109 protein-coding genes, 1 pseudogene, 1 riboswitch and 1 other annotated feature (2 of these 112 only partly in view) are annotated in these 115,343 nt (G+C 36.3%); of the genes and pseudogenes, 31 read left to right on the forward strand and 79 right to left on the reverse strand.

The annotated features are described in order from the left end of the window. From lpdA to FS486_RS01160, 5 genes are all read right to left on the reverse strand, one after another. A protein-coding gene (gene lpdA, locus FS486_RS01140) for a dihydrolipoyl dehydrogenase (RefSeq protein WP_144509415.1) crosses the window boundary here: on the reverse strand, positions 1 to 184 show its beginning. The gene continues 1,229 nt to the left of window position 1, outside the view; only the first 184 of its 1,413 coding nucleotides appear in the window; the start codon lies at positions 182 to 184; its stop codon lies beyond the left edge, outside the window. Between the two features lie 3 nt (positions 185 to 187). After that, entirely contained in the window at positions 188 to 1,537 is a 1,350-nt protein-coding gene (locus FS486_RS01145) for a dihydrolipoamide acetyltransferase family protein (protein ID WP_144509416.1), read from the reverse strand. 31 nt (positions 1,538 to 1,568) lie between these two features. After that, on the reverse strand, positions 1,569 to 2,546 hold the full coding sequence (locus FS486_RS01150) for an alpha-ketoacid dehydrogenase subunit beta (RefSeq protein ID WP_144509417.1): 978 nt from the start codon (positions 2,544 to 2,546) through the stop codon (positions 1,569 to 1,571). A 3-nt stretch (positions 2,547 to 2,549) separates the two neighbouring features. After that, positions 2,550 to 3,662, reverse strand: a complete 1,113-nt coding sequence (gene pdhA / locus FS486_RS01155; RefSeq protein ID WP_144509418.1) for a pyruvate dehydrogenase (acetyl-transferring) E1 component subunit alpha — start codon at positions 3,660 to 3,662, stop codon at positions 2,550 to 2,552. A 240-nt stretch (positions 3,663 to 3,902) separates the two neighbouring features. Next, positions 3,903 to 4,550 (reverse strand): YkyA family protein, encoded by a 648-nt coding sequence (locus FS486_RS01160; protein WP_186321285.1) that lies wholly within the window; start codon positions 4,548 to 4,550, stop codon positions 3,903 to 3,905. 133 nt (positions 4,551 to 4,683) lie between these two features. Here FS486_RS01160 and def point away from each other — a divergent pair, with 133 nt between their 5' ends. Beyond that, positions 4,684 to 5,241, forward strand: coding sequence for a peptide deformylase (gene def / locus FS486_RS01165; protein WP_144509420.1), 558 nt, complete (start codon positions 4,684 to 4,686; stop codon positions 5,239 to 5,241). A gap of 531 nt (positions 5,242 to 5,772) precedes the next feature. Here def and FS486_RS01170 read toward each other — a convergent pair. Further along, a complete protein-coding gene (locus FS486_RS01170; protein WP_144509421.1) occupies positions 5,773 to 6,705 on the reverse strand; it encodes a carbohydrate kinase family protein in 933 nt (310 codons plus the stop codon). 10 nt (positions 6,706 to 6,715) lie between these two features. Continuing rightward, positions 6,716 to 7,489 (reverse strand): Cof-type HAD-IIB family hydrolase, encoded by a 774-nt coding sequence (locus FS486_RS01175; RefSeq protein WP_144509422.1) that lies wholly within the window; start codon positions 7,487 to 7,489, stop codon positions 6,716 to 6,718. Between the two features lie 280 nt (positions 7,490 to 7,769). On the opposite strand from FS486_RS01175, the gene FS486_RS01180 reads away from it, so the two are divergent. Together FS486_RS01180 and rnjA are read left to right on the forward strand one after the other, a co-directional pair. Further along, positions 7,770 to 7,979, forward strand: coding sequence for a DNA-dependent RNA polymerase subunit epsilon (locus FS486_RS01180; RefSeq protein ID WP_144509423.1), 210 nt, complete (start codon positions 7,770 to 7,772; stop codon positions 7,977 to 7,979). Between the two features lie 3 nt (positions 7,980 to 7,982). Beyond that, positions 7,983 to 9,650, forward strand: a complete 1,668-nt coding sequence (rnjA, locus tag FS486_RS01185; protein ID WP_144509424.1) for a ribonuclease J1 — start codon at positions 7,983 to 7,985, stop codon at positions 9,648 to 9,650. A gap of 75 nt (positions 9,651 to 9,725) precedes the next feature. Here the strand turns inward: rnjA and FS486_RS01190 are convergent, their stop codons facing one another. Both FS486_RS01190 and FS486_RS01195 read right to left on the reverse strand, forming a co-directional pair. After that, the gene (locus FS486_RS01190) at positions 9,726 to 10,385 is read right to left on the reverse strand and encodes a potassium channel family protein (RefSeq protein ID WP_144509425.1); all 660 of its coding nucleotides are present in this window, start codon (positions 10,383 to 10,385) and stop codon (positions 9,726 to 9,728) included. A gap of 78 nt (positions 10,386 to 10,463) precedes the next feature. Further along, complete coding sequence (locus FS486_RS01195) at positions 10,464 to 10,913, reverse strand: redoxin domain-containing protein (RefSeq protein WP_144509426.1); 450 nt, start codon at positions 10,911 to 10,913, stop codon at positions 10,464 to 10,466. 209 nt (positions 10,914 to 11,122) lie between these two features. Here FS486_RS01195 and FS486_RS01200 point away from each other — a divergent pair, with 209 nt between their 5' ends. The 6 genes from FS486_RS01200 (at position 11,123) to FS486_RS01225 (ending at position 17,438) form a co-directional block, all read left to right on the forward strand. Beyond that, positions 11,123 to 11,665 carry a helix-turn-helix domain-containing protein gene (locus FS486_RS01200; protein ID WP_144509427.1) on the forward strand — a complete coding sequence of 181 codons (543 nt, stop codon included), beginning with the start codon at positions 11,123 to 11,125 and terminating at the stop codon, positions 11,663 to 11,665. 15 nt (positions 11,666 to 11,680) lie between these two features. After that, complete coding sequence (locus FS486_RS01205) at positions 11,681 to 12,787, forward strand: ABC transporter ATP-binding protein (RefSeq protein ID WP_186321305.1); 1,107 nt, start codon at positions 11,681 to 11,683, stop codon at positions 12,785 to 12,787. After that, entirely contained in the window at positions 12,777 to 13,598 is an 822-nt protein-coding gene (locus FS486_RS01210) for an ABC transporter permease (RefSeq protein WP_144509429.1), read from the forward strand. The genes FS486_RS01205 and FS486_RS01210 overlap by 11 nt, the downstream gene beginning before the upstream one ends. After that, positions 13,585 to 14,388 carry an ABC transporter permease gene (locus FS486_RS01215; RefSeq protein WP_144509430.1) on the forward strand — a complete coding sequence of 268 codons (804 nt, stop codon included), beginning with the start codon at positions 13,585 to 13,587 and terminating at the stop codon, positions 14,386 to 14,388. Before FS486_RS01210 ends, FS486_RS01215 begins: the two co-directional genes overlap by 14 nt. After that, complete coding sequence (locus FS486_RS01220) at positions 14,385 to 15,458, forward strand: ABC transporter substrate-binding protein (RefSeq protein ID WP_144509431.1); 1,074 nt, start codon at positions 14,385 to 14,387, stop codon at positions 15,456 to 15,458. Before FS486_RS01215 ends, FS486_RS01220 begins: the two co-directional genes overlap by 4 nt. 792 nt (positions 15,459 to 16,250) lie before the next feature. Next, positions 16,251 to 17,438, forward strand: a complete 1,188-nt coding sequence (locus tag FS486_RS01225; RefSeq protein ID WP_144509432.1) for an MFS transporter — start codon at positions 16,251 to 16,253, stop codon at positions 17,436 to 17,438. Between the two features lie 97 nt (positions 17,439 to 17,535). Here the strand turns inward: FS486_RS01225 and FS486_RS01230 are convergent, their stop codons facing one another. From FS486_RS01230 to FS486_RS01290, 13 genes and pseudogenes are all read right to left on the reverse strand, one after another. Then, positions 17,536 to 20,139: a VWA domain-containing protein gene (locus FS486_RS01230; protein WP_144509433.1), complete on the reverse strand. Its 2,604-nt coding sequence runs from the start codon at positions 20,137 to 20,139 to the stop codon at positions 17,536 to 17,538. Next, positions 20,123 to 21,880, reverse strand: a complete 1,758-nt coding sequence (locus FS486_RS01235; protein ID WP_144509434.1) for a vWA domain-containing protein — start codon at positions 21,878 to 21,880, stop codon at positions 20,123 to 20,125. The genes FS486_RS01230 and FS486_RS01235 overlap by 17 nt, the downstream gene beginning before the upstream one ends. A gap of 11 nt (positions 21,881 to 21,891) precedes the next feature. Continuing rightward, positions 21,892 to 22,767, reverse strand: coding sequence for a DUF58 domain-containing protein (locus FS486_RS01240; RefSeq protein WP_144509435.1), 876 nt, complete (start codon positions 22,765 to 22,767; stop codon positions 21,892 to 21,894). Next, positions 22,764 to 23,756, reverse strand: a complete 993-nt coding sequence (locus FS486_RS01245; RefSeq protein ID WP_144509436.1) for an AAA family ATPase — start codon at positions 23,754 to 23,756, stop codon at positions 22,764 to 22,766. Before FS486_RS01245 ends, FS486_RS01240 begins: the two co-directional genes overlap by 4 nt. 12 nt (positions 23,757 to 23,768) lie before the next feature. After that, positions 23,769 to 25,169, reverse strand: a complete 1,401-nt coding sequence (locus FS486_RS01250; RefSeq protein WP_144509437.1) for a hypothetical protein — start codon at positions 25,167 to 25,169, stop codon at positions 23,769 to 23,771. Positions 25,170 to 25,182: 13 nt separating this feature from the next. Further along, the gene (locus tag FS486_RS01255; protein ID WP_144509438.1) at positions 25,183 to 26,025 is read right to left on the reverse strand and encodes an ABC transporter permease; all 843 of its coding nucleotides are present in this window, start codon (positions 26,023 to 26,025) and stop codon (positions 25,183 to 25,185) included. Position 26,026: 1 nt separating this feature from the next. Beyond that, the gene (locus tag FS486_RS01260) at positions 26,027 to 26,956 is read right to left on the reverse strand and encodes an ABC transporter ATP-binding protein (protein ID WP_144509439.1); all 930 of its coding nucleotides are present in this window, start codon (positions 26,954 to 26,956) and stop codon (positions 26,027 to 26,029) included. Next, complete coding sequence (locus FS486_RS01265) at positions 26,953 to 29,358, reverse strand: hypothetical protein (protein WP_144509440.1); 2,406 nt, start codon at positions 29,356 to 29,358, stop codon at positions 26,953 to 26,955. Before FS486_RS01265 ends, FS486_RS01260 begins: the two co-directional genes overlap by 4 nt. A 57-nt stretch (positions 29,359 to 29,415) precedes the next feature. Next, complete coding sequence (locus tag FS486_RS01270) at positions 29,416 to 30,291, reverse strand: transcriptional regulator CcpC (RefSeq protein WP_144509441.1); 876 nt, start codon at positions 30,289 to 30,291, stop codon at positions 29,416 to 29,418. Positions 30,292 to 30,294: 3 nt separating this feature from the next. Beyond that, a pseudogene (locus FS486_RS01275) lies at positions 30,295 to 31,766 on the reverse strand (MDR family MFS transporter). A 62-nt stretch (positions 31,767 to 31,828) separates the two neighbouring features. Then, positions 31,829 to 32,281, reverse strand: coding sequence for a cyclic-di-AMP-binding protein CbpB (gene cbpB, locus FS486_RS01280; protein ID WP_144509442.1), 453 nt, complete (start codon positions 32,279 to 32,281; stop codon positions 31,829 to 31,831). Positions 32,282 to 33,205: 924 nt separating this feature from the next. After that, complete coding sequence (gene fadH / locus FS486_RS01285; RefSeq protein WP_144509443.1) at positions 33,206 to 33,973, reverse strand: 2,4-dienoyl-CoA reductase; 768 nt, start codon at positions 33,971 to 33,973, stop codon at positions 33,206 to 33,208. Positions 33,974 to 34,063: 90 nt separating this feature from the next. Then, positions 34,064 to 36,121 (reverse strand): GGDEF domain-containing phosphodiesterase, encoded by a 2,058-nt coding sequence (locus FS486_RS01290; RefSeq protein WP_144509444.1) that lies wholly within the window; start codon positions 36,119 to 36,121, stop codon positions 34,064 to 34,066. A 191-nt stretch (positions 36,122 to 36,312) separates the two neighbouring features. Here FS486_RS01290 and FS486_RS01295 point away from each other — a divergent pair, with 191 nt between their 5' ends. Further along, the gene (locus FS486_RS01295) at positions 36,313 to 36,780 is read left to right on the forward strand and encodes a YkyB family protein (RefSeq protein WP_144509445.1); all 468 of its coding nucleotides are present in this window, start codon (positions 36,313 to 36,315) and stop codon (positions 36,778 to 36,780) included. Positions 36,781 to 36,981: 201 nt separating this feature from the next. Here the strand turns inward: FS486_RS01295 and FS486_RS01300 are convergent, their stop codons facing one another. From FS486_RS01300 to FS486_RS01330, 7 genes are all read right to left on the reverse strand, one after another. Then, positions 36,982 to 37,887, reverse strand: coding sequence for a chemotaxis protein (locus FS486_RS01300; protein ID WP_144509446.1), 906 nt, complete (start codon positions 37,885 to 37,887; stop codon positions 36,982 to 36,984). A gap of 66 nt (positions 37,888 to 37,953) precedes the next feature. Beyond that, positions 37,954 to 38,823 (reverse strand): NAD(P)-dependent oxidoreductase, encoded by an 870-nt coding sequence (locus FS486_RS01305; protein WP_144509447.1) that lies wholly within the window; start codon positions 38,821 to 38,823, stop codon positions 37,954 to 37,956. 142 nt (positions 38,824 to 38,965) lie between these two features. Further along, entirely contained in the window at positions 38,966 to 40,210 is a 1,245-nt protein-coding gene (locus FS486_RS01310; RefSeq protein ID WP_144509448.1) for a DUF4129 domain-containing protein, read from the reverse strand. Next, positions 40,203 to 41,363 (reverse strand): DUF58 domain-containing protein, encoded by a 1,161-nt coding sequence (locus tag FS486_RS01315; RefSeq protein ID WP_144509449.1) that lies wholly within the window; start codon positions 41,361 to 41,363, stop codon positions 40,203 to 40,205. Before FS486_RS01315 ends, FS486_RS01310 begins: the two co-directional genes overlap by 8 nt. Beyond that, entirely contained in the window at positions 41,360 to 42,298 is a 939-nt protein-coding gene (locus tag FS486_RS01320; RefSeq protein ID WP_144509450.1) for an AAA family ATPase, read from the reverse strand. The genes FS486_RS01315 and FS486_RS01320 overlap by 4 nt, the downstream gene beginning before the upstream one ends. A gap of 19 nt (positions 42,299 to 42,317) precedes the next feature. Then, positions 42,318 to 42,473: an aspartyl-phosphate phosphatase Spo0E family protein gene (locus tag FS486_RS01325; RefSeq protein WP_144509451.1), complete on the reverse strand. Its 156-nt coding sequence runs from the start codon at positions 42,471 to 42,473 to the stop codon at positions 42,318 to 42,320. A gap of 94 nt (positions 42,474 to 42,567) precedes the next feature. Further along, entirely contained in the window at positions 42,568 to 42,756 is a 189-nt protein-coding gene (locus tag FS486_RS01330; RefSeq protein WP_144509452.1) for a hypothetical protein, read from the reverse strand. A 126-nt stretch (positions 42,757 to 42,882) separates the two neighbouring features. Here FS486_RS01330 and FS486_RS01335 point away from each other — a divergent pair, with 126 nt between their 5' ends. The 3 genes from FS486_RS01335 (at position 42,883) to FS486_RS01345 (ending at position 44,439) form a co-directional block, all read left to right on the forward strand. Next, positions 42,883 to 43,071: a YkvS family protein gene (locus FS486_RS01335; RefSeq protein ID WP_144509687.1), complete on the forward strand. Its 189-nt coding sequence runs from the start codon at positions 42,883 to 42,885 to the stop codon at positions 43,069 to 43,071. A 96-nt stretch (positions 43,072 to 43,167) separates the two neighbouring features. Further along, positions 43,168 to 43,779, forward strand: a complete 612-nt coding sequence (locus FS486_RS01340; RefSeq protein WP_260857988.1) for a CPBP family intramembrane glutamic endopeptidase — start codon at positions 43,168 to 43,170, stop codon at positions 43,777 to 43,779. Positions 43,780 to 43,833: 54 nt separating this feature from the next. Beyond that, positions 43,834 to 44,439 (forward strand): hypothetical protein, encoded by a 606-nt coding sequence (locus FS486_RS01345; protein ID WP_144509454.1) that lies wholly within the window; start codon positions 43,834 to 43,836, stop codon positions 44,437 to 44,439. 40 nt (positions 44,440 to 44,479) lie between these two features. Here FS486_RS01345 and FS486_RS01350 read toward each other — a convergent pair whose 3' ends face one another. After that, the gene (locus FS486_RS01350) at positions 44,480 to 44,923 is read right to left on the reverse strand and encodes a MarR family winged helix-turn-helix transcriptional regulator (protein WP_144509455.1); all 444 of its coding nucleotides are present in this window, start codon (positions 44,921 to 44,923) and stop codon (positions 44,480 to 44,482) included. 75 nt (positions 44,924 to 44,998) lie between these two features. After that, on the reverse strand, positions 44,999 to 46,063 hold the full coding sequence (locus FS486_RS01355) for an ATP-binding protein (protein WP_186321286.1): 1,065 nt from the start codon (positions 46,061 to 46,063) through the stop codon (positions 44,999 to 45,001). Positions 46,064 to 46,247: 184 nt separating this feature from the next. Between FS486_RS01355 and FS486_RS01360 the strand changes: the two genes are divergently transcribed. Beyond that, positions 46,248 to 48,008 carry a B12-binding domain-containing radical SAM protein gene (locus FS486_RS01360; protein WP_144509457.1) on the forward strand — a complete coding sequence of 587 codons (1,761 nt, stop codon included), beginning with the start codon at positions 46,248 to 46,250 and terminating at the stop codon, positions 48,006 to 48,008. A gap of 52 nt (positions 48,009 to 48,060) precedes the next feature. On the opposite strand, the gene FS486_RS01365 is transcribed toward FS486_RS01360, so the two are convergent. From FS486_RS01365 to FS486_RS01395, 7 genes are all read right to left on the reverse strand, one after another. Next, positions 48,061 to 49,413 (reverse strand): TrkH family potassium uptake protein, encoded by a 1,353-nt coding sequence (locus FS486_RS01365; protein ID WP_144509458.1) that lies wholly within the window; start codon positions 49,411 to 49,413, stop codon positions 48,061 to 48,063. Between the two features lie 94 nt (positions 49,414 to 49,507). Next, complete coding sequence (locus FS486_RS01370) at positions 49,508 to 50,290, reverse strand: TerC family protein (RefSeq protein ID WP_144509459.1); 783 nt, start codon at positions 50,288 to 50,290, stop codon at positions 49,508 to 49,510. Then, positions 50,289 to 50,450, reverse strand: a riboswitch (yybP-ykoY riboswitch). Its footprint overlaps the gene before it by 2 nt. A gap of 74 nt (positions 50,451 to 50,524) precedes the next feature. After that, on the reverse strand, positions 50,525 to 53,602 hold the full coding sequence (locus FS486_RS01375; RefSeq protein WP_144509460.1) for an efflux RND transporter permease subunit: 3,078 nt from the start codon (positions 53,600 to 53,602) through the stop codon (positions 50,525 to 50,527). A 321-nt stretch (positions 53,603 to 53,923) separates the two neighbouring features. Next, complete coding sequence (locus FS486_RS01380; RefSeq protein WP_144509461.1) at positions 53,924 to 55,498, reverse strand: peptide chain release factor 3; 1,575 nt, start codon at positions 55,496 to 55,498, stop codon at positions 53,924 to 53,926. A gap of 88 nt (positions 55,499 to 55,586) precedes the next feature. After that, positions 55,587 to 56,636, reverse strand: coding sequence for a M42 family metallopeptidase (locus tag FS486_RS01385; RefSeq protein WP_144509462.1), 1,050 nt, complete (start codon positions 56,634 to 56,636; stop codon positions 55,587 to 55,589). Between the two features lie 62 nt (positions 56,637 to 56,698). Beyond that, positions 56,699 to 58,882, reverse strand: coding sequence for a sensor domain-containing protein (locus tag FS486_RS01390; protein WP_186321287.1), 2,184 nt, complete (start codon positions 58,880 to 58,882; stop codon positions 56,699 to 56,701). A gap of 168 nt (positions 58,883 to 59,050) precedes the next feature. Further along, the gene (locus FS486_RS01395) at positions 59,051 to 60,439 is read right to left on the reverse strand and encodes an aldehyde dehydrogenase (protein ID WP_144509464.1); all 1,389 of its coding nucleotides are present in this window, start codon (positions 60,437 to 60,439) and stop codon (positions 59,051 to 59,053) included. A gap of 316 nt (positions 60,440 to 60,755) precedes the next feature. On the opposite strand from FS486_RS01395, the gene FS486_RS19905 reads away from it, so the two are divergent. Beyond that, on the forward strand, positions 60,756 to 60,899 hold the full coding sequence (locus tag FS486_RS19905; RefSeq protein WP_186321288.1) for a hypothetical protein: 144 nt from the start codon (positions 60,756 to 60,758) through the stop codon (positions 60,897 to 60,899). Positions 60,900 to 60,956: 57 nt separating this feature from the next. On the opposite strand, the gene FS486_RS01400 is transcribed toward FS486_RS19905, so the two are convergent. Further along, a complete protein-coding gene (locus tag FS486_RS01400; protein WP_144509465.1) occupies positions 60,957 to 61,799 on the reverse strand; it encodes a DNA-3-methyladenine glycosylase family protein in 843 nt (280 codons plus the stop codon). Between the two features lie 92 nt (positions 61,800 to 61,891). Further along, a complete protein-coding gene (locus tag FS486_RS01405; protein WP_144509466.1) occupies positions 61,892 to 62,476 on the reverse strand; it encodes a phosphatidylglycerophosphatase A family protein in 585 nt (194 codons plus the stop codon). Positions 62,477 to 62,633: 157 nt separating this feature from the next. On the opposite strand from FS486_RS01405, the gene FS486_RS01410 reads away from it, so the two are divergent. From FS486_RS01410 to FS486_RS01420, 3 genes are read left to right on the forward strand one after another with little or no spacing between them, the layout of a single operon-like run. Beyond that, positions 62,634 to 63,356 (forward strand): alpha/beta hydrolase, encoded by a 723-nt coding sequence (locus FS486_RS01410; RefSeq protein ID WP_144509467.1) that lies wholly within the window; start codon positions 62,634 to 62,636, stop codon positions 63,354 to 63,356. Positions 63,357 to 63,415: 59 nt separating this feature from the next. Next, on the forward strand, positions 63,416 to 63,931 hold the full coding sequence (locus FS486_RS01415; RefSeq protein ID WP_144509468.1) for a YjcG family protein: 516 nt from the start codon (positions 63,416 to 63,418) through the stop codon (positions 63,929 to 63,931). A 3-nt stretch (positions 63,932 to 63,934) separates the two neighbouring features. After that, positions 63,935 to 64,369, forward strand: coding sequence for a GNAT family N-acetyltransferase (locus FS486_RS01420; RefSeq protein WP_144509469.1), 435 nt, complete (start codon positions 63,935 to 63,937; stop codon positions 64,367 to 64,369). A gap of 46 nt (positions 64,370 to 64,415) precedes the next feature. Here the strand turns inward: FS486_RS01420 and FS486_RS01425 are convergent, their stop codons facing one another. The 7 genes from FS486_RS01425 to FS486_RS01455 all read right to left on the reverse strand — a co-directional run bounded on the left by FS486_RS01425 (position 64,416) and on the right by FS486_RS01455 (position 67,511). Then, positions 64,416 to 64,721: a hypothetical protein gene (locus tag FS486_RS01425; RefSeq protein ID WP_144509470.1), complete on the reverse strand. Its 306-nt coding sequence runs from the start codon at positions 64,719 to 64,721 to the stop codon at positions 64,416 to 64,418. An 83-nt stretch (positions 64,722 to 64,804) separates the two neighbouring features. Continuing rightward, entirely contained in the window at positions 64,805 to 65,050 is a 246-nt protein-coding gene (locus tag FS486_RS01430; protein ID WP_144509471.1) for a stage VI sporulation protein F, read from the reverse strand. Between the two features lie 33 nt (positions 65,051 to 65,083). Beyond that, positions 65,084 to 65,227, reverse strand: a complete 144-nt coding sequence (locus tag FS486_RS01435) for a YjcZ family sporulation protein (RefSeq protein ID WP_144509472.1) — start codon at positions 65,225 to 65,227, stop codon at positions 65,084 to 65,086. Positions 65,228 to 65,295: 68 nt separating this feature from the next. Next, a complete protein-coding gene (spoVAE, locus tag FS486_RS01440) occupies positions 65,296 to 65,661 on the reverse strand; it encodes a stage V sporulation protein AE (protein WP_260857989.1) in 366 nt (121 codons plus the stop codon). A gap of 1 nt (position 65,662) precedes the next feature. Next, entirely contained in the window at positions 65,663 to 66,670 is a 1,008-nt protein-coding gene (locus FS486_RS01445; RefSeq protein ID WP_144509473.1) for a beta-ketoacyl-[acyl-carrier-protein] synthase family protein, read from the reverse strand. Further along, complete coding sequence (spoVAC, locus tag FS486_RS01450; RefSeq protein WP_144509474.1) at positions 66,664 to 67,119, reverse strand: stage V sporulation protein AC; 456 nt, start codon at positions 67,117 to 67,119, stop codon at positions 66,664 to 66,666. The genes FS486_RS01445 and spoVAC overlap by 7 nt, the downstream gene beginning before the upstream one ends. Next, complete coding sequence (locus FS486_RS01455) at positions 67,119 to 67,511, reverse strand: YhcN/YlaJ family sporulation lipoprotein (protein WP_144509475.1); 393 nt, start codon at positions 67,509 to 67,511, stop codon at positions 67,119 to 67,121. Before FS486_RS01455 ends, spoVAC begins: the two co-directional genes overlap by 1 nt. A 131-nt stretch (positions 67,512 to 67,642) precedes the next feature. Here FS486_RS01455 and FS486_RS01460 point away from each other — a divergent pair, with 131 nt between their 5' ends. Continuing rightward, the gene (locus FS486_RS01460; protein ID WP_144509476.1) at positions 67,643 to 68,155 is read left to right on the forward strand and encodes a CotY/CotZ family spore coat protein; all 513 of its coding nucleotides are present in this window, start codon (positions 67,643 to 67,645) and stop codon (positions 68,153 to 68,155) included. Between the two features lie 1,068 nt (positions 68,156 to 69,223). On the opposite strand, the gene FS486_RS01465 is transcribed toward FS486_RS01460, so the two are convergent. From FS486_RS01465 to FS486_RS01490, 6 genes are all read right to left on the reverse strand, one after another. Beyond that, positions 69,224 to 69,592 carry a hypothetical protein gene (locus FS486_RS01465; protein WP_144509477.1) on the reverse strand — a complete coding sequence of 123 codons (369 nt, stop codon included), beginning with the start codon at positions 69,590 to 69,592 and terminating at the stop codon, positions 69,224 to 69,226. A gap of 57 nt (positions 69,593 to 69,649) precedes the next feature. Continuing rightward, positions 69,650 to 71,002 (reverse strand): magnesium transporter, encoded by a 1,353-nt coding sequence (gene mgtE / locus FS486_RS01470; RefSeq protein WP_144509689.1) that lies wholly within the window; start codon positions 71,000 to 71,002, stop codon positions 69,650 to 69,652. A gap of 208 nt (positions 71,003 to 71,210) precedes the next feature. Then, positions 71,211 to 72,107: an RluA family pseudouridine synthase gene (locus FS486_RS01475; RefSeq protein ID WP_144509478.1), complete on the reverse strand. Its 897-nt coding sequence runs from the start codon at positions 72,105 to 72,107 to the stop codon at positions 71,211 to 71,213. Next, entirely contained in the window at positions 72,104 to 72,910 is an 807-nt protein-coding gene (locus tag FS486_RS01480) for an NAD kinase (protein ID WP_144509479.1), read from the reverse strand. Before FS486_RS01480 ends, FS486_RS01475 begins: the two co-directional genes overlap by 4 nt. Further along, positions 72,907 to 73,587 (reverse strand): GTP diphosphokinase, encoded by a 681-nt coding sequence (yjbM, locus tag FS486_RS01485; protein WP_144509480.1) that lies wholly within the window; start codon positions 73,585 to 73,587, stop codon positions 72,907 to 72,909. Before yjbM ends, FS486_RS01480 begins: the two co-directional genes overlap by 4 nt. 19 nt (positions 73,588 to 73,606) lie before the next feature. Next, positions 73,607 to 73,990 (reverse strand): UPF0738 family protein, encoded by a 384-nt coding sequence (locus FS486_RS01490; protein ID WP_144509481.1) that lies wholly within the window; start codon positions 73,988 to 73,990, stop codon positions 73,607 to 73,609. A gap of 99 nt (positions 73,991 to 74,089) precedes the next feature. Here FS486_RS01490 and FS486_RS01495 point away from each other — a divergent pair, with 99 nt between their 5' ends. From FS486_RS01495 to FS486_RS01510, 4 genes are all read left to right on the forward strand, one after another. Further along, complete coding sequence (locus FS486_RS01495) at positions 74,090 to 74,665, forward strand: CYTH domain-containing protein (RefSeq protein WP_144509482.1); 576 nt, start codon at positions 74,090 to 74,092, stop codon at positions 74,663 to 74,665. 6 nt (positions 74,666 to 74,671) lie between these two features. Beyond that, complete coding sequence (locus FS486_RS01500; RefSeq protein ID WP_144509483.1) at positions 74,672 to 75,322, forward strand: lytic transglycosylase domain-containing protein; 651 nt, start codon at positions 74,672 to 74,674, stop codon at positions 75,320 to 75,322. A 211-nt stretch (positions 75,323 to 75,533) separates the two neighbouring features. Further along, positions 75,534 to 75,932 carry a globin domain-containing protein gene (locus FS486_RS01505; RefSeq protein WP_144509484.1) on the forward strand — a complete coding sequence of 133 codons (399 nt, stop codon included), beginning with the start codon at positions 75,534 to 75,536 and terminating at the stop codon, positions 75,930 to 75,932. Then, positions 75,929 to 76,750, forward strand: coding sequence for a ClpXP adapter SpxH family protein (locus FS486_RS01510; protein ID WP_260857990.1), 822 nt, complete (start codon positions 75,929 to 75,931; stop codon positions 76,748 to 76,750). The genes FS486_RS01505 and FS486_RS01510 overlap by 4 nt, the downstream gene beginning before the upstream one ends. A 625-nt stretch (positions 76,751 to 77,375) precedes the next feature. Here FS486_RS01510 and pepF read toward each other — a convergent pair. The 5 genes from pepF to FS486_RS01535 form a co-directional block, all read right to left on the reverse strand. Beyond that, positions 77,376 to 79,196: an oligoendopeptidase F gene (gene pepF / locus FS486_RS01515; protein WP_144509485.1), complete on the reverse strand. Its 1,821-nt coding sequence runs from the start codon at positions 79,194 to 79,196 to the stop codon at positions 77,376 to 77,378. Positions 79,197 to 79,246: 50 nt separating this feature from the next. Beyond that, the gene (locus tag FS486_RS01520) at positions 79,247 to 80,413 is read right to left on the reverse strand and encodes a competence protein CoiA (protein WP_144509486.1); all 1,167 of its coding nucleotides are present in this window, start codon (positions 80,411 to 80,413) and stop codon (positions 79,247 to 79,249) included. Positions 80,414 to 80,483: 70 nt separating this feature from the next. Next, on the reverse strand, positions 80,484 to 81,149 hold the full coding sequence (gene mecA, locus FS486_RS01525; protein ID WP_144509487.1) for an adaptor protein MecA: 666 nt from the start codon (positions 81,147 to 81,149) through the stop codon (positions 80,484 to 80,486). Positions 81,150 to 81,366: 217 nt separating this feature from the next. Further along, positions 81,367 to 81,762 (reverse strand): transcriptional regulator SpxA, encoded by a 396-nt coding sequence (gene spxA, locus FS486_RS01530; protein WP_186321307.1) that lies wholly within the window; start codon positions 81,760 to 81,762, stop codon positions 81,367 to 81,369. Positions 81,763 to 82,261: 499 nt separating this feature from the next. Further along, positions 82,262 to 83,470, reverse strand: a complete 1,209-nt coding sequence (locus tag FS486_RS01535; RefSeq protein WP_144509489.1) for a putative glycoside hydrolase — start codon at positions 83,468 to 83,470, stop codon at positions 82,262 to 82,264. Between the two features lie 228 nt (positions 83,471 to 83,698). On the opposite strand from FS486_RS01535, the gene FS486_RS01540 reads away from it, so the two are divergent. Together FS486_RS01540 and FS486_RS01545 are read left to right on the forward strand one after the other, a co-directional pair. Further along, the gene (locus tag FS486_RS01540; protein WP_144509490.1) at positions 83,699 to 84,214 is read left to right on the forward strand and encodes a hypothetical protein; all 516 of its coding nucleotides are present in this window, start codon (positions 83,699 to 83,701) and stop codon (positions 84,212 to 84,214) included. Further along, complete coding sequence (locus tag FS486_RS01545) at positions 84,118 to 85,233, forward strand: hypothetical protein (RefSeq protein ID WP_144509491.1); 1,116 nt, start codon at positions 84,118 to 84,120, stop codon at positions 85,231 to 85,233. The genes FS486_RS01540 and FS486_RS01545 overlap by 97 nt, the downstream gene beginning before the upstream one ends. A gap of 83 nt (positions 85,234 to 85,316) precedes the next feature. Here FS486_RS01545 and FS486_RS01550 read toward each other — a convergent pair whose 3' ends face one another. The 5 genes from FS486_RS01550 to FS486_RS01570 form a co-directional block, all read right to left on the reverse strand. Continuing rightward, on the reverse strand, positions 85,317 to 86,258 hold the full coding sequence (locus FS486_RS01550; protein WP_144509492.1) for an ABC transporter ATP-binding protein: 942 nt from the start codon (positions 86,256 to 86,258) through the stop codon (positions 85,317 to 85,319). Further along, the gene (locus tag FS486_RS01555) at positions 86,258 to 87,322 is read right to left on the reverse strand and encodes an ABC transporter ATP-binding protein (protein ID WP_144509493.1); all 1,065 of its coding nucleotides are present in this window, start codon (positions 87,320 to 87,322) and stop codon (positions 86,258 to 86,260) included. The genes FS486_RS01550 and FS486_RS01555 overlap by 1 nt, the downstream gene beginning before the upstream one ends. A gap of 15 nt (positions 87,323 to 87,337) precedes the next feature. Beyond that, positions 87,338 to 88,357 carry an oligopeptide ABC transporter permease gene (gene opp3C, locus FS486_RS01560; protein ID WP_144509494.1) on the reverse strand — a complete coding sequence of 340 codons (1,020 nt, stop codon included), beginning with the start codon at positions 88,355 to 88,357 and terminating at the stop codon, positions 87,338 to 87,340. Further along, positions 88,357 to 89,289 carry an oligopeptide ABC transporter permease gene (gene opp3b / locus FS486_RS01565; protein ID WP_144509495.1) on the reverse strand — a complete coding sequence of 311 codons (933 nt, stop codon included), beginning with the start codon at positions 89,287 to 89,289 and terminating at the stop codon, positions 88,357 to 88,359. The genes opp3C and opp3b overlap by 1 nt, the downstream gene beginning before the upstream one ends. Positions 89,290 to 89,489: 200 nt before the next feature. Continuing rightward, positions 89,490 to 91,205 (reverse strand): peptide ABC transporter substrate-binding protein, encoded by a 1,716-nt coding sequence (locus FS486_RS01570; protein ID WP_144509496.1) that lies wholly within the window; start codon positions 91,203 to 91,205, stop codon positions 89,490 to 89,492. A 237-nt stretch (positions 91,206 to 91,442) separates the two neighbouring features. On the opposite strand from FS486_RS01570, the gene FS486_RS01575 reads away from it, so the two are divergent. Together FS486_RS01575 and trpS are read left to right on the forward strand one after the other, a co-directional pair. After that, entirely contained in the window at positions 91,443 to 91,787 is a 345-nt protein-coding gene (locus FS486_RS01575) for a DUF3899 domain-containing protein (RefSeq protein ID WP_144509497.1), read from the forward strand. A 53-nt stretch (positions 91,788 to 91,840) separates the two neighbouring features. After that, positions 91,841 to 92,058, forward strand: a binding site (T-box leader). A 60-nt stretch (positions 92,059 to 92,118) separates the two neighbouring features. Continuing rightward, complete coding sequence (trpS, locus tag FS486_RS01580; RefSeq protein ID WP_144509498.1) at positions 92,119 to 93,105, forward strand: tryptophan--tRNA ligase; 987 nt, start codon at positions 92,119 to 92,121, stop codon at positions 93,103 to 93,105. A 248-nt stretch (positions 93,106 to 93,353) separates the two neighbouring features. On the opposite strand, the gene opp4C is transcribed toward trpS, so the two are convergent. The 7 genes from opp4C to FS486_RS01615 form a co-directional block, all read right to left on the reverse strand. Next, positions 93,354 to 94,271, reverse strand: a complete 918-nt coding sequence (gene opp4C, locus FS486_RS01585) for an oligopeptide ABC transporter permease (protein WP_144509499.1) — start codon at positions 94,269 to 94,271, stop codon at positions 93,354 to 93,356. A 13-nt stretch (positions 94,272 to 94,284) separates the two neighbouring features. Continuing rightward, positions 94,285 to 95,250: an oligopeptide ABC transporter permease gene (gene opp4B / locus FS486_RS01590; protein ID WP_144509500.1), complete on the reverse strand. Its 966-nt coding sequence runs from the start codon at positions 95,248 to 95,250 to the stop codon at positions 94,285 to 94,287. 160 nt (positions 95,251 to 95,410) lie between these two features. Beyond that, positions 95,411 to 97,150, reverse strand: a complete 1,740-nt coding sequence (gene opp4A, locus FS486_RS01595) for an oligopeptide ABC transporter substrate-binding protein (protein WP_144509501.1) — start codon at positions 97,148 to 97,150, stop codon at positions 95,411 to 95,413. Positions 97,151 to 97,172: 22 nt separating this feature from the next. Continuing rightward, the gene (locus FS486_RS01600; protein WP_144509502.1) at positions 97,173 to 98,195 is read right to left on the reverse strand and encodes an ABC transporter ATP-binding protein; all 1,023 of its coding nucleotides are present in this window, start codon (positions 98,193 to 98,195) and stop codon (positions 97,173 to 97,175) included. Then, positions 98,192 to 99,217, reverse strand: coding sequence for an ABC transporter ATP-binding protein (locus FS486_RS01605; protein WP_144509503.1), 1,026 nt, complete (start codon positions 99,215 to 99,217; stop codon positions 98,192 to 98,194). The genes FS486_RS01600 and FS486_RS01605 overlap by 4 nt, the downstream gene beginning before the upstream one ends. Before the next feature lie 352 nt (positions 99,218 to 99,569). Beyond that, positions 99,570 to 100,805 (reverse strand): beta-ketoacyl-ACP synthase II, encoded by a 1,236-nt coding sequence (gene fabF, locus FS486_RS01610; RefSeq protein ID WP_144509504.1) that lies wholly within the window; start codon positions 100,803 to 100,805, stop codon positions 99,570 to 99,572. A gap of 28 nt (positions 100,806 to 100,833) precedes the next feature. After that, positions 100,834 to 101,769, reverse strand: coding sequence for a beta-ketoacyl-ACP synthase III (locus FS486_RS01615; RefSeq protein WP_144509505.1), 936 nt, complete (start codon positions 101,767 to 101,769; stop codon positions 100,834 to 100,836). 166 nt (positions 101,770 to 101,935) lie between these two features. Between FS486_RS01615 and FS486_RS01620 the strand changes: the two genes are divergently transcribed. Beyond that, a complete protein-coding gene (locus FS486_RS01620) occupies positions 101,936 to 102,124 on the forward strand; it encodes a YjzD family protein (protein ID WP_144509506.1) in 189 nt (62 codons plus the stop codon). A 71-nt stretch (positions 102,125 to 102,195) separates the two neighbouring features. On the opposite strand, the gene FS486_RS01625 is transcribed toward FS486_RS01620, so the two are convergent. Next, on the reverse strand, positions 102,196 to 104,322 hold the full coding sequence (locus FS486_RS01625; RefSeq protein WP_144509507.1) for an ATP-dependent Clp protease ATP-binding subunit: 2,127 nt from the start codon (positions 104,320 to 104,322) through the stop codon (positions 102,196 to 102,198). A gap of 143 nt (positions 104,323 to 104,465) precedes the next feature. Between FS486_RS01625 and FS486_RS01630 the strand changes: the two genes are divergently transcribed. Then, on the forward strand, positions 104,466 to 105,161 hold the full coding sequence (locus FS486_RS01630; RefSeq protein WP_144509508.1) for a Crp/Fnr family transcriptional regulator: 696 nt from the start codon (positions 104,466 to 104,468) through the stop codon (positions 105,159 to 105,161). A gap of 214 nt (positions 105,162 to 105,375) precedes the next feature. Here the strand turns inward: FS486_RS01630 and FS486_RS01635 are convergent, their stop codons facing one another. Both FS486_RS01635 and FS486_RS01640 read right to left on the reverse strand, forming a co-directional pair. Then, the gene (locus tag FS486_RS01635; RefSeq protein WP_144509509.1) at positions 105,376 to 105,684 is read right to left on the reverse strand and encodes a metal-sulfur cluster assembly factor; all 309 of its coding nucleotides are present in this window, start codon (positions 105,682 to 105,684) and stop codon (positions 105,376 to 105,378) included. A 48-nt stretch (positions 105,685 to 105,732) separates the two neighbouring features. Further along, on the reverse strand, positions 105,733 to 106,491 hold the full coding sequence (locus FS486_RS01640; protein ID WP_144509510.1) for a prolyl oligopeptidase family serine peptidase: 759 nt from the start codon (positions 106,489 to 106,491) through the stop codon (positions 105,733 to 105,735). Between the two features lie 136 nt (positions 106,492 to 106,627). Between FS486_RS01640 and FS486_RS01645 the strand changes: the two genes are divergently transcribed. Together FS486_RS01645 and FS486_RS01650 are read left to right on the forward strand one after the other, a co-directional pair. After that, positions 106,628 to 107,443 (forward strand): Cof-type HAD-IIB family hydrolase, encoded by an 816-nt coding sequence (locus FS486_RS01645; protein ID WP_144509511.1) that lies wholly within the window; start codon positions 106,628 to 106,630, stop codon positions 107,441 to 107,443. A gap of 18 nt (positions 107,444 to 107,461) precedes the next feature. Then, on the forward strand, positions 107,462 to 108,313 hold the full coding sequence (locus FS486_RS01650; protein ID WP_144509512.1) for a DegV family protein: 852 nt from the start codon (positions 107,462 to 107,464) through the stop codon (positions 108,311 to 108,313). 43 nt (positions 108,314 to 108,356) lie between these two features. On the opposite strand, the gene FS486_RS01655 is transcribed toward FS486_RS01650, so the two are convergent. The 6 genes from FS486_RS01655 to addA form a co-directional block, all read right to left on the reverse strand. Further along, positions 108,357 to 109,796 (reverse strand): alpha-amylase family glycosyl hydrolase, encoded by a 1,440-nt coding sequence (locus FS486_RS01655; protein ID WP_144509513.1) that lies wholly within the window; start codon positions 109,794 to 109,796, stop codon positions 108,357 to 108,359. A 237-nt stretch (positions 109,797 to 110,033) separates the two neighbouring features. After that, positions 110,034 to 110,189 (reverse strand): hypothetical protein, encoded by a 156-nt coding sequence (locus FS486_RS19910; protein WP_186321289.1) that lies wholly within the window; start codon positions 110,187 to 110,189, stop codon positions 110,034 to 110,036. A gap of 70 nt (positions 110,190 to 110,259) precedes the next feature. Continuing rightward, positions 110,260 to 110,622: a YisL family protein gene (locus FS486_RS01660; protein ID WP_144509514.1), complete on the reverse strand. Its 363-nt coding sequence runs from the start codon at positions 110,620 to 110,622 to the stop codon at positions 110,260 to 110,262. Positions 110,623 to 110,805: 183 nt separating this feature from the next. Further along, on the reverse strand, positions 110,806 to 111,702 hold the full coding sequence (locus FS486_RS01665) for a fumarylacetoacetate hydrolase family protein (RefSeq protein ID WP_144509515.1): 897 nt from the start codon (positions 111,700 to 111,702) through the stop codon (positions 110,806 to 110,808). 88 nt (positions 111,703 to 111,790) lie between these two features. After that, positions 111,791 to 112,954, reverse strand: a complete 1,164-nt coding sequence (locus tag FS486_RS01670) for a DUF418 domain-containing protein (RefSeq protein ID WP_144509516.1) — start codon at positions 112,952 to 112,954, stop codon at positions 111,791 to 111,793. Positions 112,955 to 112,990: 36 nt separating this feature from the next. After that, a protein-coding gene (gene addA / locus FS486_RS01675) for a helicase-exonuclease AddAB subunit AddA (protein WP_144509517.1) crosses the window boundary here: on the reverse strand, positions 112,991 to 115,343 show its 3' portion. The gene runs 1,361 nt beyond the window's last position; only the last 2,353 of its 3,714 coding nucleotides appear in the window; the start codon falls outside the window, past its right edge — the gene reads right to left on this strand; the stop codon is at positions 112,991 to 112,993.

Consider the following 115,343-nt stretch of genomic DNA (forward strand, 5'->3'; position numbering starts at 1 on the left):
CTACAGAAATCAATGCTTTAGAAGGAATACATCCAACATTTAAGCATACTCCACCGATATGTTCTTTTTCTACAACTACTACTTTTTGTCCTGTTTGTGCAGCACGAATTGCAGCCACATATCCTCCGGGACCTGAACCAATTACTAAAGTATCTGTTTCAATCGGGAAATCTCCTACAACCATTTTTTACGCCTCCATTAATAATAGTTCTGGACTGCTAAGCAAACGTTTCATATGGTTCAACGCATGTTGAGCAGTCGCACCATCGATCATGCGATGATCAAAGCTCAATGATAATGCTAACACAGGAGCTGCAACAATTTCACTATTTTTTATTACCGGTTTTTCAGAAATTCGACCAATTCCGAGAATTGCAACCTCTGGGTGGTTAATAACCGGTGTAAACCATTGCCCGCCAGCAGAACCAATATTCGTAATTGAGCAAGAAGCACCCTTCATTTCATTAGAAGCTAATTTACCATCACGCGCTTTTGTTGCAAGAACATTAATTTCATCAGAAATTGCAAATACTGATTTACGATCTGCATTCTTAATTACAGGTACTAGTAAACCTTTATCTGTATCCGCTGCAATACCAATATTGAAATAATGTTTTTGAATAACTTCATTTGTTTCATCATCATAAGAAGTATTTAGCTGAGGGAATTCTCTCAATGTACTTACAAGTGCTTTTACGACATAAGGTAAGTAAGTTAATTTGATATTCTTCTCTGCAGCAATATCTTTGAATTTTTTGCGATGTGCAACAAGTTCTGTTACGTCCACTTCATCCATTAATGTAACGTGTGGAGCTGTATGTTTCGAATGTACCATAGCTTTTGCGATAGCTTTACGCATTGGAGAAAGTTTTTCGCGAGTTTCTGGGAATTCTCCTTCAGAGACTACAGGAGCGGCTACTTTTTCTTCTACATTCGATTCTTGCGTAGTTGTTTCTGAATTTACTGAAGTAACTTCAGCAGGTTTTTGGTCGCCTGATAAGAATGATTCAATATCCTCTTTAAGAACACGTCCATTTTTTCCTGAACCACTAACTTCCGCAATATTTACTTCATGATCACGAGCATATTTACGTACAGAAGGCATTGCGATTATACGCTTATCACCTTTTACTTCTTGCTTAGGCTGGTCAGTAGATGCTTCTTTTTTGTTAGGAGCTTCCACTGTTTCTTTTTCAATTTTTTGACCAGCTTCGGCAGTAGCTTGTACTTGAGCTTCTGTTTTTTCAGTCGCTTTTGTATCTTCGGTATCATGTCCTTTAAATTGGAGATCCTCATATCCAGGAGCGTCAATCTTAATAAGTACATCTCCGACAACCGCAACTGTTCCTTCACTAACTAATACATCTGTTACTTTCCCTTTAACAGGAGAAGGAATTTCTACAACTGCTTTATCATTTTGGACTTCACATAAAATATCGTCTTCTTGTACTTCATCGCCAGCTTTAACAAACCATTTTACGATTTCGCCTTCATGTATACCTTCACCGATATCTGGTAATCGAAATTCAAATGCCACAGTATTCACCCTTTCTATTTAGAATTTTATATTAGAATGTTAAAACTTTTTTAGCTGTCTCTACTATATCCTTTATGTTCGGTAACCAAACTGTTTCAGCTTGGGAGAAAGGATAAACAGTATCAGGAGCAGCAACACGTAAAACAGGAGCTTCTAAACTTAGAATAGCTCTTTCTGTAATTTCCGCTACTACATTAGCAGCAATACCAGCTTGTTTTTGTGCTTCTTGCACGACAATCGCACGGCCTGTTTTTTCAACAGAAGCAATAATCGTTTCAATATCTAATGGTTGAATAGTACGTAAGTCAACAACTTCTACTGAGAATCCTTCTTTTTCAAGCTCTTCTGCAGCTTTTAAACTTTCGTGTACCATTGCGCCATAAGTAATAATTGAAAGATCAGATCCTTCACGTTTTACATCTGCTTTACCTAGTGGAATTGTATATTCTTCTTCTGGAACTTCTCCACGGAAAGAACGGTACAATTTCATATGTTCCAAATAAATGACAGGGTCATTATCACGAATCGCAGAAATTAATAATCCTTTAGCATCATACGGAGTAGAAGGGATAACAACTTTTACACCTGGTGTAGAAGTCATTAATAATTCCAAGCTGTCCGCATGCATTTCTGGTGTATGAACCCCACCACCAAATGGAGAACGGATTGTAACAGGGGCATTGTATGCTCCGCCTGTACGGAAGCGCATACGTGCAAGTTGACCACTAATTGAATCCATTACTTCATATACAAATCCAAAGAATTGGATCTCAGGAACTGGTCTAAACCCTTGAAGTGCTAGACCAACCGCAAGTCCACCAATACCTGATTCAGCTAAAGGTGTGTCAAATACTCGGTCTTCTCCAAATTCTTTCTGTAACCCTTCTGTTGCACGGAATACTCCTCCGTTAACGCCAACGTCTTCACCGAAGACTAGAACGTTTTCATCATTTTTAAGCTCGGTACGGAGTGCTTCCGTAATTGCTTGAATCATCGTCAGTTGTGCCATCGGTTACTTCGACTCCTTTTCTGTATAGTAAGCTAATTGCTCGTCTAAGTTATATGGATTTTCTTCATACATAATATTGATCAAATCAGTTACTTTTTGCTTTGGAGCAGCATCTGCTTTTTTGATCGCTTCTTTGATTTCTTCTTTAGCTTTTTCAATGATTTCTTCTTCTTTTTCTTGATTCCAAATACCTTTTGCTTCCAGATATGTACGGAAACGAACTAATGGATCTTTCTTTTCCCAAGCAGAGTCTGTATCAGAAGTACGGTAACGCGTTGGATCATCACCAGCCATCGTGTGTGGACCAAAACGATAACAAACTGTTTCGATCAAGCTAGGACCTTCTCCGTTAATTGCACGTTCTCTTGCATCTTTTGTTGCAACATAAACTGCTAATGGATCCATTCCATCTACTTGTACACTTGGAATTCCCGCTGCAATACCTTTTTGTGCAATTGTTTTTGCTGACGTTTGCAATTCACGTGGTGTAGAGATTGCATATTGGTTATTTTGTACGATGAAAACAGCAGGTGAACGATATGCACCCGCAAAGTTAATTCCTTCGTAGAAGTCACCTTGTGAAGAACCACCGTCTCCAGTGTACGTAATTGCAATCGCTTTCTTTCCACGTTTTTGCATTCCTAGTGCTACCCCTGCAGCTTGAATGAATTGCGCGCCAATAATAATTTGAGGTGGGAAAACGTTAACGTCTTCCGGTATTTGGTTCCCCATGAAATGTCCACGTGAGAATAGGAATGCTTGCCATAAAGGAAGACCATGCCATACGATTTGAGGTACATCACGGTAACCTGGTAAGATAAAATCTTCTTTTTCAAGTGCAAATTGGGATGCTAGTTGAGAAGCTTCCTGCCCTGCAGTAGGAGCATAGAACCCTAGACGTCCTTGGCGATTTAAAGAAATAGAACGTTGATCTAAAATCCGAGTGAATACCATACGACTCATTAATTCAACTAGTTCCTCATCTGATAAGTTAGGGTTTGCTTCTTCGTTTACAATTTTCCCTTCCTCGTTTAAAATCTGGAACATTTCAAACTTCTCTTCAATTTCTTGAAGTGTTTTCTTCGGGTCTAACTGCGGTGACTTTTTTGCAGCCATAATAGCAACTCTCCTTTTCTTCTGTATTAAGATTTCTTATTATATAAAGTAATACAACTGTCTTTCCTAAATAGTATACTCAAGAATAAATCTGTGGTCAATCATCTAAAATGGACGATTATATTTAATAGAATATTAAAAACTGCATAATCTGTATCAGTCCCGAATTATGTCTGTGTTATATCAGTTTACTATTTTCCCAGAAAAAAAGCAGCACCATTAAGGGCTACTTTTTTTAAATTATTTATTCTCTTTTTGTAAGGCTGTAAATACCTCATCTTTAATCTTATTCAGCTCAGAGGTAAGGTCATTAAACTTTTCAACGGATTGTTTTACTACTTCATTTTGTTTGTTAACTTCTTCTACTTGCTTTTGAATGGTAGAAACATCAGCCGCTTCATCTATTAACATGTCATATAAACTTTCTTGTAAACTAGCAAGCGTATTATATTGTTCTGTTAAGTTATTGTACGCGTCATAACGATTCTTTAATGCTTCTTCGATTTGTTGGATACTAGCTTTTTCTGATTCTTCTTTTGTTTCAGATAGGAGTACATCGATGTCTGTTAGCTTATCAGATGCATTTTTAATAGAAGTTGCTTCTTTTTCTACCAACACCAATCTTTCTTCCAAAAGTTGAGCTGTTTTTTCTACTTGTGCTGTCAGTTCTTCTTTTTGATCTTTCGTTAGTTCCATCATGCTCTGAAAATTAGCTTGTTCCTTTTGTTCTGTTTCAGCTAACTGCGTTTGTACATCTCTATAATCAGCTTCTAAATTATATATTTCTGTTAAGATGTTTGACAATTTTTCTTCTGTTTTTTCTCCAAAAGAACATGCAGACAGTAGCAATACAAAGCATAAAGGAACTACGTATTTCCATTTTTTCATCACGTAACCTCCTCTATTCATTCCACTATAATTGTTCTAGCTTTTAAATTCAACCTTCCATTGGGCTGTTTTTGTTTAGCAATTGAGGATTTTTCGATATAATAGATTTATGAACTTGGAAAGGACGATTATCATGATTTTAATGAAAGACATTGTAAGAGATGGTCACCCGGCACTACGCAAGAAAACGGAAGAGATGACATTTCCTTTATCAAAAGAAGATGTGCTACTTGCGGACGAGTTATTAGAATATGTAATTAATAGTCAAGATGACGAAATGGTTGAAAAGTATAAATTACGTCCAGGTATCGGACTTGCCGCACCTCAAGTGAATGCTGATAAAAGAATGTTCGCCATCCATTTGACAGATTCTGAAGATAATGAGGTAAGCTTTGTCGCAGTAAACCCAAAAATAATTAGTCATTCTGTAGAAAGCACATTTATTACTGCTGGTGAAGGCTGTCTTTCTGTGGACGAAGTAATCGAAGGGTATGTTCCAAGGCATGCCCGTATTACAGCAACCGGCTTTTATCCAGATGGAACCCCTTTTAAAAAACGTTTAAAAGGCTTGGCAGCAATTGCTTTCCAACATGAATTAGATCATTTAAATGGCATTATGTTTTACGATCATATCAATAAAGAAAACCCTTATGCCGAAATACCTAATGCAGTTCCTTATGATCGTTTATAAGAAAAGTGAAAAGACACGTTAAGATCAAAACCAGTATCTATCGTTTTCAAATGGTTTTGGGAAGACTGATGCTATACGATAACTGATTTTTTTAGAGCTGTTGATTATGACCGACGTCATGATCAACAGCTCTTTTCTCGATAATCATATGGCATTTATCTATCCACCACCCTTCTACAACTTTAGACACTGTTTTAGTACTGCTTTTTGGAAGAAGAGAAGCGACACCTCCTACTCATAGAAGAAGCGACCGAAAATACAATTTCGGTCGCACCCCACCTTCTCTATTAGAAATCGCCTTCATCGCTCACCCCGCGGAAAGCGACCGGTTGGAACGGAAATCAACCGTTTTATAGAATCGTTTTTCCACCGTAGAAATACTAGATTTATGAAACGAAAAATTATATACTTTCTTATCTTTTTTTAAATGAAAACACCCTTTAAGATCAAAATCTGTATCTATCATTTTTAAAAGTGCTCTTAACTCTCGTAACTTAAAAAGCCCATTTCAAAAAGTGAAATGGGCTTTTCTTATAAATCTGCTAATCTTGGCATTGCGGAAAGAGCGCCTGGTTTTGTAGCACATATTGCTCCAAGTTTATTTCCAAAAGAAATATATTCAATCCACTCTTCTTTTGTTTTAGGGACCCCTGTCCAATAAATTTTTGATAGAATTCCAGCCATAAAGGCGTCCCCAGCTCCAGTTGTATCAACTGGCTCCACTTTCTCCACAGTCACATGAACCGTTTCTCCGTCTATCACAGCATATGTACCTTCTTCTCCCACAGTAATTAAGACAATAGGAATCTGATAATGTTGAAGCCTCTTAATTCCTTCTTCTCTTGATTCTGTTTTCGTTAAAAAGGAAAGCTCCTCTTCTGTTAACTTTAAAATATCCACCTGTTTAAAAAAAGAACAAATCGTTTCTCTGCACAGTTCTTCACTTTCCCACCTTAAAGGACGAATGTTGGCATCAAACGATAAAAATACATTTCTTTTTTTCATTTGGCTTACTATTTCTCTAGTTGTTCGACATGCTGTCGGATGAAATAAAGTGCCAGAACAAAAATGAAAACTAGATGCCTGTTGAAAAGCCTCTTGCTTCAATGAATCGAATTCAACCTGAATATCAGGTGTTTCATCTACATACGTATGGAAGTGACGATCATTATTTTCCGTCAAATGAACGTACACTCCGCTTACTCGTTTTTCTGGAACTACTAAAGCAAACGATAAGTCTACCCCTTCTGCCATTAGCTCCTTCCTCACAAACGCAGAAGTTTCGTCATCCCCCGAGATAGTAATAAAAGAAGAAGCTGCTCCTAGTCTCGCTATTCCAGCCGCAACATTTACTGTCGCTCCTCCAAGATACTTTGTAAAGCTATTATTGTTTTGATCATCTGCAATATAATCGACAAATCCGTCCCCATATATTAATACAGACTTATTAGTAAGATCGTTCATAAAAACTCCTCTAGATTAGTTTTAATTTCTTCATTGCGTTCACTAAACCATTTTCGGAAACATGATCCGTGACGAATGATGCATGTTTTTTTAACTCTTCCACCGAATTGCCCATCGCAACACCAGTACCTACATATTGAAGCATTTCTACATCATTTAATCCATCCCCAAAAGCAATTGCATCTTTTGGAGTTTTATGTAAGTAGTTTAGAAACAATTCAATTCCTTGTGCTTTAGAAACCCCTTTTGGTAGCACATCACACGACACGCGATGCCAACGGACAAACTTTAAATTTGGGAATGCTTTCTCATATTCTTTCTGTACTTCCATGTCACAAAAAATGAGTGCTTGATGGATATCATTAGATAGAAAGAAGTTTTCTTCCACTCTAGGTAATGCAAGTTTCAAAGAGGAAATGCTTTCGTAAATGTCTTCGTGGTCCGGTACATTGGAAACAAACTCTTTGTCATCCATATAAACTAAAGGCTGCTCACGCTCCATTGCAAACTCGGTTAAATGTTGAAGTTCCATAGTATCGATAATCCCTTTATGTATAATCTCTCCTTGAAATTGCACAATTTGACCATTGTAACATATAAACGAATCTATTTTAAGCTCATCCATAATAGATTGTGCTGTAAATGGTGCCCTGCCCGTTGCTATGACTACTTCATGTCCGTTCTCTCTTGCTGTTTGAATAGAATCTTTCACACCATTCGGGATGTTCTTATCATTATCTAAAATAGTACCATCAATATCTAAGAATAAAATTTTATTTACCATCAAAAAAACTCCAATCTGACATGTTAATTATTTGACTTTTCTGTTAGAATCCTTTACACATTTAAGAATTTTGTATATAATAGATTGTAAGGAGTGGGGTGCCATGTTGAAACGACTGAAAAGGAAATGGTTGAGACGGCTCGGCGGAATGCTCAGAAATAAAACGATCGCTTAAACATTTGCCCTTCAAAAAATGGAGGGCTTTTCTTTATTTTAAAGAAGTAGCGTGATAATATAAAGAGAATTGATTTATTTTGAACGTGAAAAAGGAGAGTATAAAATGATTTATAAAGTTTATTATCAAGAAAATGCACTAGAAGTACCAGTTCGCGAAAACACGAAAAGCCTATATGTAGAGGCAGAATCAGAGCGTGAAGTTCGTTCTATCTTAAAAGATCGCAAATACAATATCGAACTAATTCAGTTGCTTGAAGGTAATCATTTAGAATACGAACAAGCAAGTCCGAATTATAAAGTAGAAAAGAGATAACATATGAAATTTGTAAAAAATGATCAAACTGCTGTTTTCGCCCTCGGCGGACTAGGTGAAATCGGCAAAAACACGTATGGCGTTCAATTTCAAGACGAGATTATTTTAATAGATGCAGGGATTAAGTTTCCAGAAGACGATCTATTAGGTATTGACTATGTTATTCCAGATTACACTTATTTGGTAAAAAATGTAGATAAGATTAAAGGGTTATTTATCACTCATGGTCATGAAGATCATATCGGTGGTATTCCTTATTTATTGAAACAACTAAATGTTCCGGTTTATGGCGGGAAACTTGCTCTAGGCTTATTGCGCAACAAGCTAGAAGAACATGGCTTGCTCCGCCAAACTAAGATGAATGTCATCGAAGAGGATGATATTGTAAAGTTTAGAAAAACAGCAGTGAGTTTCTTTAGAACTACCCATAGTATTCCAGATGCATTTGGAATTGTTGTTAAAACTCCTCCAGGAAACATCGTTCATACCGGTGATTTCAAGTTTGACTTTACTCCAGTTGGAGAACCTGCCAACTTAACTAAAATGGCAGAGATCGGTCGAGACGGGGTTCTTTGCTTACTTTCGGATAGTACAAATGCGGAAATTCCGAATTTTACAATGTCTGAACGTAAAGTCGGAGAAAGTATGGATTCTATTTTCCGTAAAGTGGATGGTCGTATTATTTTCGCTACATTTGCGTCTAATATTCATAGACTTCAACAAGTGACGGATGCAGCTGTACAACATAACCGTAAAATAGCAGTTTTTGGAAGAAGTATGGACAACGCAATTACAATCGGTCGTGAACTTGGGTATATTACCGCACCGAAAGAAACATTTGTAGATACGAACGCATTAAATCGTTTACCTGCCAATGAAGTACTTATTTTATGTACAGGCAGTCAAGGTGAACCGATGGCAGCCCTTTCTCGAATTGCCAATGGTACACATCGTCAAATTCAAATCCAACCTGGGGATACAGTTGTATTTTCTTCTTCTCCAATCCCTGGAAATAGAGCGAGTGTCAATCGTACAATTAACTTGCTTTTCCGTGCAGGTGCAGAAGTAATTCATGGTTCCCTTAATAATATTCACACTTCCGGACATGGATCTCAGGAAGAACAAAAGCTAATGCTTCGTTTGATGAAACCAAAGTTCTTCATGCCAATTCATGGTGAATATCGTATGTTAAAAATTCATACGGAACTAGCGGTAGATTGTGATGTACTGCCTGAAAACACATTTATTATGGAAAATGGGGATGTACTTGCATTAAGTGCCAACGAAGCACATGTTGCTGGTCGGATTCCATCAGGCGATATTTATATTGATGGTAGCGGAATTGGGGACATTGGCAACATCGTCCTACGAGATCGCCGCATCTTATCGGAAGAAGGATTAGTAATAGTAGTAGTAAGTGCAGATATGGAACGAAAAAAAATTGTTTCTGGTCCAGATATTATTTCTCGCGGTTTTGTTTATATGCGTGAATCTGGAACAATGATAAATGAAGCACAACAAATGTTAAACAAACATCTTCGTTTCACAATTCAAGACAAGCCAGCAGAGTGGGCTGAATTGAAAAATGAAATTACCGATGTACTTAGCCCTTATTTATATGAAAAAACAAAAAGACGTCCAATGATCTTACCGATTATTATGGAAGTGTAGCATACATGAAAACAGAGCCCCCCGTTAAGGGGTGGCTCTGTTTTTTTATATTGATTTATCTTTTTGGTATTTGTCTTATGATAACACTTTCTTTTCGAAGCGATTGATATCTACATCTGCTCCGATGATTATTAGAACATCGTTTAACTGAAGATTCTCATCGGCTGGGGGTGAAACATTTATATTATTTCCACGTTTAACAGCTACAATGTTAATCCCATAACGAGCACGGATATCAAGGTCAATTAAAGACTTTCCAGCTATTTTTTCATTCACTTTGATTTCCATAATAGAATGTTCATCGGACAATTCTAGATAATCTAGTACATTGTTCGACAAAATATTATTCGCAATACGAATTCCCATATCCCGCTCAGGATGCACTACTTGGTCCGCACCAATTTTGCGCAATACTTTTTCATGGTAATCATTTTGCGCTTTAACTGTAATTTTCTTCACACCAATTTCTTTCAACATAAGCGTAGTTAAAATACTCGCTTGAATATTATCACCTATCGCTACAATTACATGCTCGAAGTTTCGAATGCCTAGAGATTTTAAAACAGCCTCATCTGTTGTGTCAGCTACTACTGCCTGCGTAGCAATCGGTGCAAACTCATCAACTCGTTCTGGTGTAATATCAATGGCCATTACATCTGCACCTTGATCGATTAACTCTCTAACGATACTTCCTCCAAATCGTCCTAAACCAATTACTACAAATTCTTTTTGCATTTTAGTGCCTCCTGCTTACTATTTAAGATGCACTAAGTTTACCATATCATTTCCGAAAATAGATACGGGTTAGCAGATTCATTTTTTCTGTTCTTTCATCAGGAGTATCAATCTTTTTTCTAACATTTTTAAACCATTCTCACCAGATTGTACGTGTCTAAGCAAACCTTTCTTATCAAACAAATAAAAAGATGGAACGATTCTGTTTTGAAATTTTTTCGTAACAATTAGTTTATGGTCTAAACATATTGGATTTTTCATATCCAAACGGTCAGCGGTTTGCCGTATTAGCTTATTGTTTATATCATCCTTGGATCGTGGCATATGAACCCCCACTAGTTGAAAGTTATCTCCATATACTTTTTTCCATTTGGAAATAGTCCCAAATATATTCTCGCATAAAGGACAACTAATGGACCAAAAGTGTACTAATATAGGTACTCCCCCAATTAAGTTTGCTTTCGTTACATGTCCATTCATCCACTCTAGGTCTCCTGAAAACTCAGGTAACTCCTCTCTTAATCGCAATTATTTCTCCCCTTTTTCCTTTTCGTCCATAGCTAGTGTATGCATTCTAAAAAAAACTGCTCCCCACAAATCCAATTTTTTTTTGAAATTATTTAAATAAGTTGTTAAAGTAAACTTAAAGTTGTGTTAAAATAAACTCTGTTTTAGAAAATGCATTCAGATCCAAACTAGGAAATAGCTCTTCATTTTAAAAAAGGAGGCTAATAATTTTGCAAATCGGAAAGAAAATTAAGAGATTACGTCTGAAGAAGGGTTTAACGCAAGAAGAACTAGGGGAAAGAACAGATTTAAGCAAAGGATTTATATCACAGCTAGAAAGAGATATAAACTCCCCTTCTATTGAAACGCTCTTTTCCATTTTAAATGTCCTCGGTTCTAAACCGAAAGATTTTTTTGATGATGAGCATACACGTACAAAAGTCGTTTTTGAGAAGGAAGAACAAACGATTTACGTTGATGAAGAGAAAAATTACAAACTGCACTGGCTAATTTCCGAGTCAAACGAAAATGAGATGGAGCCCGTTCTCATAACTCTAGGAAAAAAGGGTCAATTCAAACAATTCGAGCCCTCCCTTTCGGAGACATTTATATATGTTTTACAAGGAAGTGTAGAATTACTGCTAGGCAAACAACAATATTACGCTTCTACCGGAGAATCTCTCTATTTTGAAGCCGCAGATAATCATTTATTGAAAAATGCTGCTGACGAAGAAACGCAAGTCCTTTACGTCGTCACAAATTCTTATCTATAAAATTGGAGGTATATTATATTGGACACACCTATCATTCGATTTGAGAATGTCACTAAATATTACGATTCAGAAACAACTGTACTTACGGATATTAACTTTGAACTTGAACGCGGAAAATTTTACACATTGCTCGGCCCTTCCGGTTGCGGTAAAACAACTATTTTGCGATTGATCGCAGGATTTATGGAGCCTTCTGGGGGGAATATATATTTTAATGGGAAATTGATCAATAATGTACCTGCAAACGAACGTCAAGTAAATACCGTTTTTCAAGATTATGCTTTATTTCCACATTTAAATGTTTTTGAAAATGTTGCTTTTGGTCTTCGTATTAAAAAACTAGGAAAAAAAGAAATAGAACAAAAAGTTTTGGAAGCATTAAAGTTTGTTAACTTGTCAGGCTATGAAAATAGAGAAATTGCAGAAATGTCAGGTGGACAAAGGCAGCGTGTAGCTATAGCCCGTGCAATTGTAAATGACCCAGAAATCATTTTACTTGATGAGCCGCTTTCTGCACTAGACTTGAAGCTTCGTTCTGAAATGCAATATGAGCTCCGAGAGCTTCAACAACGATTAGGCAAGACATTCATCTTCGTCACGCATGACCAAGAAGAAGCCCTTGCAATGTCAGATGAAATATTTGTGTTGAATGCCGGTAATATTGAACAAAGTGGAACACCGATGGATATTTATGATGAACCAATTAATCGCTTTGTTGCAGATTTTATAGGTGAATCCAATATTGTTTCGGGCACAATGGTTGCGGATTTCCGGGTACGTATTGGTGGAAAAGAGTTTGAATGTGTGGATAAAGGGTTGAATCCAAATGAAAAAGTTGATATTGTTATTCGCCCAGAAGATTTAGAAATCACAGCCGTCGAAAAAGGAAAGATGAAAGTAAAGGTAGATACTCAACTGTTTAGAGGGGTTCACTATGAGCTTTCAACTTATGATGATGAAGGAAACGAATGGCTTGTCCATTCTACAAAAAAAGCAGAAGTAGGAGAATTTATAGGATTAGATTTCGATCCAGAGGCTATCCATGTTATGCGTCTTAATGAAACAGAAGAAGAATTCGATAAGCGACTAGAGTCTTACGGAGAAGATACATATGCAAACTAAAAATACGAAAACATTCTATTTAATACCTTATTTTGCTTGGATTATTCTCTTCGTCATTGCGCCAATTGCACTAATCGCTTATTATTCTCTTTTCGATTTAAGCGGAAATTTCACGTTAGACAATTATAAAAACTTCTTCACCTCTGTTTATTTAAAATTAACGATTAGCTCGTTTTGGTATGCATTTCTCATCACTTTATTCTCTTTAATCATTGCATACCCAACTGCTTATTTACTTACAAAGACAAAGCATAAACAATTATGGTTATTATTGATCATCATACCATCTTGGATCAACTTGCTATTAAAAACATATGCTTTTATTGGAATTTTTGGATTATACGGTCCTATTAATGCATTTTTGAATGTGTTTGGTTTCGGGGAAACACAAATTCTATTTACAGACTTTAGTTTTATTTTTGTATCTGTTTATATATTTATACCATTTATGATTTTGCCTATCTTTAACTCACTGGATAAGTTAAATCCGTCGCTAATTGATGCTAGTAGAGATTTAGGTGCATCCGCTTGGACAACTTTTTCGAAAGTTATCTTGCCGTTAACAACGAATGGTGTAAAAGCAGGTATTCAAGCGGTATTCATTCCTTCCCTCTCACTATTTATGATTACTCGATTAATCGCTGGAAATAAAGTTATTACTCTTGGTACAGCAATCGAGCAACAATTTTTAGTTACACAAAACTGGGGAATGGGTTCTACAATCGCAGTATTCTTAATCATATTTATGGTAATCGTAATGATTATTACTGGTCAAAAAGATAAGGGGGCTACTTCAAATGGAAAGAACTAGTAAGTCAGCAAAGCTATATTTAGCCCTTATTTTTATCATTTTATATGCACCTATCTTTTATTTAATTTTTTATTCATTTAATAGTGCTGGAAATATGAATAATTTTGAATCATTTACTTGGGAGCATTACGGTGCTGTATTTTCTGATACTCGACTCATTATGATTCTTATCAATACAGTAATCGTTGCACTTCTTTCCGCTCTTTTATCCACTATAATCGGTGTATTTGGTTCGATTGGTATTGTGTATATGCGGAACAAGTCAATACGAAATTCTCTCTTATCATTAAACAATGTATTAATAGTAAGTCCTGATGTAGTTATAGGGGCATCATTCTTAATTTTGTTTACAATGATTGGTGTAAAGTTAGGATTCGCATCTGTTTTGATTTCTCATATTGCTTTTAGTATTCCAATTGTTGTCTTAATGGTATTGCCGAAGTTGCAAGAGATGAATAGCTCCTTGATAGATGCAGCTGCAGACCTTGGAGCAACTAAAAGAGATATTTTGACACGCGTTATTATCCCATTTATTAAGCCTGGGATATTTGCTGGCTTTTTTATGGCACTTACTTACTCGCTAGATGATTTTGCTGTAACTTTTTTCGTTACGGGCAATGGATTTAGCACATTATCCGTTGAAATTTACTCAATGGCACGTGCGGGAATCACTTTAACGATCAATGCTTTATCTGGCATTATTTTTATCGTCACACTAATTCTTGTTGTTGGTTATTATTTTGTTAGCCAAAGAGGAAAAAACCCTGTTGGAATGGGGGCACGAAAATGAAAGACATTATGAGAGCGGCAATTGCCATCATAGTTGTGTGCATCGCATTATTTATAGTAAATGACTATCTAGATAAGTCTTCGGGAAAAGCAGGTAGTGATACTGTCACTATTTACAACTGGGGAGAATATATTGATCCAGATTTAATCGCTCAATTTGAGGATGAAACTGGTTATCGTGTGGTGTATGAGACATTCGATTCGAACGAAGCAATGATGACAAAAATCGAACAAGGTGGAACATCGTATGATATAGCAGTTCCATCTGAATACGCTATCGAAAAAATGAAAGAAAATAATTTACTATTACCAATCGATCATTCAAAAATTCCTAATATGAAAAATGTTGATCCATATTTTTTAGATTTGTCTTTTGATCCAAAAAATCAATATTCTATTCCTTATTTTTGGGGTACTGTAGGGATCGTCTTTAATCCCACCTTGCTAGATGGGCAAACATTTGATAGCTGGGATTCATTGTGGGACCCTACTTTAAAGGGAAAAGTATTATTAGTTGATAGTGCCCGGGAAGTAATCGGTATGGGATTGAATAGCTTAAACTATTCCTTAAACTCTACAGATGAAAAAGAATTAGCACAAGCTTCCGCCAAATTGCGAAAGCTTACTCCTAATGTCAAAGCAATTATTGGAGATGAAGTGACTCAACTAATGGTAAATGAGGAAGCTGCTGTTGCCCTTACTTGGTCAGGACAAGCCGCAGATATGTTGTGGGAAAACGAAGATCTAGACTATTCAGTTCCTGAAGAAGGTTCTAACTTATGGTTCGATAATATGGTAATACCTAAAACAGCTGCCAATATAGAAGGAGCACATGCATTTATCAACTTTATGTTAGATGCTGAAGTAGCCGCTCAAAATGCAGATTATGTTGGCTACTCAATTCCAAATGCAGCTGCAATGGAATTAATGGATGAGGAAGTAACATCGGATGAACGTTTTTATCCAACGGAAGAAACACGAGAACATTTAGAAGTATATAATAATCTCGGACTTGAAATGCTTGGCAAATACAATGAATTGTTTTTGAAATTTAAAATGGGCATGCATTAAGTAAATCGTAAGAAGTAAGACGCACTTTAGGGAAAGTGCGTCTTATTACGTTGACTAGTGATCGCTAAGATTTTCTCCGCTTGCGGACGCTTTCCGCCGGCCCACTCATCCGGCAGGAGTCGCCTCCATAAGAGAAAATCAAAGAAAAGTGCCTATCTCCCAGTATCGACTTGCTAAAAAAATTATCCCTTTTTTCATATGGGTAAATCCCATTTCCTTGGCCGCCTCGCTAAATCCAACTATTACGGAGTGGTTTTCCCATAATCGTATCCAAAAAATGGCTTAGCGCAACAGAATCGTCATGGAGAGCAACCAATTCGACGCCGAAAGCAACTAGATTACCCCGGAAAGCAACCAATTCACCCTCGAGAGCAACCAAATTTATAAAATGGAGTTACTTTACAATCAACGTTGAGTAATTGGCTATTTTAGTTAGCAATTTTGATGGATTGGAGCTTAAGGGCGACGTATGCAGTGGGATAAAGTGAGTAAGAGGAGACTTCGCAGGCGGCCGCGTAAGCGGATGGTGAAGGCTCATCACTCACCCCACGGAAACGTCCGTCCTGCAGCGGAAATCCTAGCAGACACTTCCTTAAGACTCACTATCCCAAAAATAAACAAACTAAAGCATAAAATAGTAAGTCCTCTTTTTATTAAATAAGGTGGATAATATACAGATGAGAAAAAACAATTATTAATAATTCGTGACGCGAAAGTTTTTATTCTTACATAAATGTGATAGAATCGATAGATGCGTGAATAAGAAATTGTAGAAAGCAGGAATTATATTATATGGCGAAGAAATCAAATCAATTTGCACTTTATATATTAATGTTTAATATGTTTATCGCTATGGCAGGTATTGGACTAGTTATTCCAGTTATGCCACAGTACTTAGAAACATTTGGTGTAGCTGGTCAAGCACTTGGATTTATAATAGCGTCTTTTGCATTAGGACAGTTTGTATTTTCACCTTTAGCAGGAGATTTATCAGATACTTTTGGACGTAAAAAACTAATTATGGTCGGATTAGTAATCTTCTCAGCATCTCAGCTATGGTTCGGTGTAGCGACACATGAATGGATGTTATATGCCGCACGTTTCATTAGTGGAATCGGTGGAGCTTTTTTAATTCCTGCAACGATGGCATTTGTTGCAGACATAACAACAATAGAAGAACGAGGAAAAGGAATGGGCTTCATCGGAGCATCCATGTCTCTTGGATTTATGATAGGACCTGCGTTGGGTGGGTTTTTAGCAAAAGTTAGCCTTACTTTTCCATTTTATATGGCTTCAATTGCTGCCATTCTTTCCGCTATAGTATCTTTTATCATCTTACCGGATATAAAGAATGCAGTTTCTGCAAATCCTCAAGTACAGAAAAAACGAGAAAATATACTTCTTCAGATGAAGAACTCTATGAAAACACCCTATTTTATGATGCTCATTATCATTTTCGTGTTTTCATTTGGAATTGCAAATTTCCAAACAACTTTTTCTTTATACGTTGACCATAAATATAATTACACTCCACAGGACATTGCTATTGTATTAACGGTCGGAGGATTTGTCGGTGTTATTGTACAAACTTTAGTGATCAGTAAATTATTTAAACGGTTTGGTGAATTGAACGTTATTTTAGTAAGCCTTGTAGGTGCAGCTTTATCATTATTGGCATTTTTCTTAGTTGATGGGTTCGCATTAGTATTGGTAATAGCTACTTTATTCTCCACTGCAACTACTTTAATACGGCCTGCAGTTAATACGGTCGTGTCAAAGCTTGCTGGGAATGAACAAGGTTTTGCTGCTGGCATGAATAATGCATATATGAGTTTAGGTAATATGGTCGGTCCAGCACTTGCCGGAATGTTTTTTGATATTAATATTAACTTTCCTTTTGTTATTGGCTCTATCATACTTTTATGTTCTGGGATCATTACGATTATTTGGATTCGAAAGAGGAACCCCATTATTATGTAAAAAACTGCAGAAAAACACCCGAGGAAAATATTCTTCGGGTGTTTTTCATATGAATGCAGTTGTTTAAATATACGACATTGTTGCCCTTAACTACTGTCTACCTTTTCTTTTTCTCTTTAACTAACTTTTCTACATTACTTGTACCGGTAGTTGTTTCTACGGAATTTTTCGTTTTCTCGCTATGTCTATTAAATGGTGCAAGTAATTGCCTAAAGCCAAATCTTCGGATTGTAATATCGATGAAAAACAATAGTAATGCAACTAGTATTAGCATCTGTTGAATCGATTGTTTTTCTGAACTACTCAAGTCCATTGGTCTAAATACTTCAGACGCTTCCGTCAGTATTTTACCACCAGTTCGACTCACGATCATCTCAAGTTTAGTTGTATCAGGCTTTTGAACCTTGTATTCTTCACTGTATGGTATAGAGATACCTGCTTGATAAACGGCGTCTTGTTCATTGGAGACCCGGAAAAACACAAGCCCTGGCTCACTCTCTACTGTCACCCTTGACTTGCCTGGCGCAAGTGGCTCAGATGATATAGGAAGTTCTTCTCCTTTTTCATTTACTGCGGCTACCTCGATAAAAGAAGATTTTCCAGAAGGATCTGTTACTGTATAACTACCGTCCCTAGCCTTTTGAATTGTAAAAGGTACTTCACTATAGGAGGGTAAAAGACGTGAAATAGCTGTATTCCAAAAGTCTCCCCAGTGATCCCATCGAGCGAAGTCACCGCTCCACTCTCCTGTTGAATCAGAAGTAAATGCAATCGTTCTTCCCAATCCATACATCCATTCCACTAATACTGGATCTTCTTTTTCACTTTCTGCAATGATTGATGCAGTTTGCTTTGGAGTTGTTGCAATATAAGCATTCATTTGTGGAACGCCATTTGTAAACAAACTCGTCCACGCGGCATCACCATAAATAATTGGATAGAAAGGATTGTCTTCAATATATGTTCTAGATATCATCGCAGTTTCCGTTGACATAATAGCAGGAATAGTCGATTCATCTGCTACATCATAAAAAGTACCTCCACCCATTTCTGCTAAGGTTTCTAATAATGCTCTATCCGCATCTTGACCTACTGCAACAGTTGAAACAGTGATTAAATCTTTTGCACCTTCTTCAATTAACGTTTGGTAATCATTATTAGTAGATGACTGTCCGTCCGTTAATAAAATAATATGCTTCCGCTGTAGCTTTAATGGAGCCAATTTTTCATAAGCTAAGGCAAGACTAGTATAAATTTCTGTACCTCCCCCTACTCCAACGGATAAAATCGTGTCCAATGCATCCTCCTTATTTGTAAGAGGTGCAGTCTCGATTATTTCCCATGGTCGATCATCAAATGCTATAAAACCAAGTGTATCTCCTTCGCGAAGCATTTCAACAGAACGGGCTGCTGCTTCTTTTGCATATTCAAATTTAGACCCGCTCATACTACCAGAGCGGTCCATTACGATTACTAAACCAAGAGAGGGCTGCTGATGCTTCCCTTTAATCTCCATCTCGACAGGTAATAGCTTTTCAATAGGTGTTTTAAAATATCCTCCTAAACCAAAACTATTATTTCCTCCCACCATCATAAAGCCAACCCCAAAGTTTTTCACCGCTTGCTCAATGACCATCATTTTTTGTTCCCCAACTACATGACCGGGAACATTATCAAAAATAATTGCATCATATCTTAAATAATTCGACAGATCAAACGGTAGTTCATTAGCGTCTATGACATCGGTATGAATAGCAGTCTGATCAATAACAGCAGGTATATTCGACCGATTCCCCTCATGCGTCACGATCAATAAATTTGGGGAACTTTCAACGTTTGTTACACTAGTAAGTTTGTTATTCTCTATCAATCCGTCGCCGCTAACAACAACTTGGACCTCATATTTTAAAAGCCCTTCCCCAGTAGATGCATTCCGAAATGTAAAGCTATTCGTACCTTGTTCGAGTGCAATTTGTTCACGAGACAACAGTTGATCATTTTGATAAAGCAATAGTTCGCCTTTTGTATTTGTTGTCGCTTCCAATTGGACATTTAGCTGTTGCTGTTCCCCTTCAAATGCGACTGGTGGTGTTTCAAAAGAAGTTATTGCAACGTCCTCAGAAGCCACTCTGTCTAGCTGAACGACATCGATCGTGACATTACCACCAGCAATCTTCACCAATTCATCCGATACGGATCCACTTGTCTCCAATCCGTCCGTAAGAAGGACGATGCGAGTAGCTTTAGTAGGTTCCACAACTCCAGTAGCAAGTTGTAGTGCTCGTGCTATATCCGTATTCCCAGGCGATTTCATCGGTGTGAAAACAGGTAAATTCACTTCTCCCGCTGTCAATGCCACTTCAGATTGGAAGTCTTCTGCAAATGTGTACACCCCGACAAGTTGGGAATTTTTTCGAGACGCTAAGCTTTTTTCAATCCATTCTGTCACTTGCTGATCCGTTCCTTGAACAGAAGCTGAGCGGTCGACTAGAAAAAGAACTTGTTCTTCTTTAATAGGTAATAATAGATATGGATTGGTCAATCCAAGAACTAAACAAAAAATGGCTAGCAGTCGAATAAAAAATACAACTTTTCCTTCATTCCGAAACCTTTTTTTATCTTTTTTCCACGTCCATATAAAATAAATAATAATCGGAACTACTAATAGTAGCCATAGTGGTTGGTCAACTCGTAAATCCACGTCGTCTTTGCACCTCCCACTCCAATACAAATAATAACAATAATATAAGCAATAAATATGGAACAAATGAATGTGCTGAATAACTTTCCTTCGATTCTATTTGTTGACCACTTACTTTGTAGGTCGTGCCTTTTTTAATCTCTTTTTCTTTTTGAGACAAAGCAACTGTGAAGTTTTTTTCGATATCATTTGAACGGAGTACGTATAAACCTGGTTTCTTCGGCGCTATGAAAGCACCTCCATTTTCAATGGAATATTCATACGAATCGTTCATCGTGTAAATTTCCCATTCATTCGTCGCACTTCCTAAAGATTGCGGCGTTCGCTCATTTGGTGCAAAGGTACCTAAGTACGTATTCCCTGAAGAAAGCTGTTCTTTGACACTCCACATAAATAACGGAAAAGAAGGATGAAGCGGCCAATCTGTCATTTGAATGTCAGATAACACTATAATATCTCCACGAGGTGAAACTTGGATAAAAGGTTCTTCTCCAACAGTGGCAATAGTTGTATATTCCTCAATAGGAGGATATACGCTACTGACATATATATCGGTTAGATTTGCAAACGAAAAAAGGGCGTGTTCACTAGTTTGTACGATACCATTTACTTCGTGTGCTGTAGTATCGTTCCTGCCGATGAATAAGGAAGGGCGTTCTAATTGATCAACGAGACCAAATTGATTGGTCACACGAATGCCCTCTTCCTTTAACAATGCCATTTGCTCCGTAGGTACACTGCTTACATCTATATCCATTGATTGGAAGGCGGTTCTAACGAGCGAATGCATTGCACTATCGACGAACACTTTCGATAATTGGTCTTGCAAATATACTGACATGGAATTATCCAATGCATACTGATCTTTTGCGTCAATGGATGCTTGTAAGAAAGAGGATTCGGATAGCTCATTAAATGATAAAGTGATTGTTTCATTCGCTGGAATCGTCACATTTTCTTTTACTAGCTCTTTTTGTTCATTCGCTAGCTCAAGTTCCGTTACTTGCTCCTGATCGGATTGATTTGCTAACTGGATTAATGCCGAAACACCGCTAGTCGTCTTTGTTGCCCCAAATCTTTTTATAGACAAATTAGATACTTCGGTTGTTAATCCTTTCACATTCCAACTGACATTTTCGTATTGTAATGGTAATTCCTTACGATCTAATACATCTGTGAAAACATAAACTGAGGTAGCTTTATTTTGAAAAAATGATTGTGCAAAATCTAATGATTTTGACATATTTTCATCTTCATAGCTGACTTCCAATTTCTCAATCTCTTTTTTTATTTGATTGATATCCGTTTCTCCGCGAAAAATCACAGTCGGTTGGTTTCCTGTTGTTATCATTGTTAACGGTTTGCCAGCTAGACTTTCCACTAGTTGTAGCATTTGTTTTTTATGTTCGGCAAAAAGGGTTGAAGCGTTCTGATTCACTTCCATTGTTGCAGAAGTGTCCACGACAAATACTACTTGTTCGCCGGCAAGCGCTTGCGTTTTCCAAAATGGCTGAAGTAAAGCAAGAACAAGCAAAAGCATCGCAATCATTTGCAAATAAAACAAAGCATTGCGCTGCAAATGTTGTAAATAAGGAGATGCTTTTGTTTCTTTCATCACTTCCTGCCAAAATAGAGTAGAAGAAACAAGCTGCTTAGCATACTTTTTTCGAAAGAAATAATAAAGCAATACAGCTATCGGAAAAATAGCTGTCCATAAAAATAATAATTGATTAAAACCCACGCATTCTCACCTCATTGCACCCAATTTGCACGTAATAGCTGATGAAACAATACATGCGAAATACCATCATCTGCATTTACTTGAAGTAATCTAGCTCCAAATTTATTACATAATAATTCAAGTCCATCTTGATGTAATTTTCTTTTTTGTTCATAAGATTCAAGAACTCTAGAAGACATGGATACATTTAACTGATGCGACGTTTCTACATCTACTACTTGCACATCTCCAGTATAAGAGGGAGTAAACTCCTCTTTAGTTATCACTTGCAATATTCGAATATCCCCTGCAAACTTCGGTAACTTTTTGAGCAATATCTCCCAAGATGCTAGACTTTCCAAGCAATCCGAAATGACGAACAATACAGTGCAATCTTTTGGCAAAAAGGTTATCGCATTTTCAGTAAATGGAGTAATCATGGCAGGTTCTTTTAAATCAGAAATAGTTTGTGTAAAAGCTTTCCGATACATCGCACCTTTACGTCTGAATGGTGGTTTCTTCTCATTAGTGACAGCAGAAAAAGATAGACGATCATCTCGCTGCAAAACGAGAATGCCTAGGGATACGGCAAGTTGTCTTGCAAAAGTCCATTTTAATGGTTCACTCATTGACTTCGTACAATCGAGTAAAATATGTACGCGCATTTCTTGTTCATCTAAAAATCGTTTGATGAAATACTTATCTGTCCGTGCATATACATTCCAATCTATTTGACGAACATCATCTCCGGGGCTATATTCCCTAAAATCAGAAAAATCAAGTGAAGCTCCAAAACGTTGGGAGCGATGAGAGCCTTTATGTTGTCCGCGCAATTTAGATTTTGTAGCGATGGAGAATCTACTAAGTTTACCTGCCCAATCTTTTGGCACCAACTGATTTATACTCATGCTGTTTGTCCCTGTTTAACCGTTTGTAATACTAAATCTACTAGTTCATCTGCTGTTTTTCCTTCTGCTTCTCCTTCATAGTTAAGCAATAAACGATGTCTAAGGACTGGCTTAGCTACAAATTTAATATCCGCTATGGATACATGATAGCGTCCAGCAACTAGGGCCCTGGCTTTTGCAAGTTTAATAAGGCTTTGTAAACCACGTGGTCCACTACCATACTGAACATATTGGGCAATTTCGGGAATAACGGCTGCCTCTGGATGTGTTGCAGCCACAATATCTACTGCATACTCCAACATATCTTCTGCTATGAGAACTTCTTTTACCATTTGCTGTGCATGTACAATCTCTTCTGCATTCATTATTTTATTCAATTCAATTGTTTGACCACTTGTCGTTCTTTTTGTAATTTCCATTAGTTCTTCTTTTGTTGGGTAAGAGACAAGAATTTTACATAAGAAACGATCCATTTGTGCTTCTGGTAAAGGATAGGTCCCTTCCATTTCTATTGGATTTTGGGTAGCAAGTACAAAAAAAGGTTTATCCATTTGTTTTGTTTCGCCAAGCACAGTTACTGTTTTTTCTCCCATTGCTTCTAACAAAGCACTTTGGGTTTTCGGAGTAGCGCGGTTTATTTCATCCGCTAAAACCATTTGACTAAAAATAGGTCCCTTTTGAAAAGTGAATTGCTGTTTTCCGTTTTCTAAACGTTCAATCATACTCGTACCAGTAATATCAGAAGGCATTAGATCTGGTGTAAACTGTATACGAGAGAAAGATAAGTCCAATACTTCCGAAATAGTTCGGATAAGCATCGTCTTACCTAACCCAGGTAATCCTTCTAACAAAGCATGACCATCTGCAAGAACGCAATATAAGGAAAATTCCACTGCTTCTTTCTGTCCCACTATAAAGGTACCAATTTCCGCTCGTACTTCTTCTAATCGCTTACTTATATTTACATAATCTTCTGTTGTAAATGTCATCATTGTCCTCCTTTATTCATTGTTTTCAACTGTTGAAAAATAATCTTGAACGATTCGTTGTAGGTCTGAAGGTAGTTGCATGCGTTCAGAGCTTTTTATATAAGATTCGGCATACTCATTCACAACTTCTTCGTATGGTTTGGCTGACCCTCGAGTTACTGGTACTTCACCAGGCTGCTCACTTGCTGCCTCCCCCTCTCCCAGCTTTCCTCCATCAATAGAATTATCTCCAATCCCCCCGATTCTTGAAGGGATGGAAAGTAGGTCTCTTCCACCAGAGCCCGTACCTGCTCCAGAGCCTTGGCCGTTTCCTTGTCCTTGACCTTGACCTTGGCCTTGTCCTTGACCCTGGCCCTGGCCTTGACCCTGGCCCTGGCTTTGGCCCTGGCCCTGTCCTTGGCTTTGACCCTGTCCTTGGCCTTGGCTCTGTCCTTGGCCTTGACCTTTTCCTTGGCCCGTTTGGTTCTGACCTTGATTAGCGCTCTGTTGTTGACCATTTCCTGAACTCTGATTATTATTCGTACTTGAATTACCTTGAGCTAGCCCATTCGATGTAAACGGGAAGGATTTACCCATCTTACTTAAGGCAGTTTGAGAAGATGCTATACTTTTCGAAAGAGTATTACTTGCATCATCTAAAGAAGCCAGTTCTTTTTGATCATCCGTACTTAGCGATGATTCTGTTGATCCTTCTTGTTTAGCAAGCTCTTTCTTTTTTTCTAGTTTCTGTTCTTGTAAAGCCAATTCTTTTTGTTTTTTTACTAGCTCCCGTAATGCTTCTTCAGCAGTTTCTACGTCTTTTAGTTTTTCTTTTAGTTCCTTCACATCTTTTTTGACAGAATCCGCTAATTCTTTTTTCTCTAACTTCTCTACTTCTTTTTTTATTTTACTAATAATTTGATCTTCTTTTTCCATATCCTTCGCTTCCAATTGGGTAACTGATGGAAATGCATATAAAACAAGGACTGCAGCTAGTGCAATGGCAAATCCGATAATCCATGTTGGCTGAAAATAATGTTTCTTTCGCAATTTAAATTGCTCAAAGGAAGATTTGCTGCTTTTCTCGGCTTTTTCCAGCAATCCCTGGATAAGAGTGGACTTTTCATGTAAGAACGAAATAGCGGAAATTAATAAATTATCTGGATAGAAAGAATCTAGTTTGTGGAGGGCTTCTTCTTTCGATGGTCTTCTCCAGAATGCAAACAGTATTACTGCGACAAAAACGAAACTTCCAGAAATTATCGCAGTACGAATATAATAAGGAAAAACAAATAGTCGAGAAACAAGTAGAATAGCACCGGTAAAAGTGAAACCATAAAACAATGCCGCTTGAAGCATCCTAATATAATGTTCTATCGCTAAGCCGCGTCTAGCTTTCCCGATATAACGAATCAATTTATGTGGGCTATTCATTCTAACTTCCTCCTCATTTCGAACGCTTCATGTTTACACGTAATTTTTTCACAGCAATTAATATAGATAAAATCGTTATGCATGCATAGAAAATGGTATACCCTGCCCAAATAGGAAAATCCACATTAGTTGATTGAGTAATAAAGCTATCTGAACCAGGAGAAATTAGCGTAAGCATTAAGACAACTGGGTTTATACTTGCAAAAAAGTGACCAAGCGGTGATGAAGTTAATGTACCAGTCGCCATACTATTCATACCAGTTATCACAAGGTAGATAAACCCCGTTACCGCAGTGAAAAAAATCATTGTTCCGTAAGTTGCAATCATTGCCACAATCGTTTTACGAATGATGGTAGAGAACATAATTCCAATTCCACCAATTGCAAGCATTGTCAAAAAGAAAAACAAGAAGATAATTCCAAGCTGACCAGGGGATACACCACCAAAAAGGAAAACTAAGCTGTATATTGGTAATCCAGCCACTAACAGTAAAAGAAGAAATGCAATCGATGATGTTAGTTTGCCTGTAATAATTTGAAATGAACTTTGAGCAGTCGTAAGCAAAATATTTAGCGTTTGCTTTTCTCGTTCTGAACTTATCGCACCTGCTGTTAACCCAGGAGTGATAAATAGAATAAGCCCCAATTGGATATAAGTAAGCATAGCAAACATAAAAAAGCTTTCGTCTGGACGGAAATAACCTGTTCCAGTAAAAGAAGTAGTAAGCATGATAAAGCCAAACACAAATATACACATTGCTATTAGATAAAAAAGAATACCCGTAAAACTTTTTAGCGAGCGAAAACGAAGTTTGATTTCTTTTATTAACACAGGATTAGAAAATGCTTGCTTCATCCTATTTCGCCCCTTTCGTAATTTCCATAAATACATCTTCCAGATCCGTTTCTGTTTCGGAAAAAGAAATAATTTTTAAAGGTTGATCCATCGCTTTTTTCAATAAAGCTATTTGATCCTCTTCTGTTCCTCTATAGTTGAATGTAATCACATTTTTCTCTGTGTCGATTTCCACTTTTGAAGCAAACGGATCCTCTTCAAAAAAGGCGGCAGCATTTTCTAACAGTCCCTTAATCTTTACGGTTATATGTCTTTCACCAGCAAGTTGTGCTTGAATTTCTGCCACCGAACCATGGGCAATCAGTCTACCGCCATCAATCACACCTATTTCATCACACATTTCCGCAAGCTCAGGCAAGATGTGAGATGAGATAAGTATCGTTTTGCCCATATTTTTTAACTGTCTTAATATATCTCGCATTTCGATGCGGGCTCTTGGATCTAATCCAGAAGCCGGTTCATCAAGGATTAATACTTTCGGGTCATGGATGAGGGAACGTGCAAGGCATAACCGCTGTTTCATTCCACGAGACAGTAAATCTACATATTCATATCGTTTATGTGTAAGATTAACAAGTTCCAAAAGCTGGGGTATTAAAATCTTTCGATCTGCTTCTGAGATTCCGTAGCTTGCTCCATAAAAGTCTAAATATTCATTTGCCTTCAACTGATCATACACTCCGAAAAAGTCAGGCATATAGCCTATTTGCTTGCGAACTTCTTGGGCATGGGTTTTCACACTTTTTCCATTCACAAATGCTTCACCAGAAGTTGGTTGCAGCAAGGTTGCTAATATCGAAAAAGTAGTGGACTTTCCAGCTCCGTTCGCTCCAACAAAGCCGAATACAGTTCCTTCTTCCAATGTTAGGTGCAAATCGTTCAGCGCATAAAAAGAGCCATATTTTTTCGTCAATCCTTTAATTTCTATCATTGCTTAACCTCCCCTTTTACCCGCACTTCTGGAAGTCGTGTATATGCATCATTTTGAACCGATTTTTTATGCAATTTATAATATACTTCTCCTTCATCGTTTATATAGTCTTGGATATTTTCTGTTTTGGTGAATCTGCTTTCGTCTATTTCTTCGAAGCTTTGCGTTGCAATATTCCAAATTTCTATTGTATGCGAGTTTCGATCTGTATTAGCAATTTGTAATTGCGTCCAATTTACTTTATCTAGCGGGATTGTATTAGGAACTTTCCAATATACATTATATTCGCCATCGTCTAAGTACCATTCTAAACTGTTATTCATCACCGGTTCCATATACTTTCCATATTCATTCGTATTCACATTTACGGTAAACATATTTGCAGGTAACACGAATTCCCCAGCAAAGATTGTATCGGCTGTAAAAGGCTGAATTAGTAAATGAAGGGTAGACATCTCTACTTTCTTATTTTTTAATTCAACCGGTAGTATGTTATCCTCTACCAAACCTGTGATTACAGGAGCAGTTCCTGTCTGGTCGTACATTAAACTAGCACTATATAAAGATTGCTTTCGTTGCTCCAGCAGATCATCTATCGTTGCCGTATTCATACCATAATTGCTATTCATATATGGATTAGAAATAGGCATCAACATAACTGCACCTAGCTCTTTATTTACTTCTAGCTGTTCTCCTGACTTAAGATCGCCCAATTTGATCAATTTACTTCCAGACCAAACGGAAACTTCTTTTAAAGCAAAAGGAAAATTATTTTGAACTGTACCCGTTAACTTACCTGCTTCTACCTGGAGTTTCACATCAAAATCCCCTACATCTGAAAGCTGTGTTTCACCAAAAAGAGAAGAAACCGACCAATATCCTACATCCCGAAAAGTTAACTCACTGTTCGTAGCACGTTTTTCCATAATAGCGTTTTCATATACATTTGGTGTTTGCCCAGTAAATGAATTATTATCTCTCTTTGCTACCATCGTTGTTGTTGTAGGTGACTGGAAAGTAAAATCTCCACTTTTGTTACTTAAAATAGACTCTGCATAATAGCCATGCAAACTTTTATCTTCATTCACATGTAAAAAAGAGGACTGTTGCACCTGTGGACGTGCAATTCGGTCTTTTGCTCCATAACCAAAAATAGCTGCAGAAGCAATAATCGCAGTGAGTGGAATAATTCCCCAAGCATATTCTCTTTTGTCTTTTCTTTTCAAAATAATATATAAAAGAGGTCCGACAATAATCATATAAACTACTACTATCCCGATCATCAATGGAGTTGAAACTTTAAAGGAGCTAAACAAAGAGTTCGTATTGCCTAGATCATACACAAGCTGGTCTTTCGTGTTATATCCATACATATTCGGTGTATTTTGAATGGAGATTGATTGTAAAATAGTAGCCATTAAATCACTGTAAACCGGGTCTTTCGCTAATGGTTCATCTCCAAGTGAAAATGTAGTTTGGATAATGGAACCGCTACCCATTTGCTTTTTTCCAGCTATTATTGTTCCATCCAAATCGAATAACCGCGTAGCACCTTCGTTCAATGTGGAATTATAAACGTTTAAATCATTTGTCAATGTATTATTTGCGGTGAATGCTCGCATTTTATCCGCAGTTAACGTTTGAGTAGTCGATTGTAAAGTTAACGGCAAATAATTCCCTAGTTTCCCTAGCTCCGCAGCTATATTCTCTGAAGCACCTACAACAATATTCCCGCCTGCGACAACGTAGTCAATAAGTGCTTGTTGCTGCTTTTCGGCTAAATCCGCTAAGACGAATTCATCTAAAATAATATAATCCGCCATTTGCCATGCTACTGCATCTGTTGGTAACGAAAAATTGTTTAATTGAGCAACGTGGATTACTTCGTCATTTAATTGATTGGGTTGCTTTATTTGATTCAATACTTTTAGTCTATCTGCACTGTTAGTTAAGGTTAAGTAAAAAATAGTTGTTGTATCGTAAAAATTTGTTCTTAAATTTTTCGTTCCTTTAAAATCGATTGATTTTCCTTTTTCCCATCCACCTTCAAAAAAATGAATAAGTTGAACATTTGCCCCTTGATACATATAATCTTCGCCTAATCCAGTCAGAGCAACTTGGACAGTTTTCGTTTCACCTGCTCCAATTTCAAATGGAATTGCTAGAGCATTTCCAAGATTATACGATTCTACCGCGTCTAAAACGAGGTCTCCGGAAAATGCATCCCCTTTATTTTCAACTGTTAATGTAACAGGCAGCCCTTCCCCGTACTTTGCTTTCCCATTAAATCCAGTCGTAACTTTAACATTTAAGTTTGGAGCGGCTAATACAGTAAGCGTTGGTAATAATAAATAACAGATGAAAAATACCGAAATAACCAACGTTAGCTTTCTAATATACATAATTTGTCCCCCTTTACCTCTATATACATTAGTACGATAATGACAGACGGAAGTTCCTTATCGAAAGATCTGTGCATGGTCTTTTACAATATTGACGAAGGCCTCTACTTGCGGAAGCTCAAATGCTGCGTCATAACCAATAAGCCAAGTGTCTCTGGTTAGTTCGAACTGTTCCTCATTATTAGTTAAAGGAATTTTATGGACATCTTCCTGACCAGTCAATGTGATGGAAGGCAAAATAGCATAACCAATTCCATTTAGTGCCATTTGCTTACACGTCTCAATTTGATCTACCGTTATTTGCCTTTTGGGATTACTCGAGAAATGTTTTTGCCACCATTGTTGAATTTCCTGATAATAATTAGAATCACTTTTAAACTGTATAAAGGGTTTATCCGTCGTTAGCACGTCGTCTATAGACGTCATTTCTTTATCCACTAAATATAACGTATCACGAAATAGATGTATTTTATTCCCTTTCCAATCGGTTTGTCCCCTTACAATCCCGATCTGTGCATCACCATCATAAATGGCTTTTACAATTTCAGAGCTCCATCCAGTAAGAAGCGAGACCTTTGCTTCTGGATACGTCTGTACAAAATCCTTAAGTACTTTAGGCAACCAATTTTGCCCTACAATAGAAGCACATGCAATTTTCAATGTACCATGTACTTTAGACGTTAAAGATTGAATAGCTTCATATAATTCTTCTTTTTGGTGAATCATATTAATAGCAAACTCTATGACCAACTCCCCTTCTGGAGTAGCGGTCAATCCTTTTTGGGAACGTAAAAATAGTTTTGTATTCCATTCTTTTTCGATTGATTGAAGCCGTAGAGAAAGTGCTGGCTGGGACAAGAACAAACGCTCAGCTGCTTTTCTCATATTTTGTTCTTCTGCCAGTACTTTAATAATGAGAAAATCGGAAGTCATAATTTATAGTCCTTTCTTTTTCGGTATCCTAAATACAAATAAAAAACTTAATACTGCAAACGTGAAAGATGCAAGAAATACAGCATGCAACGCATTATCTAAGCCAATTTGAAAGAATGAAAGCTGCTCGAATGAAAAGAGCTTGCGAGCTTCTGCATCTAGTAATTTATCCACAATGTCTAACCCATAGGAGGATTTAGCATCTTTCAAGTAATTTCCTAACATTTGATTGACAATCATACCAAGCAGTGCCGCTCCTACTGTATTTCCAAAGTTCCTCATAAATATATTACTAGCAGTTGCCACTCCTCTTAATTCATGATTTACTGCCCCTTGGATCGAAACAATGAATGGAGTACTCGTTAACCCCATTCCGATTCCCACTAAGAAACTGCACCCTGCCACTAAAACAGGTGAAAGCGTCGCATGAATAAGTAAAAAAGAAAAAGTCCCCCCCAATAAAAATATGGTCCCAACTAAAGATAGCTTAAATGCACCAAACTTTGGAAGTAATCTACCAGCAACTGTAGAAGCGAGAGGCCACCCGATCGACATAGTTGTTAAAGTGAAACCTGCCACTATCGCCTTTTGTTCCATTACACCTGTTACATACATTGGCAAGTAACTGGATAGACCTATTAAAATAACCCCAGTAAAAAAAGAAATAATATTTGCATATAATATCGTTTTATTTTTCCAAATAGAAAGTGGCATAAAAGGCTCTGTTGCTTTTTGTTCCCATTTTATGAACAGGTAAAAACAGACTCCAAATATAATCAATAAGCCAATACTAACAATGGAAATCCAAGAAAATGTTTGTCCACCTTCCACTAGCCAAAATAAGAGGGACGATAAAATAATCGTTAACAAAATCGCACCTTTATAGTCTATGGATGGCTTGTTCTTTTGAACCGGCTCATGTAAAAACAAAGCGATTCCTATCATCGCAATAATCCCTAATGGAATATTAACCCAAAATACATATTTCCAACCTATCGTTTCTACCAATATCCCTCCAATTGCTGGACCCGATACTGCCGAAATACCCCAAACACTAGACAAATATCCTTGGATTTTCGCACGTTCTTCTCCTTGGTAAATATCCCCGATAATAGTTGTTGCGATAGGTTGGACTGCTCCAGCACCTAACCCTTGGATAAGACGAAAAATAATAAGCTGTTCCATAGAAGTTGCAAATCCACACAAAAAGGAACCAATTAAAAAGAGGCTGACCCCAATAAAAAATATTTTTTTCTTCCAAATAAATCCGCTAGTTTTCCGTAAATCAAAACCGTTATAGTGCTCATGAGCAAATATGCAGAAAAAACCCAGCTATATCGTGTAAATCCACCTAAATCAGACGTAATGCTTGGCATGGCAGTAGCGATAATAGTTGCTTCCACTGCACTCATAAACATCGCAAGCATAACAGCTATCAACACAAATGGTCGTTTCGTTGTTTTGTTCTTCAACATAAATCCTCCTAATAAGAAAAAGAAGGCCTTCAATAAGGCCCCCTCTGGTTGGTTGTAAATAATTATACTTGAGTTTCTTGTGTTTGGTATAAATACTTTTTCATTTGTTTTAAAATAACTCTTCGTGTTAGGATTCCTAAAAATGTTCGTTCATCATCTATCACACACAGATAAGGATTATTCACTAGTAGATCCAATCCCTTTTGGAATTTTTCTTTAATGTGAATAACAGGTACATCTGTCTTCATAATATCGTCTACTTTTAAATCGGGTAAACGTTCATATTCAATATGTTCTAATCCTAAAATTTCATCTGTTATTTGTTGAGTACTTATTAGTCCATGTAATCTATATTTCACATCTAGTACCGGGATAGACGAATATCCCGTTTTAGTTAAAACTAATAATGCGTGTTCTGCATTATTTCCTAGTTGTACATGTGCTACTTTTTCTGCGGAAATAATATAATCCTCGATTGGGATTTGTAAAAAGTCTTTACTGCTGACAAATATCATAGCATTCTACTCCTTTGTTTGTTTCCATTTAAAGAAAACATAACCTATGAAACTATGATAGCATACGAACGGAAAAAAAGACTATGGAATCGCTTACAATTATTTATATTTTTTTATGGCCGGGACATGCACATACGTTTGATAACATAAATGGATAAGCATTATAGAGATAAAGCGTCGTAAACGGTGTGCGCTTGGATTTATTATCCATTAAAAGTTAGGAAATGGCTTAGCGAGACCAATTGTCATTTGAAAGCAACCAATTCAACAGGAAACGCAACCAGTTTTAGCGTGAAAGCAACCAAATTGGCAAAGAGCGCAACCAATTCTCCACGGAAAGGCTAGCGGACACTGATTGTCCTGCACTTTACTTGAAGTCTCCCCTTAATTTAAATGGATTAGATCGTCCATTAAAATTTGCGCAACATATCAGACGTTACTCGCAACTTTCTAGACCAGATTTGCAACATTTTGATGGGATGGAACTTTTATGCTTGGATAGCAACAAATTTGCGACACATAATCCTTAACATGTCGGGAAATCATAATCGGCTTTCTCCCAATAAACTTGCTATGTGAATAATTAGTTGCTTTCCTCTGCGATTTGGTTACTAATAGCGATTTTCTGATAACAGACATTTCTTATGAATTTTTTGAAAATCAGTATTGAGGAAGCAAGCCGTTTCCCATTGATTTTCGTAGTAGGCGGCGGCTCCTGCCAAGGCCAACAAGATGTTGGTCACGAAGGCGTTGCCACACGATGTGGCGATCTTATCCTTTGTTCCGCTGTGGGCAAATGAGCCATTCCAACGAACGCGCAAGCGGACGGGAATGGCTCATCGCTCACCCGGCGGAAAGCGTCCGACTGCTGCGAAAATCATAGCGGTCACTCTAAGACGCAGTATCTCCATAATATAAGCTTTATCAAAAAGGATGCTGGTTTAACCATTGACCTCCGTCTAATGTGACAATTTCACCATTCATATAAGACGCTTTTTCAGAAAGGATAAATGTAGCAAGCTCCGCAATTTCCTCAGGTGTTCCAAGTCGACCTAGCGGAACAGACTTCAAAGTTCTTTGTGCTGCTTCCTCCGACTCCCAAAGCTTTCCTGCCCCTCCTGTCCGTTCAATTGGACCTGGAGCAATGGCGTTTACTCGAATACCATACTTACTCCCCCACTCGACAGCAAGTGTTCTTGTCAACGACATGACACCTGCTTTTGCAGCTGCCGAATGGGCTATCTTAGCACCGGCACCCCAAGCATATGTAGCAAGCATATTTAAAATAGCTCCTTTTTCACCCTTGTTGATCCAATAGTTTCCTACTGCATTAGAGCAATAGAAAGATCCATTCAGCACAATATCAATAACTGCTTTCCAGCCATTAGGAGAAAGTTTTTCTGTTTCTACTATAAAATTTCCGGCAGCATTATTCACTAGCCCATCGATTTGACCGTAAGTTTTGTCTGTAAAATCTACCATTGCCTGAACATGCTCTGGATTACGCACATCCATTTGAAAAATAGAAATAGTATTTCCGTAAGCTTCTACTTCTTTTTTAGCAATTTCCAATTTTTCTAAATCACGACCCGTGATTACCACATTTGCTCCTTCTGAAACAAATTTCATCGCCATATGTTTACCCATACCACTTGAACCACCAGTAACAATTATCGTTTTCTCTTTCAACATACCGTAAATCCCCCTTGTCAAATTGAATGAACATTCACTCAATATGTTACCATAATAAAAAAAGAAAAACCGTAAATTTCATAAAGAAATTTACGGTTGAATGTTATCCATATACGATTGATTGATATCATCTATTGGCACTGGACGACTAAAATAATAGCCTTGTGCTTTTTGACAATTTGCAGATTTCAACATTTCAACTTGTTGATCCTTTTCTACACCTTCCGCGATAACTTCCATTCCTAGACTATGCGCTAATTGAATTATTGTAGTAGCGATTGCTGCATTTTTTTCATCTAGTTCCATATCCTTTATAAACGATTGGTCAATTTTAATAATATCAATCGGATATTTTTTCAAGTAACTAAGAGAAGAGTATCCTGTCCCAAAGTCATCTATGGAAATGACTACTCCAATATCCTTCAATTCTTTTAGCATAGTTAACGTATCTTGCATATCCGTCATTGCGCTCTCCGTAATTTCTACTTCTAAAGAACATGGACTAATTCCATATTTATTAATTTTTTCTCGGATATTTACTGCAAAATTCTCCTGTTTGAATTGTTTTGGAGAAATATTTACGGCAATTCGAACTGGTCGATAACCTTTCTTTTGCCAATATGCTAATTGCTTACATACTTCTTCTAAAACCCAATCACCAATTCGCATGATCATCCCTGACTCTTCAGCTAATGGAATAAACTGCATTGGTGAAACGTATCCAAACTTTCTGTTATTCCAACGCAGTAGTGCTTCAAAAGAGTTAATCTCTCCTGTAATTAGATTTACCTGAGGTTGATAATGTATAGAAAGCTCTTCCTTTTCGATTGCTCTTCTTAAATGGGACTCCATCAACGCCTCATTCGGAAAGGATAAATTCATTTCCTCTTGGAAGTAACGATAGTGGGCTCTTCCTCTATCCTTTGCCACGTACAGTGCTTGATCTGCTTTAATAAGTAGTTCATCTAGATTTTTCCCATCAAATGGATACATCGAAATGCCAATAGAAGCCGTTACAAAGTATTCTTGATGATCAAGATAGATTGGTTTGGAAAGTTCGCTTAACATACTTTCCGCAAACAGACTCGTCTCTTCACGCGTTTTACTTTTTAAAATAAAAACGAATTCATCTCCACTTTGTCTATATAAATTACATGACTTATTTATAAATAGACTCAGACGATCTGCTATTTTTTTTAATAATTCATCTCCATAATTATAGCCTAGTGACTCATTTATCAGCTTAAAACGATCTAAATCTATTCGCATGATAGCTATCTCACTACTTGCATTGTTTGCTGCTACTAAAATATCACGTAAATGTTCTTTTAAAGCGCGTCGATTCCATAAACCGGTTAAATGGTCGTGGTAGGCTAAATAATATATTTGTTCCTTTTCCTCTGCGTATGTTGTCATATCTCTAATGACCAAGTGAAACTCTTTTACATTATCCTGCGTATTCACAGGAATTGCTTTTAAGTATATATGTAAATAATGCCCATTGGCATGTCTAAAAAGGCAGTTTTGCATTTCCACTGGGTAACCACTTAATGTTTGCTTCATCATAAGCTGAAAATTTCCCAATGACTTATCCTCAATAAATTGCTCAATTGGTTGTTGTATAAGTTTTTCTAATTCATATCCTAAAACTTTTAGTGCAACTGTATTAGCGTAATGAATTATTCCTTTTTCATCTACTAAAAAAACAGAATCCGTATTATGATCCAGAAGAGATATATATTTTTCTTTTATTTCAATTAATGATTGTTTTTCTTTCGCGGCTTCTGTCTTATTATTGATAGTTATTCCATACACGATATTCGGTCCAGTATGTAAGGAAACGATAGAAACATCCGCTGTAAATGATTTTTTGGGAAAAGTCAGTAGAATATTGTGATAGACCTTTTGTTTTTCTTCTTTAAGCCCCATTATAAGTGAGTGCAATTGATACCAGACTTCTTGTGAAAAAAATTGTTGGGGACTTTGACATGTATTTGTAAAAAAACTTGCCGCAGCCTGATTGGCATACATAACGGAAAACTCATTTTTACTTTCCTGTCTCAATAAAGTAAATAGAAAAGGATTTTCGTCGATTAGTTCACCTAAATAATTATTAATAACAAGTTTCGTTTCTACTGAATTGTTCATGAAATCCTCCAATTTGAATCGCAAAAATAGTTGGTACGATTCAAGTTTCAAATATTACCTCACCTTATTTTATCGACATTATTACTATTTTCTTTAGATAATAATTATATAATCCTTTTTTGATTTGTGTATACAATTTCACCGTAAATTGGTATGATATAGTAAATATAAAACATATAAAGGAGGATCCTATGACAGTCAATACAGAAGAGGAACGAATAGCTACTGCAATTTATACAGTAAATCGTCATGCTAAAACAGCAATTGATAAAAAACCACTTTATCAATTAAAGAAATTAGCTATTGAAAAAATGTTAGAAGAAAACAAAGCGCAAAAGATTGGTCTACATTTTGTTCGTAATCCTAGGAATAGTCAACAGCAATCCTCCGTATTAATACAATGCGCAGACTACTACTTTCATATGATCCCAGTAAAAGAGGACTTTAAACAACTACCGCATCTTGGACATCTAGATGAAACGTATAGAAATCCTATTCGGAAGATGAATTTAAGAATGGCAAAACAGGTACTTGCTGATTTTATTGGTCCTCAATCTACGGTGATGAAACCCCCTAACCAATCTACGGTGTACACACAAAAATTTGCAAGACCATCAAATCGAAAAAAACAAACAATGAAATCTTATTTGGATTTATAAAGGAGTACCATAAAAACTGGGACGAGAAGCGGCAAGTTCTTCTCGTCCCTATTTTTATGGCAAGCTGCTGCTATATATAGCCTCTACTCTACACCTTCCTTTAGTTACTACTCTCTTCCCTTTAAGTAGATTTCTTATCTTAAAAAAATAAGGCTGCCCTTAAAAGTCATTTTCTGTGACTTTTGGGACAGCCCCTAGTTTTTAAAGAATAAATTGATCAATTTTTAATACTAATTCTGCTATTTCCGGTTTGCTTATTTGATCTTCCGCTCCTACTTGGTCGCCTTTATGTCGAAGATCGTCAGTAATTAAACTAGAGAAAATAAGTACAGGTAACTTTGATAAAAAGTTATTTTCTTTAATTCTTCTCGTTAATGCATGTCCATCCATTTGTGGCATTTCAATATCAGTCACAACAATTTGAACATGTTCTGCAACATCAGGAGAAACTTTTTCTAAGCTCTCTAAATAGCCTAGTGCGTCTTTTCCATTTTCAAAAAACTCTAGATTAACGTAGCCTGCTTCGTTTAAAGTATCATGTAATAACTTGCGAAGTAAAGGTGAATCTTCGGCTACCACTACTTTTTTATTTGAGCGTTCACGCTCACCAAGTTTTTTTACGGAATCCACATTTATCCCTGATTCCGGATTGATATCTACAATGATTCGTTCGTAGTCTAATAATAATACCATTTCATTTTCTCGTTTTATGACACCGATTACATGCGAGGTACCGCCTTGATAAATATCACTTGGTTTTTCAATTTGTTCCCATGAGATACGATGAATTTGTGTCACATTATCTACATGAAAAACGACTCTTTGTTTGTTAAATTCCGCTACGATATATTTTTCCTGTTCACTTTTATTTCCTTCAGGAATTCCAAGTACCTTCGACATATTCACTACGGGAAGGACTTCTCCTCGCAACTGCACAATACCTTCAACATGTGGGTGTGCATGTGGGATAAAAGTTACTGGAATGGGTTGGATTATTTCTTTTACTTTAATTACATTAATACCAAATTTGTTTGAGCCTACTTGAAACTCTACTATTTCTAATTCATTTGTTCCACTTTCAAGTAAAATCCCTTTATGATCATTCATATGAAACATCCTTTCTAGTAACACTTTCATACCGATTGTAGCATATAGTAGTTAAAACTTCCTATATCATTCGTACGATTTTATAAGTGCTTGGGTACCATTGTTTTCATATCCTTTAGCCACCAGTTCATCATACATCGATTTGGCAAGCTGTAGACCCGGTAGATGCAAGTCCATCTTTTCCGCTTCTTCTAGCGCTATTTTCATATCTTTAACAAAATGTTTAATATAAAAACCGGGTTCATAGTTTTCAGCAATCATGCGAGGAGCCAGATTACTTAATGACCAAGAACCGGCAGCACCGGTTGCGATGGAACCTAAAACTTGTTCTAAATCTAACCCTGCTTTTCTACCGTATGCTAGTGCTTCACATACTCCAATCATTCCTGTGGCAATCGTAATTTGATTGCACATTTTCGTATGTTGACCAGCCCCGGCAGATCCTTGATATAAAATGTTTTCCCCAAAAAGGTTTAAAATAGGCATTACTCGATCGAATGTTTCTTTGTCTCCACCACACATGATGGAAAGTTTCCCCGATTGCGCTCCGATATCTCCTCCAGAAACTGGTGCATCCAAAGAATGCATTCCTTTTTCCTTTGCTGCACTGTCTATTTGTTTTGCAAGAGTCGGTGTGGATGTTGTCATATCGATAACTACTAGTCCTTTATTATCGGCTTCGAAAATACCGTTAGCACCAAAGTATATCTCTTCCACATCGTGTGGATAGCCCACCATTGTAAAAACTATTTGAGTTCCGCTAGCCACCTCACTTGCATGCTTTACCCAAGTAGCTCCTATAGATATAAGTTCTTCTGCTTTTTCTTTTGTTCTCGTATAAATAACTACTTCATGACCAGCAGTTAATAAATGTTTTATCAAACTTTTTCCCATTACACCCGTACCGATAAATCCAACTTTTAAACGTTCTGTCATGTTATTTCCCCCAAATAGTTTTTTTAATACTTCTAGTGTACCAAAAAAAGAGGACCATCCAAATTATTTTTGGATGGTCCTTAAAAAGGGGGAAATGAGAATGTTGCTGTGTTCTTTATTAATATGCCCGTTTCCCCTGTTTTTAAACCTCTTTTTTTAAAAATTTTTCTTCTTTTATTTTTTCTAGACTTTTTATAAATAATTCTGCTTTTTCTGAGCTAATGGATCTGCCACCATATCTAACTTCCTCGTAAATTTCAAAAAATTCGTTTTCTACTTGCCATTCCATTCTTTTAAACCACTCTCTAGCCGTTTCACTTTTATTTCTTTCCAATTCATAAGCATGCGCTTCTAGTTCAAATTGGGCATATTTTTCACGCAAAATAGAAGTCTCAACTTGATACAATGAATATATTGGTTTCTTTTGTTCTTCTTCCTCGCTCATTTGCTCGTTTTCATAATGAATGTCGTTATGCTTTATTTCTATTTTTTCTGGTCTATTTTTTAACAAATAGTGAAGAACGACTATAATAACAATAATAGCTATCCCTAATAAGATCCACTCTACCGGAAAGTTCGTGGCAAGCCCTTCGGTAGTGGACTCTTTCGGTTCTAACGTATCTTGCTGTCCGATAGGTATTCGTTCTCGTTCTCCTTCTTCCATTTGTCTTATTTCCATTCCATCTAAAACCTTTTCTAGATAATTGATTAAAGGGCGTAAAGGTACGAGCAATATACGGACTAACCCTCCTAACAAAAATTCTAATATTCCACGTATAAAAGGTGCAATGAAATATATAGTAATGGATAAACTGACTACAATAGCCATAATAGCAGCATAAATACGGAGAACTTTAGTCTTTGTTAAGGAATTATGCTTGTCCAAACCCGTCGTCACAGTGAAAAACCGAATGCCAAAAAACAGAGCTATTCCTGTTAATAATATTGTATAAAGTATTATACGGTATCCTTCATAACCTAAGACAAAACTAATAAAATGTGCTCCTAGAAATACTCCCAAAAATAATAGCGTAAAACCACTGTCCATAGTTTGCTCTTCTTGAAGCGTATTGAACCTTACTTGCATACGCCATATAGAAAAAATAGAAGCTAATCCAAATAACCAAAAAGGGGCTCCAAACACAAACAGTAATAACAGAATCAGTGGGGGTATAATAAATGGCACTGCCCTACTTGGTCCAGTTTTTCTAAAAATTAAGAAGGCGGTAAGTGCAATTACCATTTGTAAAAGTAGCCAAATAAGCGGTAAGTTCACAGTCGTTTGATTGTATATTAATACAAAAACCAATGCAATCAACCATATATCCTGCAAATAATTTCCAAACGATTGACTTTGAATATTAATAGTGCGGGTCGAATTATCCATTATAATCCTCCCTCCTATTAATATTCGCTTCATATATAACATTTGTACGTTTTTCCCATTTACTAATCGCTGGCACGTACTGCTCCAAATCATGAGTCATAACGTATACGGCAACAGGTAGCTCCAAGTTAGAATCAATGTAAAAAATCATCTGATTAAATGGTATTAAACTATCCGTTTTGGATAATATAGATAAAAGCGATAAAGCTTGTATCCGGTGTATATCTCCGCTTCCCATCGGCAAATATACAAGTGGATACTTCCCGAATGTACGGACATTGATCATAAAAGAATAGGGAATATCTTTTTTATAACAAGCTTCTATATGAGAAGCTAGCCATTCAATTTTTTCTTCAAAGTCAGCTACTACTCCGTAATACTTTTTCACGTTTAACACAAATAGGACAGAGACATCCGCCACTTTTGTAAATACTTTTGTCTGTAGCTCTTGTGTTTTAGCACTAGCCTTCCAGTGAATATGATGAAATTGATCACCTAGTTCGTATTGTCTTGTTCCAACTGGAAAAAAAGGGTCATCATACAAAGAAGAATTTAATTCCAAGTATCCTTGCTTTAGTCTAGATGGGAGAAGTTCCTCATCAATCGGATAAATTTGCGGAAAAACAATCGCTTCCATTAGTATAAAAGGTTTAAAGTCAAGCTGCACAGAGCCTTCTGTGAAAGGATGTGGAATTTGAATCTCCATTTTTTTTATCCTAGCTAGGCCTCTTTGAACCCCTTTAATGGGAATCTTTATAGTCACTTTCTTTTTATAACCTATAGAAAATGGTACTTTTACTTCATAAAATCCCGTATGTGCTATGTCGGTGATTCCATTAGGAGCTATAGGAGTTTGAAAAGATATTATTAAATTACCATTCCAAATAGGCAGCCCTTCATTTTGAAAACTAAACAATAAATTAGACGTCGAATCTTTTATTAAACGAATTCTCTTTTTTTCATTTATAAACTCCAACTTGTTACCGACTCTTTGATAATAGTAAGTATGCAAAATAGCTATAAATAATAGAAAAGAAAGCAGCGATAATAGAAAGTATTGTTTTAATAAGAAACTAATACAAATAGAAATAACTAAAATCTGTATGTAATTTTTCGTATAATTCATTCCAATATCTTGACGTTTCCAATTCATTGAACATTTGCCTCAACAGGCGCTTCAATCATACTTAAAAGCTCGTTCATAACTTCCGATAAATCATGTATTAACATTCCTTCTGACGAAAGTTTCATCCGGTGAAGACATACTGGTTCCACAACTTTTTTCACATCATCTGGAGTCACAAAATGCCTTCCATTTATAAATGCACTTGCTTTAGAAGCTTGTAACAAAGCAAGTGTTGCTCGGCTACTCAATCCCAATTCTATGTATGGATGATTTCTTGTGTTATGAACAATTTGAATAATGTAAGTCAAAATATCTTCATGCACTGTGATGTCTTTTACTTGCTCCGACCATTGTTGAATTTGTTCCAAAGTCGCTACTTTTTTCGATTTTACCTCTCCTGGTGATCGGCCGAATTGTTGTAAAATGATTCTTTCTTCTTCTATAGAAGGATAACCAATTGATAATTTAAACAAAAAGCGATCTAATTGTGCAGCTGGTAATGGAAATGTTCCTTGTTGCGATTCAATGGGATTTTGTGTCGCAATAACCATAAAAGGCGATGGCAGCTTAATCGTTTCCCCATCTATTGATACTTGTTTTTCCTCCATCGCTTCTAATAAACTGGATTGCGTTCTTGGCGTTGCCCGATTTATTTCATCAGCTAGCAATATATTACTCATTACTGGACCAGTTCGAAGAATAAATGCTTGTTGTTGAGGATGAAAGAAACTTATACCTGTTACATCTGAAGGTAAAACATCCGGTGTAAATTGCAGACGTTTAAATTCTCCTTGTATCGCTTCTGCAAAGGCTTTAGCCATCATTGTTTTACCCGAACCCGGAACACTTTCCAACAGAACATGCCCTTCCACTAATAACCCCATAAGCATAAAGTCAATTTCTTTTTCTCGACCAACAATCGCATTGTTTAACTCTTTTTGTAATAGCTTTATACTGTGCATATACACTTCTCCCTATTTGCTATTTTAAATTTTTCATTGATTGATATTCATTTAATAATCGATCCAATTCTTTACTAAGTTCAATCGTTTCTTGATGGGAAACACCTTTTTCATTTGCCGCTAAGACCATTTTCTCTCTTGTACTTTCCATTTGCATTAAAATTGACTTTTCCATGTAAAATTAACCCCTTTACAAAATGTATATTTTTATCACTATACCTTTTGCACACGAAAAACAAACTCATAATCTTCCGACAATTAACGACAATTCAACTTCTAGCAATTTGTGAATAAGTATATATTATTTTCCCGCCTTGCATGGCTGTGCCGGAAAAATGTTTAAAATCTTCTCTTTTTACTAATAGTTCTCGAAAAGCTAAAAAATCTTCTTTGGAAATTTCCAGCATTTCTATGTCACCGTTTTGTAACATATTTAGTTTTTCTTCAAATGAATTCATAAGAATCATTCCTTTCTGGCCCTAAATGGTGTATAATTCACATACTTTTGGTTAAAATACTTTACGTAATCCACTTTTTAGGGCAAACTGTATTGTAGTAAGTTCTAAAAGGGGATGGAACAATCTATGAAAATAGCTGAAGTTGGTAATATTGTCGAGTTTAAAGATGGTCTACAAGGCATTGTCGAGAAAGTTAATGAGAACTCTGTAATAGTCAATCTGACGTTCATGGAGAACTTTGATGAGCTAGAAATGGAAGAAAAAACTGTGATTAATCACAAGCGTTATAAAATATTATATAGTAATGAAGATTAAACGTCATGCCGTTCCTCTCATTCAGAAGAACGGCATTTAACTTTTTAAGGCAGTTATTGCCAAGACGTTTGGAAAAATAGTTAGGATGTGCTTTTTATGTTTCGTCAAATACCAGTTACACGATTAATTCTATCCCTTATATTCGCTTATGCCTTTTCATGGCTAACCTTTTCAAATGACAAAGTATTTTGGTATTTTTATACGTTCACGGTCTTATTCCTTATGTCAACTGCTTATTTTTACGCTAAAATAGAAGATGAACTAAAGACAATTCATTATCTCATACTTAGTATAGCTTACGGAGCACTTATGTATGCTCTTTTACTTATAGGTTATAAACTAATTGACGTTACCCCTTTTACGTCGACCAAAAGTATTCATGTTTTTGCGAAAAAGTTTGGACCGACATCGATATGGCATTACTTATTGCTTCTATTTATCATAGCGCCAGGAGAAGAACTTTTTTGGAGAGGCTATATACAACAACAATTAAAGAAATATCTCTCACCGGTATATGCCATCATACTAGGAGCAGCACTATTTAGTTTTTCATTTGTTTTTAGTGGATTTTGGTTAGGTATATTAGCAGCTTTCGTTGTAGGCCTAATTTTAGGCTTTTTATACGATTGGAAGAAAAGTATGCCCCTTATCATTTTATCGCATATCACAATGCTAGTACTACTATTCCTTCTAATACCATTTACTTGAAGTTGAAACATTATTGCCATTAGCACGTCTATTTAATAAAGGAGCTGAATACTATTGAAAAAATTAAATTTTCTAGTTTCCATTTTATTACTAACATTCCTACTTGGAGCTTGTGGAACTGACAATGACAATGCAAATCCATCAACAACTACTGATGATTCTGTAAACACCGAGACAACCAATCAAGCAGAAGGGGAAACAGAAAGTGTTACCTACCCTAAAGAAGAGCTAAAAGGTACAGCTACAGAAAGCGAAACACAAGGATATACTATTACTGTAATAGACGGCTTCGAACTAACTGCCGAGGAGCCAAATAAAGATTTATTGTTCAATCAGGAAAATGATTTACAATCTATGCGAATTGAGACTTTCAGTAAAGACGAAGCTAATTTGGAAGACACTACAAAAAATTTAGTCGATACGCTGCAAGCTTCCAATGATAATGAGACAGTAGTAGAGTTAGAAGAACAAGAACAAATTCCTTCTAGTGAATCTATTAAAAATGTGAAAGCTTATCAAATAAACACACCAGATGGAATAGTATATGGCTATACATTTGAAAATGAAGGTTTAGTTGTAAAACTTACTGTATTTGATACAAATGAATCTCCTGCTATCAAGCAATTTGTCGATATGGCATCAACCATACACGAAAAATAAAAACTTCGAGCCTGTATACAGGCTCGAAGTTTTTATTTTTCTAGGAAAGTTTTTTTATAGATAATCCTAATTTTTTTATAAGCTCTATTACATGTACCTTCTCTTCTTCGGATAACACATTCATTAATTGGATCAATTGCTGCTCGTGACGTGGAAAAAGTTCGTCCATGAACGCACTACCATCTTTTGTAATCTCCGCATATGTAACACGTCGGTCCGTATCGCTAGAAACTCGGTTTATATAACCTCGTCCTTCTAATTTATCAACTACGTAGGTAATTGAACCACTAGCCAACAAAATCTTATTGCCGATTTGTTGAAGAGGTTGTTTCCCTTTGTGATATAGAAGTTCTAAAACTGCAAATTCTGTCGGGTTCAAACCATTTTCTTGGAAAAATTGATTCGTACATTCATGAATTACTTTATGTGCACGAGACAATACAACAAATAACTTTAGAGCATTGTTCGACGATTCGTTTGTCATTCTAGTCATCCTCACCTATAAAATAGACATTAACTATCATTATATAGGCTATCCTATAATCTTGTCAAAATAGCGTTAGAATCTATTTTCTTGGGGAAGTATAAATGTAAAGGTAGTACCGACTCCTACTTTGCTTTCTACTCTTATTGTGCCTCCATGAGATTCGATAACTTTGTAGATATGAGATAAACCAAGGCCTGTCCCACCAGATTTTGTTGTAAAAAACGGATCAAATATCTTATCTAATTGCTCCTCTGCAATTCCCTGTCCTTGGTCCTTCAGTTCGACGCAGACATCATTTTGCTCCGTATTAGAAATAGTTATCTGAATCTTACCACCATTCGGCATTGCTTCAATGGCATTTTTAATTGAATTCATAAAGACCTGCTTCACAAGATTTTTATCCCCTAAAATTTTGCATGTGCTGTCTATCTTTAGAGAAACGATTATTTCTATATTTTGCATGAGAGCCTGGGGTGCCATAAAATTGACTACCTCGAGCATGAGATCTTTAATTTCAAAATAATCCACTTTGTTATTGGTCGGTTTCGAAACTTCCAGAAACTCCGTTAAAATTTCTTCCATTCGTTTTATTTCATCATTTATAACTGCTAAATACCTTTTTCCGTCCTCATTTGCCGTTTGGTATAATAATTGGGTAAATCCTTTTAGTGAGGTCATGGGGTTTCGAATTTCGTGGGCAATGCTTGCAGCTAATTGGCCAATTGTGCTAAGTGATTCCGTATGATTTAATCGTTTTTTCATATGCATTTTTTCAGATTCATCATGAAGTTCAGTAAGATAGACATTTGTATCTTCCTGTTTGGATACTTTAATATGAATATATTTTAAAACACCCATAAAAGTATTCATTTCACTGAATAACTCGGATTTTCCCGATCGAAGCAGTTTGTTGAAAAATTCTTTTTTGCTTTCAAAGGGTGCTGTGAACATCTCCAATATCGTGACGGCACTAGTTCCGACTATTTTATCTCTATCTATTTGTAATATTTCTTCCGTTTGGGAATTCACATCTAAGATTATACCTTTTTCATCAATAAAAAGAAGACCATTCGAAAATAGCTGAAATATGTGTTCAAACTTCTGCTTATATTCATACTCAACTGGCACAGACTTCACCAAACCTCTCATTGCGAATGAATTTATATGAATAATTAATACTATAATAATTATATAATTATAAATGTGAGTTAATTCTGATTATTCCACATCATTCCCTATATTGATATGGTACATTTTTCCTATATTGTCGACATTCCTATTCGCTGATACAATAGTTATACAAAAGAAGGAGTCATTGATAATGAACATAATATTAACCACATTGAATGCGAAATTCATTCATACAAATTTAGCACTACGCTGCTTAAAAGCATATGCAGAACCAGATTATTCCCCCCTTTTAGTCGAATATACGATTAAAGATCCTACATTCAATATAGTAGCTGACCTTTATCAGAAAAAACCTAATATAGTTGGATTTAGCTGCTATATATGGAATATTGAAGAAACCATTAAAGTTATTAAAATGTTAAAAACGGTAGATCCCTCTATTACCATTATTTTAGGTGGCCCCGAAGTTTCTTACGATACAAATGTTTGGCTTCGACAAGTGAAAGAGATCGACTATATAGTAGTAGGAGAAGGAGAACATTCGTTTAAAGAGTTGTTAAACTTCTTGCATGACAAACAAGCATTAAATGATGTTCCTGGAGTAGCATATGTTCAAGACGACAAATTTATGCTAAATCCGCTACCACCAAAATTAGATTTACGAGAATCTCCTTCCCCTTATCGATTTGCAGAAGATGTTCCAAACCTATCCAAGCGAATTGTTTATATCGAAACGAGTAGGGGTTGTCCGTTTTCATGTCAATTTTGCCTATCTTCTATAGAAGTTGGGGTTCGATATTTTAACCGGGATAAAGTAAAAAATGATATTCGCTTCCTAATGGATAATGGTGCAAAAACGATTAAATTTGTCGATAGAACTTTCAATATTAGCCGAAGCTACGCAATGGAAATGTTCCAATTTTTAATTGATGAGCATTTGCCGGGGGTTGTTTTTCAATTCGAGATTACCGCAGACATTATGCGTCCTGAAGTTATTCAATTTTTAAACGATCACGCACCTGCTGGTTTATTTCGTTTTGAAATTGGAGTCCAGTCCACTAATGATTTAACAAATGAATTGGTGAAACGTAGACAAAATTTCGAGAAGCTTAAACGGACAGTTACAATGGTTAAAAGTGGTGGAAAGATTGACCAGCATCTAGATTTAATTGCCGGTTTACCAGAAGAAGATTATGACTCGTTTCGCAATACTTTTAACGAAGTATTTGAAATGCGTCCTGAGGAATTACAACTTGGATTTTTAAAATTACTTCGCGGAACCGGGTTACGTGTGGAAGCTGAAAAATATGGCTATGTATATGTTGATCAGGCCCCATATGAAATTTTCTCCAATAATGTTTTAACTTTTAATGATATTCTTCGTATTAAGCAAGTGGAAGATGTATTAGAAAAATATTGGAATGCACACCGAATGGATAACACACTTGAATATTTATTCGCCCATGTATTTGAGACTCCATTCGATTTCTTTCAACAATTCGGTACATTCTGGGAAGATAGAAATTGGTCAAAAATTGGCCATCAACTAGAAGATTTATATACTCGCTTATATTCCTTTTTAATGGGAATAGACAATATTTCTTTGCCAACTATACAAAGCGTCATGAAATTAGATTATTTGGCTAGACAAAAGTTTCAACCAAGAAAACCTTGGTGGGAGAATGATATGGATAAAGAAGTGCAATCGGCATTATATAAACAACTTGTAGAAAATCCATCGATTGCTGGGGAAGAATTTGTTTCGCATCAGTTAAATGAACGTGAACTATATAAGCAGACATTTATAACGCCTATTTCTATTTGTTTAGATGCTTATAAAGATGGAATTATTAAAGAAAAAGAAGGTTATTTACTGTCTACATTTGGAAAAGGTTCATCTCCTCAATTTTCATTCATAGAAAAAAAAGAGGAAATAATAGACGTTTTATAAAATAGTAAGAGGGGTTAGAAGCGGCATTGCCACTTCTAACCCCTCTTCTTGATTAACCAATTATTACTCGCTCTTTCGGATAGCGATATTTTGTTTTATTGCTCTTTCCACCTAACGTAAAGAGGAAGGAAAGTAAGCCTACACGACCGATAAACATGAGAATCATTATTGTTACTTTTCCTATACTAGACAAATCACCTGTAATTCCTAAAGACATTCCACATGTTCCGAAAGCAGAACTGATTTCAAATACTAATGATGTAATTGGTATATCTGGTTCTGTCACAGTTAGTAAGATAGTAGCTGCAAAGACCATTATCAACGCAATAATAATTACAGCGAACGCTCGAAAAACATCAATTAAATGAATTTCACGATTGAAAACCTGAATATTGTCCTTTCCTCTAGAAAAGTTAATCAAAAACAGAAGGGCAATCGCGAAAGTCGTTGTTCGTATTCCTCCACCAACCGAACTGGGAGAGGCGCCTATAAACATTAACACACTCATCAAGAAATCCGTTCCTTCATTAAAAAGTGTTACATCTATCGTCGTCAGACCAGCAGATCTTGTTGAAACAGAGTGAAAAAACGCAGTAAAAAACTTTTCGTGCCACGGCATATCTTTAAGGGAGTGAAACATTTCAAGTAAAAAAATCATTACTGTTCCTATCACTAGAAGAATTCCGTATGTAATAGTCGTTAATTTCGTAAATAAAGAAAAACGAAAATTTTTATTTCTATTTTTTAAAAACTCCTTTACCTCTATCAATACGGGGAATCCAATAGCACCAAAAACAATTAAAAAACTTGTAATAATTTGAATGAAATAATCCTTATGATACGGGACAAGTGATTGTCCGGTAATATCAAATCCAGCGTTTGTAGTCGCGGATACAGATGTAAAAATGCCTTGGATAATTGCTTGCTTAAATGAATCGTAGTACTGGGTAAAATATAATGCTAATAAAATAGCACCAATAATTTGTATAAACAACAGAATTTTTATAATTTCTCTTATTAGGTGAACGACTCCCGACATAGTCGACTGATTATGGTCGACCATAATCAGTTGCCTTTCCCGTAATCCAATCTTTTTACCAGATAGAAGCCATATAAACGTACCTAATGACATTATCCCAATTCCACCAAGTTGTAAAATGAGAACAATCATAACATATCCGAACACGCTATAAGTTTCTGAAATATTAATGGTTGTAAGTCCCGTAACACTGACCGCACTTACAGCTGTAAATAAACTGTCTATGAAATCTACCTCAACTCCTGGCTTATGAACACCTGGTAAGCATAAGAGGATGACCGAAACAGCAATAGCGATAAAATAATAGGTTACGATGGCTTGTGCGGGAGTAAATTTAGTTTTTGATTTTAGTTGTGGTCGTTTCATACATGTTAGTTCCTTTCAGTAAATCCTGTTAACTCATTGTAAAAAAAAAAAGCATAAAAAGATAGCTTTAAACCATCTTTTTATGCTTCATCTATTATTTTCCTTCTTGAACGTTTTTATTTTTTACAACGCCTAGCAAATAACCACCAACCGCAATTACAAATAATACAGTCCAGAATATAATACTCCAAGGTGTCGAATGTGGGAAATGCTCATCTAATACGCCTACTCCCGGATGGGAAAGTGTTAATACAGCAAGTTTAACCCCTACCCAACCAACGATTAAAAACGCTGCTGTTTCAAGAGTTGGATATTTTTCTAATAATTGAACAAACTTATGGGCAGCAAATCGCATGATGACAAGTCCTATCACTCCACCTAAAAACATTACCGAGAATTGCCCAGCATTAATGCCACCAATATCAAACTCACTTATATGAGGTAATGTAACGGCAATCGCAACAGCCGCAAGCATTGAATCAATTGCAAAGGCAATATCCGCTAATTCTACTTTTAATACTGTCATCCAGAAACCAGATCCTTTTCCTTTCCCATCGGTCTCCGCTGCTTCTGTCGACTCATCTCCACCACTTTTGCGCTGGTCATAAATATGTTTCACAGAGATGAATAATAAGTACGCTGCACCTATTGCCTGCACTTGCCAAATATTCACCAAGAAAGTAATCATGAATAACGCTAAAAACCTAAAAACAAACGCTCCTACTAATCCGTAAAACAATGCCTTTTTCTGTTTATCCTTCGGTAAATGTTTTACCATTACAGCCATTACGACTGCATTATCGGCCGCAAGTAACCCCTCTAACCCTACTAACACTAATAATACCCAACCATACTCCAACAATATTGCCGTATCCATCAATATCCTCCTTTTTTTGCAAACAAAAAGACCCCTGCCTTAAAAAAGGCAAAGGTCTTGCTAAGCAAAATTAATAATTGCTATCATAACCGATGGCAAAAGCCATGTAATGACGACTATGAAATAGGTTTCCCTATAGCTACTCCCCTTTGACAAACGTCAAAAGTCTATTTGATTAATATTAAGTATACTGTAACTTTTTTCATTTGTAAACATCTATCTACTAATTACATGCTATATTTTCTCCGATTTTCTTGCTATTGCTTTTTTTCTCGTTTCTTTATCAAATAAACTATATATCACGGGCACTACATATAATGTTAAGAACGTAGAGCTAATAAGCCCTCCAATTACCGTAATTCCCATCGGCTGATTGATCTCCGTGCCTTCTCCTATACCTAAAGCAAGCGGTACTAGGCCTAAAATCGTCGTTAAAGCCGTCATGAGAATCGGACGAACCCGGTCCCGAACCGATGTTGTAATTGCTTCATAAGATTCCATTCCGTCTGCTTTACGCTGATTTATATAATCTACTAACACAATCCCATTATTCACGACAATACCTACAAGTATAAGTATTCCAATGACCGCTGAAATACTTATTGGTGTTGCTGTTGTAAATAAACCAATGAAAATCCCAATCGTAATAAGCGGTACGCTAAACATAATAACAAATGGGTATTTGTATGATTCAAATTGTGCTGCCATCACAATAAATACTAAAACAACTGCCAATAACACAGCTAAAATCATGTCATTTTTTGCATTATCAAGCAATTCTCTATCTCCGCCAAATGAAATGAATACATTGTCTTCCAATTCCGCTTTATCAATTGCTTCATCAACAAAATCAGACATCTCGCCTAAAGAGAAGGACGATTCATATTTGATTGTAAACGTAACAGCACTTGCCTGATTCACTCTACGTATTGTTAATGGTCCTTCTGCAATTTTAATATCTGCCACGTCTTGCAAACTTATATATAGTCCAGCAGGGGTTCTTAGTTTTAGTTGCTTTAATTGATCAATATTATTTCGAAATGCCTCATCGTATTTCACATACACGCCGTACACATCTTCTTGATCGGAAATAATTTGCGTGGCAAATGCCCCTCTTGTTACATTGTTAACTGTCTGAGCAATTTGTGCGGGTGCAAGCCCGTATTCGTTTGCAGCATCTCTTTTTACCGTCATTTGAACTTCATCCACTGTTTCAGTTAAATCATTTCTATAACTGATGACACCAGGTATTTTTTCTATTCCATCAGAGATAGAGCGTACTGCTTTATTTACCCGTTCTTTGTCCACGGAAGATATCGTAAATGATATAGAATTCGGAGCTGAACCTGCAGCAGTTTGCATATTAAAATTCACTTCAACATTATTGCCAGCCAACTCTTTTACTTTCGGTTGCACTTCATCTACAAAAGTAAAAATTGAACGTTCTCGTTTGTCTAAAGGAACCATTTTGACATATATCTCAGCTATATTAGATTTCGATGTTCCTCTTGATTGCCCTTCTTGGTTACCTCCAACGAAACTAACATACACTTCCACATCTTTTTCTTTTTGTAACTGTTGCTCGATTTTCTTTACGACTTCATCTGTAACAGCTAAAGATGCTCCATTTTCCAATCTCAATGCAATCGTAACGAAGCCTTCATCTGTTGCGGGTAGAAATTCTGTACCCGTTCGGAACAGACCGAATGTAGATATAGCAAGCAAAACAACTGTCATTGAAAGAATGAAAGCACGATGCGCTAAAGACCATTTCACTGATCTCTCAAAATTATTATAAGCCTTCGAACGACGTCTTTTAGCTTCGACATCCCCTTTGGGCTTTTGCAACATTCTACTTGCCATCATTGGAATTACAGTTAATGCAACAACAAGAGAAGCAAATAAACTAAATGAAATCGTTAATGCAAACTCCGTAAATATTTGTCCAATCAGCCCCGATAAAAATAAAACAGGTACAAAAACGGCAACTGTTGTTAAAGTGGATGCTGTAATTGCGCCTGCAACCTCTTTTGTTCCTTTAAAGGCTGCCTCCTTTGGATTGCTCCCTAACCCTAAATGCCTTTCAATATTTTCTATAACAACTATCGAATTATCGACTAACATTCCTATTCCAAGTGCCAAGGCACCTAACGTCATAATATTTAAGGAAAAACCAGCAAAAAACATTAAAACAAACGTAACGATAACAGAATAAGGAATGGCAATACCTATAATGATTGGACTTTTAATGCCCTTCAAAAAGACAAATAATACGAGCATGGCTAAAATTGCGCCAGTGATTAACGTTATACCGATATTGTCAATTGCTATTCTTACATAATCACCTTGGTCAAATAAAATATTCGCCTTTACGCCACTATATTCCGCTTTAGAAAGTTGCTCGTCCAATGCTTGTTTGAATGCTTTTGAAACACTCGCTGTATTTGCACTGGATTCTTGAAAAACGGATAGTAAAACAGCTGGCTCATCATTTGCACGTGTGTCCGAATTTTGCTCTTGCTCAGTAAGTTCAACTGTTGCAATATCTGCAATCGTTACCTTTTTCCCGTCTAGTGGATTTACAGTAATGACTAAGTTTTTGATATCTTCTACTGTAGTAAGCGTACTTACAATTCTAGTAGTAAGCGATTTATTATCCTCAGTCTCAATTGGATTGCCAGGAAGTGATATATTATTAGCCTGTATCAATTGTACAATATCGCTTTGGGTTAGCCCTTTTTCAGCTAATGCATTTTGATTAAGTAATATTTGCACCTCTTCCACTATCGTACCTGATACATTTACACTAGCTACGCCTTTTGTGCTTATCAGATCTTTTTCTAATCTTTCCGCTACTATTCGAATATCTTCCTCTGTTCCCGCTCCGCTTAAGGATAGTTGAATTACTGGAAATTGCGAAGGATCAAACTTTAAAAATTGTGGCTTTGTAGCATCTTCAGGCAATATAGCTAGGTCCATTCGTTGCATCACATCTGATTCGATGTCATCCATATTTGTAGACCATTCAAATTCCAACATGATGAAATTGGCGCCTTCTTGGGAAGTACTTTTAATAGACTTGATTCCAGGCAAAGTACTTAAAGAAGCTTCTAAAGGCTTTGTAATTTTTTCATTCACTTCTACCGGGCTTGCCCCAGGATAACTTGACACAACGACTGCAATTGGTGGATTTAAGTCTGGGATTAAAGTGATGGGGATTTTGAAAAAAGAAACCCCACCTAAAATGATGATTAAAAACATAATAACAGTCGTAAATACTGGCCTTTTTATGGAGAAATCACTTATTTTCATGTTTAGGGCCCACCTTCTAATTTGCTATTTCTATCATATGCTTTAGCGCGAAAGAGTTCAAATTTATTATTACAAAATATGCCGAATGGAAGTCAAGTTATTTCGGGTGGCTCATTAGTGGGTTTGAGTGGAACTTGAGAAGTATTGAGTGAAACTTGAGGTGCTTTGGGTGGAATCCAAGATGCTTGGAGTGAAACTCAGGAAGTGTTATGTGGAACTCACGATGCTTTGATTGGAACTTTGGAGAACTGACTCACGTTTAGAGAAAACACTTTATGATAAAGAAGAAAAGGCCACCTTCTGTAAAGGCGGCCGTCTTCATTAAAGCAAATTATATAATTTAATATGTTCGTACTTGTCTTGGAACCAGCGAGTCGCGAATTCATTTTCAAATAAGAATACATAGTTATCGTAACGATCTTTAACAAGCATGCTACGCGGGCCAGTCATCGACTCTTTAACATCTTCTTCGTTTTCAATCCAACGAGCAACTTTGGATCCGATTGGTTCCATGCGAACTTCCACGTTGTATTCGTTTTTCATGCGATGTTCAAATACTTCGAATTGAAGCTGCCCAACTGCTCCTAAAATAACTTCTTCCGTATGAAGAGTTTTATAAAATTGAATCGCACCTTCTTGTACTAATTGTAAAATTCCTTTATGGAAATGCTTCGATTTTAATACGTTTTTAGCAGTTACTTTTACAAACAATTCAGGTGTAAATTGAGGAAGTTTTTCATAATTAAATGCTTTCTTCCCGCCAACAACAGTATCTCCTATCTGGTAGTTCCCCACATCGTAAAGACCGATAATGTCACCAGCTACAGCAGTATCCACTGTTTCGCGGTCATCCGCTAAAAATTGTGTAGATTGAGTTACTTTAAACGTTTTACCAGTACGGGCAAGGGTTATCGTCATCCCTCTCTCAAATTTTCCGGAAACGATACGGACGAACGCAATACGGTCCCGATGTGCAGGATTCATATTCGCTTGGATTTTGAAAATAAATCCAGAGAATTCCTCATTTAGCGGATTCACTTCTTCTTCATTATCTGTATTACGAGGCTGTGGAGTCGGTGCAAATTGCAAATAAGTCTCTAAAAAAGTTTGGACACCGAAATTAGTTAAAGCACTTCCAAAAAATACAGGCGTTAAATCTCCTGATAGTACCTTTTCTTTATCAAAATCATTCCCTGCTTCATTTAAAAGCATGATGTCTTCCATAGCTTGTGTGTAGTATGAAGTTTGTTTCATTGAGTGATCGACAGCTAACTCCCCATCTTCATCTAGTGGAAGAAATCTTTCGTTTTCCTCTGTTCGGAATTGTTCGATTCGATTATTGTAGCGATCATAAATCCCTAAAAATTCTTTCCCCATGCCGATTGGCCAGTTCATCGCGTAAGACTGAATCCCTAGCACCTCTTCTAATTCTTCCATTAGTTCCAAAGGCTCTTTCCCTTGGCGATCCAGTTTGTTGATAAACGTAAAAATAGGAATTCCTCTCATACGACAAACTTTAAATAGTTTTAACGTTTGTGCCTCGATCCCTTTAGCCGCATCGACAATCATCACTGCACTATCGACAGCCATTAATGTACGATACGTATCTTCACTGAAATCTTGGTGGCCAGGGGTATCTAATATGTTAATCCGGCAATCATTAAAGTCAAATTGCATAACGGAAGAGGTAACGGAAATTCCACGTTGTTTCTCAATTTCCATCCAGTCAGACGTTGCAAATTTCCCAGATTTTTTCCCTTTTACTGTTCCTGCATCACGAATAGCTCCACCAAAATATAAAAGCTTTTCCGTAATAGTTGTTTTACCAGCATCCGGGTGGGAAATAATTGCAAAGGTTCTTCTCTTTAATATTTCATCTTGTGTTTTTATATCCATTCAGTTATATCTCCTTCTTATTCACTTATTTATCATATGGATTTAAGGCAAAAAAAACAAGTAAAAAAGAATCGGTTTTAGCCGATTCTTAAGAAATCTTTGTGTTCACATATGCATATAAAAGCGCTGCTGTATGTTTTAATGAATCTATATGTGTACGTTCGTATGCGTGAGAGGCTTCGATACCAGGTCCAAATAACGCATGCTTCACATCAAAGCCTGCACGAATAGCTGCTGATGCATCTGAACCATAAAAAGGATAAATATCTAGTTTATAATCAATGCCGCCTTGTTTCGCTAGTTCCACTAACTGACGGGTTAATTCATAGTGATAAGGTCCAGAAGAGTCCTTTGCACAAATAGAAACTGTATATTCATCTGAAGTTTGACCGTCACCGATCGCTCCCATATCTACTGCGATGTATTCCACTGTTTGCGGCGGTATATTAGAATTCCCGCCATAGCCGATTTCCTCATTGTTTGAAATATAAAAATGAGTAGTATGTGGAAGCTTCACTTTGTTTTCTTGTACTGACTTAATAAGTTGAAGCAATAGAGCAGTGCTTGCTTTATCATCCAAATGACGGGACTTTATAAATCCAGTTTCTGTTTCCTCAAAACGTGGATCAAATGATACAAAATCGCCTACTTCTATTCCAAGCTTGCGTGTTTCCTCTGTATTAGTTACCTTTTCATCAATACGGACTTCGATGTTTTGCTCATCTCTTGCAAGTCCACTTGCATTTTTATAAACATGCACGGTCGTTTGATGCATAAGAATTGTTCCGCGTATTTTTTTACCACTTGCTGTATGGATTGTGCAATATTCACCTTCGACAGCATTCCAGTTGAATCCGCCAACCATCGTTAGTTTTAGCCTTCCACTAGATTTTACTTCTTTGACCATAGCACCAAGTGTATCCGTATGAGCGGTTAACAGTCGATGTTTCGTATCGTCTTCTCCTTCTATCGTAGCGATTAAAGCACCTTTATTAGTTCGGATATAGGTAACTTGGAGATCCTTCAATATACCTTCCATAAAATCCATAATCTCTTTTGTATATCCTGATGGACTTGGGATTTCTACTAATTGTTTTAATAATGAAACAGTCTCTTTTGCTTGAAATGTATACGACATAAGTTTTCCTCCTTTAGTTATTCCTTTATCATACCAAAAACTACTATGTTCGTAAGTAAGGATTAGCCTAAAAATGAGGCTAGTTTAAATGATGGTACTTCTGATGCTTCAATGGGCTTCGAATAATAGTATCCTTGCACACTATGGCAATCATGTAATTTGAGAAAGTCTATAACTTCTGCTGTTTCCACTCCCTCTGCTACTACTTCCAAGCCTAAACTATGACCGATTCGGATGATGGAAGATACAATCACCCCTTCCCGATCTTCTAATACTCGATTCATAAACACCCGATCTAGTTTCAAGGTGTGAATAGGAAGATCACTCAAATATCGGAAATTAGAAAAGCCGGAACCAAAGTCATCCATTGCGAGTTTAATCCCTATATGTTTTAAATCTCTTAATAATCTAGCTAGTTTTTCCATATTCTTCATCAATACATTTTCAGTAATTTCTATTTCCAAATAATGAGGAGGTAAGCCTGTTTCGGATAATACTGTTTGTAAATGATGAAAAAAATCATTTTGCTCCAGTTCAGCTGGACTTATATTAACTGATATAGTTTGAAAGGAAACACCCATTTCCAACCATTCTACAGCTTGTTTACATGCTTCTTTCAATACATACTTACCGATAGAAATGATTAATCCTGTTTCTTCTGCAAAAGGGATAAAGTCATTCGGTTGAATAATTCCTTCCTCTTTTTTATTCCACCTTATTAGTGCTTCATAGCCGTATATAGACTCCGTTTTCAAATTAACTTTCGGTTGATAAACAAGGAAAAATTCTTTATTTTCAATCGCATATCGAATGTCACTTTCTAAACGCACCTTATTCACAAAGCCATCCTTATGTGTCTGATCAAACAAGATCGCCTTGCCTTTTCCGCTCTCCTTCGATATGTTAAGCGCTAAATCTGCCGAACGGTGCAAAGATCGATACGTTGAACCATGCATTGGATAATAAGAAACACCAATAGAACAAGAAATGTACAGCTCCATTTCATCAATAAAAAAAGGTTGTTCCATTAACTGGATTAAATCTTCCGCGCGTACTAGGGATGAGTTTTTGGCTATATCACCGTCTATAAGAACAACAAACTCATCCCCACCAATGCGATATAACTCTCCAACGTTTACATAATACCTTTTCATTCTCTCTGTCACTTTTTTTAATAACTCGTCACCTGTTACATGACCTAGTGAATCATTAATATTTTTAAAACGATCCAAATCGATATAGAGAAAACTAAAAGGACTTTCTGCAACTATTTTTTCTTGAACATCTCTTTCCAATGCTGCGGTATTATACGTATTTGTCAAGTGGTCTCGATACGCGAGTTCCGCCAATTTCTTTCTTGTACATTCTAGTTCCGTAATATCATTTCCAAAACCTATCGCACCCGTAATACGTCCATTTTTTATAAGAGGAGATATGGTTATATGAATACACTTATCGTCAAACCATTCCTTGTAGGATACTTCTTCTCCTATGCAAACTTCTTTTAATTTCTCATGTAAACGCTCGGACATTTCTTGATTGAAATAGGAATCAATGGAGTGAAATGGTTGAACAATACTTTTGATAGCATTTCCACTCGGTTGAATTGTCTCTAAGCCTCTTTTACGAAAGTAATCAGCTGCAAGTTTTCCGGTAAACAAAGAAAAGCCAAAACATCCGCTTGCATCTTGTTCTACTTTAAAAACTAAATTATTAACGTGATGAACAACTGTTTCAAATGAAGACAATATATTTGACTGCAGTAATAATTCATTTTCCTTCTCTGCCGTAATATCTGTTCTAATACTTAAAAAGTAAGAAGCATTGTCATTCGTTTTCACAGGTAAAATATATGTTTTCACCCAATACAATTCTCCATTTTTTCGTTTATTACAAATTTCTCCTGTCCATATTTCGCCCCTTAATAGCGTGGACCACATACTTTTAAAAAAAGAAGCAGGATGAACTTTTGAATTCACTACTTTATGTGTTTTTCCGATTAGCTCTTCTTTTTTAAAACCCGAAATCTGTACGAAACGATCGTTCACATACAAAATTTGTCCGGCCTTATTCGTTACTGCGACAATCATCGTTTCATTTATCGCATAGTCCATTAATTTCATTTTCATAATGGCATCTTCTAGTCTTTTTTGAAGCTCAAAATCATCTGCCAACGAATCGTTTAATATTGCTTTTTTTATAGTATGAAATAGATCTTCTGACTTACCGTCAAATATAGACAGCATCTTTATTCCTTCCCCCAGTAAACTGAATTGAATAAATAGTATCATTTATATGCTTTCAGTTTAGTAATAAGGTACTGAAGTGTCAACGTCTACATAACAAATAAATAACAATAATGTCGTTAGAGTTTGTTCGCGAACACATTTTTGTAACATTTCAAATGTACTTTCTTATTTTAAAAGTCCTCTTACTAACTTCACCTTATTTTTGTAAGGAGGAAATACGATATTTAGTGGGATGGATGTATTCTTTTTCACGATTGATTTTTGATGGGTGAATAAACTAAAGCTCGCTTCTCCATGATAGGCTTGCATACCAGAGTTCCCTACCCCGCCAAATGGAAGATGAGCGCTGCCAGCATGCGTAATTGTATCGTTAATACATCCACCTCCAAAAGGAAGCTCTTGCAAGAAGTAGGATTGTGCTCGACTGTTCTCGCTAAACATGTATGCAGCAAGCGGTTTTGGTAGCTTGCGAATACGATGAATAACCGCTGGCAAATCAGTATATCCTAAAACCGGTAAAATCGGACCGAAAATTTCCTCCTCCATAGAAGGACTTGAGAAGTCTATACCATCCAATATTGTCGGTTCGATATATAAATCTTCTAAATCCGTTTTCCCTCCAAAAATAATGTGTTTCTTTTCTTTACTAATCATTTTTTGTAGGCGAAGGAAGTGATTTGTATTTACTATTCTTCCAAAGTCGGGGCTGCTTTGAATTGTTTTGCCGTAAAATTGCTGGATTGCTTGTTGTAAATGCTTCAAAAATTTTGCTTTCACACTTTCTTCTACTAATACATAATCAGGTGCTATACAAGTTTGACCAGCATTTACAAGTTTCCCCCAGGCAATTCTTTTTGCAGCTACTTCTAAGTTAGCAGTATGATCAACAATTGCCGGGCTTTTACCACCTAATTCAAGCGCAATTGGTGTCAGTCTTTCTGACGCAGCTTGCATGACTAATTTTCCAACCTTCACACTTCCCGTAAAAAAGATAAAATCAAATGGAGCATGAATGAGTAAAGATGTTTCCTCCTTCTCTCCAACCATTACTCGAATATATCGAGGGTCAAACGCTTCTGAGATTATTTTTTGAATCATGTTTGTTGTATATGGTGTTGCTTCAGATGGCTTAATCACTGCACAATTTCCTCCAGCTATCGCACCGAGCAACGGCTCCATTACTAATTGGAAGGGATAATTAAAAGGAGCTATTATTAAAACTGTTCCATATGGATCGTGAACGATAAAACTTTTCGAAGGTTGAAGTGCAACGGGTGTTTTTACTTGTTGGGGTTCCATCCATTTTTCCAAGTTTTTCATTATAAATGAAATATTATCGTACACTAAGCCTATTTCAGTTGTATATGCCTCAAACTCGCTTTTTCTAAGATCCTGATAAAGAGCGTGAATAACCTCTTTCTCATATTTTTTAATCGTATTTTTTAAAATCATTAATTGTTTTATTCGAAATTCCAATGATTTTGTCATTCCCGAATAAAAAAGGTTTTGATGCTCTTCAATGATTTTCTCCAATTGCACTTCATTAAAATTCAATGTATTCCTCTCCTTCAAGTATTAGTTTATTTATATGAATCATACTATTTGTTTCTAGTCGATAAAAGAATTTTACTTATCGATTTGTGTATACACTATTTCTTTCTTTTTTGTGATACATGAATCACCAATATTCCGGAGATACTATTCCATGTAGAGAGAAATTCTTTTTTACCTTTCCATTTCCATTAGTCTATAAGACTTACTTTTTAGGATATGATATTCGATTCATTTTTCAGCCGTTTAGTTTATTCTTGAAACTTGTTGGGGTATATATTTGTCAAATGGATAAAAGGAAACTAAAGGAGGAAATGACATGACAGAAACAGAAACATGGTGGGAACCAATATTTACAGGTGCATTTGCAATGGGAATAAACAAAGAACGATTATCAGAACTAGAAGAGGAAGCATTTCTTTACTTTAAAGAAGAATCAGACGAAACGGAGAGTAATAATTGAATAAACTTTCTACATAAAATCAGCTTTCCCTTAACCGATAAAGGAAAGCTGATTTTTTCATTCAATATTTCTCCATAAATATAAAGCAGCATAACTAAGGTATGGGGACCATGCTTCTAAATGGGAGCTGATTTCTTCTTTCGATGGCTTCTGCTCCATATTCCAAAGTTGCTTTAAAGAATTTTGTAGACCTATATCCGCGAGCGGGAACAAGTTCTCCCTACCTAGTCCAAAAAGTAAAAAGCTTTCTGCTGTCCAAGGGCCGATTCCACGATATTTGGTTAATGTTTTAATAATGGTTTCGTCGGTATCATTTGCAAAAGCGTCTAAATTTAACTCTCCTTCTGCAATTGCTTTAGATATACCTATTATATACTCCGCTTTTCTAGTACTAAATTGCATATTACGAAGCGTATCAATTTCAAGCAATGCAATTTTTTCTGGAGTCGGATAAAACCAAACCCCTTCCCTCTGTTCCCCAAACGAGTGGACAAACCGTTCCGTCAAAGTTCGTGCGAATGAAAGATTCAATTGTTGATGAATGATACTTTTCATTAAGTTCGCGTATAAAGAATAATCCGTTATGATGGGAGTTCCTTCATACTTTAAAAACAATTCTTTTAAATTTGTCTGTGAGAAATGAGTACTTACCGGCTCTAAATTTCGATGAAAATGAAATATAGACTTAATACGTTCAAAATGCTGATCCGATTCTATACCAGTCAGTATAAAAGTAGGTGCTTGGAATGTACCTATACTCTGAATAGTTATAATCGTTTGGTCTAAAGGAACTTTGACTTGTTGCTTATGTATATCCACCTTATTTAATGGATCTAATGCAAGCCTTGCAATTGCCTCATCAAATCGATAGGCAAAAGGCAATTCAATCATTTCTGTCATTTTTTTCTCTCCTTTATTATGTGCTAAACAGCAGGCACTACAAAATCCCAAATCGCTTCAATAAAGTCGAAGTGACTTGGGATTTTTATCAATTATGTTCTTACATCTTTTAACTTTGCCTCAGGAGCGGTTTCATCTGGTTTAATATCTTCAAATGTTTCATTTGCTTCTTCTAAATCTCTCGTACGATGAGCTAAGCGAGATGCTGCACTTGCAGCGATGCTACAAACTAGATCATCTAAAAATGTATGAACTCCGATGCCAGCTTTTGTATCTAATTTGGATATAATGCCTATTTTATTTTTATCTAAATGACCAAAAGTAGTTACAGCTATACTTCCATACGTATACACAGCACCAAGCGCAATTGTCTCGTCTACACCAAATAGGCCTTCATCTGCTTCTACAATTTCTTGCAAAGGAGCAGAAAGCATTTTTTTCTCTGCAAGTTCATCTAACTCTACACCTACTAAAATGGCATGTTGCATTTCCCTTTTTTTCAAAACACTTTTAATGGATTCCACACAGTGTTCGATTGTTAGCCCTTTATTGTACGGCATTTGCATTTCGAAAACAATTTTAGCAATTTCTTCAATAGTTACTCCTCTACGTAGTAACGCATCATTGGCAGCTTTTTCTACTGTTCGTGAATGAACTCTTGACGTTTGTCTATCCAATTGGCTTATCCCCTTTATTTAGACTTTCACTTCGTATTTCCATGAAGATACAATACAATAATAAACGCAGTTTCTTTTAAGGATTAGAGTTTATTATACCTCTGTTCAAGTATATGTTACAATTTCTATACAACATGATTATTGTAGGAGGACTTTTATGAATCGAGGAGTTGTACAAGATTTAACGCTATTTAGCGAAGCTTTACAAGAAGAGATGCAATTACTAATATATTTGCCACCAAACTATTCTCCTTTGTATAAATACTCTGTTCTTATCGCAAATGATGGAAAAGATTATTTTCAGTTAGGGCGAATTTCTCGAGTTGCAGATGAATTATATGAGCAGAAAGAAATCGAAAACTTAATAATTGTTGGCGTCCCATACAAAAATGTAAAAGACCGAAGAGAAAAATATCATCCAGATGGAGATAAACATCAATCATATATCCGATTTTTAGCACAAGAACTTATCCCTTACATAGATGCAAATTATCCTACTTATCAAATAGGAATGGGACGTGCCTTGATCGGTGATTCACTTGCCGCTACTGTTTCTCTACTAACAGCTCTCCAATATCCAAATACATTTGGAAAAGTTATTTTACATTCTCCACTCGTAAATGAGTATGTATTGTCGCAAGTTGAAAGTTTTAAAGAAATTCATGCATTTTCACTTTATCAAGTTGTTGGAAAAGATGAAATAGCTGTCAAAACAGGCGACGGATTATTAACGGATTTCATCACCCAAAATAGAAAATTGCATAATTTAATAATAAAAAAAGGTTTTTCAGCGTTTTATGACGAATTAGAAGGAGACCATACTTGGAAGCTTTGGCAACCAGATATGAAAAGAGCTCTGCAAAACAATTTCGGCTTATAAAATTTTTTTGTTATAATAGTTATGTGGTCGATATAAATATTACGAGGAGGTAATGAAAAATGAAATACGGTATTGTTGCTTTCCCATCCAAAAAAGTACAGGATTTTGCTAACTCCTACAGAAAGCGTTATGACCCGCATTATGCATTAATCACACCGCATATGACGGTTAAAGGAGTTTTTGAGGCAGATGAAAATGAAATTAAGCATATTGCAGAAAATGTAGCAAAAGTAGTAGCAGAACATAAACCTTTTACATTAAAAACATCCAAAGTCAGTTCGTTTGCACCTGTTACAAACGCTATTTACTTTAAGGTTGAACCAACTGAGGAGCTAATCTCATTACACAAGAGCTTAAATGCTATTGGATTTAATGACGAGGAAAATTATGCATTTGTACCACATATTACAATCGCTCAAAAATTGAACGCAAGCGAACATGACGATATTTATCCACAATTAAAAATGATCGGGGCAGAATTCGAGGAACAAATTGACCGTCTTCATTTACTTTACCAACTAGAAGATGGTTCCTGGACTGTTTACGAAACATTTAGATTGTCTGGAGCTGAATAATAATTGGTAATTGCAAAGAGAGTAGAAACTGAAAAAGAGTATGAAGACGCAATTTTAATAAGAAGAAAAGTTTTCGTGGAAGAGCAAGATGTTCCACTTCATATGGAACTAGACGAATTCGACGCAAACGCGGTTCATTTTGTTGCTTATGACGGGGAAACTCCTTTTGGAGCCGGTCGTATTCGAACAGCCGAACCATCTATCGGAAAAATAGAACGTGTTTGTATTCTTCCTGAATATAGAGGGAAAAGTTTTGGTAATTTAATGATGCAATGCATGGAAGACTATGCATTTTCAAATGGTTTTCAAAAACTAAAACTTAATGCACAAAGCTATGCTATCCCTTTTTATGAAAAAAGAAATTACACGATCACGTCTCCTGAATTTTTAGAGGCTGGAATTCCACATCGTGCAATGGACAAATCATTAACGTCATAATAAAACCGCTAAACGATTCTAACAATCGTTTAGCGGTTTTATATTGTTAAATGTAAAGATTCACACTGTTACCTTTACCACTGATTTCTGCAATTTTTGGTGATAAATTAATCGGATTCGGTTGGATAAAGCCTTTATATAAGGGTAAGTTAGATGGTCCATCTACTTCCGAAAATTGCTTTTCTTCCTCTTCTATTAGCTCTTGTTCTTCCCGCTCTAAATGATCATCAAATATCGATTTCATCTTAATACTATCTACATTATTAATATAAGCAAAATTATAATCGTCCATTAACATTCGATTTGCATAAAGCTGCGATTGTATTGGTTGACTTGGAATAATATATCCCATCTTCTACACCCCCATTTTATTTATACTCTTTACCCGAAGACCTTATACACTAAACATAAAATATTGTTTTTTCCCGATTTTTTTTAGAGCAGCTTTTCTATATCTTTTAAGCTTAGCGAGCTTCCACTTTGTAAAATGGAATTCGTCAGTTCATCTTCTAATTGTTTAGATACTGGTTTATTTGCAACTTTTCCAACCTTGCGCACTATCTTACGCACCTGTTTTTCATCCGTAAAATCAGCATGCGAGATGGCATTGGCAAGCGTAAAAAGTTCCTCCATAGATACTCCAGTTTTGTTTTCAATTGCTTTAAAAAATGAATTTTGCACTTCTTTTCCCCCTCACATTTTGATTAGTTTTGATTAAGGGAGAAAGCTTCTACCGACAATGATTAATAATATGAATAAAACAACGATCAATACAAAAGTTGAGTTTCGATTTCCACCATAACCTCCGCCGTAGCCTCCGCCATAGCCAGGATATCCTCCACCACAGTAGTCGTACATAATCTTTCCCTCCTCTCCTCTTCAACTTATCATATGCAAGGAGGGTACTAAGAAAAAGGGCGAATCAACTAGTAGGTTGTTTTCCTCTTTTGAAAAATAAATGCACCAATTACACCAAATAAGATTGCCGCACTAATACCAGAACTTGTCACTTCGAACATCCCAGTCAGTACGCCTATAAGCCCATGCTTTTCAGCTTCCGCTAGAGCACCATGAGTTAACGAGTTTCCGAAAGATGTAATGGGAATAGTGGCGCCAGCACCTGCAAAATCAATTAGCGGTTCATATAGACCAATACCATCTAAAATAGAACCGCAAACAACTAATGCACTTAAAGTATGTGCAGGTGTTAGTTTTAAACCGTCCATTAATATTTGACCAATCACACAAATAAGACCACCAACAATAAATGAAGTAATTAACGATGTTATCAAATTATCCCCTCTTCTCCATACGGCATTCAATGGCATGAGCAATACAAGGAATTGTTTCACCTTGTTGAAAAGTTAATGGTGACAATAATGCCCCCGTTGCAACAAGAAGCACGCGGCTATATACACCATTTTTTAATTGGTTATAGACATAACTAAAAAAAACTGCAGCTGAACAACCAGCGCCGCTTGCTCCTGCGTTAAAAAATGAATTATCCCCATAAAATTGTGCACCGGCATCCTGTAAAATTACACCGCTATTCTCATCTTGAAACATTTCCTTTAATATCGCTAAACCTATTTTCCCTAAATCACCGGTCATAATAACGTCATAATCCGCCATGCTACTATTAGTATTTTTTAAATGCCTTTCTATTGTGTCTCTTGCTGCAGGTGCCATCGCAGCTCCCATATGTAAAGGATCTGTTTGTCCGCCATCAACTACTCGTCCAATTGTCGCATGTGTAATAATGGGGGCATTTTTTGCATGTTTTTGAAGTAAGGCATAGCCTGCCGCCGTCACTGTCCACTGAGCACTTCCAGGTTTTTGAGCACCATACTCAATTGGATATCTAAACTGCCTTTCTACTGCCGGATGATGACTGGATGCTCCTGCCAAAATCGATTTAGCGTTTCCAGACTCTAAGAGTAGGCTGCCTATTATTAATGATTCCATTGAGCTTGCACAGGCCGAAAAAACTCCCATATAGGGGATTGCTAATTTTCGAGCCGCAAAATTTGTCGGAGATAGCTGATTGATCAAATCACCTCCAATAAACATATCAATGTTTTCCATCTGTTCTTTTCCTTTTCGGGCTGCTAATATGCAAGCTTTCTCTATATAACGGGTATTTGCTTGTTCATATGATTCCCCTTTTTCATTCTCTAATGGAAGTATTTCATCAAATGAATCTACAAAAGAACTTTCTTTCTCCACAGGACCAACAACTACACCCGTGCTCGCTATGCTAGGCATTTCCTTAAACTGAATTGTCCCAAATACATTTACCATGAGACCACTCCCATTTTCACTAATATTGTTTTAATTAATGCTACTAAAAAAGCGGAAAGTACACCGAATACAATAACGGAACCAGCAAGCTTGAACATATTACCACCTATCCCTAACACATATCCTTCTGATTTATGTTCAATCGACGCTGAAATGACGGCATTACCAAATCCTGTTACAGGAACTGCTGAGCCAGCTCCTCCAAACTGAGAAATCTTCTTATATAAACCGGTACCTGTTAAAATCATGGCAATGAACACCATAGTAGCTACCGTCGGATTGCCTGCGGTTCGTTCAGTGAACGGAAAAAATCGTATATAAAATAAAGTAATGAGCTGTCCGACCGTGCAAATAATACCTCCAACTAAAAAGGCTTTTATCATATTTACTAGTAGAGGGGCTTTAGGTGTTTGTTTATCGACAATTTTATCGAATTGTTTTTGATCCATTATGTCTCTTCCTTTGAAAGTAATTTTATTTCTTCGATTTTTTTTGTTAGTTCCTTTGTTTTCAACTTTTTATCTATTATTTCTTCTAATTCCCATCTTATTTTTAAATCACCGCTAACTAAAATTTCTTTATTTGGGAGCTTTTCTTCTAGTTGCTTCTTAATTTTTTTTTCTATCTTTTCTTTTTTAAATCGTTTCATCCTTTTAATATCAATAGCAATGAGGACATCATTTTCGTTTACTACGCTTTTATAACCGTTGATCGTGTCTTGCTTATTTAATATTTGCTGCAGTGGTTGAGTGTCTACTTCAGGGTAAATAGCTTCTTCCCTTTCGCTTGAACAACCTGTTAAAAGCAGCAACATAAGGCAAACACATAATATTTTTTTCATTGGCACTTGCTCCTTTTCCGGTTAGTATGCACCGTGAAAAATGAAATATACAAATGGTACTGTGATATTTGCCCTTACCATTCAGATGAAATTACATAAGTTAGAAAGAGATGAAGAGGAGGTGAATTTCAATGGGTTGTGGAAGAGTGGAAGATGTTACCGATGTGACAAGAAGTGGTCATTGTGTTTGTGATGTCGTACGTGCAATTAAAGATATTCAAGATCAAGCAACTGATGATTGTGCTCCATGTCCTACAAATTGTTTCCTAGAGCCACTTGGAGGTCTTGTTAGCCCTGCTAGACACCAAGCAGATACTCGTGTATTCATGCTTTTAACAAAAGATGGAGATCCTTTCAAAGCATTTTTTAGAGATAGAGACAGATTCGATTGCGATTGTATCTCAGTTTATTTCCGAGTAGAAGATATTTTTGACGGCTGTTGTGCAACGTTACGCGTACTAGAACCACTTAACAGTACAAGAGGCGAAGTAAATTTATTAAGCGATTGTGGAACAAAAATCGATTTAAGAAAACTTTGCCATGTACGTAATTTCGCATTAACTGGTAGCTGTATTACTGTAGATTTGAACTGTTTCTGTGCAATTGAATGTGTAGCAGACGTATTTTTAGATGTATGTGACTGATCGTTTCCATACTTGTAGTGTCTATTCCGTTCGGGACTTCCCGGACGGTTTTATTCTATACACTAGTTTAACCTCTAATACATAATAAAAATGGAGAGACGTGAGACGTTGCATAATCTGCTATTTTGAGGGATTGGAGTGAAATTGGCGGTGACTCCAACAGGTTCAAGTAAGAATGATGAGACTTCGCCGTCCACTTTTACAGTTACCCTTAAAAAGGGACATCCGATCAAAGAGTGATACTATCCGATCATAAAAGTGGGACATCCGATCGTAACAAGGCAGCTTCCGATCATAAGAAACTCGTCCGAATAAAGTGTGATACTATCCAATCATAAAAGAGGGCCATCCGAGCATAACGAGGCAGCTTCCGATCATAAAAATCTCATCCGAGCAAAGAGTGATACTATCCAAGCATAAAAGTGGGCTATCCGAGCATAACTAGGCAGGATCCGATCATAAAAATCTCATCCGAGCAAAGAGTGATACTATCCAAGCATAACTAGGCAGCTTCCGATCATAAGAAACTCGTCCGAACAAAGAGTGATACTATCCTATCATAAAAGAGGGCCATTCGAGCATAAAAGTGGGCTATCCGAGCATAACTAGGCAGCTTCCGATCATAAAAACCTCATGCGAGCAAAGAGTGCTACTATCCAAGCATAAAAGTGGGCCATCCGAGCATAAAAGTGGGCTATCCGAGCATAACTAGGCAGCTTCCGATCATAAAAATCTCGTCCGAACAAAGAGTGATAATATCCGATCTTAAAAATGGGCTATCCGAGCGTAAAATTAGCACAATTTTTAATGGAACTTAAGATGGGAAATAAGTTTGCCGAAGCGGGCCGATTGAGCAGAAGCAGGAGATTGACTCGAATGTATAACCCGAGAAGTCTAGGTGAAAGTGATTGATACGCATTATTCCTATTGCAATATGGAAAATATATCCTCAGGCTTGAAAAATTACAAAAATAAAAAGCAAGTAAGCGAACATTATGTCGTTCACTTACTCGCAATGAAATTCTTTTTAGGACTATTTCAGTGTCCTCTATTTGCTCTATAGTTTTTTTATTTCATTTCAACCCCACGCCATACAATTCGCTTTACTTGATCGATCTTGTACGTCATGAGCTCTCCAGCACCGATTGAAAAAGTAACCTGTTCATCGTCTACAGAATCCACTTCTCCTTGAATCAGTGCGCCATCCTCTAAATGGAAAACTAACGGCCGGTATACTTTACGTTGAAACGGCTTTGAAAGAAATTTTAACTTATCTAATATAGCAATTGTTTTCTCCGTCATACTAGAACGTATTTCATATATTGATGTACTTTCATCTTGTTCTTCTTCCATTTGAATCTCTACCCTTACACCGGGAGGCAAATGAAAAACAGGTGGACCTTTTATGAAAAGTAAAGGATCATTATTATAACTCACAGACACATCCTTTTTCCTTTACTTTATGCATTCACCTAAAATAATGTGATACCACACCTATAAAGAGGAGATAAATACAGTAGCAAGCCCAAGATAAATTAATATACTAATTACATCGTTAATCGTTGTGATAAAAGGTCCTGAAGCAACAGCAGGATCAATTTTCATGCGTTGAATTAATAAAGGGATAAATGTCCCACCAATTGTGGCCACAAAAATAGAAACAAAAATAGCAGCTCCAACTAACAATCCAATTACTAAATCATGCTTCCAAAAGAAAACAATACCGATTACTATTATTCCACATAATAGCCCTGTAGTGAGACCTGTTCCCGCTTCTCGTGCTAGAAGCTTCATTTTACTTTGCTTTTCAATGTCACCTGTCGCAATCCCTCTTATAGCAACGGCGAGTGCTTGAGTACCACTATTTCCGGCCGTTCCAGATATAAGAGGTATAAATACAGCGAGCAATGCAACTTTTTCTAAGGTTCCTGTAAAAACACTCATCAAACTTGCTGTCATCATACCTAAAAATAATAAAATAATAAGCCATGGCAGCCTCTTTTTTGCAGCTTGAAAAGGATTTTTGTCAAATGAATCCATGTCGGAAACACCGGCAAGCTTTGAATAATCGTCCGATGCTTCTTCATCTAATACATCAATTATATCATCAACTGTAACAATCCCAAGAAGATGCTGTTCAAAATCTACTACCGGTACTGCTAAGAAATCATAGTCTTTAATCATATGTGCCACTTCTTCTTGATCATCGCTAACTGATACGCTGACAACCCGTTCGTTCATAATATCCTTAATAAGCGTATCTTCATCCGCTATAATAAGATCACGAAGAGAAATTACTCCCGTTAATTGGTGATTTTCATTCACAACAAATAGATAATAGATTGTCTCAGCATTCGGGGCTTCATTTCTAAGTATAGTCATTGCAGAACGACAAGTGGAATTTTCGGGAATCGCAACATATTCCGTTGTCATAATGGATCCGGCGGTATATTCCTCATAATGAAGAAGATCTTTGATTTCTTGTGCAGACTCTACATCCATTATACTTAAATAACTTGCAACCTCGTCTTTACCCAATTCATTTAATACGTCTACCGCGTTATCCGCATACATATAGGAAAGCATGTCTGCTGCATAGGTTTTATCCATTTCTTTTAAATAGAAGTCATATTGCTCGTCTTCAAACTTTGTCGCTTCAAACAGTTCAGCCATTTCTTTAGGAGATAGGTAGTGAAAGATTTTCTTTCGTATTTCTGGCTCCACCTTTTCAAAAAATAGCGATTGGTCATAAGGATGTAGCTGCATAAATTCTTCTCTAAACTCATCCATTAAATCCTTACTTAAAAAACCAATTAAATTTGACTCTTCTATTTGCAACTGATCCATTTCTTCTTTCACACTTTTCCCTCCTTCCAGTGCTCATACCTATTCATTGTATGGGCTTAAATACGAATAAGCAACCTCTTTCATAGAAAAATGGCATTGTTTACGTTGTATTATTCCCCGGGAAATCATTCTAAAACGATTGGACAATTGAAAACGAAAAAAACCACAAAAAAATACCTAGTATTCAGGATTTTTTAGTGGCTTTCAATTAGATGAAGCTAATCATATCTTTTGGGAATGGAGATACAATTTGTAAATTCTGCTTTGTAAAAGGGTGTACTAAATTTAACTCTCTTGCATGCAATGCTTGTCTATTGATAAACCTCTGGCTACCGCCGTATAAATCGTCTCCGATAAGTGGGTGACCAATCGACATCATATGTACCCGTATTTGATGGGTGCGCCCGGTATGTAGACGTAACCTTACATGGGTAAGATCTTCTCCTTGCATATGAAACCTTTTTAACACTTGGACAGATGTTTTAGCGTTTTTCCCTTCCGGTGAGATAATACGCTCAATAATACTTCCATTTTTACGACCGATTGGTGCATCAATTAGAAAACTATCATTTTCAACAGTTCCATGTACAATTGCCTCATAAGTTCTCGATATAGCACCATTTTTTTGCATTTCACTTAACAAGTGGTGGGCATGTCTGTGTTTTGCAACACAAATAACTCCCGAAGTGTCCTTATCTAATCTTGTGACAATATGAACAGTGGAAGAAAGTCCACTTTCCTCTAAGTAACCAGCTACAAAATTAGCGATTGTCCCCTTTGGATGTTCGCGTGAAGGAATTGTACTAAGTCCAGCTTCCTTGGAAAAAATTAAAAGATGTTCATCCTCAAAAAGAATGGGGAACACACCTTTTTGAGCGATTAGTCCCCCACTCTTTTTCTCTTCTGGAAAGATAATTGTAACGATATCATCTTTTTTTAATTGATGTCTAACTGTTTTTTCTTCTCCATTAACGAGTATGAAGCCGCCTTCATATTTAATACTTGCCAAGGCTTTTTTAGAAATACCATATTGTTTAATTGCATCCCGAAGTAGTAATTGGGATTCTTTTACGTCAAATGTTAACTTTACTTGATTATTTTTCATTTCTCTAAATCACTATCGATGAACGAATCATGTACCCGTTGCCAAAAAGGGAAAGATCTAAAGCGTGCGAAACGGATTTTATCATCTGCCACTCGATATTTAATCGATTGCACGTCTTTATGCAATAATTGTAAATGATCAATTGTGACCATAAAATCTGGGCCTTTTACTGGTTTTAACAAGCAAGAATGATGCTTGGGTAATACGAGAGAGGATCCGACCGTACGAAAAACCCGATTATTGATAGATGCAATTTCTGCAAGTTGCATCGCTTCTAGTGAAGGATGTACTATTGCCCCACCGAGCGCTTTATTGTATGCCGTACTTCCAGAAGGCGTTGACATACAGAGCCCGTCCCCTCTGAATCGTTCGAAATGCTTTCCATTTAGTTCCACATCCATAACTAAAGTTACATCTGGCGATTTGACAGTCGATTCATTGACTGCAAGATAAACCGAACTATCTTCCTCATGCCTATAATTGATTGTTACTTCTAAAAGTGGATATTCAATAACTTCAAACTCTTTTTGTGCAATGCTAATAACTAGCTTTTCGATTTCGATTGGCTTCCAATCTGCATAAAAACCTAGATGGCCAGTGTGAATACCTACAAAGGCAACCGAATTTGTTAAATGCTTATACTTGTGAAAAGCATGTAATAAAGTTCCATCTCCCCCGATTGACAACACAATATCTGGGTTTTCTTCATCGCAGATAAGTCCAAAGTCTACTAAATATTTTTTTGCAGTTTCCATTAAGCGATTGGATAACTCATCATTTCGTGATTGGATAAAAAACCTCATCGTTCGCGCCCCCTCTCTTCTTTATGGCTTTCATGGATTCTTGGAGTGGATAATTCCTTATTTTCACTAAAGTACTTTTGAGCTTCTTGTATTTCTCCTCGTATTAAAGACATTTCCTCATCTAGCCTAAAAGCTGCTTCCGCAGCATATTGTAAACGTTTTTTTATCTCTTCTGGAAAGATTCCTTTATACTTATAATTTAACGAATGTTCAATAGATGCCCAAAAGTTCATTGCAAGTGTGCGAATTTGTATCTCTGCTAAAATATTTATCTCGCCGTGTATAGTTTGGACAGGATACTCAATAATCACATGGTACGATCGATAACCACTTTGTTTTTTATGAGAAATATAATCCCTTTCTTCCACGATTTTTATATCTTTTCGAGAGCGTAATATTTCCACCACGTTTTCAATATCATCTACAAACTGACACATCATCCGCAAACCAGCGATATCAGGTATTTCTTTTGCTAATGTTTCAGAAGGTTCAAATACAATACCTTTCACAAGCGACTTATCATAAATACTTGCTAACGGTTTTACACGTCCTGTTACAAATTCAATCGGCGAGTTTGTATTTTCCATTTCATATTGTGTACGCATTCCTTTTAACTTTACTTTCAATTCGGAAACTGCTTGCTTGTAAGGCTCTAAAAAACGTTCCCATTGCCCCATAAACTCACCTTCATTTCACTTATGCTTTTAATATTTCTTCAAATGCTTCTTCTACCGCTTTGGAAAATTCGACACCGTAGTTATCATTTCCTTCAATATTAAATATAAGCATTTCAAGTTCTTCTTTAAACTTTTGTAGAGTAAGTTCCGCTTCACCGAATTGTAGTGTTGGGTCTTCCTCTGCTTTTAATGTATTTACTAATAACGGCCAAACGTCTTGTCCGAACTTCAAGTAATGATACCCTGTTTCATCTTCTAATAAGTAGACAAAAGATAAAGAATCGGAATCAGTAATCATTTGTCCCCCTGCTTTTATAGTAGGTTGATTTGGTGTTTCTTCTAGTGTAAATCGAATATCATTTTCTAATTGCACACCGCTGTGTACGAAATAAGTAATAGGCAAAATAAATCTTTCCTTTCTGTCCATTCTTTCACTATTTTATCATATTGAAACTCATTGCAAACCGTCTATAATAGAAATAATAGGAAAGGTCGTGAAATTATGCATTCTGAACAAGAAATCGAGTTTAAGAACCTTTTAACAAAAGAAGAATTTCAACGGTTGATAGACGCTTTTATGTTGACAACTCATGATTTTCAAACACAAACAAATTATTATTTCGATACGATTGAAAATTATTTTAAAGAAAAGAAAATGGGGTTTAGATTACGCGTTTTGCCTCATCGCAACGAGCTAACTTTAAAAATTCCAGTACAAGAGCATATTATGGAGGAACAAACAGAAATACTGACAAACGAAGAGCGGGATGCTATTCTCCAGCATTCAAGCTTTCCTCCAGTTTCTTTTTTAGAACAAATAAAATATAATGGGCCCCTTATCTGTATCGGCAGTATGCAAACGAATCGTGCTCAAATTGCTTATAACGGAGGGATTCTTTTTTTCGATCACTCTCATTATAGTCAGACAGAAGATTTTGAGGTAGAATATGAAAGTCAGGATGTCGAAAATGGGCGAAAAAGCTTTCTTAATTTATTAGAAAAACACCATATAACTCATAGACCTGCCGACAAAAAAATTGCTCGCCTTATGAAATATAATAATTCGTTGAAAGGTTGATACCTCTTGGATATTCAATCCCTCAAAACATTAATCGAAATAAATGCCATGCAATCGCTTGGAGCAGTTCAAAGCTCACAAAATAATTCCTCTACCTCTCTTTTTTCTGAGATGTTAGGACAAGTACTTCAAACTGGTGAAAATAATACAACTTCATATAATGATAATTCATTGTTTTATAATGGTAGTTCCCCTGTTTTTATGCCATCAAACTTTGCCTATCAACAGGAAAGCTTGGTGAATAGCATAGCATCTTATGCACCGTCAAATACAATGACAAGTTCTGATTTTAATGACATTATTAATCGCGCAGCAGTAACATATAATGTACCAGCAAAACTAATTAGCTCTGTCATTAAACAAGAATCCAATTTTAACCCGTCTGCTTTAAGTTCTGCAGGAGCATCTGGCCTCATGCAATTGATGCCAGGAACTGCTAAATATTTAGGTGTGACGAACATATTAGACCCAGAGCAAAATGTCATGGGCGGCGCCAAATATTTACGCCAGATGCTCGATCAATTCGATGGGAACATAGAAACGGCACTCGCTGCTTATAATGCAGGACCTGGTGCAGTAAAAAAACATGGTGGCATCCCTCCATATAAAGAAACACAAAATTACGTTCAAAAAGTTTTAAACAACTACCAAGCATAATATGGACACGACCTTTTGCTAGGTCGTTTTTTATTGTAACAACGGAAGTCAAGAGGAAGTAGGTCATACAGTCGTTGCAATACAATATCGCGATTTTAGACCGTATTCCTATGACATAGGCGCTTCCGCTTTTCTTGCAGTCTAATTATTTGAGATAATTCTATTGGATTGATAGAATGATAATAGAGCTAAAGCAAAGGAGTAAAGAATAATGACGCAAAAGCCAATACTTCCTTACGATGAGATCGGAGCAGAAAAATTATCCCAGCTTGTCGATACGTTTTACAGTAATGTAGCCAAACATCCCAAGCTGAAGCCGATCTTTCCAGATGACTTAACGGAAACCGCAAGAAAACAAAAACAATTTTTAACACAGTACCTTGGTGGTCCTAATTTATATACAGAAGAGCATGGACATCCGATGATGAAAATGCGTCATAATCCTTTTCCAATTACACCTGAAAGGGCTAAAGCTTGGCTTGCTTGCATGAGAGCCGCAATGGATACAGTTGGTCTTGAAGGAAAGTTTCGTGAAACTTTTTATAGAAGACTGGAACTTACTGCCAACCACATGGTCAATCAAATGAGTCATGAGGAGGAAGAATTGTGACAAGAACACTAATTCCGACTGAAACGATTACATCTCCTTTACTAAACAAGCCTATAGAAATGTACGTTTTTCTTGATCCACTTTGTCCGGCTTGTTGGGAAATGCAACCGATTATTCGGAAATTGCAAGTGGAATATGGACAGTATTTTACGATTCGAACAGTGCTTAGTACACAGTTGAGTAATTTAAATACTGTTTGTAAAATGCCAATTGAAGATAATACTAAGATTCATTGTGACTTTCCAGACATCGAGCATTCCGTTTTCCCTTCAATCGCTGTGAAAGCTGCAGAATTTCAAGGAAAAAAAGCTGCTCTTCGTTTTTTCAATAAAATACAAGAATATCTTTTTATTAAAACTAAGAATGTTACTTCCTTATCTGTTTTGCAAGAAATAGCAAATAAAGTAAAGATCGATGTAGCGGAATTCACAAAAGATTTTAAGTCAAAAGAGTGTGCACGTTCTTTCCAAAGCGATTTATCTATCACATCCGAAATGGATGTCACTACATTTCCAAGTATCGTATTTTTTAATGAAAATATTGAGGATGAAGGTATAAAAGTTTCTGGTATTTATTCATATGACATTTATGTACAAATACTTCAAGAAATGCTATATGAAAAACCTGAAATACAAGATCCTCCTGCTCTCGAAATACTTTTTGATCGTTTCCATTCTCTAACGACTAATGAAATTGCTAGCTATTATAATATTTCCGAACAACAAGCAGAACGAGAGCTGAAAAAACTTCTATTACTTCAGGTTGTGGAAAGATTAGTATTACCCGACCTTGTCATATGGCGATTGAAAAATAAATAAAATAACGCTCTCCACTTTCAAAGGATGGAGGGCGTTTTTTTATCAGTAAGTAAATTTAATAAATAGAAAACCCCTTTTCCTCAATTAGGAAAAGGGGTTTTCGTTTACAAAGGGGATGGGAGAAATGTTCACGTTCAAACAAAGGGGTGTATGTTATCTTGTGATTTATTTCACACTCTTACTTTATCATGTCCTAAATTAAAATACAATATATTAGCCTGTAGTTTCACAAATTCGTCATACATTAGACGTCTAACCTTCTTCTGAATGGATTGTGTGTAGGGATTGGGGAGCTTGAGGGACTTTTTGGGGAACTCGATGTTTGTTTTGGGGAACTCGCGGCTTGTTTTGGGGAACTCGATGCTCTCTTTGGGGAACTCGTGGCACTCTTTGGGGAACTCGTGGCACTCTTTGGGGAACTCGGGGCTTGTTTTGGGGAACTCGATGCTCTCTTTGGGGAACTCAGTTCGCTTTGGGGAACTCGTTACACGCTTTGGGGAACTCGTTACACGCTTTAGGGAATTCGATGCTCGCTTTAAGGAACTCAGTACACGCTTTGGGGAACTCATTTCCCACCAAACAAAAAGACTAAACCGATTAGGCATCAGTTTAGTCTTGTTAATTCTTATTCTGTTAAAAGCAGTTGTTCTAATTCATTTAACTTTTCTTCAAATACACGACATGCTTCTTCAATAGGAGCAGCGGTGTTCATATCTACTCCCGCTTTTTTCAATACTTCAATTGGATAATCGGAACTGCCTGCTTTTAAGAACTCATTGATATAACGATCAACAGCTGGTTTGCCTTCTTTCAATATTTGGTTGCTTAATGCGGTAGCAGCACTCAATCCTGTAGCATATTGATAAACATAATAATTGTAATAAAAATGTGGAATTCGCGTCCATTCTAATCCAATTTGTTCATCTATGACAATATCGTCACCGAAGTACTTTTGATTTAGTTTATAATATTCTTCTGTTAATTTATCTGCTGTTAAAGCTTCACCATCTTGATCGAGCTGATGAATAATATGCTCAAATTCTGCGAACATTGTTTGGCGGAATACGGTACCACGGAATCCTTCTAGCCAATGATTCAATAAATAAATGCGTTTTTTTGGATCCTCAATAGTTTTTAATAAATAATCATTGAGTAATGCTTCGTTGCAAGTAGATGCTACTTCCGCAACGAAAATGGAATAATCTCCGTATACATATGGCTGATTTGCGCGCGTGTAGTAACTATGAATGCTATGACCAAATTCATGTGCTAAAGTGAATAAATTATTCACGTTATTTTGCCAGTTCATTAAAATATATGGATTCGTTCCATACGTACCAGAAGAATAAGCTCCCGAACGTTTTCCTTTCGTCTCCACTACATCTACCCAACGATTTTCTAATCCTTGCTTCACAATCGCTACATATTCATCGCCGAGCGGTGCGAAACTTTTTAACATAGCATCACAAGCTTCTTCATATGTGTACTCCATTTTCAACTCTTTGACCAATGGCGTGTATAGATCCCACATATGCAACTCATCCAGTTCTAGTACTTTCTTTCGCAAACTCACATATTTATGGAGTAAATGGACATTTTTATTGATGGTTCCCACTAAATTATCGTATACGCTTTCTGGAATATGATTTCCAGACATTGCTGCTTCACGTGCAGATGTATAATTTCTAATTTTAGCGTTTACATTGTCCCCTTTAACGTTCCCTGCTAAGGTAGAAGCAAAGGTATTGCGGAATTGACCATACGTATCATACATTGCTTTGAAGGCATCTTCTCTTACTCGTCCGTCTTCACTTTCTAAAAAGCGTGAATATCGACCATGTGTGAGTTGTACGTCATTGCCATTCTCATCTTTGATCGAAGGAAATTGTAAATCAGCGTTATTAAGTTTTCCAAATGTCTCCGATGAAGCTCCTGCAACTTCGGAAAATTGAGCCAAAAGTGCTTCCTGCTCTTTTGGAAGTATATGTGGACGTTCTTGATTAATCTCTTCTAGAACTTTTCTGTACAATTGTAAATCATTATTTTCCGATAAGTACTTGGTAAGGATTGATTCATCCAGCGATAAAATTTCTGGCACTAAAAAAGATAGTTCCGTAGATACTTTCACAAATAGGGACTTTATACGGCTATCCATTGCTTGATACTTGCTATTAGCCGTATCTTGGTCTGAACGCATATGGGCATAAGAATAAAGCTTACGTAAACGCCAAGTGAGCTCATCGCGATAAGTTAAAACCGCAAATAAGGCATCTGCCCCCTTTGCAATGGTTCCCTGAAATATAGTAGCTTTTTCAGCCAGTTTCGCTACCTCTTGAAATTCTTTTTCCCAAACTTCATCTGAAGAAAAAATATCCTCTAATCTCCATGTCAAATGTTCTTCTACTTCTTCACGTGTTAAAATTTTATTAGTTGTTTCAGTTGTCAAAATGAACTCCCCTTCCAGTTGCTTCGAAATTCGAATCACTCCTTATTTTCTCAATTTTCAGGTCGCTTTGCAAGGAAATCACTATAAAGTAATTGATTCATTTTAGTAATATTGAATTTGCACAAATAAGCGACAGGATCTGACTTTATGAGACATTTTTGAAGTATAGACAAATACGCTTGGACCGCCTTTATTCGGTAAGGATGAAGATCCGAAGCACCAGGAAAAGTTAGGAGAAACATTTCGCAATCATGATCGGAAGCCCGCTCGATAGGAATTTTGAACCTTTTCAAGTAATCAATAAGTTGAATTTGCCATTCGACAGCATGTACAGAAAAAGCAGAGGCATATGCAGTTGGTATACCTATAAAAATAGGTAATCGTTTGGGGAGAAGCTGCCACCTATAACATATTTGCAAAAATATAGATTGTACACCTTTTCTATTAAAATAGTATAAATTATTTACATGCTTGAATCGTTGTTCTCTATAAATACGTAAATAATTTTCATACTCATACATGGTTATGCGTTTTACTATTGCAAATGGCCAGGATTGTTTTTCGAGTGATAGCTTTTTTACTTTAACAATATAATTATTCGATTTAATGTGTAAGGGATCGGAAATATAATGAAAGTGTTTGTTTTGGGGATTATAAGTAATAATCATTTTTCCGTTAGTGGGGGTTACAAGGAAAAATTGCCGATAATATGCTGATAAACGCATAAGTCCTATTTCTCGAGATGGGAACTCAGAAATAGAAGGTGTTCTTAAAATCCAAAGTGGCTCTATATTTTGCTGTTTATATCCTTCATGTCGTTGTAGCATTTTAGTCAATAAAATTGGACTACATTGAAATTCAATAGCAATTGATGTTTGTCTGCTTTGCATCAAAATATCTGGCCTTTGTTTAATTGATGGTATAAATGGCTCGAGTTGAGGATTTCTTTTTTGTTTTTGGAAGAATTCATACAATTGTATTTTACCATTCAGATGATCTTCACTTTCTCCTTCTGAAAAAGAATGGTTACATTCTGAATGCCGCTTATGAGCAAAGTGCGGGATATTGATCAATCCATTCTTCAAAATAACTTCTTCGTTACATTGCAAACATAGAAAAGAGTTATTTTTTTTAAACTGTTTTAAGTATTCTCGGGAATAGTTAGAAGAAATTATTATGTCTCCTTGTTTGGTCGCTGCCGTTAATATGAAAACCACCTCCTATTCAAATGTACGAATTTTCAGCAAAGAAATCAAGCAAAAAAAAAACCTTCTAATAAAAGAAGGTTTAAAAATGCCTATTTAGTTCTTCGAATACATCATTTACAATGATATCTTTTCCATATTCTTGAATCATATGAATAGTTGTTTTTGTACTATTAGCAAATTCAGAAATAACACTTAGGGTATTTAATACGCTCTCAAGCTCCGTTAATTCTAAATTAAAAATTACATGTAAATGATACTTTTCCGCATAATGATACAATGATGTTTTGAAATTTACTTTATCTAATTTTTTTGCTAGAACTAGTAAATCTTCAAAGTTTTCAAACACGAATGTATATTCAGAAGGAATATCTTCATCATCCATGTAGTGGGAAAAATCATCGAACTCATGAGGACCTATAGAACTGGAGACACCATTTTTGAAAATTTTATTAGAAGGGTCATCCATTTCAAAATTATCATCTGATCGTTCCTCTTGTTTACCTAATTCCGTTCGGGTGACAATCACTTCCAAACCTTTTTCCATCGCATGAACTTGTATCCATAAAGGACCATCTAACTCTTCAAAATGATCATCATCATGAACTTCATCCATCATCTCCCAAAAAAGCTGCTCGCTCTTATCTTTGTTAAACCATATTTCATCTCGGCTGAAGCCTCTTTCTTCAATGTCGATGTATGAAATGTATACTTTGAAAGTGTTATCATTGATACGCTCGATATCCATTTAACACATCTCCTTTCGCTTCCTACCGTTTCGTATAATGTAGTGTCTAATACTATTGTATGTTGTTTATGAAAAAAAGAAAAGGATTCCAGCTTTTCTTTTCAAATTATTAAACACATTTGCATTGTAAGAAAATTTAGTCCTTAATGCAAGCATTCTAAAAAGAAAAACCGATTATTTTCAAAGGTTCTTTGAAAATAATCGGCTCAGTTAACTTCTAGTTAACAAGTTTTTGTGCTTCAAGTAACTGATATGCACGAACTTTTCTAGGTAAGAATCTACGAATTTCGTCCTCGTTATAACCAACTTGCAGACGTTTTTCATCTAGAATGATTGGTCTACGTAACAGCCCAGGATATTCTTGTATCAGTTCGTATAAACGTTGTAAAGGAAGGCTTTCCACGTCTACATTTAGTTTTTGGAATATTTTTGAACGAGTTGATATGATTTCATCTGTCCCGTCTTCTGTCATTCGTAAAATTTCTTTTATTTCACCTATAGTAAGCGGTTCAGAAAAAATATTACGCTCAGTATATGGAATTTCATGTTCTTCTAACCATGCTTTTGCTTTTCTACAAGAAGTACAACTTGGTGAGGTAAATAATGTAACCATCATAAAAAAACACTTCCTTTCAATTAGTGATCGTGTTATATGAATTAGTTTATAATTAATTTAATTTAATACTTTACATTTAAAGTATACACCACATTTAAGTCATTTAAAATACGTTTAATCGAAAAATTTATACTTTAAAAGAAGATGTCACAATTTCGTTGAATATATATAAGGTTATCTTACATAGTTGAAATGATATATACTTATATCAAATTAATACCCATCTCATTTCCCGTTTAAACATAAAAAACAAAAAATAGTTTTATTCTCAATTAGAGCATGACTATTGAAAATCACTGTTATACTAAATAGTACGTATTTCATGAAATAAAGTTTCATTCATCATAAAAAAAGTACAAGTAATTAAACATGTATGGATAATTCCTAATTTATAGGATAAGCTTCGAGGATAGTAGTTCGTTTTTTTGTTTGCTAATTTCACTACTAGAAGTGTTTAGGAAAAAAGGATCGGATTTTAAAAATCCGATCCTTTTTCTTATGGGGTGTAATCTACACCAGGAGAATACTTATTTCCAGCATTCCAAAGTAAGTATTCCATAATACCGGCTTCATTCAATGCTTTAATCTGTGCTTCTACTTCCTCTTTACCATATGTTTGATAATTCCCTGCTCCTAGATAAGAGGCAGTAAAGTCTTGAAGCCACGGTCTAGAAACTGGAGGGTTCTCTAACTCTCCTAATTTTGCATTTTCTACTTTTGCATATTCTTGTACTAATCGGTAAGGCTCTAAGTCTGGTTTTGCTATCCCAAAATAAGATGTCCAATGACTCGGATATATCATAGAAGAAATGACATCTACGTTTTCGGATATTTTCGAGAAATTTTGTCCAATTCCTGGTGCTTCCGGTAATGTTGCAGAATAACCAAAAATATCTACTGAAACCTGGGCACCATACGGCTTCAATTTTTCATTAGCATAAGCTACAAAATCGGTGACTGCAGCAACTCTTCGTTGAACTGGATCAAGCTCAGATGTTTCATATTTCCCCATGGAGTACTTTAAGGTATCCTCTCTTTTTTCAAATCCTTCAGGAAAACGCACATAGTCAAATTGGATCTCTTTGAATCCCATTTTAGCAGCTTCGGTTGCAATTTCTACATTATAGTCCCATACCTCTTGAAGAAATGGATTAACAAATGCTTCTCCTCTTCCATTTTTCCATACGGAAGAACCTTCAACGAATGACCACTCTGGCTTTCTTTCTGCCAATTCGGTGTCTTTAAAAACTACCACACGTGCAATTGGATAAATTTCTTTTTCTTCCATTGTTTCAAGCATAGCTCTAGGATTCTTTATGTATGGTTTTCCAATATCATATTTTGCAAGGGATGAATCTTCACTTGGAATATAAGTTAAATTTCCGAAGTCATCCTTAATATCAACAACCATTGCATTTAATTCAGTTGAGTCTAGCAGCTCTAACAAGCTATTGAATCTAGCTCCTCCTGCAGAATGTCCAGTTACATATACGCCCCTTACAGCATCTGGGTATTTAAATGTCAGTCCAGAGTCATAGGTGAATAATTTAGATGCGGAGACAATTGTTTCATCGATTGACTCAAAACTATATTCTTTCGTTGAAAACTTTTTGGCAAACAAACTAGATTCCGCTGATACAGTACTAGGTACTAAAACAGTAGCTGCTATACTAAAAGCGGCTAGTATTTTTATAGTTTTTTTCATTTGACAGTTCTCCTTTCCGCGTTATTTATTAATTTTAACAATACTATTTTTGGAAAGAAAGAGCAATAAGACTAAAAGTATGCAGGGTTAATCTCCTATACTCTAATAGATGGAAATATATACTCATAATTCCCAAATTCTATTTACTCAAACCTAGTTTGATAGTATAGTTTATTTATAAGTAAGTTCAAGAAAATTCTGGATTTTATTTTGAGAGGGAAGTTTCCATTGAAAAGAAAATTATTAGTAGTAAGCGGTCTAATTATTTGCTGTATTATCATGTTTCTATATTGGTCTACATTGAAAGTACAAATCCAACTTCCTTCTGAACAATGGAGCCGTTCTTTTCAAGTTGACTCATTGACAAGTAATTTCTCTAAACTTCAAAGCGTATCAGAAGAAAATGGGTACACGCTAAGCTTGCTGGATTTTAGAAAGCTCGTTGTTCTATCCTGTGATATGGATATGATATGCGAAGAGAATCGAAGAATTAATAGATTAAATACCTATAAAAATACATGGAGCAATAAAACAGATTCCTATTATATAAGAGGAGATTCCCTTATACAGGCGAATAGTTCTTCGAAGGAAACGAAAATTGCATCTAATGTTTCGAACTTTAGTATGTCAGATGATGTAATTGTATATTGGACAGAAAATCGAGATTTAACGGTCCAAATAGTGATCTATCTTCAGATGCTCAAAATTTCCAAATGGATGACCCAATTACTACTGTTAAAATAGTAGAAAATCAAATTTTTGTTGTAACAAAGAATAAGGATGATGAAATTTATAAACTATTTAGCTTATCGAATGAGATAAATAATCTCTTACAGTTTCAATTAACTTCATCAGAATATCTTTCATCAATAAATATTCTTAAACAAAATGATAACAACTATTCTTTACTAGTAGATAAAAAAATAGGGTCTGCTGCTTCAATTACAAAAAGTTTGGAACTAGCAAACTTTAATCTTACTTCAAACCAGTCACCTACTTTCAACAAACTTTCAATTGTTGATGATGAAACAGGCTTACAATTAAAAAACATTCAATTTCCAACTATTTATCAAGGAAAACATGGATCATTCATTACTTTCTCGTCTACATACTATGATTTTTCTGGAGAAAAGGTGACAAAAGTTTTTGTAGGTAACCTTTCCGATCAGATAATTCATGCAAGCGCTCTAACAAAAAAAGGCTCCCGCTATGAACGTCCCATATTTTTAAATGAACAAACAGTCGCCTATCTGAAAATGAAAGGTGCAAATCGCTTTTTAGAATATTCATCTACAGATGAGGAAAAAATACTAGAAAGCAAAGGAATAATGGAAGGCGATTACAAAGCTGCAGGATACATATTAGTAAGTAAATCGTTCAATGGTTTTATACTTATCTTATTTTCATTTGTTTGGCTTGTTCCTACTTTTCTAATAACCTATGGCATATTATTACTACAAAAAAGAAAATTTGTTCAACGATATAACACAACTTTTATCATACACTTAATTGCATTATTTAGTATTCAAGCCTATTTCTTTTACCGATTTACTTCCCTAGAATCTGTTGTTTATAATATTCCATATATAACAGAGAGTTGGCAGTTCACTATTATATTGGGTGTATCGGCTATTTTATCAGTGTTACCTTTATTTATATTCCGTTACAAGTTATCGGAAGATACGTTTAACCTTTTTGTTTTGTATACGACTTTTATGAATTTAACTACATTATTTTTGTTAATAGGACCTTATATTTTTTAAAAAGCAAAGCGCAGCCTGCGTTTTTGCTTTTCTTTTTTGATTCACAAAAAAAACGGCCATCCTAAGTAGGATGACCGACAAAATTATACGCGTGATTGGGAAATTGCTTTTAAATTTTCTAGTTCTTTTTCAGAACAATATACAAAGTGCCCTGGTGTAACTTCTCGCATTTTCACTTCTTCCCCATCCATATATTTATGGGATGCTGGATCGTATGATTTACGTACACGAGTCCGCTCATAATTTGGATCCGGAAGTGGAATAGCAGATAAAAGAGACTGCGTGTACGGATGCAAAGGATTCGCATATAATTCTTCTGCAGGAGCTAGCTCCACAAGTTTACCAAAGTACATAACTCCAATACGATCGGAAATATATTTAACCATTGATAAATCATGCGCGATGAATAAATAAGTTAATCCTTTCTCCTTTTGCAGTTCTTTCATTAAGTTAACGACTTGAGCTTGAATTGAAACGTCAAGTGCTGATATTGGCTCGTCCGCAATGATAAATTCAGGATTCACTGCTAGTGCTCTTGCAATACCTAGGCGTTGACGTTGACCACCAGAGAATTCATGTGCGTATCGATCAGCATGCTCTCTATTCAATCCCACAGTCTCTAAGAGTTCTACAACACGCTCTTTGCGTTCCTTGGGATTTTTCACAAGACCATGAATATCCAATCCCTCTGCAATAATATCCAATACTTTCATACGTGGATTCAGTGAAGCATATGGATCTTGGAAAATCATTTGCATTTTACGATTAAATATTTTTAAATCTTTTTTAGATTTTTTATCATGTACGTTAATACCATCATAGATTACTTCACCATCTGTAGCATCATATAGACGGATAATCGTACGTCCTGTAGTAGATTTTCCGCATCCTGATTCTCCAACTAATCCTAATGTTTCTCCTTTGTATATATCAAAGCTAACATCATCAACAGCACGAACTTCATTTGGCTTACCTTGATTGAAATATTGCTTTAAATTTTTGATTTCTAGTAATTTTTCAGCCATTAGTAAGCACCTCCTTCAGTTCCTTCATAATAGCGACTTCCTGGATACTTTTTCATACGCTCCACGATTGCGAGTGGCGGCTCCACTTGTGGTGCTTCTGGATGTAATAACCATGTAGCAGCATAATGTGTATCACTAACTTTAAAAAATGGCGGTGCTTCTTCTAAATCAATTTTAAGTGCATATTCACTACGAAGTGCAAATGCATCTCCTTTTGGAGGATGCAATAGATCAGGTGGAGTACCTGGAATTGCGTATAATTTTTCTTCTTCCGCATCTAATGAAGGCATAGAGCTTAATAATCCCCAAGTATAAGGATGTTGTGGATTATAGAAAATCTCATCCACGGTACCAATTTCCACAATTTTGCCTCCATACATTACAGCAACTCGGTCAGCAACATTTGCTACTACTCCTAAATCATGCGTAATGAAGATAATAGAAGTATCAATCTTTTTCTGCAAATCCTTCATCAGTTCAAGAATTTGTGCTTGAATAGTAACATCTAAAGCCGTTGTAGGTTCATCGGCAATAAGAATTTGCGGATTACATGCAAGCGCAATTGCAATAACAATACGTTGGCGCTGACCACCAGAAAATTGGTGAGGATATTGTTTAATACGTGCTTCTGGTTTAGGCATACCTACTAAACGCAATAAGTCGATAGCTACTTTACGAGCTTCTGACTTACTTACTTTTCTATGTTTTAAAATTGGCTCCATAATTTGATTGCCAATTGTCATCGTTGGATTCAATGATGTCATTGGATCTTGGAAAATCATCGAAATGTCTTTTCCACGAATTTTTTGCATCTCTTTATCAGATAATTTCGTTAGATCTTTTCCACCAAATAAGATTTGTCCATTTTTAAATTCAGAACTATGTTCAGGCAACAGACGCATAATTGACTTTGTCGTTACAGATTTACCAGAGCCAGACTCTCCAACAATTGCAAGGGTTTCCCCTTTTAAAAGATCGAAATTCACACCACGAATGGCTTTAACTTCTCCCGCAAAAGTGTGGAAGGAAAGCTCTAGGTCTTTAACTTCTAATATTTTTTCCATTTTCGCTTTCCTCCTTTAGTCTTTCATCTTCGGATCAAATGCATCACGTAAACCATCACCTAATAGGTTAAATGCAATCATTAATACACTAATAATAATCGCTGGGAACACTAGAATATGAGGTTGGAACTGTACTAATTTGTATCCATCATTTATTAGTGTACCTAGTGAAGCGGTTGGTGGTTGTAGTCCAATTCCAATAAAGCTTAAAAAGGCTTCAAAGAAAATTGCTCCAGGAATTGTAAACATAGTGTTAATAATAATAATCCCTAAAATATTCGGTAAAATATGCTTAGAAATAATACGACCATTACCTGCCCCTAGCGTTCTAGACGCAAGTACAAACTCTTGGTTTTTAAATTTCAATACTTGTCCACGTACAACACGGGACATACCAATCCAACCTGTAATGGTTATCGCGATAATAATCGCAGTAAGCCCTGGGTCCATGAACAATATCATCAAAATAACTATTACTAATGTAGGAATACCATATAGAATTTCTACAATACGTTGCATTACATCGTCCACACGACCTCCGTAGTATCCAGAAATACCACCGTAGGCAACTCCAATGACCATATCGATTATAGCAGCGACAAATGCGATAAATAACGAGATTTGTGTACCTTTCCAAACACGTGAGAACATATCTCGTCCTAATCCATCAGTACCAAACCAATAATAAGTGTCTACTTTTTTCAATTCGTACATGTCTACCTTTTTACCAGCCATCTTGCCTTCTCCATCAAAAATCCCTAACTTTTCAAGACCAGGAACTTTTGGAGGTAAATTAGCATGTGTTAATGTTTGCGTTTGCGCATCATGTGGGCTAATCATCGGACCTACAAATGACATGATAATGATGAAAGCCAAAAGAAACATACTTACAATCGCTGCTTTATTTTTTCGGATTCGCAACCAAGCATCTTGCCAAAAGCTCATACTAGGTTTAGTAATACGCTCAGCATGGGTACTATCAATATGAACTTGTTCAAATGAATCAGCAGGTAGTTTTTTTGTATCTAAACTCATTAATTATTACCTCCTGATAAACGAATACGTGGGTCGATAATTCCGTAAAGAATATCTACTAGGAATATTACAACAATTAAGAACGCAGAATAGAACAATGTTGTTCCCATAATAATTGAATAGTCGTCGGACATAATCGATTTAACGAATTGCTCACCAATTCCCGGTACTGCAAAGATTTGTTCAATAACTAACGAACCAGTTAATAATCCAGCAGCCAATGGCCCAAGAACTGTAACCAATGGAATTAAAGCATTTCGGAATGCGTGTTTAAAAGCTACTTCGAATCCAGACGCACCTTTAGATTTTGCTAGTGTAATATAATCAGAACTTAATACTTCTATCATTTCCGTTCTGATAAAACGAGATGCTGTCGCAAGTGGTCCCATTGCTAACGCAATGGAAGGTAGAACACTCGACATCCATCCGTCTTTCCATAATGCTACAGGGAACCATTCTAATTTAACACCAAACCAATACTGTAAATATGTTGCAAAAACGAAAGATGGAATAGAGATACCGACAATAGCAATAAAAGTACTACCGTAATCCCAAATGGTATTTTGTCGTAATGCGGCAACCATACCTAATAAAATTCCTATCGCCACACCAAGTACCAATCCTTGAGCTCCAATTTGAAAAGATGGTCCTAAACGTTTAATAATTAATTCAGTGACACTTGCATTTTTAAATTGGAATGAGTTACCTAGATCACCTTTAACTAGGTTTACCATATACTTACCGTATTGTACTGCCACCGGCTCATCTAATCCATATTTCGCTTCCACTATCGCGAGCTGTGAAGGGGATAGTTTAGAAGCGGAACTTATCGGGGATCCTGGAAGCGCCTTCATTAGGAAGAATGTAGCTGTCGCAATCAGGAAAAACGTTATAACCATATATATAACACGTCGAATAATATATTTTGCCATCTTCGCACCTCCTATATAAATATTTACTATGAAAGTATCATACTATAATTCTTATAAAACAGAAACATTTAAATTCATAGAAATATTTACCTCGAAATAATAAAATATTTCGTGAATTCTGTTTCATTTAAAAAGAGAGTATATGACCCAAAAAGGATGCCATATACTCTCTGTCTATGAGATTTTTTGCCTACAACTTCTTAGTTTTTACCTTCGATATAAGCCCATTTGTAGCTATAGTCTCCACCGAATGGGTGAGAAACAATACCTTTAACATATGGTTTTACTAAGAACATTAAACCACGTTGATAGATTGGTGCAACCGCATAATCTTGATCTACGATGATTTTTTCAGCTTTAGCCATAGCTTCCCAACGAGCTGCAGGATCCATTGCTAATGAACCATTGATATCTTTTAATAATTTATCGTACTCAGGGTTTGAATATGACATTTGGTTATTACCGCCGCCAGTTTCCCATAAGCTTAAGAAAGTGAATGGATCTTGGTAGTCAGGACCCCATCCAGCATTTTGGATATCGTAATCTTGGTTTGTGTCTAAGTCAAGACGTACTGAGAATGGTACTTCTTTAAGTGTAATTTTTAGACCTGGTAAGTTCTTTTCTAATTCAGATTTCAAGTACTCATCCATTTTCTTAGCAAGATCAGAGTCTCCACCAAGAATTTCTAACGTAAGTTCTTTAACACCTAGTTCTTCTAAACCTTTTGCAAAAGCAGCTTGTGCTTCTTCTGCATTAAATTTAGCCATATCTCCGTTTACATCACGGAAGTCATTTCCATCTTCATCAAAAGCAAAGTCTCTTGGAATGAAAGAGTATGCTGCAGTAGATCCGTTTGCTAATACTACATTAGCTAAATCTTCTTTATTGAATCCTTTAGAAATTGCTTCACGAATATTTACGTTTGCAAGTGGAGATTTCTTTCCATTACGTTCTTGGTTAAATTTGAAATAGAATACTGAAGTATCAGATTCATTTAATAAGTCTGGATCCGCAGCATATTGCATTGCATATTCACCAGAAAGACCAGTACGATCTTTTTCACCATTTGTATATAAGTTAACTGCAGTAGCAGTTTCTTTTACTACATCATAGTTGATTTGAGTAAGTTTTACATTATCTTTATCCCAATACTCTTCGTTTTTAAGTAATTGCCAAGTTAAACCTGTTCCATCCCAACCAGAAAGTGTGAATGGTCCATTGTATAAAAGTGCTTCAGAATTTTTCGCATAGTTATCACCTTGCGCTGTAACGAATTCTTCTTTTTGTGGTAAGAATGTTCCAAATGACATTAGTGATAAGAAATAAGGAATTGGTTTTTCAAGTGTTACTTCTAATGTTTTTTCATCTACAGCTTTAACACCAAGTTCAGTGTATTCCATAGCTCCTTCAGAAATTTCAGTAGCGTTTTTAATAACACCATTCATCATGTATGGACCGTATTCAGAAGCAGTATCTGGGTTCATAGCACGTTTCCAAGCAAATTCGAAATCATTTGCAGTTACAGCAGAACCGTCAGACCATTTTGCATCACGTAATTTAAACGTATATACTAAACCGTCTTCAGAAACTGTTGGTTCACCATCAGAGATTGCTGGCTCAGCAATGTTTTCTTGATTTAAACGGTATAAACCTTCATTTACGTTGTTTAAAAGATCAAAACCAACTGAGTCTGTTGCAAGTGCAGAATCCATTGTTGGAATCTCAGCACCCATAACTAAGTTAAGTACTTGTTCTTCGTCCGCAGCCACTTCTGGTTCTTCTGTCTTTGTTGCATCATCTTTTTCTTTGTCTGTAGTTGTTTCTTTGCCTTCTTCTTTATCGCCGCCACATGCAGCTAGGAATAGAGCAACAACTAACAATAGGCTTAAAAGCCATGCAAATTTGCTATTCTTCAAAAGAATAACCCCCCTTTAAATATTCTGAAAAATTCATTACAATAATTATTATACATTTTCTGCGAAACTTGTACAGGTTTTTCTAAAATATTTTTACAATTCAGTAACAAAATCATTACATTGTCCTAACAATTGAGAAAGTTTGGAAATCATTTTTCAATTTTTTTACAGAATATTGATGAAACTTTTGATTATTTTTTTCTAATCTTCTATAATCGAATATTGTAGAGGTGAAATATGAAGAAGAGAATTTACTATTTTTTAGGTTTGCAACTCCTTATTTTAATACTAATGTTTTTATTTAATGGAAAAATTAGCCTAGTTTCTTATGCAAATATGTCTTTCTACGTAGGAGGAATAATTACCTTTTTTGGTTTATTGGCATATGTGGTTTCTGGTGGTTTTTTTGATTTTTTTATTGAAAGTAGTAGAAAAATATTTACTCCAAAGAGAATGAAGGATGATGTGAATAAAATGCGGTTGCCTTCGGAAGTTTTTTCTTTTCCGTTTAAGCCAATTATTGCATTAGGGTTATCTAGCCTATTATGTATGTGTATTGCATTGCTCTTTCATTATCGTTAGATCTTCGACTTGATTTTCGAGTTTCTTCTATATTATAATGTTCAAAACAATATAGCTGAGCTTTGACGAAGAAAAGTATATTTGGTTATGTATGAAAAGAGAATCTGTGGTTGGTGCAAACAGATCATACATCAAATAGAATGGGCTTCCGAGCAGTATGTGTGAACATCTAAGTAGCACATACCGTCTCCTTCACGTTACGAAGAAGAGTGGCTAATTTATTATTAGCAAGCTGGGTGGTACCACGGATTTAACATCATTCGTCCCTTTTTATAGGGATGCATGATGTTTTTTTATTTTGTTCGAACAAAAATATTAAGGAGGAAAAAACATGAAGAAAATCTTTTCAGGCGTACAGCCGACAGGCATTATTACACTAGGTAATTATATTGGTGCATTTAGACAATTTACTACTTTACAGTATGATTATGATTGCATATTTTGTATAGTGGACCAACATGCGATCACAGTTCCACAAAATCCAGAGGAGCTACGCAAACATATCCGTTCCCTTGCTGCTTTATATATTGCCGTGGGAATCGATCCCGAAAAATCCACCTTGTTTATTCAATCCGAGGTACCAGCACATGCACAAGCTGGTTGGATTATGCAATGTATTTCCTACATTGGGGAATTAGAAAGAATGACTCAATTTAAAGACAAATCAGCAGGAAAAGATGCTGTTTCTGCGGCATTACTAACATACCCTCCATTGATGGCAGCGGATATTCTTTTATATCAAACAGATATCGTACCCGTTGGCGATGATCAAAAACAACATTTAGAAATAACTCGTGATTTAGCAGAAAGATTTAATAAGAAATACGGAGAAATATTAACTATTCCAGAAATACAGCTTCCTAAGAATGGTGCGCGTATAAAATCTCTCCAAGATCCTTTAAAGAAAATGAGCAAATCGGATCCAAATCAAAAAGCAACGATTCGTATTTTAGATACTCCAAAAGAAATCGAGAAAAAAATAAAAAGCTCGGTTACGGATTCAGAAGGCGTTGTAACATTTGACGTCGAAAACAAACCTGGTGTATCTAATTTGTTAACTATTGAAGCCGCGTTAACTAATGTAACTGTAGAATCGCTTGTACAAAAATATGCCGGAAAAGGTTATGGTGATTTTAAAGCTTCTGTCGCACAAGCAATTATTGAACATCTTGCTCCAATACAAGCACGATATGAGGAATTACTAAATTCCACGGAGCTTGATGAAATATTAGACAGAGGAGCAGAAAAAGCAAACTCCCTTGCCAATGCAACTCTAATTAAGATGGAAGCCGCAATGGGCCTCGGTAGAAGACGATAATTGTCAATGTTAAAAGCGCTGAACAAAGAATGATGAATTCCTTAGACCTTAGCATATAAACGAGAACAGAATCCAATGAGTAGCCTAAAGATAAAAAGTTTAGAAAAAGTACTAAATTGGAGCAGCTAATAACCGCAATTCCGTAACTGATTAAAAATAATAGAAATCTCATATGTATCACATCCTTCTTAAACCATATGAAAAACCGTCCCTAAACTTTCGTCTAGGAACGGTTTTTTATTTAGAAATTATCGTAAGGATTTAGGATTGAATGCATCCTTTAGACCTTCTCCTATAAAGTTAATCGATAAAATAGTAAATACAATAACTAGAGCAGGGGGCATCCACATCCAAGGCTTACCTTGAAGGACATCTGGTTCATTTGCATAAGCAAGCATATTCCCCCAACTTGGTGTTTCTTGCGGCACACCAAAACCTAAATAGCTTAAAGCAGACTCAATTACAATCATTCCCGCAAAAAGTAATGTACCTTGTACTATTATTGTAGAAACGACATTGGGAATTAAATGCTTTAAAATTACTTTTGCTGGGCTACAACCAATTGAAATAGCTGCTAATATATATTCGTTTTCTTTTTCCGCTAAAATTTTACTGCGGATTAAACGAGCTCCCCCTCCCCAGCTAAGCAATCCTATAACCCCAACCAATATCCAGATTCCATCTACTTTACCACGAAAAATAGCGCTTAAGACGATCACAAACACTAAAAATGGAAAATTTAATACAAAGTCAGTTATGCGCATCAGAATACTATCTATTCTGCCGCCAAAAAAACCAGCAATTGCTCCAATTGTAGAACCTAGAAGTACTACAATAACTGTAGCAGACACCCCGACTAATAGGGAAACTCTTCCTCCATAAAGCAATCTTGCAAATACATCGCGTCCACTTTTATCAGTACCAAGTATAAGATCACCATTCGGTGGTAAACTCATCATGCTAATATTAACTCTAGTTATATCCTCAATTGGTGATAACCAGGAAGTTAATACAGGTGCAAGTAAAGAAGTAATAATTACAATGGCTAAAAATACAACACTAGTCATAGCTAATTTATTTCGTAAAAACTTCCTCTTAGCAATACCAAAAGGAGAAAGACTTTTCATTTCCTTTTTTTTCTCAATCATAGTTACTGATGTTGTCATGTTTGCTTCCTCCCTATTCCAATCCGATACGAGGATCAACTACCCCATATAAAATATCAGCTACTAGGTTACCGATTAATGTAATTGATGTAAACATCATTGTCAGAGTCATTAGTGTTGGATAATCCCGACTATTCACAGAGGTTAGAAACAATTGCCCAATCCCTGGGTAAGTAAAAATTCCTTCTACAATAATTGCTCCACCAACTAAACTTACTAAGTCAAACCCTAAAAAAGTAACTAAAGGAATTATAGAATTTCGCAAAATATGCACATTATAAATTTTGGATACTTTCGTTCCTTTTGCACGTGCGGTACGAACAAAATCTTTCCGAGAATTTTCAATAATATCATTTCGTAAAAATTGTGTATAGGAAGCGGTACTAAGAGCACCTAGAATAATAGCGGGCAAAGCTATATGATGTAATTTACTTAAATACCACTCGACTGTACCTTCCATAACAAGGATATCTACAGAACCTCCAAAAGGGAACCAATTTAACTTAAAAGAAAAGAAATATATCGCAAACACAGCGGCAACAAACGATGGTATAGCTAATGCTGTATAGTTAAACCCAGCTATTAAATTATCGCCTATAGTATACGGTTTTCTTCCAGAATACATCCCCATAAAAAATGCTAAAATATATGTAAGTAATAAGGAGGTGAGACCTAAGAAAATTGTATTCGGTAATTTTTCAGCTACTAAATCTGCTACTGGTATTTTATATCTAGTGGATTTTCCAAATTCTCCTTGAACAAAATTGCTTACCCAGTTCCAATATTGGACAGGAATCGGATCATAATAGCCTGTTTTTTGACGCATTTCTTCAATATATGCTGGATCAGTATTATTTGGATCAATTTCTCCACTAAAAGAATCTCCTGGCATTAGTTTAGCTAAAGTGAATACGACTATGGAAATAAGGATAAGCATAGGAATCATTCCAAGAATCCGTCGAATCGAATATTTTAACATAAGATACTCCCCCTTGTCTGTTAGACTTGGCTGCATACTCTCAAGCACGGTAAGATACATTTCTCTTCCATAGATAAATGGAACTTACCGCGCATAAGAGTCCTTTATAATTGATTCAGCGGCAAGCTATTGCATGCCACTGAATCTGTTAAAGAATATTTTATTTATTCAAATACCACTCAGCTGGTGGATTAGTACCGGAAACATCTATAGTTACTCCTCCAACAGTTTTGCTTACTGCTAAAATTTCTTCTAGCTCAGCAATGTAAAGCATTGGAACTTCTTCGTTCATAACTTTTTGCCATTCAACGTAAAGTTGTTTACGTTTTTCAGTATCTGTTCCAACAATTTCCACATCTAGAGCATCAGTTAATAGTTTATCTGTTTCAGGGTTGTTATAACGAGTATAGTTCCAAATTTGATCAGACTTTTGAGTTGCAGAAGGGTCTGGATCTGCACCTGTTGACCAGCCACCAAAGAATGTTTCAATACTTGGATCATCTTTTTCAATTAGATCATAGTATAAATTAACATCAGTCATTTCAACTTCAGCCGCTAAACCTACTTCTTCCCAATATTGAGTTAGCGCTTTTGCACGAGCTTCAAAAGTTGGGTTTCCTGTTGCATAGTGGGAGAATTTAACAACAAACTTTTCACCTTTTGGATCTTCACGCTTACCGTCTCCATCTACATCAACATATCCAGCTTCATCAAGTAACGCTTTTGCCTTTTCTGGATCATAATCATACGTATTTAGTTCGCTCTCATCTGCAGAAATCCAATGGGCAGATGGAACTGGTTTACTAACTGGTTTCCCATAACCGAAGAAGAATGCATCTACCCACTCTTGTCGATTAATCGCATACATCATGGCTTGACGTAATTGTTTACTTTGATATTTCGGATTTTCTTCTGTTATTGCTAATTTATTATTATCAAACTTTCCAAGTTTAAATCCTACATAATAGTAAGATAAGCCTGGAGCTGTTTTAATTTCGATATTATCCAATTTTTCAACTTCTGGAGCTGTAACTGGTTGTAATGAGATCATTTGAACATCGCCATTTTGCAATGCCCCAACAACCGATGTATTATCTACTACACGTAGAATAACTTTGTCTAAGTTTACTTCACCATTCCAATAATCTTCGTTTCGAACAAACTCGACAGACTCACCTGGAACGATTTTATTAACTTTAAATGCACCTAGACCAATTGGTTTTGTTCTTACTAATTCATGTGCAGACATTTCTGCAACCGGAACATCCGCAAATGCTTTTGAAGGCATTACATATGTCCAAAGGTTTGTTAAGTTATTTACACGCGCTTTATCGAAAGTAATCTCGATTTCGTAGTCGTTAATAATATTTATACCAGAAATTTCGGTTGCTTTTCCTTCACGGAATGCAGGTGCACCTTCAATATCTTGAACAGCAGAGTAACGAGGACCGTCATAATCTGGTGAAGCTAAAGTTTTAAGAGTGAAAACCCAGTCGTTAACTGTTAGTTCATCACCGTTATGGAATTTTACCCCTTGTTTAAATGTGAACTTGAATTTTTTGTTGTCTTCTGTTTCCCATGAAGCTATATTTGGTTGTGGACTTAGATTCTCATCGTATTTGATAAGACCTTCGTCAAAAAAAGAAATTACTTCAGCATCCGTTGCGATACCGTAGAAAGAATAGTTAAAAAGACCTTCTGGAGGTGCGTCGATAGCGTAAACGAGCGTTCCTCCTTTTTTATCATCTTCCGCAGGTGGAGCTGTTTCTGTTCCTTTATCTTCTTCTTTGTTAACATCGCTAGCTGGTTCAGAGCTTTCTTCTTTACTATTGCAGGCTACTAAAAATACTGAAAAAACTAGCAGCATTGCAATAAGCCAAAATAGAGACTTCTTGTTCATTATTTTCCCCCCAAATTTCATTTTATTTTTTTTGATCATACAGTACACACGCTACATAATGTCCATCACGTACTTCTTTCAAAGTCGGTTTCTCCTTTGAACAAATTTCTTGTGCCATTGAACATCTCGTATGAAACGGACATCCGCTTGGCGGGTTCGCGGGACTAGGAACATCTCCCTGTAACACAATGCGCTCTTTCTTGACCGAAGGGTTAGGTTCAGGAATAGCAGAAATAAGTGCTTGTGTATAAGGATGAAGCGGTTCACTGTAAAGATCTTTATTTGAAGCGACCTCAACGAGATTGCCCAAATACATTACTCCGATTCGGTCGCTCATATGCTTTACTACGCTTAAATCATGCGCAATAAACAAATAAGTAAGACCCAATTCTTTTTGTAAATCTTTTAAGAGATTCAAAACTTGTGATTGCACGGATACATCGAGCGCGGAGACAGGCTCATCGGCAATAATTAGCTTTGGATTTAATGCAAGCGCACGGGCAATTCCTATACGCTGCCTTTGACCACCAGAAAACTCATGTGCATATTTATAATATGCTGCCTCTGGCAAACCTACTTTCAAAAGTAGCCCTTTTATATAAGTCTCCAGTTCTTTCAAATTTCCCTTTTCATAATTTAAAATAGGTTCAGCTATAATATTACCAACCATTTGCATCGGGTTTAGGGATGCATACGGATCCTGAAATACCATTTGAAAATCTCTTCTCGCTTTTTGAAGCTCTCTACCAGATATTTTCGTAATGTCTTTTCCATCGAAGATGATTTTTCCGCCCGTAGGTTTCATCAAACGTAAAATTGTACGACCTGTAGTTGACTTTCCACATCCAGACTCCCCTACTAGGCCCATTGTTTCCCCTTTATTTATCGTAAAAGAAATATCATCTACCGCTTTAACATTTCCGATTACTCTTTTAAAAAAGCCTCCATGTATAGGGTAATATTGTTTTAAATTCTTAATTTCTAGAAGAACTTCATTGTTCGAATATTTTGATTTCTCAGTTTGTATTGAATCCCTTGTTGTCATATTACGCCTACTTCCTTCAAAATATTAGTATCGTAGAGATGACAGGCAACCTCATGTCCTAACTCTATTGACTGTAGTTCTGGTGTAACTTGCATGCATTGTGGCATTACATTAGGACAACGATTTGAAAATCTACAACCAACAGCCGGCATATCTTTGATTGATGGTACTAAACCATCAATCGTCGCAAGCTTTTCCACTTCCTCATCCATCTTAGGAATTGCTTTCATTAATAATTGCGTATATGGATGCTTTGGATGTTCGAATAATTCCATTACGCTTGCTCTTTCAGCAATCTTCCCAGCATACATAACAATGACTTCATCACAAATTTCTGCAACTACCCCTAAATCATGTGTGATTAAAATAATGGACATCTCATTGACTGCTTGTATGTCTTTTAATAACTCTAATATTTGTGCTTGAACTGTTACATCTAAGGCAGTTGTGGGTTCATCTGCTATAAGCAGTTTTGGTTGGCAAGCAATGGAAATTGCAATCATTACCCGTTGTCTCATTCCTCCAGACAATTGATGCGGATATTCGTTTACAATCTTGTCTGCCCTTGGGATACCAACGCTTTTTAGTAAAGCAATGGCCTTTTGTTTGGCGACTTTTTTAGTAATCTTCTCATGGTTTAAAAGTACTTCTTGTATTTGATATCCAATTGTAAATACAGGATTTAGTGAAGTCATAGGTTCTTGGAAAATCATTGATATTTCTTTTCCTCGAATTTTATTCATCTCATTGTCGTTCATCGAAGAAATTAATTTGTTTTCAAACGTAATCTCCCCACCTCGGATTTTCCCTATTCCTTGTGCTAATAGTTGCATAATGGAAAGCGACATAACACTTTTACCACAGCCTGACTCTCCTACAATTCCTACGATTTGTCGTCTGTTTACATGAAATGAAACATTGTCAACTGCGTTATAGTATTCTCCATCAATTTTGAAGCCTGTTTGCAAATTTCTTACTTCTAGCAATGGTGTCTCTTTCTGCTTAACAAATTTAGTAGACATATGTACACCTCGAAATTTTATATTTTTCTGTATATTCTTTCTCTTAAGTGAAATTCTATTACAATATCATTACAAAGACAATAAGTATTTTTAATTTTCCCTTTATTTACTCTTTTTAGAAATTAATTTTATCGTCTTAAACCTACTAATATCAATGTTTTGTTGATTAAACTAAAAAATGAAAATAAATATATATGAAGGGATAATTAGACATTTTTCGACATTTTATTTTATAAATAAACGCCTCTATCCGCTATATCACTACTAAACTAACGCTTTAAAGGAATAAAATTTTTATTCATAAAAAAAAGCATTCCCAAATTTTAACTTGGAAATGCTTTTTACTTATTTCTTATATTTTTTTAAATAAAATACTTGCATTATGGCCTCCAAAACCAAGTGAATTACTCATTGCATACTCGATATTTGCATTTCTAGCTTCATTCGGTACATAATCTAAATCACATTCAGGATCTGGTGTTTCTAAATTGATCGTTGGTGGGAGAATTCCCTCTTGTAATGCGAGCACAGTAAAGATTGCTTCTACCCCACCTGCTGCTCCTAGTAGATGTCCAGTCATTGATTTTGTTGAACTCATCGCTAATTTATACGCATGATCAGCAAAAACAGTTTTTACTGCCAATGTTTCGAAGTGATCATTATACGGTGTACTCGTTCCATGAGCATTAATATAGTCGACTTGTTCAGGTTTAATGCCTGCATCTTCAAGTGCTTGTTGCATTGCACGTGCCGCACCTTCTCCTTCCGGAGCTGGTGCAGTAATATGGTGGGCATCGCCTGTAGAGCCGTAGCCAATAATCTCTCCATAAATTTTCGCACCACGAGCAACCGCATGTTCATATTCTTCTAATATGATAATTCCTGCACCTTCCCCAATAACAAACCCGTCGCGATTTGCATCGAATGGCTTAGATGCCGTTTGTGGATCTGTATTCAACGTAAGTGCCGTATTCGAACAAAATCCAGCTACAGACATATGGGTAATCGGTGATTCAGCACCACCAGTAATCATAACATCTGCATCACCGCGTTCAATTACTTTAAACGCATCACCGATTGAATTAGTTCCAGATGCACAAGCGGTAACCGTACATGAATTAATCGCTTTTGCACCAAAATGAATAGATACTTGACCAGCCGCCATATCTGGAATCATCATCGGTACAAAAAATGGGCTAACCCGACGTGCACCTTTTTCTAAAAATACACGGAATTGATTTTCATACGTTTCCATTCCACCAATACCAGAACCGATCCATACTCCTGTACGAAGACCCAGTTCCTCTGTAATTGTTAGATTAGCGTCTTCTACTGCCATAATGGAAGCAGCAAGTGCATAATGTGTGAAACGATCCATTTTACGTGCTTCTTTTCTTTCAATATATTTTTCTATATCAAAGTCTTTTACTTCTGCTGCTACTTTCGCTGAAAATTGACTGGCATCCAGACGCGTTAGCATACCAACGCCCGATTTACCTTCTTTGATACCTGCCCAAGTAGTCTCTATATCATTCCCAAGCGGTGTAACAGCTCCAATTCCTGTCACCACAACTCTACGTTTCGTCATGAATAATCATCCCTTCGAAATTATATATTTACCTTCCCCATTTTAGGGTAATGGCACCCCAAGTCAACCCGCCGCCAAAACCAACCATGACAACGATATCATCATCTTTTACTTTCCCGTTTACTACTTCTTCTTTTAAAGAAAGAGGGATAGATGCCGATGACGTATTACCGTATTTATGAATCGTTTTAGACATTTTTTCTTCCGGTAAGCCTAGTCTTTCTCTAGATGCTTCCATTATGCGAATATTTGCCTGATGCGGGATTAACATATCAATATCTTCTTTAGTAAGTCCTGCTTTCTCTATAACATTAACTGCTGACTCACCCATTTGTCTAACAGCAAACTTGAATACTTCTCTACCGTTCATCGACAAGTATGCGCCGTCTTGGAATAAGTGCTTACCACCACTACCATCTGCACCAAGCTCAAAAGATAATATACCACGACCTTCAGAAACTTTACTTACTACGGCAGCCCCTGCTCCGTCACCAAACAATACTGCAGTATTGCGATCTTCCCAATCTGTTATTTTCGAAAGCTTTTCTACCCCAACAACAAGCACATGCGAGTAAGTATTAGACTCTACAAATTGTTTTGCAGTAACTAGACCATACATAAACCCTGCACAGGCCGCTGAAATATCCATTGCTGCAGCGTTGGTTGCCCCTAGCTGGTGCTGTAGCATAGTAGACACACTAGGAAATGGATAGTCTGGTGTTACTGTTGCGACTAAAATAAGTCCTATTTGTTCAGGGGAAATACCTGCGTCCTTTATTGCCTCTTTAGCAGCTTTGAACGCTAAGTGAGAGGTATTTTCTGCTTCTTCTGCAATTCTTCTTTCTTCTATACCAGTTCTAGTTCGAATCCATTCATCAGATGTATCTACCATTTTCTCAAGGTCTTCATTCGTTAATACTTTTTCAGGTGAGTAAGTGCCTAACCCAATAATTCCTGCATTCATGAAAGTTCCTCTTTTCTTATAATCTATTATTAGTACCTGGTAATAATAATAACGAATTTATGTACATTTTTCAACAACAGACTTTCAATGTTCAAATTTTCTTTTGAAAAGTCCTTTCGTATGGTATGATACATATAGTAAAAATTAACTCCTGAGGTGAAATTACATGAAATATATTATGACATTAATTTGGTCGGTTATTTTAGTTTCTATGTTAAATTATGTTGTAAGTTCTGTACAAAATGTAGATTTTATATTTAAAAATGGACTAATCATGTCAATTCCAGTTGCTATTATGATCTTTATCATTGCTGCAATCATTCCAAACGATCCAATGCCTAAAACTGAACATTAATAAAAAAAGCTCCCGCAAAGGGAAGCTTTTTTTATTATGTTGCGCATACGGTCTGAAATGTTGCGAGTACGTCAAGCTAGTTGCAGTTCTCCATCTTCTATCGTTGCAACTACTGTTCCACCAGGAAACACAGTACCTCCGATCAACAGTTTTGCTACCGCTGTTTCTAAATGTCGTTGAATGAAACGTTTCAATGGTCTCGCACCGAAAGCAGCATCTGTACCCTCTTCCACAATCCATTTGATGACCGCGTCTTCTACTTTCAAAGTAATTTCTTGTTCTTGCAAACGATTTTGCAGCTGTTTTACATATTTCTCTGCAATTTTTTCAAAATGATGCGTTGTAAGAGAATGGAACATAATGATGTCGTCCATACGATTTAATAATTCTGGCTTGAAATGTTCCCGTAAGGAAGACATGACTAACGTCTCTTCCTCTTCCCCTACTACCCCTGTTGTATTTGCTAAATATTGTGAGCCTATATTGGAAGTTAAGATAACAATTGTATTTGTAAAATTTACGATTCGACCTTGGCTATCTGTAATCCTCCCATCATCCATTAGTTGCAGTAAAATATTCGCAACATCCGGATGAGCTTTTTCAATTTCGTCTAATAACACAACAGAATAAGGATTTCTGCGTACTGCTTCGGTTAACTGGCCACCTTCTTCATACCCAATATATCCAGGAGGAGCTCCCACGAGTCGAGAAACACTGTGTTTTTCCATGTATTCGGACATATCAATCCGTATAAAATGCTCCTCTGAGTCAAATAAATTGGCAGCTAATGATTTAGCAAGCTCCGTTTTCCCAACTCCAGTTGGTCCTAAAAACAGGAAAGAACCAATTGGTTTATGAGGATCTTTAATGCCTGCTCTTGCACGCCATACTGCTTCAGTCACTAATTGAACGGCTTGATCTTGTCCTACGACTCTTTCACCAAGCGTTTCTTTTAAGCGCAACAGTTTTTCCCGCTCCCCTTCAACAAGTTTCGTTACTGGTATTCCTGTCCATCTGGAAACAATGGAAGCAATTTCTTCTGCCGTCACTTCTTCTCGTAATAATCTCGAATCGGATTCTTCATTTACCTGTTGCTCGTATACATGTAATTCCTTTTCTAATGTTGGAATTTTTCCGTGACGTAGCTCTGCTGCTTTATTTAAATCATATTTATTTTCTGCTTCTTCTAACTCTCTACGATATCGGTCCAGTTCTTCACGTTTCTGTTGAATAAATTGAATAGACTCTTTTTCTTCCGTCCATTTATTGTCCATTTGACTGAAAGACTGCTCTAAATCTTTTAAATCTTTCCGTAAACTTTCTAAACGTTTTTGACTCGCTGCATCTTTTTCTTTCATTAATGCTTGTTCTTCAATTTGCAGTTGCATCATTTTTCTTTTTACTTCATCTAACTCTAGAGGCATTGAATCAATTTCAGTTCGAATCATCGCGCAAGCTTCATCCACTAAATCAATTGCTTTGTCCGGTAAAAAACGCTCCGTAATATACCGATTGGAAAGCTCTGCTGCAGCAACAATAGCACGATCATGAATGCGAACACCATGATGTAGTTCAAAGCGTTCTTTTAAGCCTCGTAATATAGAAACTGTATCTTCGACAGACGGTTCTCGCACCATCACTTGTTGGAAACGTCTTTCTAATGCTGGATCTTTTTCAATATACATACGATATTCATCTAATGTAGTAGCTCCAATACAGTGGAGTTCTCCACGAGCAAGCATCGGTTTTAACATATTCCCCGCATCCATCGCACCGTCTGTTTTACCAGCACCTACAATTGTATGGATTTCATCGATAAATAGAATAATTTGCCCTTCGCTATCCTTCACTTGTTTTAAGACAGCTTGCAAACGCTCCTCAAATTCTCCTCGATATTTCGCTCCTGCGATTAAAGAACTCATATCTAGCTCAAAAATTTCTTTTTCTTTTAATCCTTCTGGTACATCCTTCCGTACAATACGTTGTGCCAATCCCTCCACGATAGCCGTTTTACCTACACCTGGTTCCCCAATCAACACTGGATTATTCTTCGTTTTTCTTGATAGTATTCGAATGACGTCCCGAATTTCTTGGTCTCGTCCAATTACTGGATCCATTTTCCCCTCTTTTACTGCAGTTACCAAATTACGTCCGTACGTTTCTAAAGGACTTTTTTCATCTTGTTGTTTCATTTGCATTACCAAACATCTCCTTTTTGAAATTGTTTGACCTTCTTTGACTAATTTGATTATAATATCTTTTGATTAAATTTGTAAAGAAAAGTGATTTTCCATCTGAATATGCTATTATTAACATACAGATGGAAAGGTTGTGATTTGATATGAACGATAATACTTCAACACCCCAAGGTATTTATTCATTATTTGAGCAATTTGGTTCCGTACATAAGATAGAAAAAAATCGTCCTGTTTTCCTAGAAGGTGAACGTGCAGAAGATGTCTATCTTATTCAGTCCGGCTCTGTCCGAATAACGAAGGATACAGAAAGTGGCCAAGTGTTAACGATTCGTATTGCAGGTCCAAATACCTTTATAGGGGAAACTTCCGTATTTTGCGAAGTATTATATCACTCTGTAACCGCCCATACGAATGAACCTACTCATTTACTTGTAATACCCCGTAGTCAGCTTGAAAAACTTTTATCTGCTTCCTCTCCATTAATAATGGAATGGATGAAAGTTATTCAAACGCATAACTTAAAAAATGAAACTCGTTTTAGAGATTTATTGTTACATGGTAAAAAAGGTGCACTCTACTCTACATTAATTCGCCTTACTAACACATATGGGATAGAGCAATCAGATGGCAGCATAATAATTGACTATGCTTTAACAAATCAAGAATTGGCGAACTTTTGTGCAACGAGCCGAGAAGTAGTCAATCGGATGCTAAATGATTTAAAAAAACTAAGTATCATCTCTTTTGATAAAGGAATTTTTACCATACATGATTTACAATTTTTACGCACTGAAGTAGAATGCGACAATTGTCCATTGCATATTTGCCGGATTGATTAAATAAAGGACGCTTCATGTACTGTTACATGAAGCGTCCTTTATGTTTCGATTGGTTGCTCTTAGGTTTCGGATGGTTGCGCTCGATAGTAATTTGATCGCTCTTACTATGGAATTGGTTGCGTTCAACACAATTTGGTTGCCTTTAGCCATTTATTTCCACCAAACTATATAAAAAAGCGCAAGATCATCGTCTGGATGCTTGCGCTTTTGTTATTTATCTAATGCCTAGTGCTATTTTTGCGTATCTAGACATATTTTCTTTTGACCATGGTGGATTAAAGACGATGTTGACTTCGGTTTCTTTTACTTCTGGTAATTCACCGAGTGCTGTTTTAACTTGGTCGACTATCATTGGTCCCATTGGGCAACCGATAGAAGTTAAGGTCATTGTAACAGTTGCAGTACCTTCTTCTGTTAAATCTACATCATATACTAAACCTAAATTGACAATATCAATGCCTAGTTCAGGGTCAATAACATTTTCTAGGGCTGACATCATGCTGTCTTTCATATCTTGATCCATTTGAAAACCTCCTCTATCTCTTTCATTTATCATAACAAACTAGTGTATCTATGCCAAACTGTTTGCCATCCATTTTGTTGCCGCTAACATTCCGCTACGAGATACAGCATGTCCTGCAGACTTTTCTTTAACAAATGTTATATTATTTTCTCCATACTCTTTTTCCAAGTCTTTTATAAAATGCGCTGTTGGTGCGAAAGGTACGACTGGATCCTTTTGACCATGCCAGAAAAAGAGTGGTTTTCCCGCGAGCTTTTCCATTTGATTTGTTGCATCGAATGCAGCCAATGTGTCGAACATGTTTTTTCTTTCTTCATCCGTCAACGGTATTTCGAATCCTTTTTGTTCTATTTGCTCCATTTGTGCTTTTGCAAGTTCTACGTATCCTGGTGTTCCCATCAAGATAACAGCAGCATCGATCCAAGAATAGGCTGTGAGGCAACCTAAAGTCGTAATCCCACCCATGGAGGTTCCTGCAACTCCAATCTTTTGATTTTCTAAGTATCCTCTTTTCGTAAGTTCCTCTTTTAAAACGCCAACCTCTTCTATAGAAGTCAACACCGTTTCCCAAAAACGAAGACTTATTTCTACTTTATCCAATTGTTCATCTCGTTCCCCATGCAAATGAGCATCTGGTAAAATGACTCGACAACCCTGGTTAACTAATTGATAGGCATAGTGAAGATTATGCTCTTTTGCACTTTCAAAGCCGTGTAAAAAAAGGACAATCGGTGAATACTTTTCTGTTGTTTCATTATATATATGTAATAAAGGAATATTCCCCCATGACTCTTGTTGTACAATCATTTAGTTTCCCACCTTTTTGTATTTAATATTATTCTAACAAAGCAATTGCAAATTTACAAAAAGAGTGGATTATTCATTTTGACGTTCCCACTTGAAAACGATACACTTTACTTAAGTAATAGGAGGGAGTTTTAATATGCAACGTCATTTAATCGTATTAGATTTAGATGGGACTTTATTGACGGATGAAAAAGTTATATCGGAGAAGACAAAAAAGACATTACTTCAAGCAAAAGAAGCAGGACATGAAGTAATGATTGCAACCGGAAGACCATATAGATCCAGTGAAATGTATTATAAAGAGCTTGGTCTAACTACTCCAATTGTCAATTTTAATGGAGCATTTGTACATCACCCTGCTAATACATCCTGGCAGACTATACATACACCAATCGAATTGAAAGTAGTGAAAGAAGTCGTGGAAGCTGTTCAGAACTATTCGATTAAAAACATGCTTGCTGAGGTGTTAGATGACGTATACTTACATTATCACGATGAACATATGATGTCCGCATTTGCATTAGGCAATCCACATATAACAACTGGGGATTTACGTACTTTCTTAAAAAGTGACCCTACAAGTTTACTTATTCATGCGGAAGAACAATCAGTCGACCAAGTGCGTAAACATTTAGAAGATGTTCATGCAGAAGTTATCGATCATCGCAGATGGGGGGCCCCTTGGGATGTCATTGAAATTGTTCGAAATGGTTTAAACAAAGCAGTTGGATTATCACATGTTTCTTCCTATTTAGATATACCGAAAGAACGAATCATTGCTTTTGGAGATGAAGATAATGATTTGGAAATGATTGAATATGCAGGAGTAGGTGTTGCTATGGGAAATGCAATTGCCCCCCTACAAAACATTGCAAACGAAATCACCTTAACGAACAATGATGACGGTATTGCGGAATTCTTAATAGACCGTTTACAATTAAACAAAAACTAACTACTTAGGAGGATGAAAATGAGATTATTTGCAGACAGCGCAAGCGACTTACCTAAATCTTTTTATGAGGTACATAATGTAGAGTTGATACCATTACGAGTTCATATCGGTGAGCAAGAGTATGCTGATGTTATTGGGATCGATTCCAAACAAGTATACGAAGAAATTCGTGCAGGAAAATATCCTAAAACGTCTCAAGCCTCACCTGAAAACTTTTTAAGAGTGTTTGAAGAACTTGCAAAATCAGGCGAAGAAGGATTATATGTTGCTTTTTCCTCTGCCCTTTCTGGAACGTATAGTACTGCAGTAATGATGCGAGAACAGATACTTGAAAAATACCCTGATTTAAAATTAACGATTATCGATTCAAAATGTGCATCGCTTGGTTATGGTCTTCTAGTAAAAGAAGCAGTTAATTTAAGAGACCAAGGCTTAGACCTATCAACGATTGAAGAGAAAGTTAGATTTAATGCAGAACATATGGAACATCTTTTCACCGTTGAAGATTTAGATTACTTAGCGCAAGGTGGAAGGGTTTCGAAAGCAAGTGCTTTCATCGGTGGATTGTTGAACATCAAACCTCTCTTACATGTGGAAGAAGGAAAATTGGTTCCAATTGAAAAAATACGTGGTCGTAAAAAAGTCATCAAGCGCATGATCGAAGTGATGGAAGAACGCGGGGAGCGTTTGGAGGAACAAGTGATTGCAATAAGTCATGGCGATGACGAGGAAACTGCGCTTGCATTAAAACAATTAATCGAAGAAAAGTTTCAACCGAAAGCGATAGAAATTTATCTTATCGGTTCTACCATTGCTGCACATACCGGACCTGGAACACTGGCATTATTTTTCTTAAATAAATTAGCGTAATCGAAACCCCTTTGACTCGAAGTCAAAGGGGTTCCTTTTGTAACTATTTTTTATTTTTATCTTGCTCTAGTCTTCTTTGCTTCCCTTTTTTCCAAACGATGACTAAAAATACAATGAATAATAAATACGCTAATGCCATTGCAAAAATATAAGATTTATTTAAACCTTTATCGTCTTTAATTTGATAGACCTCTACAATTTCGCGATCTAATACAAGTCGGTAGGAACCGTTATCCGACGGACGTACGATATCTGATTCGAACAAGCCGCGTAGTTCTTTATTTACTCCCACAACATCGCTTGATAATTCGATTCGCTTCGTTTCACTCGTATTATTGACAACGACTATAAATGACTCATCATCAGAATAACGTTTAAAAACAATATAACCATCCTTATTTTCGAGCAATTCCATCTTACCGGTACGCATTGTTTCGGAATTATCACGGATGGAGTTAATGTCTTTAATATATTCGATTAGTTCTTCATCTACCCGGAAGTTCATTACTTGGTGACTTTCTTGCGCATTTTGCCCATTCATCGCAATCTCTGTACCATATGTCATATAAGGTACACCAGGCATTGTCAGCATTGCCCCCATCGCTGTTTTAATACGAGTAGGGGGAAACATGTTTTCCAGTGCACTAAAATAGGTAAATCTTTCCGTATCCAGGTTATCGAATAATAATAAATTATTATAATCAGTGGATATACTATTTTCTGTAGGTAAATCGGTGTTTTTGAATGCATCTCTAAAATTTACAAGCAGTTGATCGGAATAGTGGACATCGAAATCTGCATCCGATTCTTCTAGTGCAATGACGTACATAGGATCACGTACTTCTTTTACGCTTGTAATCATTTTGTTAATAAAAGCTGTAGGTGCTCCTTCTAATGCAGATAGTTTCACACCGTCAATCTTATATTTTTTCGCGAAATCAACCAGTGTACTTGTAAGTGCTTTTTGAACTTCCTCATTTGTTAAATCTAAGACAAGTTCATTATTTTCTTTACTTAGTATCCAATCGCTTTTCGAATTCCAAAGATGATTCACACTATAGTTATTTAACGGGAATTCGACCATTATTTTTAAATTTTGTTTATGCGCCTCATTGATTAGTTGTTCAAATTCCTCAGGTGTACCAAATCTTTTTTCAAGTTCATTAAAATCCAATACTCGTTTACCATCATACGTTTCTGTTGCAAATACAGGCCCGATGGAAATTGTCGTAAAGCCCATATCTTTAATATGATTCATTTTTTCTATAATTCCTAAAAAATCACCGCCAGCAAATGCATTGGGATCTTTTGCATTCACATCGTAGTCGTTAGCAATCACTTTATTGAAATAACGATCCACATATAAATCGTAAATACTTTCATTATGTATAGAAGCATCTGCTTCGGCATTTGTTGGTTGAGTCGATGTGATCCAAAGACCACTTACGAGCACTCCTGTTAAAAGCCACTTTTTAAATTTCAAGGTAAATCCTCCTCTATCTAGAAAAAGCTAATCCTAGATAATTTATAAAACATATCCTTGTTATTTTATCAAAGCTATCTATTAACCGCCATCGTTTAGGCAAGAAAGCGCTAAAAATAGCTTATAATTCGTCCAAACTGTGACATACAAAAAGAGTGTCCTACCCACCCCGTGGAAGGTAGAAACTTTAAATTTATGAAACAAAAAGATACTTTCTTATTTTTCAACAAAAGCCACCTATTTCGGTGGCTTTACATTGTGCAGTATCTGATTGTGAAAATTCTCTTCGTCTAATGGCTTCGCTGAATTCCGCTGCAGACGAAAAATAACAAAAGAAGCGACAACAAACAAAATCATCAGTAAAACAACAAAAATTAGTAAAGATACTCCCATTACCGTTCTCCCTTTTCAACTATATGAAAAGGAGCCTTCACCTAAGTAAAAGCTCCCTTTCTTATTATTCCTACGCTAAGAAATTAATGCCCATTGGTAATTTGAAACCTAGGAAAAGTGCGATCAATAAGAAAACGAAGAACAATACTAAAAATGTAGTAAATGGTTTTCCTTTTGTCTTTTTCACTAACGTCATTTCCATCATACCGATGACAAGAATACCTGCTAAAAACTTTAATCCGTACAGCATTCCTTGACCGTAGTCCATGCCTTTCATAAATAACGCAATACCAGTTAAAATGATCAAAATATAAAATACGCGTAAAATCATATGCACTACTTTTGGATTCTTAATTGCCAATGCTACAAAGAACAAGATTAAAGCAATTACCCAAGTTGTAATGTGTAAATGTGTTGATGCTAAAAAATCCATTTATTTCACCTCGACAATTTAATCAAATTCGCCTTGGCGTATTAGCGTCCAGATTTTTATCGAGCTTGCTTGATAAATTCACTTAAAAATCTGTGGCATCCGCCGGAGGCTTAAACTTCATTTAGCTAGTTTTCCCAAGCTAAATGAAGTTTACTTATATATCTTACCATCAAATGAAATGATTTACTCGAATTTGTTCACTAAGGTGCCAATTCCTTCGATAGAAATTTTCACAATATCGCCTGATTTTAAGAACTTCGGCGGATTAAATCCTTTTCCTACTCCTGCAGGTGTGCCAGTTAATATGACATCTCCAGGTTCTAAAGTAACCGTTTTGGAAATTTCCGCGATAATTTGTTCAACAGAATAAACCATGTCAGAGGTTTGACCATTTTGACGAATCTCATCGTTTACTTTCGTTACGACAGAAAGCTCTTGCGGATTTGGCAATTCATCTTTTGTCACAACATAAGGGCCTAACGGGCATGAACCTTCTAAACTTTTTCCTAGGAAAAATTGTTGGTGTTTTGTCTGTAAGTCTCTTGCAGTTAAATCGTTGGCGATTGTGTAGCCAAACACATAGTCATAAGCCAGTTTTGAAGGGATATCCTTCCCTTTTTTACCGATAACAATTGCTAGTTCTCCTTCATAGTCATAAGCATCAGTTTTATCTACATGAATGGAAAGAGTTTGTTCGTCCGCCGCAATAGATGTCGGTGATTTTGTAAAGACGACAAATGTATTTGCTATCCCACCCATTTCTTTTGCATGATCGGCATAGTTTTTTCCAATCGCCATTATATTTTTGGGTGTACGTGGTATTGGCGATAACCACTCTATTTCAGTAAATTGTCTTTTGAAACTATTGGCATGCTCATCTTTAGAGGCAGCTTCCACTAGTTTGCGGATTTGTTCGATAAAATCCATACCTAAACTAATGCCTTCTACAATAGTAGCTGGAAAACTAGGTAACACTTGGAGCGTCTCTTGTATGCTTAATACATCCCATACTGCCTCTTCCTTTTTCACTTTTGGTCCAAAGTAAATTTTATCATTTAATTGATATGATAATAGTTTCATCGTCTTGACACCCCTTCAAATAATTTTGAACTTATACCTAGTCTATTACAAAACGATTTCCTTTTCATCTGTTTTCATTCATTTTCGACTAATTATTTCGATAAGTCAGTCTTCTCCACAACGCTTCTACTGGTCCTTGCTTAAATTTCATAAACCAAAGTTCGGCAAAAACTACTTGCAATACGTATATACCGACAGCTAGCCAGGTTCCCGCGCCGATATCAATTTTTCCATACAAACCAAATCCGTAGGAATAAAAAATAGTCGTTGCAATAACAGACTGCATTAAATAGAGGGTCATCGACATACGTCCTGCTTTTGCAACCGGCGATAAAAGTTTTTGCATAAACGGTATGGTGCAAACAAGTGCAATAATACCTGCATAAGCAATTGCTTGTAATGGACCCCCGAATGTATCCTGTACAGTCATTGTAAATATATTTGCTTCTTGAAGATACGGTATCCATTTTATAGCTGTTCCCGCAGTCAGAGCTATTATAATCGTAATAATCCAATAAACTTTCAATTTCTTAGCCCGCTCGATTAGTTTTAATTTGGCTGCCGCTGCGCCCAATAAGAGAAAAGGAACAATTGTAAATAGTAGCATCAGAAACATTGCGCCATTAGCACTCATATACCACCAGTCATCTAACCGTTGCCAAAAAATATCACCCCAAGAACCTTGTGAATATGCTAAAACGGAAGCTTCGATTTCTTGAATACCTGTATATAAAATAAGACTATCTGGATCGAACTTTCCAACTATAAACAATAATCCATTTAAAAATCCATTCGGTATCAAATATAATAGGGCACTAATTAATAGCAACCAAAAAGGCCTTAAGCGCATCATTAACAATAAAACAAAGCCTGCAATAGCATATGTGATCAATATGTCGCCTGACCAAATTAGGAATGCATGTACACATCCAATCAGCAGCAATACCGATAATCTACGAACCGCCAATCTCGAAAAAGAGGTTCCTTTCTCTTCTGATTTCATAAATTGCATCGCAAGCCCATAGCCAAAAAGCATGGAGAATAAAGGATAAACACTTCCCTGCACGAAAATGTCGATCCATTTATACGTTTCATAATCACCTGGAATATGGTACCAAGTGTATGGATTAACATAAATATAAGGGCTGTGAAAAAACAGCATATTGACGACAAAAATACCTAGAAGCGCAAAGCCCCTCATGACGTCAATTGAAATAACTCGTTCTTTCTCCCCTGTTGGTTGAATCAGCAATCTTTTTTCCCCCTATAATCTATTTTGGAACCATTTTTAAATTAGGATAGTTTTATCTACATCAAATAAATAAAGTATCTTCTCTTTAATCTCTATGTGTAAAATGGTCTCTATTGCTTGTGCGTACAGCGATAATTGAAGATTATATCGATTTTTCATTTCTTGTTGCAATAAAAATTCGTCGTTTACTAAATATTGAACATGGTCCGTTTTATAATCTAGCAATACCCAACGTCCATCCTCTTCCAAAAACAAGCAGTCGACGATCCCTTGAATGATTTGCTTGTCTCCCTCTTTGTCTTCTAGAGCATAAGTAAACGGAAATTCACGCATAACCTCTTTAGAGCTACGCAATCTTTCCGCAATATCAGAATGGAAAAACCGCATTATTTTTTCAGGATTAATCGCCTTTTGTTCCGCTTTTGTTACTATTTCACGATTGAACAGTTGCTCCGCGAATGCTTGTACTTGTTCCGTTGTTTTTACTTCTGTCAAATCTACATTTTGCATAAATGCATGAACCGCCGTTCCAACTTCTGCTCCAGTTAGTTTTGCTTCTTGCTGCAAAAAGAACGGTCGCTTCGCAATTTTTGCTACATTATTCGTATTCGTTCCCATTTGAAAATATGTGTCTTCTTCTCTTTCCAACAATTGCTGTATTTTCTTTATTTCACTTACGCTTTGTTTCGAACGTTTGTGAGTAGCTAGTTCAAATGGATAGACTGTATCAAATCGGGCGAGTACTTGTGGCAAGAAAGTTGCTTGGTCACTGTTAGTCAGTTGGTCAAGTGAAATTTGTTCCTTCACTTCTGCATCGTTTGGTAGTTTCAGTTCATCGACACATTTAGTAACGATTCGCCACTTCGAATCGCTCTCTACAATATTAGCTTCAACTACTTCAGCTACTTGTTTAAAATCCGCATGTCTTGCTAAAGCAGGACCAATCCAATCTAAGTAGCCTTTTGCTTTCGCACGGACATAGCCGGGAAGCATTTCATCGGGCAAAGTTGCTTGGGCATCCTCCCATTTTGCAAGTGTTTTCGCCAAATCTTTTATAGACGCAGTAAGATACAAATATTCTTTTGCTCTTGTCATAGCAACATATAGCACGCGCATTTCCTCTGCTTTTAACTCCATTTGTTTCTTTTCTTTCATCGATAAAAAAGGTAATGAAGTGAATGATATGCGTTTTTCAGGATCAATTGCTTTCACTGCAAGACCAAATGTTTGGTCAAATAAATATGGTTCATTAAAATCCATCTGGTTAAATGGTCTACCCATTCCGGCTAGAAACACGACAGGGAATTCCAAACCTTTCGAAGAGTGGATTGTCATAAGACGCACGACATTTTCCTTCTCACTCATCGCACGTGCCGTCCCTAAATCATCGCCACGTTTACGCATGCGGTCTATGAAACGCAAAAAGCGGAACAGTCCTCTAAAAGAGGTCTTTTCATAATCAATAGCACGGTCATGTAGCACGCGTAAATTCGCTTGTTTTTGCATCCCATTCGGCATAGATCCGACCATTTCGTAATAATGTGTATCTAAGTAAATGCGCCATATCAAATCTGCTAGGGAGCCTCTTCTACTCAAATTACGCCAATCCTCAAACTGCAATAAAAAACGTTGTAGCTTCTCACTAGTTTCTGTAGAAATTCCGGCACCACCGCTTGATACGAATAATTTTAACGCCTCATAAAAAGGCTCTTTTGGTGCTGAAAGGCGAATAAGGGCTAGTTCGGATTCGGTAAGTCCGACAAAAGGAGCACGTAGGACCGCTGCGAGTGATATATCTTGATATGGATTGTCAATGGTGCGAAGCGTATGCAACATAATAAGCACTTCAATTGCTTCGAAATAACCTTTCGATAGCTCTGCATATAAGGGAATGCCTGCTTCTTTAAATTGATCTGTTACTTCCTGCGACCATGTCATTGAACGCATCAGGATCACGATATCGCTGTACTGAACGGGACGACTTACTTTTTTCCATGGATCATACACCGTTTTACCGGAGTCGATCATTTCTTTAATTTTAAAAATAAAGTAGCGGGCTTCGGCTTGTGATTTTTTTAACTCTTCCTCGGCACTTACTACCTCATCTATATCGTCAACTGCAGTTTCCACGCTTCCATCTTCTACTTCATATAAAAGGGCCAACTCTACCGGTGCTTCGATTTCATCGTACGGTGCTTGCGGTTTTAATGAAGCGTCCTCGTCGTAATTTATTTCGCCGACTTTTTCCCCCATTATTTGTTGGAAGATATAATTTGTTGCATGCAGCACTTCTTTACGGCTTCGGAAGTTTGCATTCAAATCTATTTTTACACCGGCATCCGTAGAAATATCGTTAAACGCAAGATACTTTCCTAAAAAGAGCATTGGT

Origin of the sequence: Bacillus sp. FJAT-22090 (assembly GCF_007676755.1) — a bacterium.
Taxonomy (GTDB): Bacteria; Bacillota; Bacilli; order Bacillales_A; family Planococcaceae; genus Psychrobacillus.

Bases quoted from the DNA above. Each gene is read 5' to 3' on its own strand.
- FS486_RS01150 (WP_144509417.1), bottom strand. From the start codon at position 2,546: ATGGCACAACTGACGATGATTCAAGCAATTACGGAAGCACTCCGTACC.
- pdhA (WP_144509418.1), bottom strand. From the start codon at position 3,662: ATGGCTGCAAAAAAGTCACCGCAGTTAGACCCGAAGAAAACACTTCAA.
- FS486_RS01160 (WP_186321285.1), bottom strand. From the start codon at position 4,550: ATGAAAAAATGGAAATACGTAGTTCCTTTATGCTTTGTATTGCTACTG.
- def (WP_144509420.1), top strand. From the start codon at position 4,684: ATGATTTTAATGAAAGACATTGTAAGAGATGGTCACCCGGCACTACGC.
- FS486_RS01170 (WP_144509421.1), bottom strand. From the start codon at position 6,705: ATGAACGATCTTACTAATAAGTCTGTATTAATATATGGGGACGGATTT.
- FS486_RS01175 (WP_144509422.1), bottom strand. From the start codon at position 7,489: ATGGTAAATAAAATTTTATTCTTAGATATTGATGGTACTATTTTAGAT.
- FS486_RS01180 (WP_144509423.1), top strand. From the start codon at position 7,770: ATGATTTATAAAGTTTATTATCAAGAAAATGCACTAGAAGTACCAGTT.
- rnjA (WP_144509424.1), top strand. From the start codon at position 7,983: ATGAAATTTGTAAAAAATGATCAAACTGCTGTTTTCGCCCTCGGCGGA.
- FS486_RS01190 (WP_144509425.1), bottom strand. From the start codon at position 10,385: ATGCAAAAAGAATTTGTAGTAATTGGTTTAGGACGATTTGGAGGAAGT.
- FS486_RS01210 (WP_144509429.1), top strand. From the start codon at position 12,777: ATGCAAACTAAAAATACGAAAACATTCTATTTAATACCTTATTTTGCT.
- FS486_RS01215 (WP_144509430.1), top strand. From the start codon at position 13,585: ATGGAAAGAACTAGTAAGTCAGCAAAGCTATATTTAGCCCTTATTTTT.
- FS486_RS01220 (WP_144509431.1), top strand. From the start codon at position 14,385: ATGAAAGACATTATGAGAGCGGCAATTGCCATCATAGTTGTGTGCATC.
- FS486_RS01225 (WP_144509432.1), top strand. From the start codon at position 16,251: ATGGCGAAGAAATCAAATCAATTTGCACTTTATATATTAATGTTTAAT.
- FS486_RS01240 (WP_144509435.1), bottom strand. From the start codon at position 22,767: ATGAGTATAAATCAGTTGGTGCCAAAAGATTGGGCAGGTAAACTTAGT.
- FS486_RS01245 (WP_144509436.1), bottom strand. From the start codon at position 23,756: ATGACATTTACAACAGAAGATTATGTAAATATAAGTAAGCGATTAGAA.
- FS486_RS01250 (WP_144509437.1), bottom strand. From the start codon at position 25,169: ATGAATAGCCCACATAAATTGATTCGTTATATCGGGAAAGCTAGACGC.
- FS486_RS01255 (WP_144509438.1), bottom strand. From the start codon at position 26,025: ATGAAGCAAGCATTTTCTAATCCTGTGTTAATAAAAGAAATCAAACTT.
- FS486_RS01260 (WP_144509439.1), bottom strand. From the start codon at position 26,956: ATGATAGAAATTAAAGGATTGACGAAAAAATATGGCTCTTTTTATGCG.
- FS486_RS01265 (WP_144509440.1), bottom strand. From the start codon at position 29,358: ATGTATATTAGAAAGCTAACGTTGGTTATTTCGGTATTTTTCATCTGT.
- FS486_RS01270 (WP_144509441.1), bottom strand. From the start codon at position 30,291: ATGACTTCCGATTTTCTCATTATTAAAGTACTGGCAGAAGAACAAAAT.
- cbpB (WP_144509442.1), bottom strand. From the start codon at position 32,281: ATGATATTTGTCAGCAGTAAAGACTTTTTACAAATCCCAATCGAGGAT.
- fadH (WP_144509443.1), bottom strand. From the start codon at position 33,973: ATGTTGAAAGAGAAAACGATAATTGTTACTGGTGGTTCAAGTGGTATG.
- FS486_RS01290 (WP_144509444.1), bottom strand. From the start codon at position 36,121: ATGAACAATTCAGTAGAAACGAAACTTGTTATTAATAATTATTTAGGT.
- FS486_RS01295 (WP_144509445.1), top strand. From the start codon at position 36,313: ATGACAGTCAATACAGAAGAGGAACGAATAGCTACTGCAATTTATACA.
- FS486_RS01300 (WP_144509446.1), bottom strand. From the start codon at position 37,887: ATGAATGATCATAAAGGGATTTTACTTGAAAGTGGAACAAATGAATTA.
- FS486_RS01305 (WP_144509447.1), bottom strand. From the start codon at position 38,823: ATGACAGAACGTTTAAAAGTTGGATTTATCGGTACGGGTGTAATGGGA.
- FS486_RS01310 (WP_144509448.1), bottom strand. From the start codon at position 40,210: ATGGATAATTCGACCCGCACTATTAATATTCAAAGTCAATCGTTTGGA.
- FS486_RS01315 (WP_144509449.1), bottom strand. From the start codon at position 41,363: ATGAATTGGAAACGTCAAGATATTGGAATGAATTATACGAAAAATTAC.
- FS486_RS01320 (WP_144509450.1), bottom strand. From the start codon at position 42,298: ATGCACAGTATAAAGCTATTACAAAAAGAGTTAAACAATGCGATTGTT.
- FS486_RS01325 (WP_144509451.1), bottom strand. From the start codon at position 42,473: ATGGAAAAGTCAATTTTAATGCAAATGGAAAGTACAAGAGAGAAAATG.
- FS486_RS01330 (WP_144509452.1), bottom strand. From the start codon at position 42,756: ATGAATTCATTTGAAGAAAAACTAAATATGTTACAAAACGGTGACATA.
- FS486_RS01335 (WP_144509687.1), top strand. From the start codon at position 42,883: ATGAAAATAGCTGAAGTTGGTAATATTGTCGAGTTTAAAGATGGTCTA.
- FS486_RS01340 (WP_260857988.1), top strand. From the start codon at position 43,168: ATGTTTCGTCAAATACCAGTTACACGATTAATTCTATCCCTTATATTC.
- FS486_RS01350 (WP_144509455.1), bottom strand. From the start codon at position 44,923: ATGACAAACGAATCGTCGAACAATGCTCTAAAGTTATTTGTTGTATTG.
- FS486_RS01360 (WP_144509457.1), top strand. From the start codon at position 46,248: ATGAACATAATATTAACCACATTGAATGCGAAATTCATTCATACAAAT.
- FS486_RS01365 (WP_144509458.1), bottom strand. From the start codon at position 49,413: ATGAAACGACCACAACTAAAATCAAAAACTAAATTTACTCCCGCACAA.
- FS486_RS01370 (WP_144509459.1), bottom strand. From the start codon at position 50,290: ATGGATACGGCAATATTGTTGGAGTATGGTTGGGTATTATTAGTGTTA.
- FS486_RS01375 (WP_144509460.1), bottom strand. From the start codon at position 53,602: ATGAAAATAAGTGATTTCTCCATAAAAAGGCCAGTATTTACGACTGTT.
- FS486_RS01380 (WP_144509461.1), bottom strand. From the start codon at position 55,498: ATGGATATAAAAACACAAGATGAAATATTAAAGAGAAGAACCTTTGCA.
- FS486_RS01385 (WP_144509462.1), bottom strand. From the start codon at position 56,636: ATGTCGTATACATTTCAAGCAAAAGAGACTGTTTCATTATTAAAACAA.
- FS486_RS01390 (WP_186321287.1), bottom strand. From the start codon at position 58,882: ATGCTGTCTATATTTGACGGTAAGTCAGAAGATCTATTTCATACTATA.
- FS486_RS19905 (WP_186321288.1), top strand. From the start codon at position 60,756: ATGACAGAAACAGAAACATGGTGGGAACCAATATTTACAGGTGCATTT.
- FS486_RS01400 (WP_144509465.1), bottom strand. From the start codon at position 61,799: ATGACAGAAATGATTGAATTGCCTTTTGCCTATCGATTTGATGAGGCA.
- FS486_RS01410 (WP_144509467.1), top strand. From the start codon at position 62,634: ATGAATCGAGGAGTTGTACAAGATTTAACGCTATTTAGCGAAGCTTTA.
- FS486_RS01415 (WP_144509468.1), top strand. From the start codon at position 63,416: ATGAAATACGGTATTGTTGCTTTCCCATCCAAAAAAGTACAGGATTTT.
- FS486_RS01425 (WP_144509470.1), bottom strand. From the start codon at position 64,721: ATGGGATATATTATTCCAAGTCAACCAATACAATCGCAGCTTTATGCA.
- FS486_RS01435 (WP_144509472.1), bottom strand. From the start codon at position 65,227: ATGTACGACTACTGTGGTGGAGGATATCCTGGCTATGGCGGAGGCTAC.
- FS486_RS01445 (WP_144509473.1), bottom strand. From the start codon at position 66,670: ATGGTAAATGTATTTGGGACAATTCAGTTTAAGGAAATGCCTAGCATA.
- spoVAC (WP_144509474.1), bottom strand. From the start codon at position 67,119: ATGGATCAAAAACAATTCGATAAAATTGTCGATAAACAAACACCTAAA.
- FS486_RS01455 (WP_144509475.1), bottom strand. From the start codon at position 67,511: ATGAAAAAAATATTATGTGTTTGCCTTATGTTGCTGCTTTTAACAGGT.
- FS486_RS01460 (WP_144509476.1), top strand. From the start codon at position 67,643: ATGGGTTGTGGAAGAGTGGAAGATGTTACCGATGTGACAAGAAGTGGT.
- mgtE (WP_144509689.1), bottom strand. From the start codon at position 71,002: ATGGATCAGTTGCAAATAGAAGAGTCAAATTTAATTGGTTTTTTAAGT.
- FS486_RS01475 (WP_144509478.1), bottom strand. From the start codon at position 72,107: ATGAAAAATAATCAAGTAAAGTTAACATTTGACGTAAAAGAATCCCAA.
- FS486_RS01480 (WP_144509479.1), bottom strand. From the start codon at position 72,910: ATGAGGTTTTTTATCCAATCACGAAATGATGAGTTATCCAATCGCTTA.
- yjbM (WP_144509480.1), bottom strand. From the start codon at position 73,587: ATGGGGCAATGGGAACGTTTTTTAGAGCCTTACAAGCAAGCAGTTTCC.
- FS486_RS01495 (WP_144509482.1), top strand. From the start codon at position 74,090: ATGCATTCTGAACAAGAAATCGAGTTTAAGAACCTTTTAACAAAAGAA.
- FS486_RS01505 (WP_144509484.1), top strand. From the start codon at position 75,534: ATGACGCAAAAGCCAATACTTCCTTACGATGAGATCGGAGCAGAAAAA.
- mecA (WP_144509487.1), bottom strand. From the start codon at position 81,149: ATGGATATCGAGCGTATCAATGATAACACTTTCAAAGTATACATTTCA.
- spxA (WP_186321307.1), bottom strand. From the start codon at position 81,762: ATGGTTACATTATTTACCTCACCAAGTTGTACTTCTTGTAGAAAAGCA.
- FS486_RS01535 (WP_144509489.1), bottom strand. From the start codon at position 83,470: ATGAAAAAAACTATAAAAATACTAGCCGCTTTTAGTATAGCAGCTACT.
- FS486_RS01550 (WP_144509492.1), bottom strand. From the start codon at position 86,258: ATGGCTGAAAAATTACTAGAAATCAAAAATTTAAAGCAATATTTCAAT.
- FS486_RS01555 (WP_144509493.1), bottom strand. From the start codon at position 87,322: ATGGAAAAAATATTAGAAGTTAAAGACCTAGAGCTTTCCTTCCACACT.
- opp3C (WP_144509494.1), bottom strand. From the start codon at position 88,357: ATGAGTTTAGATACAAAAAAACTACCTGCTGATTCATTTGAACAAGTT.
- opp3b (WP_144509495.1), bottom strand. From the start codon at position 89,289: ATGGCAAAATATATTATTCGACGTGTTATATATATGGTTATAACGTTT.
- FS486_RS01575 (WP_144509497.1), top strand. From the start codon at position 91,443: ATGAAGAAGAGAATTTACTATTTTTTAGGTTTGCAACTCCTTATTTTA.
- trpS (WP_144509498.1), top strand. From the start codon at position 92,119: ATGAAGAAAATCTTTTCAGGCGTACAGCCGACAGGCATTATTACACTA.
- opp4C (WP_144509499.1), bottom strand. From the start codon at position 94,271: ATGACAACATCAGTAACTATGATTGAGAAAAAAAAGGAAATGAAAAGT.
- opp4B (WP_144509500.1), bottom strand. From the start codon at position 95,250: ATGTTAAAATATTCGATTCGACGGATTCTTGGAATGATTCCTATGCTT.
- opp4A (WP_144509501.1), bottom strand. From the start codon at position 97,150: ATGAACAAGAAGTCTCTATTTTGGCTTATTGCAATGCTGCTAGTTTTT.
- FS486_RS01600 (WP_144509502.1), bottom strand. From the start codon at position 98,195: ATGACAACAAGGGATTCAATACAAACTGAGAAATCAAAATATTCGAAC.
- FS486_RS01605 (WP_144509503.1), bottom strand. From the start codon at position 99,217: ATGTCTACTAAATTTGTTAAGCAGAAAGAGACACCATTGCTAGAAGTA.
- fabF (WP_144509504.1), bottom strand. From the start codon at position 100,805: ATGACGAAACGTAGAGTTGTGGTGACAGGAATTGGAGCTGTTACACCG.
- FS486_RS01615 (WP_144509505.1), bottom strand. From the start codon at position 101,769: ATGAATGCAGGAATTATTGGGTTAGGCACTTACTCACCTGAAAAAGTA.
- FS486_RS01620 (WP_144509506.1), top strand. From the start codon at position 101,936: ATGAAATATATTATGACATTAATTTGGTCGGTTATTTTAGTTTCTATG.
- FS486_RS01625 (WP_144509507.1), bottom strand. From the start codon at position 104,322: ATGCAAATGAAACAACAAGATGAAAAAAGTCCTTTAGAAACGTACGGA.
- FS486_RS01630 (WP_144509508.1), top strand. From the start codon at position 104,466: ATGAACGATAATACTTCAACACCCCAAGGTATTTATTCATTATTTGAG.
- FS486_RS01635 (WP_144509509.1), bottom strand. From the start codon at position 105,684: ATGGATCAAGATATGAAAGACAGCATGATGTCAGCCCTAGAAAATGTT.
- FS486_RS01640 (WP_144509510.1), bottom strand. From the start codon at position 106,491: ATGATTGTACAACAAGAGTCATGGGGGAATATTCCTTTATTACATATA.
- FS486_RS01645 (WP_144509511.1), top strand. From the start codon at position 106,628: ATGCAACGTCATTTAATCGTATTAGATTTAGATGGGACTTTATTGACG.
- FS486_RS01650 (WP_144509512.1), top strand. From the start codon at position 107,462: ATGAGATTATTTGCAGACAGCGCAAGCGACTTACCTAAATCTTTTTAT.
- FS486_RS19910 (WP_186321289.1), bottom strand. From the start codon at position 110,189: ATGGGAGTATCTTTACTAATTTTTGTTGTTTTACTGATGATTTTGTTT.
- FS486_RS01660 (WP_144509514.1), bottom strand. From the start codon at position 110,622: ATGGATTTTTTAGCATCAACACATTTACACATTACAACTTGGGTAATT.
- FS486_RS01665 (WP_144509515.1), bottom strand. From the start codon at position 111,702: ATGAAACTATTATCATATCAATTAAATGATAAAATTTACTTTGGACCA.